This window comes from Streptomyces sp. NPDC032745, from assembly GCF_055579465.1.
Genome location: NZ_JBVING010000001.1, coordinates 722394 through 804444, shown reverse-complemented (window position 1 = coordinate 804444; position 82051 = coordinate 722394). Strand labels below are relative to the sequence as shown.

At 72.0% G+C, this 82051-nt stretch carries 70 protein-coding genes and 1 riboswitch (1 of these 71 running past the window's edge); of the genes, 22 read left to right on the top strand and 48 right to left on the bottom strand.

Annotated features, from left to right (window positions below):
• Window positions 1-113: 113 nt before the first annotated feature.
• From ACZ5WG_RS03535 to ACZ5WG_RS03515, 5 genes are all read right to left on the bottom strand, one after another.
• A complete protein-coding gene (locus ACZ5WG_RS03535) occupies window positions 114-548 on the bottom strand; it encodes a hypothetical protein (RefSeq protein ID WP_468720283.1) in 435 nt (144 codons plus the stop codon).
• 391 nt (window positions 549-939) lie between these two features.
• A complete protein-coding gene (locus tag ACZ5WG_RS03530; protein ID WP_266663422.1) occupies window positions 940-2025 on the bottom strand; it encodes a branched-chain amino acid aminotransferase in 1086 nt (361 codons plus the stop codon).
• A gap of 232 nt (window positions 2026-2257) precedes the next feature.
• Window positions 2258-3298, bottom strand: a complete 1041-nt coding sequence (locus ACZ5WG_RS03525; protein ID WP_365955406.1) for a 3-isopropylmalate dehydrogenase — start codon at window positions 3296-3298, stop codon at window positions 2258-2260.
• 84 nt (window positions 3299-3382) lie between these two features.
• Entirely contained in the window at window positions 3383-3511 is a 129-nt protein-coding gene (locus ACZ5WG_RS03520) for a hypothetical protein (protein WP_266625109.1), read from the bottom strand.
• A 260-nt stretch (window positions 3512-3771) separates the two neighbouring features.
• On the bottom strand, window positions 3772-4668 hold the full coding sequence (locus ACZ5WG_RS03515) for a LysR family transcriptional regulator (protein WP_468720282.1): 897 nt from the start codon (window positions 4666-4668) through the stop codon (window positions 3772-3774).
• A 101-nt stretch (window positions 4669-4769) separates the two neighbouring features.
• On the opposite strand from ACZ5WG_RS03515, the gene ACZ5WG_RS03510 reads away from it, so the two are divergent.
• Both ACZ5WG_RS03510 and ACZ5WG_RS03505 read left to right on the top strand, forming a co-directional pair.
• A complete protein-coding gene (locus ACZ5WG_RS03510; RefSeq protein ID WP_468720281.1) occupies window positions 4770-5786 on the top strand; it encodes an NADP-dependent oxidoreductase in 1017 nt (338 codons plus the stop codon).
• A 119-nt stretch (window positions 5787-5905) separates the two neighbouring features.
• Window positions 5906-7933, top strand: coding sequence for a phosphocholine-specific phospholipase C (locus ACZ5WG_RS03505; protein ID WP_468720279.1), 2028 nt, complete (start codon window positions 5906-5908; stop codon window positions 7931-7933).
• 16 nt (window positions 7934-7949) lie between these two features.
• Here ACZ5WG_RS03505 and ACZ5WG_RS03500 read toward each other — a convergent pair whose 3' ends face one another.
• A complete protein-coding gene (locus ACZ5WG_RS03500) occupies window positions 7950-8486 on the bottom strand; it encodes a GNAT family N-acetyltransferase (protein WP_468720278.1) in 537 nt (178 codons plus the stop codon).
• Window positions 8483-8758, bottom strand: a complete 276-nt coding sequence (locus ACZ5WG_RS03495) for a hypothetical protein (RefSeq protein WP_468720277.1) — start codon at window positions 8756-8758, stop codon at window positions 8483-8485. Before ACZ5WG_RS03495 ends, ACZ5WG_RS03500 begins: the two co-directional genes overlap by 4 nt.
• An 87-nt stretch (window positions 8759-8845) precedes the next feature.
• Here ACZ5WG_RS03495 and ACZ5WG_RS03490 point away from each other — a divergent pair, with 87 nt between their 5' ends.
• Window positions 8846-9547, top strand: coding sequence for a nitroreductase family protein (locus ACZ5WG_RS03490; protein WP_468720275.1), 702 nt, complete (start codon window positions 8846-8848; stop codon window positions 9545-9547).
• 62 nt (window positions 9548-9609) lie between these two features.
• Here ACZ5WG_RS03490 and ACZ5WG_RS03485 read toward each other — a convergent pair whose 3' ends face one another.
• Window positions 9610-10041 (bottom strand): MarR family winged helix-turn-helix transcriptional regulator, encoded by a 432-nt coding sequence (locus ACZ5WG_RS03485; RefSeq protein WP_468720274.1) that lies wholly within the window; start codon window positions 10039-10041, stop codon window positions 9610-9612.
• Between the two features lie 87 nt (window positions 10042-10128).
• Here ACZ5WG_RS03485 and ACZ5WG_RS03480 point away from each other — a divergent pair, with 87 nt between their 5' ends.
• The gene (locus ACZ5WG_RS03480; protein WP_468720273.1) at window positions 10129-11055 is read left to right on the top strand and encodes a quinone oxidoreductase family protein; all 927 of its coding nucleotides are present in this window, start codon (window positions 10129-10131) and stop codon (window positions 11053-11055) included.
• A 79-nt stretch (window positions 11056-11134) separates the two neighbouring features.
• On the opposite strand, the gene pruA is transcribed toward ACZ5WG_RS03480, so the two are convergent.
• The gene (pruA, locus tag ACZ5WG_RS03475) at window positions 11135-12766 is read right to left on the bottom strand and encodes an L-glutamate gamma-semialdehyde dehydrogenase (protein ID WP_468720272.1); all 1632 of its coding nucleotides are present in this window, start codon (window positions 12764-12766) and stop codon (window positions 11135-11137) included.
• 31 nt (window positions 12767-12797) lie between these two features.
• A complete protein-coding gene (locus ACZ5WG_RS03470; protein WP_468720270.1) occupies window positions 12798-13724 on the bottom strand; it encodes a proline dehydrogenase family protein in 927 nt (308 codons plus the stop codon).
• A 199-nt stretch (window positions 13725-13923) separates the two neighbouring features.
• Between ACZ5WG_RS03470 and ACZ5WG_RS03465 the strand changes: the two genes are divergently transcribed.
• Window positions 13924-15081: a PucR family transcriptional regulator gene (locus tag ACZ5WG_RS03465; RefSeq protein WP_468720269.1), complete on the top strand. Its 1158-nt coding sequence runs from the start codon at window positions 13924-13926 to the stop codon at window positions 15079-15081.
• A gap of 65 nt (window positions 15082-15146) precedes the next feature.
• Here ACZ5WG_RS03465 and ACZ5WG_RS03460 read toward each other — a convergent pair whose 3' ends face one another.
• Window positions 15147-19532 carry a CHAT domain-containing protein gene (locus tag ACZ5WG_RS03460; protein WP_468720267.1) on the bottom strand — a complete coding sequence of 1462 codons (4386 nt, stop codon included), beginning with the start codon at window positions 19530-19532 and terminating at the stop codon, window positions 15147-15149.
• A 159-nt stretch (window positions 19533-19691) separates the two neighbouring features.
• Here ACZ5WG_RS03460 and ACZ5WG_RS03455 point away from each other — a divergent pair, with 159 nt between their 5' ends.
• The gene (locus ACZ5WG_RS03455) at window positions 19692-20153 is read left to right on the top strand and encodes a hypothetical protein (RefSeq protein ID WP_468720266.1); all 462 of its coding nucleotides are present in this window, start codon (window positions 19692-19694) and stop codon (window positions 20151-20153) included.
• Window positions 20150-21088 (top strand): hypothetical protein, encoded by a 939-nt coding sequence (locus ACZ5WG_RS03450; RefSeq protein WP_468720265.1) that lies wholly within the window; start codon window positions 20150-20152, stop codon window positions 21086-21088. Before ACZ5WG_RS03455 ends, ACZ5WG_RS03450 begins: the two co-directional genes overlap by 4 nt.
• A 52-nt stretch (window positions 21089-21140) precedes the next feature.
• Here the strand turns inward: ACZ5WG_RS03450 and ACZ5WG_RS03445 are convergent, their stop codons facing one another.
• The gene (locus ACZ5WG_RS03445; protein WP_468720264.1) at window positions 21141-21731 is read right to left on the bottom strand and encodes a TetR/AcrR family transcriptional regulator; all 591 of its coding nucleotides are present in this window, start codon (window positions 21729-21731) and stop codon (window positions 21141-21143) included.
• Between the two features lie 89 nt (window positions 21732-21820).
• Here ACZ5WG_RS03445 and ACZ5WG_RS03440 point away from each other — a divergent pair, with 89 nt between their 5' ends.
• Window positions 21821-23377 (top strand): MFS transporter, encoded by a 1557-nt coding sequence (locus tag ACZ5WG_RS03440; RefSeq protein ID WP_468720263.1) that lies wholly within the window; start codon window positions 21821-21823, stop codon window positions 23375-23377.
• Between the two features lie 114 nt (window positions 23378-23491).
• Here the strand turns inward: ACZ5WG_RS03440 and serA are convergent, their stop codons facing one another.
• The 6 genes from serA to ACZ5WG_RS03410 all read right to left on the bottom strand — a co-directional run bounded on the left by serA (window position 23492) and on the right by ACZ5WG_RS03410 (window position 33271).
• Window positions 23492-25081: a phosphoglycerate dehydrogenase gene (gene serA / locus ACZ5WG_RS03435; RefSeq protein WP_468720262.1), complete on the bottom strand. Its 1590-nt coding sequence runs from the start codon at window positions 25079-25081 to the stop codon at window positions 23492-23494.
• Between the two features lie 276 nt (window positions 25082-25357).
• The gene (gene ilvC / locus ACZ5WG_RS03430; RefSeq protein ID WP_468720260.1) at window positions 25358-26359 is read right to left on the bottom strand and encodes a ketol-acid reductoisomerase; all 1002 of its coding nucleotides are present in this window, start codon (window positions 26357-26359) and stop codon (window positions 25358-25360) included.
• 109 nt (window positions 26360-26468) lie between these two features.
• Window positions 26469-26993 (bottom strand): acetolactate synthase small subunit, encoded by a 525-nt coding sequence (gene ilvN / locus ACZ5WG_RS03425; RefSeq protein WP_054223586.1) that lies wholly within the window; start codon window positions 26991-26993, stop codon window positions 26469-26471.
• Window positions 26994-27025: 32 nt separating this feature from the next.
• Window positions 27026-28912 (bottom strand): acetolactate synthase large subunit, encoded by a 1887-nt coding sequence (locus tag ACZ5WG_RS03420; protein WP_468720258.1) that lies wholly within the window; start codon window positions 28910-28912, stop codon window positions 27026-27028.
• A gap of 204 nt (window positions 28913-29116) precedes the next feature.
• Window positions 29117-31972 carry a putative bifunctional diguanylate cyclase/phosphodiesterase gene (locus ACZ5WG_RS03415; protein ID WP_468720527.1) on the bottom strand — a complete coding sequence of 952 codons (2856 nt, stop codon included), beginning with the start codon at window positions 31970-31972 and terminating at the stop codon, window positions 29117-29119.
• Window positions 31973-32323: 351 nt separating this feature from the next.
• A complete protein-coding gene (locus ACZ5WG_RS03410; RefSeq protein WP_468720257.1) occupies window positions 32324-33271 on the bottom strand; it encodes a 2-hydroxyacid dehydrogenase in 948 nt (315 codons plus the stop codon).
• Between the two features lie 79 nt (window positions 33272-33350).
• On the opposite strand from ACZ5WG_RS03410, the gene ACZ5WG_RS03405 reads away from it, so the two are divergent.
• From ACZ5WG_RS03405 to ACZ5WG_RS03395, 3 genes are all read left to right on the top strand, one after another.
• The gene (locus ACZ5WG_RS03405; RefSeq protein WP_468720255.1) at window positions 33351-34358 is read left to right on the top strand and encodes an aldo/keto reductase; all 1008 of its coding nucleotides are present in this window, start codon (window positions 33351-33353) and stop codon (window positions 34356-34358) included.
• A gap of 161 nt (window positions 34359-34519) precedes the next feature.
• A complete protein-coding gene (locus tag ACZ5WG_RS03400; RefSeq protein ID WP_468720254.1) occupies window positions 34520-35746 on the top strand; it encodes a PQQ-dependent sugar dehydrogenase in 1227 nt (408 codons plus the stop codon).
• Window positions 35747-35796: 50 nt separating this feature from the next.
• Window positions 35797-35964 (top strand): DUF6191 domain-containing protein, encoded by a 168-nt coding sequence (locus tag ACZ5WG_RS03395; RefSeq protein WP_468720525.1) that lies wholly within the window; start codon window positions 35797-35799, stop codon window positions 35962-35964.
• On the opposite strand, the gene ACZ5WG_RS03390 is transcribed toward ACZ5WG_RS03395, so the two are convergent.
• The 6 genes from ACZ5WG_RS03390 to ACZ5WG_RS03365 form a co-directional block, all read right to left on the bottom strand.
• Window positions 35930-38983: a helix-turn-helix transcriptional regulator gene (locus ACZ5WG_RS03390; protein WP_468720253.1), complete on the bottom strand. Its 3054-nt coding sequence runs from the start codon at window positions 38981-38983 to the stop codon at window positions 35930-35932. The two genes, ACZ5WG_RS03395 and ACZ5WG_RS03390, sit on opposite strands and share 35 nt — an antisense overlap.
• A gap of 80 nt (window positions 38984-39063) precedes the next feature.
• Window positions 39064-39231, bottom strand: a complete 168-nt coding sequence (locus tag ACZ5WG_RS03385) for a hypothetical protein (RefSeq protein ID WP_168724336.1) — start codon at window positions 39229-39231, stop codon at window positions 39064-39066.
• Between the two features lie 190 nt (window positions 39232-39421).
• Window positions 39422-40015, bottom strand: a complete 594-nt coding sequence (locus tag ACZ5WG_RS03380) for a hypothetical protein (RefSeq protein WP_468720252.1) — start codon at window positions 40013-40015, stop codon at window positions 39422-39424.
• A gap of 103 nt (window positions 40016-40118) precedes the next feature.
• Complete coding sequence (locus ACZ5WG_RS03375) at window positions 40119-40673, bottom strand: GNAT family N-acetyltransferase (RefSeq protein WP_468720250.1); 555 nt, start codon at window positions 40671-40673, stop codon at window positions 40119-40121.
• A 39-nt stretch (window positions 40674-40712) separates the two neighbouring features.
• Window positions 40713-42962, bottom strand: a complete 2250-nt coding sequence (locus ACZ5WG_RS03370; protein WP_468720249.1) for an MMPL family transporter — start codon at window positions 42960-42962, stop codon at window positions 40713-40715.
• 201 nt (window positions 42963-43163) lie between these two features.
• Window positions 43164-43553 carry a cupin domain-containing protein gene (locus ACZ5WG_RS03365; protein WP_030295063.1) on the bottom strand — a complete coding sequence of 130 codons (390 nt, stop codon included), beginning with the start codon at window positions 43551-43553 and terminating at the stop codon, window positions 43164-43166.
• 60 nt (window positions 43554-43613) lie between these two features.
• Here ACZ5WG_RS03365 and ACZ5WG_RS03360 point away from each other — a divergent pair, with 60 nt between their 5' ends.
• Both ACZ5WG_RS03360 and ACZ5WG_RS03355 read left to right on the top strand, forming a co-directional pair.
• Entirely contained in the window at window positions 43614-44411 is a 798-nt protein-coding gene (locus tag ACZ5WG_RS03360; RefSeq protein ID WP_468720524.1) for a GNAT family N-acetyltransferase, read from the top strand.
• A gap of 77 nt (window positions 44412-44488) precedes the next feature.
• Window positions 44489-44989 carry a DinB family protein gene (locus ACZ5WG_RS03355; RefSeq protein ID WP_468720247.1) on the top strand — a complete coding sequence of 167 codons (501 nt, stop codon included), beginning with the start codon at window positions 44489-44491 and terminating at the stop codon, window positions 44987-44989.
• Window positions 44990-45097: 108 nt separating this feature from the next.
• Here ACZ5WG_RS03355 and ACZ5WG_RS03350 read toward each other — a convergent pair whose 3' ends face one another.
• The gene (locus tag ACZ5WG_RS03350) at window positions 45098-45832 is read right to left on the bottom strand and encodes a siderophore-interacting protein (protein WP_468720246.1); all 735 of its coding nucleotides are present in this window, start codon (window positions 45830-45832) and stop codon (window positions 45098-45100) included.
• 60 nt (window positions 45833-45892) lie between these two features.
• Between ACZ5WG_RS03350 and ACZ5WG_RS03345 the strand changes: the two genes are divergently transcribed.
• Together ACZ5WG_RS03345 and ACZ5WG_RS03340 are read left to right on the top strand one after the other, a co-directional pair.
• Window positions 45893-48043: a penicillin acylase family protein gene (locus ACZ5WG_RS03345; protein ID WP_468720245.1), complete on the top strand. Its 2151-nt coding sequence runs from the start codon at window positions 45893-45895 to the stop codon at window positions 48041-48043.
• The gene (locus ACZ5WG_RS03340) at window positions 48040-48633 is read left to right on the top strand and encodes a GNAT family N-acetyltransferase (protein WP_468720244.1); all 594 of its coding nucleotides are present in this window, start codon (window positions 48040-48042) and stop codon (window positions 48631-48633) included. Before ACZ5WG_RS03345 ends, ACZ5WG_RS03340 begins: the two co-directional genes overlap by 4 nt.
• A 79-nt stretch (window positions 48634-48712) precedes the next feature.
• On the opposite strand, the gene gatB is transcribed toward ACZ5WG_RS03340, so the two are convergent.
• The 11 genes from gatB to ACZ5WG_RS03285 form a co-directional block, all read right to left on the bottom strand.
• Entirely contained in the window at window positions 48713-50206 is a 1494-nt protein-coding gene (gatB, locus tag ACZ5WG_RS03335) for an Asp-tRNA(Asn)/Glu-tRNA(Gln) amidotransferase subunit GatB (RefSeq protein WP_468720523.1), read from the bottom strand.
• 37 nt (window positions 50207-50243) lie between these two features.
• A complete protein-coding gene (locus ACZ5WG_RS03330) occupies window positions 50244-50423 on the bottom strand; it encodes a hypothetical protein (protein WP_229345000.1) in 180 nt (59 codons plus the stop codon).
• A gap of 62 nt (window positions 50424-50485) precedes the next feature.
• A complete protein-coding gene (gene gatA, locus ACZ5WG_RS03325) occupies window positions 50486-51982 on the bottom strand; it encodes an Asp-tRNA(Asn)/Glu-tRNA(Gln) amidotransferase subunit GatA (protein WP_383515464.1) in 1497 nt (498 codons plus the stop codon).
• A gap of 5 nt (window positions 51983-51987) precedes the next feature.
• Window positions 51988-52284, bottom strand: a complete 297-nt coding sequence (gene gatC / locus ACZ5WG_RS03320; protein ID WP_010984178.1) for an Asp-tRNA(Asn)/Glu-tRNA(Gln) amidotransferase subunit GatC — start codon at window positions 52282-52284, stop codon at window positions 51988-51990.
• A gap of 124 nt (window positions 52285-52408) precedes the next feature.
• Entirely contained in the window at window positions 52409-54607 is a 2199-nt protein-coding gene (locus ACZ5WG_RS03315) for a putative bifunctional diguanylate cyclase/phosphodiesterase (protein WP_468720242.1), read from the bottom strand.
• A gap of 398 nt (window positions 54608-55005) precedes the next feature.
• Window positions 55006-57216: an NAD-dependent DNA ligase LigA gene (ligA, locus tag ACZ5WG_RS03310; RefSeq protein WP_468720240.1), complete on the bottom strand. Its 2211-nt coding sequence runs from the start codon at window positions 57214-57216 to the stop codon at window positions 55006-55008.
• A gap of 31 nt (window positions 57217-57247) precedes the next feature.
• Entirely contained in the window at window positions 57248-58231 is a 984-nt protein-coding gene (locus ACZ5WG_RS03305) for a methionine synthase (protein ID WP_468720238.1), read from the bottom strand.
• Window positions 58228-58917, bottom strand: coding sequence for an SDR family oxidoreductase (locus tag ACZ5WG_RS03300; protein ID WP_468720236.1), 690 nt, complete (start codon window positions 58915-58917; stop codon window positions 58228-58230). Before ACZ5WG_RS03300 ends, ACZ5WG_RS03305 begins: the two co-directional genes overlap by 4 nt.
• Window positions 58918-58938: 21 nt before the next feature.
• The gene (locus ACZ5WG_RS03295) at window positions 58939-59901 is read right to left on the bottom strand and encodes a hypothetical protein (protein ID WP_468720235.1); all 963 of its coding nucleotides are present in this window, start codon (window positions 59899-59901) and stop codon (window positions 58939-58941) included.
• A gap of 2 nt (window positions 59902-59903) precedes the next feature.
• A complete protein-coding gene (locus ACZ5WG_RS03290) occupies window positions 59904-60248 on the bottom strand; it encodes a DUF1330 domain-containing protein (protein WP_468720234.1) in 345 nt (114 codons plus the stop codon).
• Between the two features lie 100 nt (window positions 60249-60348).
• Window positions 60349-61329, bottom strand: coding sequence for a GlxA family transcriptional regulator (locus ACZ5WG_RS03285; RefSeq protein WP_468720233.1), 981 nt, complete (start codon window positions 61327-61329; stop codon window positions 60349-60351).
• A 122-nt stretch (window positions 61330-61451) separates the two neighbouring features.
• Here ACZ5WG_RS03285 and ACZ5WG_RS03280 point away from each other — a divergent pair, with 122 nt between their 5' ends.
• The gene (locus ACZ5WG_RS03280) at window positions 61452-62378 is read left to right on the top strand and encodes an NADP-dependent oxidoreductase (RefSeq protein WP_468720231.1); all 927 of its coding nucleotides are present in this window, start codon (window positions 61452-61454) and stop codon (window positions 62376-62378) included.
• 252 nt (window positions 62379-62630) lie between these two features.
• On the opposite strand, the gene mnmA is transcribed toward ACZ5WG_RS03280, so the two are convergent.
• On the bottom strand, window positions 62631-63767 hold the full coding sequence (gene mnmA / locus ACZ5WG_RS03275) for a tRNA 2-thiouridine(34) synthase MnmA (RefSeq protein WP_468720230.1): 1137 nt from the start codon (window positions 63765-63767) through the stop codon (window positions 62631-62633).
• A 69-nt stretch (window positions 63768-63836) separates the two neighbouring features.
• Between mnmA and ACZ5WG_RS03270 the strand changes: the two genes are divergently transcribed.
• Complete coding sequence (locus ACZ5WG_RS03270; protein ID WP_468720229.1) at window positions 63837-64520, top strand: N-acetylmuramoyl-L-alanine amidase; 684 nt, start codon at window positions 63837-63839, stop codon at window positions 64518-64520.
• Between the two features lie 40 nt (window positions 64521-64560).
• Here the strand turns inward: ACZ5WG_RS03270 and ACZ5WG_RS03265 are convergent, their stop codons facing one another.
• The 11 genes from ACZ5WG_RS03265 to ACZ5WG_RS03215 all read right to left on the bottom strand — a co-directional run bounded on the left by ACZ5WG_RS03265 (window position 64561) and on the right by ACZ5WG_RS03215 (window position 76645).
• On the bottom strand, window positions 64561-65724 hold the full coding sequence (locus ACZ5WG_RS03265) for a cysteine desulfurase family protein (protein ID WP_468720228.1): 1164 nt from the start codon (window positions 65722-65724) through the stop codon (window positions 64561-64563).
• Window positions 65725-65934: 210 nt separating this feature from the next.
• Window positions 65935-66786, bottom strand: coding sequence for a thioesterase family protein (locus ACZ5WG_RS03260; RefSeq protein WP_468720226.1), 852 nt, complete (start codon window positions 66784-66786; stop codon window positions 65935-65937).
• A gap of 58 nt (window positions 66787-66844) precedes the next feature.
• A complete protein-coding gene (locus tag ACZ5WG_RS03255) occupies window positions 66845-67501 on the bottom strand; it encodes a trimeric intracellular cation channel family protein (RefSeq protein WP_468720224.1) in 657 nt (218 codons plus the stop codon).
• Window positions 67502-67678: 177 nt separating this feature from the next.
• Entirely contained in the window at window positions 67679-68749 is a 1071-nt protein-coding gene (locus tag ACZ5WG_RS03250) for an ABC transporter ATP-binding protein (protein ID WP_468720522.1), read from the bottom strand.
• 5 nt (window positions 68750-68754) lie between these two features.
• Entirely contained in the window at window positions 68755-69873 is a 1119-nt protein-coding gene (locus tag ACZ5WG_RS03245; protein ID WP_468720222.1) for an ABC transporter ATP-binding protein, read from the bottom strand.
• A complete protein-coding gene (locus ACZ5WG_RS03240; protein WP_468720220.1) occupies window positions 69870-70871 on the bottom strand; it encodes an ABC transporter permease in 1002 nt (333 codons plus the stop codon). The genes ACZ5WG_RS03245 and ACZ5WG_RS03240 overlap by 4 nt, the downstream gene beginning before the upstream one ends.
• 141 nt (window positions 70872-71012) lie before the next feature.
• Window positions 71013-72779 (bottom strand): ABC transporter substrate-binding protein, encoded by a 1767-nt coding sequence (locus tag ACZ5WG_RS03235; protein WP_468720219.1) that lies wholly within the window; start codon window positions 72777-72779, stop codon window positions 71013-71015.
• A 41-nt stretch (window positions 72780-72820) separates the two neighbouring features.
• Window positions 72821-73813: an ABC transporter permease gene (locus ACZ5WG_RS03230; protein WP_383520955.1), complete on the bottom strand. Its 993-nt coding sequence runs from the start codon at window positions 73811-73813 to the stop codon at window positions 72821-72823.
• 512 nt (window positions 73814-74325) lie between these two features.
• Window positions 74326-75066: an enhanced serine sensitivity protein SseB C-terminal domain-containing protein gene (locus ACZ5WG_RS03225; protein ID WP_266663507.1), complete on the bottom strand. Its 741-nt coding sequence runs from the start codon at window positions 75064-75066 to the stop codon at window positions 74326-74328.
• A 61-nt stretch (window positions 75067-75127) separates the two neighbouring features.
• Window positions 75128-75862, bottom strand: coding sequence for an enhanced serine sensitivity protein SseB (locus tag ACZ5WG_RS03220; RefSeq protein WP_468720216.1), 735 nt, complete (start codon window positions 75860-75862; stop codon window positions 75128-75130).
• A 111-nt stretch (window positions 75863-75973) separates the two neighbouring features.
• A complete protein-coding gene (locus ACZ5WG_RS03215) occupies window positions 75974-76645 on the bottom strand; it encodes an AAA family ATPase (protein ID WP_468720520.1) in 672 nt (223 codons plus the stop codon).
• A 195-nt stretch (window positions 76646-76840) separates the two neighbouring features.
• Window positions 76841-76944: riboswitch (glycine riboswitch) on the top strand.
• Window positions 76945-77128: 184 nt separating this feature from the next.
• Between ACZ5WG_RS03215 and gcvT the strand changes: the two genes are divergently transcribed.
• From gcvT to ACZ5WG_RS03190, 5 genes are all read left to right on the top strand, one after another.
• A complete protein-coding gene (gene gcvT / locus ACZ5WG_RS03210; protein WP_468720215.1) occupies window positions 77129-78244 on the top strand; it encodes a glycine cleavage system aminomethyltransferase GcvT in 1116 nt (371 codons plus the stop codon).
• Window positions 78245-78355: 111 nt separating this feature from the next.
• Window positions 78356-78736: a glycine cleavage system protein GcvH gene (gcvH, locus tag ACZ5WG_RS03205; protein ID WP_365955453.1), complete on the top strand. Its 381-nt coding sequence runs from the start codon at window positions 78356-78358 to the stop codon at window positions 78734-78736.
• 15 nt (window positions 78737-78751) lie between these two features.
• Complete coding sequence (gene glyA / locus ACZ5WG_RS03200) at window positions 78752-80008, top strand: serine hydroxymethyltransferase (RefSeq protein WP_468720214.1); 1257 nt, start codon at window positions 78752-78754, stop codon at window positions 80006-80008.
• 219 nt (window positions 80009-80227) lie between these two features.
• Complete coding sequence (locus tag ACZ5WG_RS03195) at window positions 80228-81610, top strand: L-serine ammonia-lyase (RefSeq protein WP_468720213.1); 1383 nt, start codon at window positions 80228-80230, stop codon at window positions 81608-81610.
• Window positions 81611-81864: 254 nt separating this feature from the next.
• On the top strand, window positions 81865-82051 hold the 5' portion of the coding sequence (locus ACZ5WG_RS03190; RefSeq protein WP_468720211.1) for a hypothetical protein. The gene runs 119 nt beyond the window's last position; only the first 187 of its 306 coding nucleotides appear in the window; the start codon lies at window positions 81865-81867; its stop codon lies beyond the right edge, outside the window.

The window sequence follows — 82051 nt, the reverse complement described above, 5'->3', positions numbered from 1 at the left end:
GGCGTCCTCTGTCACCGACGAAAAACCACAGGAACCGGCTCAGGGGGGGAGGGTGGGGGGGGGGGGGGGGGGGGACGTCCCCCCGGGGCCCGCGTGGCCGTCGCCGCCGCCTGCTAACGGCAGTTGTTCGCGGTCGTCGCCTGGGTGGCCGCGGTGTCCAGCGCCTGGATCTGGGGCTGGAGCTGGGTGATCGCGTCCTTGCCCGTGGTGTCGCCCGGGAGGTCCTCGTAAGCCTTCTTCAGGTTCTCCGCGGCCGACGTCACGGCGTCCTTCTCGGCCGACTTCAGTGCCGAGGTGTTCTCCTTGACCTTCTTCCAGTCGGCCTGGACTGCGTCGTACGCCGATTGCAGCTGGTCCTTGGTGGCCGTGGCCGGATTCAGCGCCTTGAGCGCGGCATTGTCCGACTTCAACTGGACCAGGTTGGTGCACAGCGCGGCGCTGGCCGACGAGGCTGCCTCCTGCGGCGTCGCGTTGTCGTCGCTGGAGCATGCCGAGGCGCCGAGTACCGCGGCCGCGCAGAGCAGGCCGGAGGCAACGAACCGCTTCATGGGGATCCGCCTTCCCGCCGGCCGTGACGGCCGGCGCACGAGAGATTCACGCCGCTGGGGGCGCACCGCGCCGCGCGGAGCCGGTGTCCGGCGCCGCATCGGCAGGCGCGATCAACGTCGCACGCCGGTACGTGCACCGCATCTCCGTACGGACCCGGCCCACGTGCCCGCACCGGGCGGCGGGCGGGGCGACAGGGCCCGCGGGCCCTGCCTCGGAAGGGCCGCCGCGCCGGAGGCCGGCGACCCGCGGAACACTCCCGGCGTACCTCCGTACGGGTGGCCCGGCCGGATGCGAAGCCCCTGCCCGCACCGCCCGGCGGACCAGGCCCCGGACACACGACGAGGCCCCGGCCTACCGGCCGGGACCTCGTCGTGACTGCCTCGCCGCGGACTAGCCGAGCGGGTGCATCCAGCCGTGGGTGTCGGCGGTGTGGCCGGTCTGGAGGTCGAGCAGCGCCTTGCGGAGCTTCATGGTGACCTCGCCGGGCTGCCCGTCGCCCTGGGTCCAGTTGGCGCGCTCGGACTTGACCGAGCCGACCGGGGTGATGACGGCGGCGGTGCCGCAGGCGAACACCTCGGTCAGGGTGCCGTTCTCGTTGTCGCGCTTCCAGTCCTCGGTGGAGATACGTCCCTCCTCGGCGGTGTAGCCGAGGTCGCGGGCGATGGTGAGGAGGGAGTCGCGGGTGATGCCCGGCAGGAGCGAGCCGGTCAGCTCCGGGGTGACGATGCGGTCGCCGTACACGAAGTACAGGTTCATGCCGCCCATCTCCTCGATCCAGCGGTGCTCGACGGCGTCGAGCCAGACCACCTGGTCGCAGCCGTGCTCGGCGGCCTGGGCCTGGGCCACGAGGGAAGCCGCGTAGTTGCCGCCGGTCTTCGCCGCGCCCGTACCGCCCTTGACGGCGCGGACGTACTCCTCGGAGAGCCAGACGGAGACGGGCTGGACGCCACCGGGGAAGTACGCGCCGGCGGGGGAGGCGATGACCATGAAGAGGAACTCGTTGGCCGGGCGGACGCCCAGGCCGACCTCGGACGCGAACATGAACGGCCGCAGGTACAGCGAGGCCTCGCCGGAGGAGGGCACCCAGGCGGCGTCCTGCTTGATGAGCGCGTCGCAGGCCTCGATGAAGAGCTCGGCCGGCAGCTCCGGCATCGCCATGCGACGGGCGGAGGCCTGGAAGCGCTCGGCGTTGGCCTGCGGGCGGAAGCTGGCGACGGTGCCGTCGGGCTGGCGGTAGGCCTTGAGGCCCTCGAAGATCGTCTGCGCGTAGTGCAGGGTCATGTTCGCCGGGTCCATCGACAGCGGCGCGTACGGGACCAGTTCGGCGTCGTGCCAGCCGCGGCCCTCGGTCCACTTGATCGTCACCATGTGGTCGGTGAAGTGGCGGCCGAAGCCGGGGCTGGCCAGGATCGCCTCGCGCTCCGCATCGGACAGCGGGTTCGAGGAGGGCTTGAGCTCGATCGTGGGCGTCGTCATGAGTGCTTGTCCTTCACCGGTTGTGTATGGCGGACCGCGCTCACGGCGTACTAGGACGTCCGAGCTTCCCCGCATTCCGCGGTCTCGCGTTCGATTATCGCGCGCGAGGTGCCTTCGGAGAAGCGGGGTGAATGCGGCCCAGGGGAGATGGTGGCACCCGGGGCCGCACAGGAAAAGCCGCCGGGTGCGTCGTGCGCGCGACCCGGCGGCTTCCTGAGGTGGAGCTGCCGGGTCAGCCGGCTACTCGGGCGGCGAGCGCGTCGCCGATCTGGTCGGTGGTGCGGAAGGTCCCGTCGCGCTCCGCGAGGTCGGCGGTGACCGCGTCCTCGATGCGGACGGCCTGGGCCTCGTGGCCGAGGTGGCGCAGCAGGAGGGCGACGGACAGGATCGTCGCGGTCGGGTCGGCCTTGCCGGTGCCCGCGATGTCCGGGGCCGAGCCGTGGACGGGCTCGAACATGGACGGGAAGGCGCCGGTCGGGTTGATGTTCCCGGAGGCGGCGAGGCCGATTCCGCCGGTCACGGCGGCGGCGAGGTCGGTGAGGATGTCACCGAAGAGGTTGTCCGTGACGATGACGTCGAAGCGCTCGGGCTGCGTGACGAAGAAGATCGTCGCGGCGTCGACGTGCAGGTAGTCGGTGGTGACCTCGGGGTACTCCTGGCCGACCTTGTCGAAGATGTTCTTCCACATGTGGCCCGCGTACACGAGGACGTTGTTCTTGTGGACCAGCGTCAGCTTCTTGCGCGGGCGGGAGTTGGCCCGCTCGTACGCGTCACGCACGACGCGCTCGACGCCGTACGCGGTGTTGATGCTGACCTCGGTGGCCACCTCGGCGGGGGTGCCGGTGCGCAGGCTGCCGCCGTTGCCGGTGTAGGGGCCTTCGGTGCCCTCGCGGACCACGACGAAGTCGATCTCCGGACGGCCGGCGAGCGGGGTGGCCGTGTTCGGGAAGAGCTTCGACGGGCGCAGGTTGATGAAGTGGTCGAACGCGAAGCGGAGCTTGAGCAGCAGGCCGCGCTCCAGCACGCCCGACGGGACCGACGGGTCACCGATGGCGCCCAGCAGGATCGCGTCGTGGTGCTTGAGCGCCTCGAGCTCGTCATCCGGGAGGGTCTCACCGGTGCGGTGCCAGCGCGTGGCGCCGAGGTCGTACTGCTTGGTCTCCAGCTTCACATCCTGGGGCAGGACCGCGGTAAGGACCTTGAGGCCCTGAGCCACGACTTCCTGGCCGATGCCATCACCGGGGATCACTGCGAGATTGATGCTGGTCGACATGTCGGAACCGTACTCCCTGTCCCAGCCCTCAGACATCTTGCGTCCACCATGTGGACGCAAGATGTCTGAGGCGCCGGGCCTTGCTCAGTGGCCGGTCGAGCCGCCGTTGTCACGGCGGTCGAGGGCGCGCTGGAGGGCTGCGGCGGCGTTCTTGCGGTCGGCGTCGGCCGTGGAGGAGTGGCGGACGCGGCGGGCTGCGGTGGATGCGGTCATGGTGATCGACTCCTTGAGATCACGGCGTGGCGGGGCCACGGATGAGGGGTTCCTTCAAGGCGCCGGAAGAGGCGGGGAGCTGTGCGCCGCAGGGGTTGCCTGCCAGGGGCGCGCGCTCTCGACCGCCATTCGCCGGATCGGCGAGACGTTCGGCTTCTACAAAGCTAGGGCAGGTGCCGCTGTATGTCTCCGCAATTACTCGGACTTCCTACTATCTGAGACGGGCAACCGCCCGGAAGACCCCCTCCCGGGCATCCGATTCAGCACGTCTCGGAGCGAAGTTCCCTGATCAGAGCCCTTACGCCGAGGGTGGCGGCGGATTCCGGCGTGGTGACGTATCCCACGCGCCTCACCGGCCCCGAAGCGCCCAGTCCGGTGATGTCCACGGCGTCCGTGGCCTCGCGGAGCGAGAGCTCGGGCAGGATCGCCATGCCGAGCCCGCGCCCGACCATGGTCAGCACCATCCCGTCGTCCTCCGCCTTGACCGTGGCCCGCGGGATCCAGTCCTGGGCCTGCCACCAGTCGCGGGTGTACGAGCCGCAGTTCTCGTCCCAGTCCAGCAGGGGCAGCGTCTTCGGGGCGGGGTGTCCGGCCGGGTGCACCAGGGCGTACGCCTCCTCCCGGAGCACCCCGGTCAGCAGACCCGCGGCGCCGCCCTCCGGTACGGGCCCGGCCGCGTTCAGCGTGGCGATGCCGAGGTCGGCGCGGCCGGCGGCGACCTCCCCGGCCGTGCCGGCGCCGAGCTCGCGCACCACCCGGACCTCGGGGCGGAGGCCGGGGTGGCGGGCCGCGAGCCGCTCCAGGGCCGGGGGCAACAGGTGCAGGGCCGCGCTGCGGAACGCCGCGATGCGCAGCACCCCCTCCACCGCGTCGCGATCCGGGGCGGTCCGGCCGGCGCTGCGCGCCTCCGCGCCGAGGACCTCGTACAGCCGCAGGATGCGGCGGGCGAGGCCGACGGCCCGCTCCCCCGCCGGGGTGGGCGAGGCGCCGGTGCGCCCGCGCTCGAAGAGCACCGCGCCGACCTTGGCCTCACTGCCGCGTACGGAGTGCGACACGGCCGACTGGGTGAGGCCGAGCCGGACGGCCGCGGCGGAGAAGCCGCCGGTCTCCGCGACGGCGACCAGGACCCGGAGTTCGTGCGGAGCGAGCTCGGCCACGGTGGCTCTCACCTCGTTCTATGAGCGGTGTTCATGGATGTGCGGCTTCCATGAACGCAACCCTCTGCCCGGGCCGGTGATTCCTTCCTAACGTCCTCGCCATGACCACGAACCACACCGCTCACGCGGTCCACCTGATCGCCCGCCCGACCGGTTTCCCCTCCCCGGCCGACTTCGCGTACGTCGAGACCCCGGTCCCCTACCCCGCCCCGGGCACCGCCCTGGTGCAGAACCTCCTGCTCTCGGTGGACCCCTACCACCGCGGGCTGATGGACGGCGGCGAGGGCGGCTTCGAGCTGAACACCCCGCTGGAGGGCCGCGCGGTGGGCCGGGTGCTCGTCTCCCGCGACCCGGGGCTGCGCGAGGGCGACCTGGTCTTCCACCGCGAGGGCTGGCGTACGCACGCCCTCGTCACGCTCGGCGTGGACGGCACCCGGAAGCTGCGCGGCCACGAGGGCGTCCCGCTGGAGGCGTACCTGAGCATCCTCGGCGGCACCGGCCTGACCGCGTACGCCGCCCTCACCCGGACCGCGGCCCTGCGGGAGGGCGAGGACCTCTTCGTCTCGGCGGCCGCGGGCGGGGTCGGCACCGCGACCGGCCACATCGCGCGGCTGCTCGGGGCCCGCAGGATCATCGGCAGCGCGGGCTCCGCGGCGAAGGTCCGCCACCTCACCGACGCGCTCGGCTTCGACGCGGCCTTCGACTACCACGACGGGCCGGTCGGCGAGCAGCTCGCGAAGGCCGCGCCCGGAGGCATCGACGTGTACGTGGACAACGTGGGCGGGGACCACCTGGCGGGCGCGATCGACGTGCTGCGCGAGTACGGGCGGATCGCCTGGGTCGGCGGGATCTCGATGTACAACGGGGACCGCTCGCCGGCCGCGCCCCGCAACCTCTTCGAAATCGTCCACAAGTCGCTGCGCCTGGAAGGCGTATTGGTTCGAAACCACACCAATCTGCAGGACGAGCTGGAGGATTTCCTGGTACCGCACCTGCAGAGCGGCCGCATCGGCACGGACACCACCGTTGTACAGGGAATCGATCACACCGTGGACGCCTTCCTGGGCGTGCTCCGCGGGGACAATCTGGGCAAGATGCTCGTCCGTCTCGAGGGCTGAATCCAGCCAACCGGATGTTCACCGACTTCTTACCGCACGGATGTAGACCTTTGACCCGGCGCCCGTCACTCTTTCCGTCAATGTGCCAGCGGGGCACTTGAGTTGGAGGCGAGTAGCCAGTGACACCGATCAGCCGCAGAGGTTTCGTGGGAATCGGCGCCGGGCTGATGGCCGGTGCCGCCCTCCCGGCGATCGCGCCGACGTCGGCGGCCGCGGCCACCGCCGGCGGCACGATCACCGACGTGAAGCACGTGGTGATCCTCATGCAGGAGAACCGCAGCTTCGACCACTACTTCGGCAGGCTGAAGGGTGTCCGCGGCTTCGGTGACCGCGCCGCCGGCAACATCCCGGGCGGCTGGGGCATGTTCAACCAGCCCAACTGGGGCGGCCGCCAGTACCCGTGGAAGCTCAGCGCCACCCCGCCGGCGGGCGGCGTCGACGGCGAGACCCTGGCCCAGTGCAACGGTGACCTCCCGCACAGCTGGACCTCGCAGCACGCCGCCTGGAACAAGGGCCGCATGGACAACTGGGTCACCGGCGTCGGCAACACCCGCACCCTCGGCTACCTGGACCGGGGCGACATACCGTTCCACTACGGGCTGGCCGACAACTACACGGTCTGCGACGCGTACTTCTGCTCCACGCTGAGCGCGACCGGCCCGAACCGCACCTTCCTGTGGAGCGGCAAGGTCGACGCGGGCAGCAAGGACGGCGGCGACGAGTCCGGGCTGACCTGGGAGACGTATGCGGAGGCCCTGCAGCGGGCGGGCATGAGCTGGAAGGTCTACCAGAACGCCCAGGACAACTACGGCGACAACGGCCTCGCCTACTTCAAGAAGTTCACGGACGCGGCGCCCGGCAACCCGCTGTGGGACCGCGGCATGGGCTCCGTCCCGAAGGTCACCGGATCCACTCCGGACGACATCGCGGCCGCCATCCGCGCGGACGTCGTCGCGGGCACCCTGCCCCAGGTCTCCTGGGTCGTCGCGAACGAGGCCTTCTCGGAGCACCCGTACGCCCCGCCCGGCGACGGCGCGCACTTCGTGGACCTGGTCTACCGGGCGCTCGCCGCGAACCCCGAGGTCTTCGACTCCACCGTCCTCTTCCTGAACTACGACGAGAACGACGGCTTCTTCGACCACGTCCCGCCGCCGGTCGCCCCGCCCGGCACCCCGGGCGAGTACATCGACGGCACCCCGATCGGCCTCGGCTTCCGCGTGCCGATGCTGGTCATGTCCCCGTGGACGCGCGGCGGCTGGGTGAGCTCGGAGGTCTTCGACCACACCTCGGTGCTCCGCTTCATGGAGACCTGGACGGCGGCGCTCGGCACCCCGGCGACCTGCCCGAACATCAGCGACTGGCGCCGCAAGGTGGTGGGCGACCTGACGGGCGTCTTCGACTTCGCGCACCCGGTGTACGGGGTGCCGTCCGGGCTGCCCTCGACCGCGAAGGTCATCGGCCAGTCGACCTGCGGCCCGCTGCCCAACCCGGCGCCGCAGGACAACGCGCTCCCGGCGCAGGAGGCCGGCACGCGCCCGGCGCGGGCCCTTCCGTACCAGGTGAACGGCAATCTGGACCGCTTCGAGTTCGGCGCGGCCGGCAAGATCCTGGCGTGGTTCTCGATGACCAACCAGGGTGCGCAGGCGAAGCGGCCGGCGCACTTCTCGATCCACCCGCACCAGTACCGGGACACGGCGGCCTGGCAGTACACGGTCGACCCGGGCGCGACGTCGACGGACTACTTCAACATCGGGCTGGGCAGCGGTTCCGGCAAGTACGACATCTCGATGTACGGGCCCAACCGCTTCCTGCGCCGTTTCATCGGCGACGCGTCGAAGGCGGGCAAGGCGATCGAGGTGGCGGCCCGCTTCGCGGTGGAGCCGGGCACGGGCAGGACGGCGCTCTACTTCAAGATGACGAACACGTCGGCCGCGCCGGTCACCTTCACGATCCGCTCGAACGCCTACCGCTCGGACGGCCCGTGGACGTACACCGTCCCGGCGAACTCCTCGCGCGAGGACTACTTCAACGCGGTCGCCTACAACGACGGCTGGTACGACTTCACGATCCTCGCGGACAACGACGGCACCTGGTCGCGCCGCTACACGGGCCACATCGAGACGGGCACGCCGAGCATCTCGGGCTGACGCCCGGAGCGACGGTTCACAGCACGTCGCCGTCACGCCAGTCGAAGTCCAACCGCCCGGCGGGGTCCCCCCACACCGCGCCGGGCGGGAGCCACACGTACGTGGACCCCTCCTCCTCGGCGAGCCGCACCGGCCCGGCGGGTGACAGCGCCCCGATCTGCCCGCCCCACACGGCCCACCCCCGTCCCGCGTACAGCCGGGCCCCCTCGTCGGAGGCCGACAGGGCCCCGAGTACGTAGGCCCGCTCGATGACGCCCTCGAGCCCGGCCATGACCTGACCGCCGAGACCGCGCCGGCGCCGGTCCGCCCGTACGGCCACGGCCTCGACGTATCCGGTCCGCAGGGCCCGCCCCCGGTGCAGTACGCGCCGCTGCACCACGCTCCCGTGTGCGACGAGCTCCCCGTCCTCGCGCACGAGCACGTGCATGCCGCCGAGCGCGTGCTCGAAGTCCTCGTCGCCGAAGTCCCCGCCGAAGGCCCGGTCGAGCAACTCCCGCAGCTCGCGGAGCCCGTCGTCCCCGATCTGGGAGGTATGCCGCAGCGCGATGCTCATGCCCGGACCGTATCAACGCCCGCCTCGGCGATCGCACGGGCGACGGCGGCCACGCGGTCCGGGAAGCGGTCCGGGAAAGGCCGGAAATACGCGGGGGTTCCGAAACCCGGAGTGCCCCACCAGGCGTCCCGCAACTCCCGGTGCTCGATGCCGTCGAGGGGGATCCGCAGGTCGGCGCGGACCGCGGCCCTCGGCACGGCCCGCCCGAGGCCCTCCGGGTCCGGCGCGCCGAAACAGCCGTCCCGCGCCGGGAATCGACCGGTGGTCGCCATTCCCATAGCCCCCCTGTCAGTACACAACGGACAATCGGTCATGACGGGGCGCTGGCCCCCCGCGGTTCCCCGCGTGAAGATCTGTCCATGTCGCCCGAGACCCAGCAGTGGACCCCGACCCACGGCGAGCCGTATCGCCCCGTCGCCTACCGGCCCGAGCGGATGCCGAGCGGGGAATCGCTCGCGCGCTCCGCGGAATTGCGGGCGCGCATGGACGAGCGGCGGACGGTCCGCCGGTTCTCCCCCGACCCCGTCCCGGAGCAGGTCGTCCGGGATGCCATCGCGTGCGCCGCGACCGCGCCGTCGGGGGCCCACCAGCAGCCGTGGACCTTCGTCCTGGTCAAGGACCCGGCCGTGCGACGGCAGATCCGCGACGCCGCCGAGCAGGAGGAGCTGATCTCCTACGACGGCCGCCTCGGCGACGAATGGCTCGCCGCCCTGCGCCCCCTCGGCACGGACGCGGTCAAGACCCACCTCACCGATGCCCCCGCCCTGATCGTCGTCTTCCAGCAGCGCCACTGGCTCGGCCCGGACGGCACGAAGCGCAAGCACTACTACGTCGACGAGTCGGTCGGCATCGCGGTCGGCATGCTCCTGACCGCCCTCCACCTCGGCGGCCTCGCGGCCCTGATCCACACCCCGAGCCCGATGCGCTTCCTCTCGCACGTCCTGCACCGCCCGGAGAACGAGAAGGCCTTCGCCGTCATCCCGGTCGGCTACCCGGCGGACGACTGCGAGGTCCCGGACCTGATCCGCAAATCCCTGGACCAGGTCCTGGTCGAGATCTGACGCCCCGGGCAGCGGCCACCACCGAGGCGGTCAGCCAGGCCGGCGGGACTTGCCCGACGGGTCTACGAGGCCTCGTGGACCCGGTTCAGCAAGGCCATCAGGGTGCTGCGCTCCGCCGGGGTCAGCGGGGACAGGAATTCGGCGTTCGCCGATTCGGCCAGGGATGCGCAGCGGGTGAGGGTGGCCGTGCCCGCCGGGGTGAGGGTGATCGCGTTCTTGCGGCGGTCCGCCGGGTTCGGGGCGCGCAGGACGAGGCCGTCGCCTTCCAGGTGGTTGAGGAGGCCCACCAGGTCCTTGGGGTCGATGCCGAGCCGGCGGCCGAGGTCCGCCTGGGCCACCGGGCCGTACTCGGCGGTCGCCGCCAGCACCGCGTGGTGCGCGAGCTTCAGCCCCTCCGCAGCGAGCGCTTCGGCGACCAGGCTGCGGCCGCGCGCCGCGACCCGGCCGACGAGCCAGCTCGGCAGGGCCTGGATGTGTGCGAGGGCCGACGTCATGGGACCAGCCTAGCAATTCATTGGGATTCCCCACGATCTCATATATCGTTGGGATCCCCAACGAATCTGACCGGTCCGGGAGGTCCTGTGCTCCGCATCCGCTTCGACGTCAACGGCGGCCCCGAGGTGCTGTTCGCCGAGGACGTGGCCGTGCCCGTCCCCGGCGCCGGGGAGTTGCTCGTCGCGGTCGAGGCCGTCGGGGTCACCCTGCCCGTCGTGCGCAAGGTACGGGAGGGCGGCGGGGCCATACCGCTCGGCGGGGAGGTCGCGGGGACCGTCGCCGCGCTCGGCGAGGGGGTGACGGGCTTCGCCGTCGGGGACCGGGTCACCGGGCTGTGCTTCGGCCACGGGTACGCCGAGTACGCCCTCCTCGCGGCCCCGTTCGCCTCCGCCGTCCCCGACGGGGTCGGCTCCGTGGACGCCGTCGCGCTCGTGCGCAGCGGGCTCGTGGCCCGCGGCGCCGTGGCGGCCGGGCAGATCCGGCCCGGGGAGTCCGTACTGGTCACGGCCGCCGCGAGCGGGGTCGGCAGCCTCGCACTCCAGCTGGCCCGGGCCGACGGGGCGGCCCGGCTGGTCGCCGCCGTGTCCAGCCCGGACAAGGCCGGCTTCGTCCGGAGCCTCGGCGCCGACGAGGTCGTGCTGTACGAAGACCCCGCCGCCTGGGGCGAGCCGTACGACGTGGTCCTCGACGGAGTCGGCGGCGCGCTGCTCGGCCCCGCCGTGCGGGCCCTGGCCACGGGCGGGCGGCTGGTGGCCTACAGCTCCGGCGGCGGCACGGTGGAGGCGTACGAGCTGCTCGTGCGCGGCGCCTCGGTGATCGGCTTCCAGATCCGGGCCGTCGCGCAGGGCCGGCCCGAGGTGTACGAGGGCTGGCGGCGCGAGCTGTGGGAGGCGTACGCGGACGGCTCGCTGCGCCCCGCCGTGCACGGGGAGATCCCGCTCGCCGAGGCGGCCCGTGCGCACCGGCTGATCGAGGAGCGGCGCAACCTCGGCAAGGTGGTCCTGATCCCCTAGACCGCGTCGGGCGCAACTGGAACCGCCCCCGATCCGGACTTGGGGGTACCGGAACGGGGGCGGGGTCAGTGGGGCGGGATCAGCCCATGTGCGGGTACGCGTAGTCCGTCGGCGCGACCAGGGTCTCCTTGATGGAGCGCGTCGAGGTCCAGCGCTGCAGGTTGCTCGCCGCGCCCGCCTTGTCGTTCGTACCCGAGGCACGGCCGCCGCCGAAGGGCTGCTGGCCGACGACGGCGCCGGTCGACTTGTCGTTGATGTAGAAGTTGCCCGCCGCGAAGCGGAGCTTCTCCATCGCGTCCGCGGCCGCGTAGCGGTCGGCGGCGATGATCGAGCCGGTCAGCGCGTACGCCGAGACGGACTCCATCTGGGCCAGCATCGCGTCGAAGTCGGCGTCCTCGTAGACGTGGACCGCCAGGATCGGGCCGAAGTACTCGGTCGTGAAGACCTCGTTCTCCGGGTCGGTGCACGCGATGACGGTCGGGCGGACGAAGTAGCCCTCCGAGTCGTCGTACGTGCCGCCCGCGATGATCGTGCAGGTCGGGTCGGCCTTGGCCCGGTCGATCGCGGCCTTGTTCTTCGCGAACGAGCGCTCGTCGATGACGGCGCCGATGAAGTTGGTCAGGTCGCGGACGTCACCCATGGTGATGCCGTCGACCTCGGCCGCGAAGGCCTCCTTGAAGCCGTCGTTCCAGATCGAGGCCGGAACGTAGGCGCGCGAGGACGCCGAGCACTTCTGGCCCTGGAATTCGAAGGAGCCGCGCGTCAGGGCGGTCTTCAGGACGGCGCGGTCCGCGGACGGGTGCGCGACGACGAAGTCCTTGCCGCCGGTCTCGCCGACCAGGCGCGGGTAGGACTTGTACTTCTCGATGTTGTTGCCGACCGTCTTCCACAGGTACTGGAAGGTCTTGGTCGAACCGGTGAAGTGGATGCCGGCCAGCTCGGGGTGGTTCAGGGCCACCTCGGACACGGCGATGCCGTCGCCCGTCACCAGGTTGATGACGCCCTTCGGCAGGCCGGCCTCCTCCAGGAGCTCCATCAGGAGGACCGCGGAGTGGGTCTGCGTCGGGGACGGCTTCCAGACGACCACGTTGCCCATCAGGGCCGGGGCGGTCGGCAGGTTGCCGGCGATGGCCGTGAAGTTGAACGGCGTGATCGCGTAGACGAAGCCCTCGAGCGGGCGGTGGTCGCTGCGGTTCCACACGCCGGCGGAGTTCGCGACCGGCTGCTCGGCCAGGATCTGGCGGGCGAAGTGGACGTTGAAGCGCCAGAAGTCGACGAGCTCGCACGGGGTGTCGATCTCGGCCTGCTGCGCGGTCTTCGACTGGCCCAGCATGGTGGAGGCGGCCAGCTTCTCGCGCCACGGGCCGGACAGCAGCTCGGCGGCCCGCAGGATGATCGCGGCGCGGTCGTCGAAGGACATCGAGCGCCAGGCCGGGGCGGCGGCCAGGGCGGCGTCGACGGCCTCCTGGGCGTCGGCCTGGGTGGCGTTGGCGTAGGTGCCGAGCACGGACTTGTGGTCGTGCGGCTGGACCACCTCGAAGCGCTCGCCCCCGCCCATGCGCTTGACGCCGTTGATCGTCATCGGCAGGTCGATCGGGTTCTCGGACAGCTGCTTGAGCTGCGTTTCGAGACGCGCGCGCTCCGGGGTGCCGGGGGCGTACGAGTGGACCGGCTCGTTGACCGGCGCGGGGACCTGGGTCACAGCATCCATGGGACTGGTAACTCCTTGACCTGGTTCTTGGCTAGTTCTTGGTGATCATCGAGCGGAGGAAGAACAGGAGGTTGGCGGGCTTCTCGGCGAGGCGCCGCATGAAGTAGCCGTACCAGTCCGTCCCGTACGCGGTGTAGACGCGCATGCGGTGGCCCTCGGCGGCGAGCCGCAGGTGCTCCTCGCTGCGGATGCCGTACAGCATCTGGAACTCGTACTCGTCCAGCTTGCGCCCCGCCGTGCGGGCGAGCTCCTGGGCGATGGCGATGAGGCGCGGGTCGTGCGACCCGATCATCGGGTAGCCCTCGCCCTCCATCAGCGTCTTCAGGATGCGGACGTACGCCTTGTCGATCTCGGCCTTGTCCTGGTACGCGACCTCGGCGGGCTCCTTGTACGCGCCCTTCACGATCCGGACGCGGCTGCCGGCGGCGGCCAGGCGACGGGCGTCGGCCTCGGTGCGGAAGAGGTACGCCTGGATCACGCAGCCGGTCTGCGGGAAGTCCCGGCGCAGCTCCTCGTGGATGGCGAACATCGAGTCGAGGGTGGTGTGGTCCTCGGCGTCCAGCGTGACGGTGGTGCCGATGGCCGCGGCGGCCTCGACGACCGGGCGGACGTTGGCGAGCGCGAGCTCGTGGCCGCCCTCCAGCGCCTGTCCGAACATCGACAGCTTGACGGACATCTCGGCCGTCTCGCCCAGCTCCAGCGCGGCCAGGTGCTCGATGAGCTCGAGGTAGGCGTCACGCGCGGCGTAGGACTGCTCCACGGTGGTGATGTCCTCGCCCACCACGTCGAGCGTGATCTCGAGGCCCTTCTGCGTGAGGTCCACGACGATCGGGATGACCTGGTCGACCGTCTCGCCGGGGATGAACCGGTTCACCACGGGCTTGGTCACCGGGGCGGCAGAGACGATTCGGCGCATCTTGTCGCTGCGCGAAGCGGCGAGGATCGCGGGACCCAGCACGGGGCACCTCCAACAGGTGGCAGAAGCAGACATACGGTCCGCGCGGGGGTGGGCGGGGGCCGTAAGGAAAACGCGAGTAAAACCACCGTGAAACCTATGGATCGCTTTGATCCTCTGCCATCGACAGCTGTCACGCATCCGTGTCCCCGATCTCATACATCTGTCTGAAGACCGGGCTTCCAGGTGGGAGAATGTCCGGGTGAAGGGCGATTACCAGGACCTGGTGGATGAGATCTCGGCGCTTCTCGGCGCCCCGGCGACGCTGGAGAACCGGGACTTCCGCCTCATCGCCTTCGGCGCGCACGACAGCGACGACGATCTCGCGATGGACCCGGTGCGCACCCGCTCGATCCTGACCCGCCAGTCGACGGCGGCCGTACGGGCCTGGTTCGAGGGCTTCGGCATCGCACGGGCCACCGGGCCGGTGCGCATCCCGGCGGCGCCGGACGCGGGGGTCTTCCGGGGGCGGATCTGCCTTCCGGTGCGGTACCGCGGGATCGTGCAGGGCTACGTATGGCTCCTCGACCAGGAGCCGGGCCCCGGGCCGGACGTCCTGGCGGCGGCCATGGAGGTGGCCGAGCGGATCGGGATCCTGCTCGCCGAGGAGGCGAAGGCGGGGGCCGACCTGTCCCGGGAGTTCCGGGCGGTGCTCACGGCGGGCCGGGGCCGGCAGCAGGACACGGCGGTGGCCGCGCTCCGGGTGGCGCTGGGTCCGGGGGCGGACGGGCTGCACGCGGTGGTGTGCGTGACGCCGTGGGCCGGCGAGGCCCCGGCGTCGGTACCGGGCACGGCGGCGGTCTGCACCGTGCCCGGGCCGGGGCACCAGGCCCTCGCCGTACTGGTCAGGCTCCGCTCCGCGGAGGTGCTCGTCCCGGCCGCGGGCGTCGCGACGCGGCTGCTGCCCCACGCCGACACCTCGGCCGCCCGGCCGAACACGGGCCCCACCGCCGGGATCGCGGAGCCCCGCCGGGAGCTGACCGCGCTGGCCGACGCCTGGGCGGAGGCCTCCGCGGCGGCGCAGGCAGCCGCGGCCCAGCCCCGGTTCGGCCCGGTGGCCCAGTGGTCGGAGATCGGCCCGTACCGGATGCTGGCGGCGCTCGCGGCCGCCGACCGGGAGGGCGACCCGGCGACCCGGGTCCTGCTCGGCCCGGCGCACCGGGAACTCGCCCGGACCGCAGAGCTGTTCCTGGACTGCGCGGGCCAGGCGGGCCGCGCGGCGGCCGCGCTGGGCATCCACCGCCAGACCCTGTACTACCGGCTCGGCCGGGTGGAACAGCTGACCGGCCTGGACCTGGACGAGGGCGAGGACCGCCTGCTGCTCCACATGGCCCTCAAGGCGGCCCGCCTGCACGGCTGACCGCAGATCCGCGAGGTCACCGGCAGGGGCCTGCCGACGGAGCGCCGACGCCGGACACCGGGCGCTCAACTGCCCGTGTGGATATGGGCGGCCCACAGTCCCGGGTTGTTCGGGTAGCGGGCGCGCATGAGCGTGACGGCGTGGTGCAGGGCATGCGCGCTGAGGCCCGTGCGGGGCGCAGTGGCGCCGTCGGCGGTGAGGTGGGCGTAGAACTCGGCGGCCAGCTCGGCGGCGGCTCGGTCGTCGACCGACCAGAGGGTGCCGATGACGTGCTGGTACCCCGCGATCTGGAACGCACCGGTGATGTGGAGCGATTCATCGGCCAGGCGGGACGGGGAGACACCGGTGTCGCAGGCCGACAGATAGCTCAGCGAGGCACTGAGCTGCAGGGCGCTGATGTCGGCGATGGTCAGCGGAGCCTCGGCGTGGTCGGTCAGCACGAGGTGGCTGCGCGCCGGGTCGTCCGGGTCGGCGTAGCCGTGGCAGGCGAAATGGGCCGTGCCGTGGCGGGGCAGCGCCTCCAGCACGCCGGCGCGGGTGGCGTCGGTCAGCACCCGGGCGTCCGGGACCAGCCCGGTGATCGCGCGGATCTCGTCGGCGATCCCCGGCAGCGGCATGTCGGGGATGTCGGGCACGGGCACGATCAGGGTGCCGTCCTCCACGGCCGTCGACCGGCGTGCGCGCGCGTGGGCCAGCACCCGGACGGTCGTGGTGTACGAGGAGACGACACGGTCCATCAGCGTGGTGTCGGCAGGCCCGCCCGTCGTACGGCCGGCGGCGTGGAGCGGGAGGAAGGCGAGGATCCCGACCGGGCACCACCACACCCGCGGCCAGGCTTCGCCGTTTCGAGGAGCAGCAGTGTGGCCGAGGTGTTCCAGGACGGGCTCGGCCACGGCGGTCCACAGCCAGTCCAGGACGGCGAGGACGTCCCGCTGTGCCTTGATGCGGTTCACGGGGTCGAGCGCGGGGTCGGTGGCCCTCCGCCGGGCGGTGAGCAGCCGGTTGGCCCATGCGTAGGCGTCGTCATGGGTGAGGCCGGTCAGCGGCACCACCTCGACGGGTTCCCGGTCTCCGCGGTCCCTCAGGACGAGCGCGTCACAGCGTGAGCGGCTGGTGGTCACGAAGACGACGGGCCCTTCCCGGGCCTGGCGGGACAGGAGGCGGACGGAGGGCGCCTCCAGGAAGTCCTCGCACCCCGGAACCGAGCGAATGCGCGTCAGCAGCCCCTGCCAGGCCTCGTAGGCCTGGCGCCGGTCCGCGGCCAGGCGCCGCTCGGCATCCGGCGCCTGCCCGGTGCCGGCGCCTGCCACCGGATGGCGGCCGTACGGGGAGGCCGGCCGGGCCGGGGTCGCGAGGCGGGCGCGCAGCCGGTCGAGCTCCACCGCCAGGTGAGGGGCGAGTTCATCGAGCCGCGCGCGGTCGTCGCCGGGCACTCCGAGCGCGTCGGCGGCGAGGATGCCCCGTACGCGTTCCAGCAGTTCCACCGCGCGGGCCGGCCGGCCCGCGGACAGGGCGGCCGCGGCGGCCTCGCCCGCCAGGTCGGCGACCCGGCCGATCTGGTGCTCGCGATCGGCACGGGTGAGGCTTCCCGGCGCGAGGATCTCCACCAGCTCGATCGCCTTCTCCACCGCCCGCAGCCCGTCCGCAGCATGTTCGGGCTCCGTGGACAGCCGTGCCAGGCGCCGGTGGGCGTCGATGCGCAGGAACGTCGAGGCAGCCGTGCTCTCGCCGGCCTCGCGGTAGCAGCGGCGCGCCTCGTCGAGCAGGTCGCCCTGCCCGTCGTGGTCGGACCTGGCCTGGAGGGCGGTCCCCAGGTTGATGAGGTACACGGCACGTTCCGGGTGGTCGTCGGGCGTGGCCCGCACGGCCTCGCGCGCCGCCTGCGCCGCTTCGTCCAGGATCCGGGGGTCCATCAGTTCCCGGCTCTTCAGCAGCCACCCGATCGTGCCGGCGAGGGGGTCCTCGAAGTGTGCCGCCTCGTCGATGGTCACGGTCCCCGGCTCCTTGAACGTGCTCCGCCCCTTCTTGAACGCGGTCACCAGGGTCGCGGCGAGGTTGTTCAACTGCCCGGCGTACTGGGGCCGGTCCCCGGGCGTGAGCGCCAGCGCCTGCCGCGCGACCCGCAACGCCTCCAGGAGGGAGCCGATCTGCCGGGTGCGGTCGTGCAGCGCGCCGAGGACGCCCGCAAGGTTCCTCAGCCGTCCGGCCCGGGCCGGATGGCCGTCCGGGGTCAGTGCCACGGCCTCGCGCACAGCCTCGATGGCCTCGTCCAGATCGGTCGGCCGACCCGTGCGCTCGTACAGGCGGTGGAGGGCGCTCGCGACGTTGTTCAGGTACATCGCGCGTTGCGGATGATCCCGGGGAGTGAGTCCCACTGCCTCGCGCTCGGCCCGGATCGCCTCTTCCAGCGGGGCCCTCTCGCCGGTGCGTTCGTGGAGGTGGCCCAGGGCGCCGCCCAGCGTGGTCAGGGTCTGCGCGCGATCGGGATGGCCGACCGGGGCGTCCGCCACCGCCTCACGCCCGATCCGTACCGCCTCCTCCAGGACCGTCGGCTGCGCCGTGCGGACGTACAGCCGCAGCAGCGCGTTCTCCAAGTTGAGGAGGTGCAGGGCGCGTTTGGGGTGGCCGGGGGGCATGAGTGCGAGGCCCGCGCGCTCGGTCTCGATCGCCTCGTGCACGAGGTCCGGCCGTCCGGTCTGCTCGTACAGACCGGCCAGCGCGCCGGCGAGGTTCGTCAGCCGCGCGGCGTGGTGGACGTCGTCATCCGGGACGGCGGCCACCGCCTCGCGTCCGGTCCGCACCGCCCGCTCCAGCAGTTCCGGTCGGCCGGTGCGCTCGAACAAGCTCTGGAGGCCGATGGTGAGCTCGTCCAGACCCGCGCCACGCTCGGGATCGTCCGGGGACGCTGCCGCCGTGGCCTCGCCGAGGACCTCGAGCGCCTCCTCCAGCACGCCCACGCGGTCGGTCGCGGCGAACAGGAGCTTGAGGTGGCTGCGGAACATGCCGACGGCCGGGGCGCGTCGGCGGTCGTCGCGGGGCATCGCCGCCACCGTCTCGCGCATCGTCCGCACCGCCTCCTCCAGTACGTCCACCTCACGCGTGCGCTCGGCCAGAAAACCCAGTACGAGTCCGAGGTGTTCGAGCTGCGCGATGCGCAGGGGGTGGTCCGGTGGCGTCGCCGCCACGGCCTCCCGTCCGACCAGCGCCGCCTCTTCCAGGAGGGCGAGCCGTTTCGATGCGACGTAGAGCGTGAGCAGTGATTCGCCGAGGTTCGTCACCACGCGGAGCCGGTGGGGCGAGTCGGACGGTGTGGCGGACGCCGCTTCGCGTCCGTACCGGACCGCTTCCTCCAGCAGCTCCGGCCGCTCTGTCCGCCGGTACAGCGCCCGGAGGGAGGTCTCGAGGTTGATCAGGTATCTGAGACGGTCGGGATGGCCCTGGGGCGCGAGGGATGCTGCTTCGCGAACGGCCTCGGCGGCCTCCTCCAGCGCACCGAGCCGACCGGTGTGCCGGTACTCGGCTTCGAGGGCGCTGCCGAGCACGTCGAGGAGTCCGGCACGGCGCGGATCCTGCGGTGAGGTGCGGGCCACGGCCTCGCGCGCGGCCCGGACCGCGCCCTCCCCTGCCTGCGTCCGCCCCCTGCGGTCGGTCTGGATGTCGAGGAGATGGACGAGGCTCGCCAGTTCCGCGGCCTGGCCCGGATGTCCGGGCGCAGTGAGTGCCACCGTCTCCCGGGCGGTCCGTACCGCCTCGTCCAGCACGGCCATGTCGTCGGTGCGGTGGTACAGATGCCGCAGGGAGACGGCGAGGTTGCTCAGATGGTGGCGCCGCCCGGGGTCTGCGGGCGGGCTGAGCGAGACCGCCTCGCGGCTTGCCGCCACCGCCTCCCGCAGGTGGTCCGTCTCCCCGGTGTCCTCGAAGAGCATTCCGAGGGCGGTGCCCAGATCGGTCAGCCGGCCGGCGCGTTCGGGGCGGTCCGGCGGGGTGGCGTCGAGTGCCCTGCGCAGCAGGGCGATCGCCTCGTCCAGCGCCTGCCGGCGACGCGTGCGCTGGTATTCGTCGACCAGACCCATCGCCCGTCGCCTGAGTTCGGCCGGGCCCTGCGCGCCCGCCGTGCGCTGCGGCGCGGGCGGGGACTTCGCCAGGTGGCCGGCGAGCACGGCGCGCACCTCTTCGGGGACGCGCTCCGGATCGGCCTGGAACACGGGGGTCAGGAACCGTATGACGGGATCCAGGTCGCCCGGGTCGAGCGAGCCGGCCAGGGCCACGCAGCGCAGCCAGTGGTACCAGCCCAGAGCGTGCGCCGTCGTCAGATCGCCTGCCGGGTCGGGTGAGTCCAGGAGGGCGGCCGCGGCCCGGGCGGCCGCGCCGTCGAGTATCAGCGCGGGGTCCGCGGCCGCTCGGGCGACGTAGTCGCGGAGGACTCCGAGCGCTGCTTCACGGTCCGGCATGACCCTCCACGTCCGCATCCACGCCTGCATCCACGGCTGCCTCCAAGTACGCCCACCGCTGGCCGACTTGAGGATCGTACCCACGCCCCGCAGGGTGCGACGTAGGCTTTTCCGGACGACGATGGCGCATTCGGCGGGGCGGTCCCGCCCCATCGGCAGGTGAGCCGCCAGGACGGGGCCGAGCGGGAGGACACCTCGGGTATGGACGCGGCAATCAGGAGCAGGGTGGGGCTGTTGTGCGACCAGCTCAGCCGCTGGCCGTCCCTGCGGGAGATCATCCGGGAGGGCGGGGCCGGACCCGAGCTCGACGAACTGCTGGCGCTGCTCGCCGGCCCGGCCGAACCCGCCCCGCGGCGGACGGCCGAACTGGTCGACGCCGTCGAGCGGTCCTGCGCGCGGCAGGGCCTGGCGGGATGGACCAGTCGCGAGAGCGTCCCGCTCCCGGGGGTCCCGGCCCTGCCTCCGGGAATGACCGGCACGGCCGGGGTGGCCGGCTGGACCTGCCCCTTCTCCCGGTGCGACCGCGTGGTCACCCCGGACGAGTCCCCGCGCCCGCCCGAGTGCGCGGCCGCCCACGGCCCCGATGCCCGGATGAAGCCGTACCGGCCCGTGGCCTCGTGAGCACCTTCCTGACCCAGATCGGCACGAAACTCGCCGACCGGTGGCTGGGCGCCGTACTCCTGCCGGGCCTGCTGTGGATCGCCCTGCTCGCCGCCGGACTGCACCTGGGCCAGGGGCAGCCGTTCGCCGCCGGACGACTGGCGCAGTGGCTGGACCGGCTCGCCTCGCGCCCTGCCGCGCACACCTCCGTCACCGCCGTGCTCGCCGCGGGCGCCGTCCTCCTGGCGGCGGCCGGGATCGGTCTCCTGGCCGGCGCCCTGGGCGGCCTGGTCGAGCGGGTGTGGGCCCTGCCCGCCGACCCGGCCCCGGCGGCCTGGCTGCTCCGACGCCGCCAACGGGTGTGGGACGAGGCGACGCGCCGCCTGAAGGCCGCGATCCTGCAGGCCGCACAGCCCCCGCACCCCGGGATCGACCCCGCCCGGGCCGCCGCGCGGGTACGGGCCTGCCGGCGTCGCCGTGACCGGCTCGGCCCCGCCCGGCCCGCGCATCCGACGCGGATCGGCGACCGCTTCGCCCGGACCACCACACGGGCTGCCGCCGTCAACGGCGTCGACGACTTCGCGCTCGTCTGGCCACGGCTGTGGACCGTGCTGCCCGAAGAACTGCGCACCGACATCGCCGCCGCGCGCAGCGGGTACGCCTCGACGGCGCGTCTGGCGGCCTGGGGCCTGCTCTACACCCTGCTCGCCGCCGTCTGGTGGCCGGCCGCCCTGATCGGTCCCGCCGTGCTGGCCTCCGCCGTGCCTCGCTCCCGCGCCGCCGCCGACGCACTGGCCGAGCTGATCGAGAGCGCCACCGACCTGTACCTCGGGGACCTGGCCGAGCGGCTCGGCATCCGCGCCGCGTCCACGACCGGCGGCACGGGACCGGCGGTCACGGCCCGGCTGCGGGACGCCGTCGCCGCGCCGCCGGGCCCGGCCGGCACGCTCTCCTGAGGGAATCACGGGCGGCAGGCGGGACGCACGCGCCCGACGGCCCGACGACGGCTCAGGCCGGGTCGCCGCCCTTGCCCTTCGTCATCATCTCCGCGGCGCGCCGCATGCCCTCGGTCAACTCCTCGGCGGTGACCCCGCCTTCCGGGTTGAACAGCCACTGCGCCATCACTCCGGTCAGCAGGGCCTCGTACAGCCCGCCGAGCGTCCGCTCGTCCCGCTCGTCCAGGTCCTCCTCGGGGATGCCGGTGAGCAGTGCGATGAGCCCCCGGCGGCCCTCGCCCTGCGAGGCCGCCAGCATCGCCCGCAGCTCCGGCAGCCGGTCACGGCTGAGCGCGACCTCCATACTGGCGGCCCACATCGGGGCCGACTCCTCCTGACGGTCGATCACGCCGTCCCATACGGAGCGGAAGCGTTCCAGCGAGCCTCCCTCGCCGCTCACCTCCGGCGAGAAGGACTCGCCCCACTCCTGCGCGAGTTCGACGTAGGCCTGCGTCAGCAGGGCGTCCTTCGAGCCGTAGTGGTAGCCGATCGACGCCAGGTTCGCCCCGGAGGCGTTGACGATGTCGCGCGCGGTCGTCCGCACGAAACCCTTCTCGACCAGGCACTTCTTGGCGCCTTCGAGCAGATCTTCACGGTGTCCCATGCCCTCACCGTATCAAGACAACCGTCATAGACAATCGTTCTATACGCTCGTACTAGACAAGCGTTTATGACGCTTGTACATTGCTGCTCATGACGAACTCCGCAGCACGTCTCGCCGGCCGCCGGGAATGGACCGCCTTCACCGTTCTCCTGCTGCCCCTGCTCCTGGTCTCCATGGACGTCTCCGTCCTCTACTTCGCCATCCCGGCCATCACCCAGGAGCTCGACCCGAGCGCCACCCAGCAGCTCTGGATCTTCGACAGCTACGCCTTCGCCCTCGCCGGGCTGCTCATCACCATGGGTTCGCTCGGTGACCGGATCGGCCGCCGCAAGCTGCTGCTGATGGGGGCGACCGCCTTCGGGCTCGCCTCCGTCGGCGCCGCCTACGCCACCAGCGCCGGGATGCTGATCGCGGCCCGCGTCCTGCTCGGCATCGGCGGCGCGACCCTGATGCCCTCCACGCTGGCGCTCGTGCGCAACCTGTTCCAGGACGCCAGGCAGCGCGGCCAGGCCATCGCCATCTGGTCCGGGGCCATGACCGGCGGCATCGCCCTCGGCTCGGTGCTGAGCGGAGTGATGCTGAACCACTTCTGGTGGGGTTCGGTCTTCCTGATCAACGTGCCCGCGATGCTGCTCCTGCTGGTCCTCGTCCCGGTGCTGGTCCCCGAGTTCAAGGACCCGGCCCCCGGCCGCTTCGACCTGCTGAGCGTCCCGCTGTCGACGGCCGCCGTGCTCCCCGTCGTGTACGGCCTCAAGGAGATCGCCGCCGAGGGCGTCACACCGCTCTACGCGCTCTCCGTGGCCGTGGGCCTGGCCTTCGGGTTCGTCTTCGTCCGCCGCCAGCGCAGCCGTGACGACGCCATGGTCGCCCGGTCCCTCTTCCGGGGCCGCGGATTCGGCGCGGGGATCGCCCTCAACACCATCGCCGCCTTCGCCATGATGGGCTCGGCCTACTTCACCACCCAGTACCTGCAGTCGGTGCTCGGCATGGGCACGCTGGAAGCCGCCCTGTGGAGCCTCGCCCCCTCGCTCGTCATCGGCGCCGCCGCCCCGGTCAGCGCCGCCCTGGCCCAGAAGACCGACCGGGCGTACGTCATCGCCGGCGGCTTCGTCCTCGCCGCCGGCGGGTTCACCCTGATCAGCCTGGTCGGCAGCGACTCGCTGTGGCTGCTGCTGACCGGCGCCGGCGTGCTGGCCTCCGGTCTGGTCACCGTGATGTCCCTGGTCTCCGACATGGCCCTCGCCTCGGCCCCCGCCGAGAAGGCCGGCTCCGCCGCCTCCCTGCTGGAGACCGGGTCGGAGTTCGGCGGGGCGCTGGGCATGGCGGTCCTGGGCAGCCTCGGCACCGCCGTCTACCGCTCCGATCTGTCCGGTGCGGACCCTGCCGTCAACGCAGTGATGCCGTCAGGCACACGGGAGACCCTGGGCGGCGCCGTCGCCACCGCCCACCAGCTCGGCGGTGCGGCCGGCGAGCAGGTGCTGACCCTGGCCCGCGATGCCTTCGTCCACGGCATGCAGTACGCGGCCTGGGGCGGTGCGGCCCTGCTGCTCGCGGGCGGCGTCCTCGCGGTGGCCCTGACGCGGGGGCTCGGCGCCCCGGCCCCGGCCGGGCAGGCCGCCGAGCAGGCCGTGCCCCTCGCGGGCTGAGCCCCCGTACGGCCGGACGGCGAAGCGGCGGAACACGGCGAAGGGCCCGGGGAACTCCCCGGGCCCTTCGTCTGTTGCTGCACGGCTGCCGGCGGCTGCCGCCCGCTACGGGGTTCAGCCGAGGCTGACCGTACGCGCCGAGACGGCGCCGATCTCGGCGGCGATCTCCGCGAGGACGTTCACCGGGACCTCGGCGTCGACCGTGAGGACGCCGAGCGCCTCGCCGCCCTCCTCGGCGCGGGCGACCTGCATGCCCGCGATGTTCAGGCCGGCCTCGCCGAGGATGCGGCCGACGGTGCCGACCACGCCCGGGCGGTCGGTGTAGCGCAGCACGAGCATCTGGTCGGCGAGCGCCAGGTCCACGTCGTACTCGCCGATGCCGACGATCTTCTGCAGGTGCTTCGGGCCGGCGAGGGTGCCGGAGACCGAGACCTCCTGACCGTCCGACAGGGTGCCTCGCACGGTCACCACGTTGCGGTGGTCCGGGGACTCCGAGCTGGTGGTCAGGCGCACCTCGACACCGCGCTCCTGCGCGAACAGCGGGGCGTTGACGTAGGAGACCGTCTCGTCGACGACGTCCTCGAAGACACCCTTGAGGGCGGAGAGTTCCAGCACCTTGACGTCGTGCTGGGTGATCTCGCCGCAGACCTCCACGTCGAGGCGGACCGCGACCTCGCCCGCGAGGGCGGTGAAGATGCGGCCGAGCTTCTCGGCGAGCGGCAGGCCCGGACGGACGTCCTCGGCGATGACGCCGCCCTGGACGTTGACCGCGTCCGGTACGAGCTCGCCGGCGAGCGCGAGGCGCACCGAGTTGGCGACCGAGATGCCGGCCTTCTCCTGGGCCTCGTCCGTGGACGCGCCGAGGTGCGGGGTGCAGACGACCTGGTCGAGCTCGAAGAGCGGGGAGTCCGTGCAGGGCTCCTTCGCGTACACGTCGAGGCCGGCGCCGGCGACGCGGCCCTCCTTGATGGCCGAGTACAGCGCGGCCTCGTCCACGATCCCGCCGCGCGCGGCGTTGACGATGCGGACGGAGGGCTTCACCTTGTGCAGGGCCTCGTCCCCGATGAGACCGAGGGTCTCGGGGGTCTTGGGCAGGTGCACGGTGATGAAGTCGGCGACCTCGAGGAGCTCGTCCAGCGTCAGCATCTTGACGCCCATCTGGGCGGCGCGCGCGGGCTGTACGTAGGGGTCGTACGCGACGATCTTCATGCCGAAGGCCGACATGCGCTGGGCGACCAGGACGCCGATGCGGCCGAGGCCGACGACACCGAGTGTCTTCTCGCTGAGCTCGACGCCCGTGTACTTGTTCCGCTTCCACTCGCCGTTCTTCAGGGCGGTGTTGGCCTGCGGGATGTTGCGGGCCGAGGCGACGAGCAGGCCGCAGGCGAGCTCGGCGGCGGTCACGATGTTGGAGGTCGGGGCGTTCACGACCATCACGCCGGCCTTGGTGGCCGAGGAGACGTCGACGTTGTCGAGGCCGACACCGGCGCGGGCGATGACCTTCAGCTTCTTGGCGGCGGCGATGGCCTCCGCGTCGACCTTGGTCGCGGAGCGCACCAGGATGGCGTCGACGTCCACGATCGCGGGGAGCAGCTCCGCGCGGTCGGCTCCGTTGACGTGCCGGATCTCGAAGTCCGGGCCGAGCGCGTCCACCGTGGCGGGCGACAGCTCTTCGGCGATGAGTACGACAGGTTTCGAGCTCACGTGGGTCCTCACAAGTCCAGTGCGGACGGCCGTCCCGACGGCCGCAGGCGGTGGAGGGGGTAGCCGCGTGGAAGACGCACGACACTGTGGGCCTGACGCGTTGTGTTGAGCAGTGTAGTGGCGGATCCCGGCCGGAATTCCGCCTGTACGGAAGGATCACCCGTCCGGGGTTGGCCGGGGTGGACAAGCCGCGCCGGAGAAGGCCCGCATTCCGCCGAACCGGTGGTGCGCCGTGGGGCCGGGACGGTGCGCCGCCCCGGCCCCACGGCCGCGGGATCAGCTCTCGTCGCTGTCGACCCAGCTCATCAGCTTGCGCAGCTTCTTGCCGGTGGTTTCGAGCAGGTGTGCCTCGTCGGCCTTCTTGTACTCGTTGTACTTCGGCAGACCGGCCTTGTACTCGGCCATCCAGGTGTTGGCGAACTCGCCGCTCTGGATCTCGGCGAGGATCTGCTTCATCTCGGCCTTGGTGGCGTCCGTGATGATGCGGGGGCCGGTGATGTAGTCGCCCCACTCGGCGGTCTCGGAGACCGACCAGCGCATCTTCTCCAGGCCGCCCTCGTACATGAGGTCCACGATGAGCTTCAGCTCGTGCAGGCACTCGAAGTACGCGATCTCCGGCTGGTAGCCGGCCTCGGTCAGGGTCTCGAAACCGGCCTTGACCAGGGCGGAGGCGCCACCACAGAGGACGGCCTGCTCACCGAACAGGTCGGTCTCGGTCTCCTCGGTGAAGGTGGTCTTGATGACGCCGGCGCGGGTGCCGCCGATGCCGGCCGCGTACGAGAGCGCGAGGGCGAAGGCGTTGCCCGAGAAGTCCTGCTCGACGGCGGCGATGCAGGGCACGCCGCGGCCTTCCTCGTACTGGCGGCGCACCAGGTGGCCCGGGCCCTTCGGGGCGACGAGGGCGACGTCCACGTTGGCCGGGGGCTTGATGAAGCCGTAGCGGACGTTGAAGCCGTGACCGAAGAAGAGCGCGTCGCCCTCCTCGAGGTGCTCCTTGATGGACTCCTCGTAGATCTCGGCCTGCAGCGGGTCCGGGGTCAGGATCATGATGACGTTCGCCCAGGCCGCGGCCTCGGACACCGAGACGACCTTCAGGCCCTGCTCCTCGGCCTTGGCCTTGGACTTCGAGCCCTCCTTCAGGCCGACGACGACGTCGACGCCGGAGTCACGCAGCGACAGCGCGTGGGCGTGGCCCTGGCTGCCGTAGCCGATGACCGCGACCTTGCGGCCCTGGATGATGGACAGGTCGGCGTCGTTCTCGTAGAACAGCTCGGCCACTGGGATATCTCCTTGGTGCGCTGGTGTTGCTCCCACCGTACGGCGGGGAACGGGGAAGAAGTTTCCTGGTCTCGCGATGCGAGAGGCAACGCGACGTCAGGGGTGCTGCTCAGGCGCTGCGGTCGAGCGCGCGCAGGCTGCGGTCCGTGATGGACCGGCCGCCGCGCCCTATGGCGATCGTGCCGGACTGCACGAGCTCCTTGATGCCGAACGGCTCCAGCATCTTGAGCATCGCGCCGAGCTTGTCGGCACCGCCGGTGGCCTCGATGGTGACGGCCTCAGGGGAGACGTCGACCGTCTTGGCACGGAACAGCTGGACGATCTCGATGATCTGGGACCGGGTCTCGTTGTCGGCCCGGACCTTCACCAGAACGAGTTCGCGTTCGATGGCGTTGTGCGGCTCCAGCTCGACGATCTTGAGCACGTTGACCAGCTTGTTCAGCTGCTTGGTCACCTGCTCCAGCGGGAGGTCCTCGACGTTCACGACGATGGTGATGCGCGAGATGTCGGGGTGCTCGGTGACGCCGACCGCGAGGGAGTCGATGTTGAACCCGCGGCGGGAGAACAGCGCGGCGATCCGGGCGAGGATGCCGGGCGTGTTCTCGACCAGGACGGAGAGCGTGTGCTTGGACATGTGAGTCGTTCTCTCTCTCAGGCTCTCTCGGCTCAGTCGTCTTCGTTGTCGCCGAAGTCGGGACGGACGCCCCGGGCTGCCATGACCTCGTCGTTGGAGGTGCCGGCGGCGACCATCGGCCACACCATGGCGTCCTCGTGGACGATGAAGTCGATCACGACGGTACGGTCGTTGATCGCATTGGCCTCGGCGATGACCCTGTCCAGGTCGGCCGGGTCCTCGCAGCGCAGCGCCACGCAGCCCATGGCCTCGGACAGCTTGACGAAGTCCGGGACGCGGGTGCCCTTGCGGGGGGCGGTGGACTCGCCGAGCTGGGAGCCGACGGTGTCGTGGCCCGTCTCGTCCGCGTGCAGAACGGTGTTGGAGTACCGCTGGTTGTAGAACAGGGTCTGCCACTGGCGGACCATGCCCAGCGCACCGTTGTTGATGATCGCGACCTTGATCGGGATGTTGTTCAGCGCGCAGGTGACCAGTTCCTGATTGGTCATCTGGAAGCAGCCGTCACCGTCGATCGCCCAGACCGTGCGGTCCGGCATGCCGACCTTGGCGCCCATCGCGGCCGGGACCGCGTAGCCCATGGTTCCGGCGCCGCCGGAGTTCAGCCAGGTGCGGGGCTCCTCGTAGTTGACGAAGTGCGAGGCCCACATCTGGTGCTGGCCGACGCCGGCCGCGTAGATGGTGTGCTCGGGCGCGAGCTCGCCGATGCGCTGGATGACCTGCTGCGGCGAGAGCATGCCGTCCGCGGGGGTCTCGTAGCCCAGCGGGTAGGTCTCGCGCCAGCGGCTGAGGTCCTTCCACCAGGCGGAGTAGTCCCCGGCGTTGCCCTCGGTGTGCTCGGCCTGGACCGCCTGGATCAGGTCGGCGATGACCTCGCGGGCGTCACCGACGATCGGGACGTCGACCTCGCGGTTCTTGCCGATCTCGGCCGGGTCGATGTCCGCGTGGATGACCTTGGCGAACGGGGCGAAGCTGTCCAGCTTGCCGGTGACGCGGTCGTCGAAGCGGGTTCCGAGCGCGATCAGCAGGTCCGACTTCTGCAGGGCGGTGACGGCGGTGACCGCACCGTGCATGCCCGGCATGCCCACGTGCAGCGGGTGGCTGTCGGGGAAGGAGCCCAGCGCCATCAGCGTGGTGGTGACCGGCACGCCGGTCAGCTCGGCGAGGACCTTCAGTTCGGCGGTCGCGCCGGACTTCATGACGCCGCCGCCGACGTACAGGACCGGGCGCTTGGCCTGGCAGATGAGCTTGGCGGCCTCGCGGATCTGCTTGGCGTGCGGCTTGGTGACCGGCCGGTAGCCCGGGAGGTCCTGCGAGGGCGGCCACGTGAAGGTGGTCTTCGCCTGCAGGGCGTCCTTGGCGATGTCGACCAGGACCGGGCCGGGGCGCCCGGTGGAGGCGATGTGGAAGGCCTCGGCGATCGTCCTCGGGATGTCCTCGGCCTTGGTGACCAGGAAGTTGTGCTTGGTGATCGGCATCGTGATGCCGACGATGTCCGCCTCCTGGAAGGCGTCGGTGCCGATCGCCTTGGAGGAGACCTGGCCGGTGATCGCGACGAGCGGCACGGAGTCCATGTGCGCGTCGGCGATCGGGGTGACCAGGTTGGTGGCGCCCGGGCCGGAGGTGGCCATGCAGACGCCCACCTTGCCGGTGGCCTGCGCATAGCCGGTCGCAGCGTGGCCGGCGCCCTGCTCGTGACGGACCAGGATGTGGCGCACCTTGGTGCTGTCCATCATCGGGTCGTACGCCGGGAGGATGGCCCCGCCCGGGATTCCGAAGACGGTGTCGCACCCCACCTCTTCGAGAGAGCGGATGAGGGACTGCGCACCCGTGACGTGCTCAACTGCGGCGGGCTGGTGTCCGCCGGAACGGGGCCGCGGCTGCGGATGGTGGGCCCCGGTGGCCTGCTCGGTCATCGGCATTCTCTTCTCGAGGCTGAGGGTTTTACGCGGATTCGAAGGTGTGCCAGTGCAACAAAAAACCCCTCGTGCCAGGAGGCAAGCGAGGGGAGCGCGTCGGGTGTGCGGAGCGGGGACATGTTGGCCCCAGCTTCAGCCGACGCGCTTTCCAAGTACGAGAATTCGGGTGCGCATGGCACTGACCCTCCCTCCGGCGGGAGGGGGATGTCAAGCGGGTGGGACGGGCGTCTCATTATGTGAGCCTCTGCGGATGGCCATCGAGCCCCCGGACGAACCACCGGCCAAGGCGGGCTGGGCCGCCCCGCCCGGTACTGGGAACGTACCGCGCACAAGCGCGCGGCGCAGCCTGTACTCGTCGAGCGGGCCGGAAAAGGCCGCTCCCTGGCCGTGTGTGCAGCCCATTGCGCGCAGCGCCATGACCTGCTCGGGGAGGTCCACCCCGTCGGCCACCGACTGCATGCCCAAATCATTTGCAATGCGCAACAAACCAGCGGTGATCTTGTGGAGTCGGGCGGACTCGACCACGCCCTCGACCAGGCCTCTGTCCAGCTTCAGGATGTCCACGGGAAGCCGGCGCAGGGCGCTGATGGCCGCGTAGCCGCTGCCGAAGCCGTCCAGGGCGATCAGGACCCCGAGCCGGCGCAGGGCCGCCAGGCGCCGCTCCAGCTCGTCGAAGGGGACTCTGGGGTCGCTGTCGGCCAGTTCGATCACCAGGGCCCCGGACGGCAGCCCGTGGCGGTTCAGCAGGGCCTCCACGGAGCCGAGCGGCACGGCTCCCCCTGCTGCCGCCGGCCCCAGGTCCAGCAGCCGCTGCGCGCTCATCCGGACGGCCACCGGTACGTCGTGCCCGATCCGGTGCCGCTCGGCGGCCTGCCCCACGGCCTCCTCCAGCAGCCAGCGCCCCAGCTCGGCGGCCCGGGTGGGCGCGCCCCCGGGGAGCCCGCCGCGTCCGCCCTGGCCTGCCGCCGCGCCCTCGCTGTACTCGGCCACCCGGAGGAATTCCGCCGGGGTGAACAGGATCCCCTGGGCCGAGCGCCAGCGGGCCTGCGCCGCCACGACCGTGACCTCGCCGGTCGCCAGCGAGACCACGGGCTGGTGCAGCAGGGCGAACTCCCCGTCGTGCAGCGCGGTGCGCAGCCGCCCCGCGAGCTCCGCCTTCCGCACGACCTCGGCCTGCATCTGCGGCGCGTACAGCTCGACCCGGTCCTTGCCTCCCGCCTTGGCGCGGTACATCGCCAGATCCGCGTTGCGCATCAGGTCCGAAGGGGTGATGCCGGGGTCGGCGAAGGCCACGCCGATGCTGGCGGCGACCCGGACCTCGCTGCCGGCGATCCGGTACGGCTGGGACAGGGTGGTGCGCAGCCGGTCCGCGATCTCGTGCACCTGGTACTCGCGGGCGCTGCGGTCGCGGTTGCCGTCGCCCAGGATCAGCGCCGCGAACTCGTCGCCGCCGAGGCGGGCCGCGGTGTCCCCGGCGCGCACCGAGTCCTGGAGGCGGTGCGCGGCCTCGATGAGCAGCTCGTCGCCGGCCTGGTGGCCGATGGTGTCGTTGACCGCCTTGAACCCGTCGAGGTCGATGAAGAGCACGGCGGTGCTGTGGTCCCCCGCACGCCGGCCGGTCAGCGCCTGGCGGACCCGGCGGGTGAACAGGGCCCGGTTGGGCAGGTCGGTCAGCGGATCGTGCTCGGCGCTGTGCTGGAGCTGCGCCTGGAGGCGGACCCGCTCGGTGACGTCCCGGCTGTTGAGGATGAGGCCGCCCTGGTGGCGGTTGACGGTGGACTCCACGTTGAGCCAGTCGCCGCCGCCCGACTTGAAGCGGCATTCGATGCGGGTGGTCGGCTCCTCTGCAGGCGGTGCCGCGAGGAAGCGGCGTACCTCGTGGACCACCCGGCCCAGGTCGTGCGGGTGGATCAGGGTGGCGAGCTCGGTGCCGACGAGCTCCTCGGCCTCGCGCCCGTAGACCCCGGCCGCCGCGGGGCTGACGTAGCGCAGGGTCCCCGTGGGTGCGGCGATCATGATCACGTCGCTGGAGCCCTGGACCAGGGAGCGGAAGTGGTTCTCCTTCTGGGCCAGTTCCTGCGTCAGAGCGATGTTGTCGATGAGCATGATGCCCTGCCGGATGACGAGGGCGAGCACGACCGTGCAGCCGGTGAAGACGACCACCCGGTCGACCTTCCGGCCGTCCACCACGTTGTACAGGATGCCCAGGGTGCAGACGGCCGCCGCGAGGTACGGCGTGAGGGCGGGCAGCGAGCCGGTGATCGGGCGGCTGACGGGGCGCTCGGCGCGCGGCAGCCCCGGCGTCCCCGGGTCCGGGTGCATGCGCCGGGCGCCCCAGGGTGCGTACGCGAGCAGCAGCGAGCCGGCGAACCAGCCAGCGTCGAGCAGCTGCCCGGACTGGTATTCGGCGCTCAGCAGCGGCGAGGTGAAGAGGGCGTCGCTGAGCACGGTCAGGGCCAGGGCCGCGATGGCGGTGTTGACGGCCGAGCGGTTCGCCTCGGAGCGCCGGAAGTGCAGGACCAGCACCATGGAGACGAGCGCGATGTCCAGCAGCGGGTAGGCGAGGGAGAGCGCGGCGCGCGGGACGCTGCCGGGGGCCCCGGACTGGGCGGTGCGCGCCGCGTGCGCAAGGGCCAGGCTCCAGGACAGGGTGAGCAGGGACCCGCCGATGAGCCAGGAGTCGAGCCCGAGGCAGACCCAGCCGGCGCGGGTGACCGGGCGTTTGGCGAGGACGAGCAGGCCCACGATGGCGGGCGGCGCGAAGCAGAGGAACGCGAAGTCGGCGACCGAGGGCTTCGGGACGGCCTCGCCGAGGATCACCTCGTACCAGCCCCAGACGGCGTTGCCGCAGGCTCCCATGAGGGAGGAGAAGGCGAAGAGCAGCCAGGCCGGACGCTCGCGGCTGTCGATCGCCCGTGCGTAGGTGTAGCAGGAGACGGCGGCGAGCAGGGCGGCGGCGCTGAGCCCGAAGTCGCCCATGATCTCGGCGAGTTCCTCGGAGCCCCAGCCGAGGGCGGCGCCGACGGCGTAACCACCGCTGATCACGGCGAGGAGCAGCTGCATCGCCAGGCTCCTGCCACCGCCGCCCGGGACGGGCTGCCTGGTCAGCAGCGCCGCCCCCGGGGCACTCACCGGTCCCCCTCGCTGGCTGGTTCCGGCGCAGTCCAGTCCCGGCAGCGCCGCCTCCGGCGGCTGTGCCGCATCGGATCGTTCGTCCATTGGCCGTACATCGCCCGTCGCCCCCCAAAGTGTCCGATCACTCCCCAGCGCCAGACGAATGCGCTGCAGCCCCTTGTTCCGGACGATACACCACTTTCGTCACTCAGGGACATAGATGGTCTACTCTCCGTTACCACGCGGGGAGTTGTGGCCACTGTGCGCGTTCGGGCGGATGCGGAGCGTGCGCACAGCGCGTCACCCGGTGATCAGTACCGTGTTCTCGACGGGCTCCCCGGCGGCGAACCGGTGCAGCTGTCGGGCGACCAGGCGCTTGGCCCGTGGCTCGAACGCCGTACTGCTGCCGCCGACGTGAGGCGTGATCAGGACATTCGGAGCATGCCAGAGCGGATGGCCGACGGGCAGCGGTTCCGGGTCGGTGACGTCGAGTGCCGCGCGCAGCCTGCCCGACTCCAGTTCCGCCAGCAGCGCGGTGGTTTCGACGACGGGGCCGCGCGCCACGTTCACCAGCAGCGCGCCGTCCTTCATGCCGGCCAGGAAGGCGGCGTCGGCCAGGCCCCGCGTCGCGTCGGTCAGCGGCGTGGAGAGGATCACCACGTCGGCCTGCGGGAGGAGCCGGGGCAGCTCGGCGTGCGCGTGCACCGGCCCGCGCGTGGTGGTGCGCGCCGAGCGTGCGACGCGTGTGACCCGCGCGCACTCGAAGGGCGCGAGCCGGTCCTCGATGGCCGCGCCGATCGATCCGTACCCGACGATCAGTACGGATTTGTCGGCGAGGGCTTCGTAGAAGCCGCCGCGCCACTCCTCGCGGTCCTGGCCGCGCACCATGCCGGGGATGCCGCGCAGCGAGGCGAGGGTGAGGGTGAGCGCCAGCTCGGCGGTGCTCGCCTCGTGGACGCCGCGCGCGTTGCACAGCCGTACGCCGGGGTGCAGGAGGTCGAGGCCGCCCAGGACGTGGTCGATGCCCGCGGTCAGCGTCTGTACGACCTCGAGGTCCGGCATGACGGCCAGCGGGCGCAGGGTGACCTCGGCGGACTTCATGTACGGGGTGACGTAGAAGACGCAGGCGGCCGGATCGGCCGGGAAGGTGTCCTCACCGTCCCAGTGGCGGTAGCGGAAGGTGTCGGGGAGGCCCTCGATCTCCTCGGCGGGGAACGGGAGCCAGACGTCCGCTGTCTTTGCAGTCATGATCACGAGGCTATGCCAAGGCCAAGGGATCCTGATCAAGCCGTTAGTTTGTTTGCCGGACCGGGAGGGGGACGCACGGGTGGAGCGCAGGTCGATCGGGGCGGGGGCGCTGACGGTGGGCGCCGTCGGGCTCGGGTGCATGCCGATGAGCTGGGCGTACGCGCCCTCGCGGCGCCGCGGCGAGGAGTCGCTGGCCACGGTGCACACCGCGCTGGACCTGGGGGCGAACCTGCTGGACACCGCCGACCTGTACGGGCCGTTCACCAATGAGCTGCTGCTGGGGCGGGTGCTGCGGGAGCGGCGGCCGGAGGCGTTCGTGTCCGCCAAGGTGGGGCTGCGGGCGGGCGAGCAGCACGTGGTGGCGGACGGCCGGCCCGGTTACGTGCGGCGGGCCTGCGACGCCTCGCTGCGGCGGCTGCGGACGGACGTCATAGACCTCTACCAGCTGCACCGGGTCGATCCGGACGTCCCGGTGGAGGAGACCTGGGGGGCGATGGCGGAGCTGGTGGGTGCCGGGAAGGTGCGGGCGCTCGGGTTCTGCGCGCTGGGCGCGGGTGCCGGGCCGGGGGCGGGGCGGCGCGGGGACCGGGCGTACCGGGTGACCTTGGGGCACCTGGAGCGGGTCCAGCAGGTGTTCCCGGTGAGCGCGGTGCAGGCGGAGCTGTCGGTGTGGTCCCCCGAGGCAGCGCGGCAGCTGCTGCCGTGGTGTGCGGCGCGCGGGGTGGGGTTCCTGGCGGCGATGCCGCTGGGCAGCGGGTTCCTGACCGGGACGCTCAGGCCCGGCGAGGGCTTCGAGTGGGAGGACGTACGGGCGCGGCATCCTCGGTTCACGGCGGAGTCGATGGCGGCGAACCAGGTGCTGGTGGCGGGGCTGCGGCGGGTGGCCCGGCGGCACGGGCCGCAGGTGACGGCGGCGCAGGTGGCGCTGGCGTGGGTGCTGGCGCAGGGGCCGCAGGTGGTGCCGGTGCCGGGGGCCGACCGGGCGCACTGGGCGGCGGAGAACGCGGGGGCGGCGGAGGTCCGGCTGGCGGCCGGGGACCTGGCCGAGATCGCGGCGCTGCCGGCGGCGGTGGGAGCCTGGGACTGAGCGAGGGCCCGGGGCCGGGGCCGTGGCCGTGGCCGGTCCGGGCTCCCCCCGCCGCCGGCACAACCACTCGATCGGGTGTACGAGTGGTGGAACTTCGGGAACTGCCGCAGCTGTTGAGACAGGTGAAGGGCACGATCGCAGGACCGGAGGGGAGCAGGACGATGCGATACGGACAGGCGCACAAGCTGTACGAGGGCCCGCGGCCCCGGACCCGTGGAGTGCTGGCGGCATTCGCCCTGGCCGGATGCGGGGCTCTGCTGGCGGCGGGCTGCGCCCCGGCGGGCGCCCCCGGCAGCAAGGCGGGCACCTCACCACCCCGCGCGGCACCCACGCCCTCGGCGACCGGCCCGGCAGGGTCCGCGTCCGGCTCCTCGGAGGCCGCCCCGCCGCCGGCCAAGGGCTCCGTGTCGGTGGCGGGCGAGATCGCCAAGGACCTGGAGTCTCCGTGGGGGGTGGCCCCGCTGCCCGACGGGGACCTGCTGGTCGCCTCGCGGGACAAGGGGACGATCAGCAGGGTCGCAGCGGCCACGGGCAAGGTGACGCCGATCGGCAAGGTGCCCGGGGTGGCCCCGGGCGGGGAGGGCGGGCTGCTGGGACTCGCGCTGTCGCCCTCGTACGCCTCGGACCGCATGGTGTACGCGTACTTCACGACGGAGTCCGACAACCGCATCGCCCGGATGCGGTACGACGAGCAGAGGGACGCAGGCCAGCAACTGGGCGCGCCGGACACGGTGTTCCGGGGCATCCCCAAGGGCCTGGTCCACAACGGCGGCCGGATCGCCTTCGGCCCGGACAAGATGCTCTACGCGGGGACGGGCGAGACCGGCGACACCGGGCTCGCGCAGGACAAGAAGTCGCTGGGCGGCAAGATCCTGCGGATGACCCCGGACGGGCAGCCGGTGCACGGGAACCCGGAGGCCGACTCCGTCGTCTATTCCTACGGGCACCGCAATGTGCAGGGCCTGGCCTGGGACAAGGACAAACGGCTGTGGGCCGCCGAGTTCGGCCAGAACACCTGGGACGAGCTGAACCTGATCGAGCCCGGCGCGAACTACGGCTGGCCGGAGGCCGAGGGGAAGGCGGGCAAGCCCGGTCTGCGTGATCCGGTGGCCGTCTGGAAGACCGACGAGGCCTCGCCGAGCGGGATCGCCTGGGCGCAGGGCTCGGTGTGGATGGCCGGGCTGAAGGGCGAGCGGCTGTGGCGGATCCCGCTGGCCGGGGCCGCTCCGGTGGCCGAGCCGGAGGCCTTCCTGACGGGGAAGTACGGCCGGCTGCGCACGGTGATCGCCCTCGGCGGTGACAGATTGCTGCTGGTCACGAGCGAGACGGACGGCCGCGGATCGCCGGAGGCGGGCGACGACAGGATCCTGACACTGACGGTGCGGTAACCGACGGGTCCCCGGTGGGGGCGAAAGGCACGGTGGGCGCGGTGTTCAACATGATCGAGGAGCTGTTCAGCCCGGGGCGCAAGCACACGGATGAGGAGAAGAAGCGGCTGGAGCTGTCCCGGACCGACGTGAACGACGGCGATCCGGGACGCGGTCCGATAGACCTCGACTCCGGCAAGGTGCTCATACGCCCGGCTGAGCAGCCCCCGCAGGAGTGAGGGGCGCGAACAGCCGCAGCCGGTGGGCGAGGGCGGCCGCTTCGCCACGGCCGGCGACGCCCAGCTTGGCCAGGATGTTCGAGACGTGCACGCTGGCCGTCTTCGGGGAGATGAAGAGCTCCTCGGCGATCTGGCGGTTGCTGTTGCCCGCCGCGACCAGGCGCAGTACGTCCCGCTCGCGGCTGGTCAGGCCCAGGGCCTCGACGGGGTCGGTATCCGGAGCGGGCAGGGCCGCGGGTGTGTCGGCCTCGGTGAGCGGGAGCCGGGCGCGCTGGGCGAGCAGGGCCAGGTCCTCGCGGAGCCTGCGGGAGCCGAGCCGGTCCGCGGTGGCGTAGGCCTCGCGGAGCAGGACGGCGGCGGTTTCGCGGCAGCCGCCGGAGACCAGCAGGGCCTCGGCGAGCCGGTGGCGGGCGCGGGCCAGCAGGTACGGGCGCTCCAGCGGGCGGACGGCCTGCTCGACGGCGGCCCAGTCGGCGGCGGTGTCCCGGTCCTCGGCCCGCAGCAGCTCGGCGCGGAAGAACTCGGCGTGGGCGGCCCACACGGGCACCGGGGTGGCCAGCGCGCGGGCGGCGCCGCGGAGTACGTCCAGGGCGGCTTCGCGGCCGGCGTCGGCGACGGGGAGTCCCCGGGCGTCCGCCTCGGCGGAGCCGGCGGCGAGCAGCAGCGGCCAGGCGTAGCGGTGGTGGCCGAGCGGGAAGCCGTGGGCGACCGCATCCGCGATCTCCGCGCGGACGTCGGCTATCCGCCCCTCCCCCGCGGCCACGCCGACCGCGAGGCGGTAGAGCGGTATGCGGTGCTGGGGCTGGCTGTCGTGGGTGCCGAAGTGGGTGTGGGCGGCGGCGAGCCGGCCGGTCGCCTCGGTCATTTCGCCGCGCGCCAGGGCCAGGTAGGACAGCCGTGCGGAGGCGGAGCCACGCGGGGCCGCGCTCTGGCCGACGCTCAGGGCGCGCCGGGCGGCTTCGGCTGCCTCGTCCCAGCGGCCGAGGTTGTACAGGCTCTCCGCCATGTTCCCGCTGAGCCAGGCCTCGGTGTCCAGCAGCCGGGACTTCTTGACGAGTTCGACCCCTTGTTCGGCCAGTTCCACGGCTTCGCGGGACCGGCCCGTACTTTCCAGCTGAGAGGTGAGGTTGATATGTGCACGTCCCGCCAGCATGACGAACCCCAGCTCCGTGGCCCGCTCCCGGACCGCGTGCATCTCGGCGAGGCCGCGCTCGGCGTCGCCGGAGTCGGTGAGCAGGCAGCCCACCGTGATCCGGGCGTTGAGCTCGATCTCCTCGGCCCCGACCATGCGGGCGTAGTCGACGGCGCGTTCCGCGGCGTCGAGGTTGCCGGGGCCGGGGTTGTGGAGCATGCCCCAGCCCGCGGCCCGGACCAGGACCTCGGCGTGCACCTGGGACGGGGGCAGCCCCTTGACGAGCTCCTGGGCCCTGGCGAGCTCCTCCCAGCCGTCGCCGCGGCCGAGGCTGGCGACGAGCCGGGAGCGCTCGGTCCAGAACCAGGCGGCCCGCAGCGGGTCCTGGTCCTCCTCCAGCAGCCGCAGCGCCGTCTTGGTGATCTTCAGGGCGCGTTCGCGTTCGCCTCCGAAGCGGGCGGCGACGGTCGCCTCGGCCAGCAGGTCGAGCCGCTGCAGCGGGGTGGTGGCCGGGTCGCAGCCGCACGGAGGGTACACATCGGTGTAGTCCACCGGGCGCAGCGCCTCGCGGACCTCCTCCGGCGCGCTCTCCCACAGGTCCAACGCCCGCTCCAGCAGCCGCAGCTGTTCGGAGTAGGCGTGCCGGCGGCGGGCGGCGACCGAGGCGGCGAGGACGGCGGGCAGCGCCTTGGCGGCGTCGTTGGCGTGGTACCAGTAGCTGGCCAGCCGGATGACCCGCTCCTCGGCGCGGATCAGCGAGCCGTCGGCCTCCATGGCCTCGGCGTAGCGGCGGTTGACGCGGGCGCGCTCGCCGGGCAGCAGGTCGTCGCTGACGGCCTCGCGGACCAGCGAGTGGCGGAAGCGGTAGCCGTCCCCGTCGGTGGTGGCGAGGAGGATGTTGGCGCCGACGGCGGCGCGCAGGGCCTCGATCAGCTCGTCCTCCGTCAGCCCGGCGACGGCGCGCAGGAGCGGGTACTCCACGGTGGAGCCGCCCTCGGCGACGATGCGCACCACCCGCTGGGCGGCGTCCGGCAACACCTCGACGCGGACGAGCAGCAGGTCGCGCAGGGACTCGGTCAGTCCTGCGCGGCAGCCGCTCTCCTGGCAGGCGGCGAGTTCCTCGACGAAGAAGGCGTTGCCGTCGGAGCGGTCGAAGACGGAGTCCACGAAGGCTTCGTCGGGCTGCGCGGCGAGGATGCCGGCGAGCTGGCGGCGCACCTCGGCCCGGTTGAAGCGGGGCAGTTCGATGCGCTGGACGGTGCGGAGCCGGTCCAGTTCGGCGAGCAGCGGCCGCAGCGGGTGGCGGCGGTGGACGTCGTCGGCCCGGTAGGTGGCGACGACGACGAGCCGGCCACTGGCGAGGGTGCGGAAGAGGTAGGAGAGCAGGTGCCGGGTGGAGGTGTCCGCCCAGTGCAGGTCTTCCAGGACCAGGACGACGGTGCGGTCGGCGGCGAGCCGCTCCAGCATCCGGGCCGTCAGTTCGAAGAGCCGGGCGGTGCTCTCCTCGTCGTGCGGGCCGCGGGGGGTGTCGCCGAGTTCGGGAAGGATCCGGGCGAGTTCGTCCTCCTGGCCGGCGGCCGCGGCCGCCAACTCCCCCGGGAGCTGGCGGTGCAGGGTGCGCAGAGCCGTCGAGAACGGGGCGAAGGGAAGTCCCTCCGCCCCGATCTCCACACAGCCTCCGACGGCCACGACCGCACCGCGGCGGGCCGCTTCGCAGAGGAACTCCTCGGTGAGGCGGGTCTTTCCGACCCCGGCCTCGCCCCCGATGAGCATCGCCTGCGGCTCCTGGCCCGCGGCGCGCGCCAATGCGTCGGTGAGTACGGCCAGTTCGTCGGCTCGGCCGACGAACACCGGGCTGACAGATCTGGTCTCCACGTCGCCGAGCATCGCACAGGATCCCGGGCCGACGGCACTCGTTATCGGTGCGCTTCTCATCACGTGCCGGTCCACGCTTTTCGCGGCGCGGGCTACGCGGCGCGGGTGAAGCGGCTGCGCTGCCCGCTCACCGGCCCTTCGGGTTCCTGGCTGCGAGAGGAGGCGCGGCGCGCCTTCTTGGCCTCCTGGACGCGGCGGTACGCGTCCGCCTCGCGGATGAGGTCGGCGCGGCGGGCGGTGGCGATCTCGTACTCGAACATCTCGTACTCCCTGGTCTGCGTTTCTCGGCACCTCGTTCGGTGTGATCCAAGATTCGCGTCCCAGGGGGTGCCGGCACATCGGGCGCATGCCGCATCTGTGCGGGGCGGGGGTCCTTAGGCCGCGGCCGAAGGACCCCGGGGCGGACCGGGAGTGCCTAGGAGGGGGTCCTAGGCGGGCGAAACGGAGGTCCTAGGCGGCCTTCGGGAGGGGAGCCAGGATGTCGAAGTACATGAGGCCGAAGAGCAGTACGCCCAGGGCGCCGAGCGCGACGGCGGCCCAGGAGACGGCGCGGACCCAGGTCGGGAGGGTGCGGCCGGGGGCGCCGAAGGCGGGGCGGGCCAGCACGAAGACGGCGAGGAGGAGGGCGAGGGTGGACAGGACACCGTTGACGAGGGCGGTCATGTGCCAGGCGTCGCCGTACAGGGCCTGGATCTTCGCCTCGGTGGTGGCGGCGTTGACCGACTCGATCTGGCCCACGAGGGTCTGGCGCTCGGCTATGACGCGCGAGACCCAGCTGCCGCTCAGGGCGACGAGCCCGAGCCCGGCCGCGACGACGGCGGAGGCCGCGGCGCCGACGCCCTCGGACACCTTCTCGGTGTCGTCGAGCTCGTCGTGGAGCGCGTCCTCGAGCTCCTCGTCGGAGAAGGCGGGCTCGGTGGCCCCGGCGGTCTCCGCGGCGGGGGCGTCCTTGAGGTCGGCCTTGGCCTCGGCGGCCTCGGCGGCCTGGGGCTCGGCGGTGTCCGCCTCGGGAGCGGTCGGGTCGGCGGTCTTCGTGGTGTCCATGCGGGGCACCGTAGGCGGCTTGTCTGAGAGGTTTCTGAGAATGCGCCGATGCGGTCGGGCCGGGCCGGCCGCGGGCCCCGGACCGGGGCCGCGGCGGGGGGTGTCAGGCTGTGGGAGCCGGCGGCCACTCGTGGGCGAGGACGGCCCAGATCTCGGTGTTCTGGCGGACGCCGCGGTACGGGTAGGCCTCGCGCAGGACGCCCTCGCGGGTCATCCCGAGGCGCTCCGCGACGGCGAGGCTCTTCTTGTTGTCCGAGGAGGCGTGCCACTCGGCGCGGTGCATGCCGCGCTCGTGGAAGGCCCAGTCGATCAGGACGCGGCAGGCCTTGGTCACCAGACCCCGGCCGGCCGCCGTCGGCTCCAGCCAGCAGCCGACCTCGCAGTTGCCCGACTCGGCGTCGAAGGTGCGGAAGAGGACCCCGCCGACGAGGGTGCCGCCGACCCGGATGCCGTAGATCCGCCCGCCGTCGGCGGCCGTCTTCTGCGCGTACGTGGAGAGGAAGCCGCGCGCCGAGTCGAGGTCGGTGACGTAGTCGGCCAGGACGATGTGCTCGCCGATGAACTCCCGGCCGCGGTCCATGTGCGCCAGGAACTCCTCGGCGTGCCAGACCTCCAGCGGAAACAGCTGGGCGTCGTCGGCGAGGTCTATCGAGAACATGCGGCTTCTTCCTTGGGTCTCATACGGCGGGTTGCCGGATCACCGGGATGCGGTGGCGGGCTCGGCGCCGTCCTCGCTCGTGGCCGAGCCGGCACCGGGTCGCTGCGCGGGAAGTGTCGCATGCGAACGGCACTCGGGGGGCTCGATGCTGATCTTGGGCAGCCGGCGGTCCAGCCAGGCGGGCAGCCACCAGTTGGCGCCGCCGAGCATGTGCATCAGCGCCGGGACGAGGAGGGTGCGCAGCACGAAGGCGTCGAGTGCGACGGCCGCGGCGAGCGCGATGCCGAACATCGCGATGATCCGGTCGCCGCTGAGCACGAAGGCCAGGAAGACGGAGATCATGATGACCGCCGCGGAGTTGATCACCCGGCTGGTCTCGGCGAGGCCGATGCGGACGGCCCGCCGGTTGTCGCCCGTCTCCAGCCACTCCTCGTACATCCGGCTGACCAGGAACACCTGGTAGTCCATGGACAGTCCGAAGAGGACCGACACCATGATCACCGGCAGGAAGGGCTCGATCGGGCCGGCGCTGCCCAGGCCCAGCAGCTCACTCCCCCAGCCCCACTGGAAGATCGCGACGACGACGCCGAAGGAGGAGGCGACGGCCGCGACGTTCATGGCGGCGGCCTTGAGCGGAATGCCGAGGGAGCGGAAGGCCAGCAGCAGCAGGACGCAGCCCAGGGCGATCACCACCCCGACGAACAGCGGCAGTTTCCCGACGATGACGTCGGCGAAGTCGTCGTAGCCCGCGGTCACACCGCCGACGTGGACGTCCATGGTGTTGCCGTGTCCGGCGCCCGGGATGACGTCCTCGCGCAGCGTCGTGACCAGCTCGCTCGTGGCCCGGGACTGCGGGGCGGAGTCCGGTATGACGGTCAGGACGGCGGTGTCCCCGCTCCGGTTGAAGACGGCCGGGCCGACTCCGGCGACGCCTTCGGTCGTCCGGAGCGCCTCGGCCAGGTGATCGACGGCTATCCGGTCCCCGGCGCCGTCGAGGCGGGAGACGACGGTGAGCGGGCCGTTCGTGCCGGGCCCGAAACCGTCGGCGAGGAGGTCGTAGGCCTGCCGGGTGGTGGAGCCGGCCGGGTTGTTGCCCTGGTCGGAGGTGCCCAGGTGGAGGGAGAAGGTGGGCAGCGCCAGCACCGCCATGACCAGCGCGGCGACGGCGCCGAGCAGTTTGGGGTGCCGCTCCACGAAGGCCGACCAGCGGGCGGCGAACCCGGTGGGCGTCTCGGGCCGCGGGCCCTCGGCCGCGAGCCTGCGGCGCTCGCGGCGCGAGAGGGCGCGCATGCCGATGTACGAGAGGAGGGCGGGCAGCAGCGTGACCGAGGCGGCGACCGTCAGCACCACCGTGAGGGAGGCGGCTATCGCGACGCCGTTCAGGAAGTTCAGCCTCAACACCAGCATGCCGAGCAGCGCGATGCAGACGGTGGCCCCGGCGAACACGACGGCCCGGCCGGTGGTGGCTACGGCCCGCTCGGCCGCCTCCTCGACGGGCAGGCCGCGCATGAGGCCCTTGCGGTGCCGGGTCACGATGAACAGCGCATAGTCGATGCCCACGCCGAGCCCGACGAGGGTGCCGAGCATCGGGGCGAAGTCGGCGACGGGCATGGCGTGCCCGAGGAGCGTGATGCCGAAGTAGGCGGTGCCGACGCTGACCAGGGCGGTCGCGATGGGCAGCAGGCTCGCGGCGAGCGAGCCGAAGGCGAGGAAGAGGACGAGGGCCGCGACGGCCACGCCGATGACCTCGGCGACGTGTGCGGTGGGCGCCTCGGTCAGGGCGATCGCCCGGCCGCCGAGCTCGACCTGGAGGCCGTCCGCCTCGGTGGCGGGGTTCTTCGCGGCGTCGACGACGGCCTCGGCCTGCGCCTTGGGTACGGAGTCGGCCTGCCGGTCGAACGTCACCACGGCATAGGCGGTACGCCCGTCGGGGCTGATCTGCGCGGCGCTCTCGGGCCCGGGGCCGTAGGGGCCGGCGACCGAACCGACGCCGGGGAGCGCGGCGATGGCGGCGAGGGCCTTGGTCATGCGCTGCTCGACGTCGGGAGTACGGACGCTCTGATGCTCCGGGGCCCGCCACACGATGGTGTCGGTGTCACCGCCGTGGCCGTGGAAGCCCGCCCGCAGGAGGGCATGGGCGCGGCTGGACTCGGTGCCCGGGACCTCGTAGTCGTTGGAGAACGCCGATCCGGCGGTCCCTGCTGCCGCGGCGGCGGCGCCGAGCGCCAGCAGCCACAGGAGAACGGCTGTCAGCCGGTGCCGGATGCACCACCGTGCGATCGCTGCCAACGGACGTGCTCCCTGGTGGTTCGGATCTTCACCGGGAGCTGCCCGACGCAAAGACACTGGAACTCGTGAAGGCCGACGGCCCGGGGGATCGCCCCGGGAATCGGCCAAGAAGGTATACACCGCCACGATCCCAGCGTTTCGTGATCGTTGGCCCCTTTCGTGTGCATCGTCACAGGGGCGTGGAGCGGTGCGGGACCAAGGTCATCCGCTCGACGGGCCGTCCGGCTCGTCCGCCCGGTAGCCCGGGACGGAGGGCCACCTGACGGTGAGGACCACCGCGTCCTCCTCCGCGTACCAGGAGTGGTCGACTCCGCGCCCCCAGACGACGTAGTCCCCCTGCTCGGCGAGGACGACGGTCCGGCCGGGGAACTCCAGCCGGAAGCGCCCGCTGATCAGCACCTGCAGCGCGGTGCGCTCCTCGCCCCGTACCCACTGGGCCCGCTCGTCGCCCTTCGGGTGGACTCCCCACTTGATCTCCACGTCCTTGCTGTGGCGCGGATCGGCGGGGTCCTTGAAGTGGCCGAGGAGCCAGCCGCGGTCGGTGGCGGCGTCGGGGGTGGCCTTGCCGGTGTAGATGGAGTCGTCGTTCACGGGGTGAGGCTAATGCAGTTGTGCGGGCGGGCGGACGGCTGGTGAGCTGGGCCTATGGCGATGAATCCTGACGAACTGCTGAAGGTACGGGCCCAGTACGACCGGGAGATGCGCCGCGACGCACTGCCGGACGCCGCGGAGGCCAGGGTGGAACGGGCGGGGGCGGTGGTACGGCAGACCGCGCCCGGGCCGGGGTGGAACGGCGTGCTCTGGTCGGACCTCGACGAGGAGACGGCGGATGCGGAGATCGCGGCGCAGTTGGCGTACTTCGCGGGGCGCGGGGCCGGCGACTTCGAGTGGAAGCTGTACGACCACGACCGGCCGGCGGATCTCGGCGACCGGCTGCGCGCGGCGGGCTTCGTCCCGGAGCCGGCCGAGACCCTGCTGGTGGGGCGGGTGGACGAGCTCGCCGCACTGCCGGTGGAGCCGCCGGAGGGGATCACCCTGCGGGTGGTGACGGACGAGACGGGCGTCGACCTGATGATGGACGTCCACGCGAAGGCCTTCGGAACGGAGCGCCCCAGGATCCGGCACCTGCTGCTCACCCTGCTGGAGGAGGAGCCGGAGACCATCGCGGCGGTGGTGGCGATGGCCGGGGACACCCCGGTCAGCGCGGCCCGCATGGAGATGCGCCCCGGCTCCTCCTTCGCGGGCCTCTGGGGCGGCGGCACGCTCCCGGAGTGGCGGGGCCGGGGCATCTACCGCCTCCTGGTCGCCCACCGGGCCCGCATCGCAGCGGAGCGCGGCATCCGCTACCTCCAGGTGGACGCCTCGGACGACAGCCGCCCGATCCTGGAACGCCTGGGCTTCACACGCCTGGGCACGACGGTGCCGTACGTCTGGACCGGTACCGCGTAGCCGCCCCGCCGTCGCAGGGCCCGCCCACTTGCCCGCCAGCCCTTCCGGCCCCGGCGTCTCCCGGGCAGGATCACCCCATGGAACGCATTGGACCGCCGCTGACCGGCGACGAGCGCGAGACCCTGCGCGCATACCTCGACTACCACCGGGCCACCCTCGCCTGGAAGTGCGAGGGCCTCACCGACGAGGAGCTGCGGCGGCCCTCGTCGCCGCCGTCCACCCTCTCCCTGATGGGCCTGGTCCGGCACATGGGCGAGGTCGAGCGGCAGTGGTTCCGCCGCACCCTGAACGGTGAGGAGCTTCCCCACCTCTGGTCCGGCACCCACGACTTCCAGGCCGCCTACAACGCCGCCGGCGCCACTCGCGAGGAGGCGTTCACCGCCTGGGAGGCGGAGGTCGCGCACGCCCGGCGCATCGAGGCGGCCGCCGAGTCCCTCGACGTGACGGCCTACGTGGCCGGCTGGAAGGAGGAGGCCTCGCTGCGGCTCGTGATGCTGCACCTGATCCACGAGTACGCCCGCCACAACGGACACGCCGACTTCCTGCGCGAGGCCATCGACGGCGCCACCGGAGCCTGACGCGCCCGGCGGGACCGCCCGGGCCCGTCAGGCCCGCAAGCCCTCAAGCCCTCAAGCCCTCAAGCCCTCGGACACGAAGGCCGCAAGGCCCCAGGGCCCCAAGGCCCGTCAGGCGGCCCGCCAGTAGCCCAGACCGTTCACGCGCTGCTTCGGCAGGGCCAGATCCTTGCGCAGGTACGCCGTCAGCGTCCGGGTCGTCACCGTGTCGCAGGCGAGCCAGACGTACGCCGACGCCGGGTCCGCGACGAGCTGCGGGAGCTGCGCCTTCACCTGGTCCACCAGTGCCGAGCCCGTGCGCTCGACCCGCCTGATCTCGTGCCGGGCCGGGTCCAGCCGTACCGGCAGGCCGGCGTCCGACGCGTGCTGCGTCTCCAGCCAGATCGTCGCCGGGGTCTGCGGGTAGGCGTCCAGCAGGGAGTTGATCGCCGGGACCGAGGCCGGGTCGCCGATCACCAGCAGCCGCTCGGGCTCGGGCGCCGGGGCGGTGAAACCGGTCCCCTGGACGGTGGCCTCGATGGTGTCGCCCGGCTTCGCGGCCCGCGCCCACGCGCTCGCGGCGCCGTCGTGGAGTGCGAACTCCAGGCTGAACGTGCCCTCCGCCGGATCCGGGTCGACCAGGGTGTACGCCCGCGTGTGCGGCTTGCCGGCGCTCTCGAACCACAGCCGCACCCACATCGTCGGGTGGAGCGACTCACCGGCCGCCGCGAGCAGCCCGCCGTCCGTCACGTGCACGCGGCGGTAGTGCTCCGTGACGTCCTCCGCGCCCGTGACCGTGAACGTGAAGTCCTTGCCCCGCAGAAGCCGAAGGACCACGCCCTCCCAGCCCTTGCCGACGCCTCCCATGTGTGACCACCCCTCCCTCGAGCCCTATAGTTAGGGCAGCCTAACCTAATGCACTGGGGGATGAGTGTGAGCCTTGTGACCAACGCGGACGACGTCGGCGCAAACGCCACCGGAGCGGACGCCGGCGTGGCCGATGCCACCGGAGCCGACGCCTTCGAGCTCTACCGCGACGACTGGGGCATCCCCCACCTCCGCGCCGCCGACGCCGACCGCCTCGCCTACGCCCAGGGCTACACCACCGCCCTCGACCGCGCCTGGCAGCTGGAGGTCGAGCGCCACCGCGCCCAGGGCTCCAGCGCCGCCTTCCTCGGCCCGGAGTCCGTCGCCTGGGACCGCTTCGCCCGCCGGTCCCGGCTCGCCGACACCGCCCGCCGCTGCCACGAGGCGCTCGACCCCGACACCGCCGCCTGGGTCCGGGCGTACGTGGACGGCGTCAACGACGGGCTGGCCCGGGGCGCCGCCCGCGACGAGCGGTTCGCCCGCACCGGCCACGCCCCCACCCCGTGGGAGCCCTGGGTACCCCTCGCCATCTGGATCGCCACGCACATCCTCTTCGCCGGCTTCGCCACCAAGCTGTGGCGCGAGCGCGTGGCCCGAGCCCTCGGGGACGAGGCCGTCACCCTCTTCGCCACCGACGGCCCCGGCACCGCCGGCAGCAACGGCTGGCTGGTCCCGGGCGACCGGACCGCCACCGGCTCGGCGATCATCGCGGGCGACCCGCACCGGTTCATCGAGGACCCGGGCGTGTACCAGCAAATACGGCTCTCCTGCCCCGAGTACGACGTCCTCGGCCTGGCCGTCCCCGGCATCCCCGGCCTCGGCCACTTCGGGCACACCGGCAGCGCCGCCTGGGCGATCACCAACGCCATGTCCGACTACCAGGACCTGTACGCCGAGCGACTGCGCACCGCCCCCGCCGCCCCCGACGTGATCGAGGCCCTCGGCCCCGACGGCGCATGGGAGCCCGTCGCCCGGCACACCGAGACCATCACCGTCGCCGGCGCCGACCCGGTCGAGGTCGAGGTCCTGGAGACCGCGCGCGGCCCCGTCATCATCCGGGACGAGACGGACGGCGGCGGCCAGACCCTCGCCCTCCGCTACCCGCCCCGCGTCCGCCGCGACCTCGGCTTCGCCGTCCTCCCCGCCCTGCTGCGCGCCCGTACCGTCGCCGACATCGACCGCGCCTTCGACGGCTGGGCCGAGCCCGTCAACGTCGTCCACGCCGCCGACGCCGAGGGCGGCCTGCTGCACCGCGTCGCCGGCGCGGTCCCGCTGCGCCACCGGGCCAACCGGCTGCGCCCGGTGCCCGCCTGGGATCCCCGGTACACCTGGCAGGGCTGGGCCGAGACCCCCGCCGAGCCCGTGCAGGGCTTCGCCGTCATGGCGAACGCGCGCGGCATCGCCTCACCGCTCGGCGTGGAGTTCGCGCCCCCGCACCGCGCCAACCGCATCCGCGAGCTGCTCTCCGGCTCCGCGGACTGGACCCCGAAGGCGATGGCCGACGTACACCGGGACACGTACCTGGCCTCCGCCGAGCCGCTGCTGGCCCTGCTGCCCGGACTCGGCGGCCTCTCCCCGGAGGCAGCCGCACTGCGCACCCGGCTGCTCGCCTGGGACCGCCACATGGCGGCCGAGAGCACCGACGCGAGCGTCTTCTCGGCCTTCCGGACCGCGACCGTACGCGCCTTCGCCGCCGACCCCGTCTTCGCCGGACTCGCCGACGCCCCCTCCGGCCCGGAGGTGTTCCACCCCTGGCTGTACCTGGTCCCGAAGATCGGCTATGCCCTCGAAGGCCTGCTGACCACCCCCCTCCTGCCCGGCCTCGACCGCGCGGCCCACGTCCGCACCGCCCTGGAAGATACGGCCGCCGCCGACCGCCCCGACGCCCCCTGGTCGGAGGTCCACCGGCTGGCCCCCTGGTCGGCCCTCCCCGACCCGGAGGCCGAGTGGCCCGGCCTCGGCGGCGACCACGACTGCGTGAACGCCACCTCCACCGTGCCCGGGTTCACCGATCTCACCGCCCGTGCATCGTCGGCCCGTTACGTCTGGGACCTGGCCCGCCGCGAGGACAGCCTCTGGGCGGTCCCGCTCGGCGCGGACGGCGTCACCGGCTCACCCCACCACCGCGACCAGCTGCCGTTCTGGGCGCAGTGCGATCTCGTCCCCGTCGTCACCGACTGGACCCGCCTCACGAAGGAAACCCCCAGATGACCACGTCCGCCCGCCGCCCCGTGCACACCCAGCTCATCGAGGGCTTCGGCACGGTCACCATCACCCCCGTCGACCCCGCCGGGGACTCGGCCCTGATCCACAGCTGGGTCACCGAAGAGCGCGCCTGCTTCTGGGGCATGCGCGAGGCCAGCCGCGAGCTGGTCCAGGAGATCTACGAGGACGTCGACAGACGCACCACGCACCACGCGTTCATCGTCAGCCGTGACGACGAGCCGGTGGGGCTCTTCCAGACGTACGACTGCTCCGAGGACCGGGTCGGCGAGTGCTACGAGGTCCAGCCGGGCGACACCGGCGTGCACCTGCTGATCAGCCCCGCCCAGGGGTCGGCCCAGCACGGCTTCAGCGCGGCCCTGATGGCCGCCTTCATGGGGTTCGTCTGGTCCGACGGCTTCACCCGCCGCGTGGTCGCCGAGCCGGACGCCCGCAACGAGAGGGCCATCGCCCGCCTCGAGCGCACCGGCTTCGTGCTCGGCCCGGAGATCGAGCTCCCGGAGATCGACCTGCCCGAGGTCTACCTGCCGGCCAAGCAGGCCCGCCTCGCCTTCCTCAGCGCCCCGCAGGCCAGCTGACCGGGCGTCACGCCCACGCAGACGACGGAGGCCCCGCACCAACAGGTGCGGGGCCTCCGGGCGTTCAGGCAGGCGGGGGTCAGCCCTCGGTCACGCCCAGGCGCTCCAGGATGAGCTCCTTGACGCGGGCCGCGTCGGCCTGGCCGCGGGTGGTCTTCATGACCGCGCCGACCAGGGCGCCGACGGCCGCGATCTTGCCGCCGCGGATCTTGTCGGCGATCGCCGCGTTGCCCGCGATGGCCTCGTCCACGGCCGCGCCGAGCGCGCCCTCGTCCGAGACGACCTTCAGGCCGCGCTTCTCGACGACCTCGTCCGGGGTGCCCTCGCCTGCGAGGACGCCCTCGAGGACCTGGCGGGCCAGCTTGTCGTTCAGCTCGCCGGCCGCGACCAGGGCCGCGACGCGCGCGACCTGCGCCGGGGTGATCGGCAGCTCGTCGACGACGACGCCCTGCTCGTTGGCGTTGCGGGCCAGCTCGCCCATCCACCACTTGCGCGCGGCGGTCGAGTCGGCACCCGCCTCGATCGTGGCGACGATGGAGTCCACCGCGCCCGCGTTGAGGATCGACTGCATGTCGTGCTCGTTCACGCCCCACTCCTCGCGGAGCCGGTTGCGGCGCACGCGCGGCATCTCGGGCAGGCCGCCGCGCAGCTCCTCGACCCAGTCACGGGCCGGGGCGACGGGAACCAGGTCGGGCTCCGGGAAGTACCGGTAGTCCTCGGCGTTGTCCTTGATGCGGCCGGCGGTGGTGGAGCCGTCCTCCTCGTGGAAGTGCCGGGTCTCCTGCACGATCGTGCCGCCGGACGAGAGCACCGCCGCGTGGCGCTGGATCTCGAAGCGGGCCGCGCGCTCGACGGAGCGCAGCGAGTTGACGTTCTTCGTCTCGCTGCGGGTGCCGAACTCGGACTCGGGGGTCGGGCGCAGCGACAGGTTCACGTCGCAGCGCATCTGGCCCTTGTCCATGCGGGCCTCGGACACGCCGAGCGCCTTGATGACCTCGCGCAGCTCGGCGACGTACGCCTTGGCGACCTCGGGGGCCCGCTCGCCCGCGCCCTCGATCGGCTTGGTGACGATCTCGATGAGCGGGATGCCGGCGCGGTTGTAGTCCAGCAGGGAGTGGGACGCGCCGTGGATACGGCCGGTGGCGCCGCCGACGTGCAGCGACTTGCCGGTGTCCTCCTCCATGTGGGCGCGCTCGATCTCCACGCGGAAGATCTCGCCGTCCTCCAGCTGGACGTCGAGGTAGCCGTTGAAGGCGATCGGCTCGTCGTACTGGGAGGTCTGGAAGTTCTTCGGCATGTCCGGATAGAAGTAGTTCTTCCGGGCGAAGCGGCACCACTCGGCGATCTCGCAGTTCAGCGCGAGGCCGATCTTGATGGCCGACTCGACGCCGATCGCGTTGACGACGGGCAGCGAGCCGGGCAGACCGAGGCAGGTGGGGCAGGTCTGCGAGTTGGGCTCGGCGCCCAGCTCGGTCGAGCAGCCGCAGAACATCTTGGTCTTGGTGCCGAGCTCGACATGGACCTCAAGGCCCATGACGGGGTCGAACGAGGCGAGAGCGTCCTCGTACGACATCAGTTCGGTGAAGGTGGTCACGGTGAAACTTTCCCTCTCAGCCCAGCAGGACGTCGTCGTCGCCCAGGCGCTTCAGCTCGCGGTACAGGATCGCGAGGCCGGTGACGATGGCGGCGGCGGACACGACGGCGTCGACGAGCTTCAGTGTGTCGTGCTCGGTGCGGGCCTTCTTGACCTGCTTGATCACGCCGAGGGCGCCGAAGGCGGTGGTACCCATCGACAGGTACGTACCGGTCTTGGACTTCTTGAAGCCCTTGGCCTTGGACAGTGCACTGGTGCTCACAGGGACGGTGCCTCCTCAAGCAGCGGGTGACCCCAGCGTGCGACGAAGGCCGCCTCCACGGCGGCGCCGACCTTGTACAGCCGGTCGTCCTTCATCGCCGGGGCGATGATCTGCAGCCCGACCGGCAGGCCGTCCTCCGGTGCCAGGCCGCACGGGAGCGACATGGCGGAGTTGCCGGCCAGGTTGGTCGGGATGGTGCACAGGTCCGCGAGGTACATCGCCAGCGGGTCGTCGGTGCGCTCACCGATGGCGAAGGCGGTGGTCGGGGTCGTCGGGGAGACGATCACGTCGACCTGCTCGAAGGACTTCTCGAAGTCCTTCGTGATGAGCGTGCGGACCTTCTGGGCGGAGCCGTAGTACGCGTCGTAGTAGCCGGAGCTCAGCGCGTACGTACCCAGGATGATGCGGCGCTTGACCTCGTCGCCGAAGCCGGCTTCGCGGGTGAGCGCGGTGACGTCCTCGGCGGACTTGGTGCCGTCGTCGCCGACGCGCAGGCCGTAGCGCATGGCGTCGAAGCGGGCCAGGTTCGAGGAGCACTCGGACGGCGCGATGAGGTAGTACGCGGCCATCGCGAGGTCGAAGGAGGGGCAGTCCAGCTCGACGATCTCGGCGCCCAGCTCCTTGAGGAGCTCGACGGACTCGTTGAAGCGCTGGACGACGCCGGCCTGGTAGCCCTCGCCGGCGAACTGCTTGACGACACCGACGCGCATGCCGGCGACGGAGCCGTTGCGGGCCGCCTCGACGACCGGCGGGACCGGGGCGTCGATGGAGGTGGAGTCCAGCGGGTCGTGGCCGGCGATGACCTCGTGGAGGAGCGCCGCGTCCAGGACCGTACGGGCGCAGGGCCCGCCCTGGTCGAGGGAGGAGGAGAAGGCGACCATGCCGTAGCGCGAGACACCGCCGTACGTGGGCTTCACGCCGACCGTGCCCGTGACGGCGGCGGGCTGGCGGATGGAGCCGCCGGTGTCCGTGCCGATCGCGAGGGGGGCCTGGAAGGCGGCCAGCGCGGCCGCGGAGCCGCCGCCGGAGCCGCCGGGGATGCGGGTGAGGTCCCAGGGGTTGCCGGTGGGCCCGTACGCGCTGTTCTCGGTGGAGGACCCCATGGCGAACTCGTCCATGTTGGTCTTGCCGAGGATGACGACGTCGGCTTCCTTGAGCTTGCGCGTCAGGGTGGCGTCGTACGGCGGGATCCAGCCTTCGAGGATCTTCGAACCGACGGTGGTCGGGACCCCGACGGTGGTGAAGATGTCCTTGAGGGCGAGCGGGACGCCGGCCAGCGGGCCGAGCTTCTCGCCGCGCTCGCGCTTGGCGTCGACGGCGCGCGCCTGGGCGAGGGCGCCCTCGCGGTCGACGTGCAGGAAGGCGTGGACCTTCTCGTCGGTCGCGTCGATGCGGGCCAGGTGGGCCTCGGTGACCTCGACGGCCGTGAGCTCGCCGGAGGCGATCTTCTCGGCGGTCTGGGCGGCCGTGAGCTTGATGATCTGGTCGGTCATGGTTGTTAGTCCTCCCCCAGGATCTGCGGCACCTTGAAACGCTGCTGCTCCTGGGCGGGAGCGCCGGAAAGCGCCTGCTCGGGGGTGAGCGACGGTCGGACCTCGTCCGCGCGCATGACGTTCGTCAGCGGCAGCGGGTGGGAGGTCGGCGGGACGTCTTGGTCGGCGACCTCGGAAACGCGGGCGACCGCGCCGATGATGTCGTCGAGCTGTCCGGCGAAGTGGTCCAGCTCTTCGGCCTTGAGCTCCAGACGTGCCAGCCGAGCGAGGTGGGCAACCTCCTCGCGCGTGATGCCAGGCATGCAGCGATCCTCTGGGGGTGGTGAGTGTGTAGTTTCGTGCCCAATCCTATGGGGCCGGGCCCCGGACCCACGAAACCGTTTCCCGCCAGGGGTCCCCCGGGCCCGGCGCCGGCCGCCGCGTCGGCTACTGGGCCGGGGTTTCCGCGCGGGTCGGGGAGGCCGAGAGTTCCGCCGTGATGTCCGCCGGGCGGCGCCAGCCGCGTTCGCCGCGGGCCAGGAGCCAGGCCGTGGCCTCCTGCGGGGGCATGGCGGCCGCGACCAGCCAGCCCTGGACGGCGTCGCAGCCCAGGTCGCGCAAGCGCTCCCAGGTCTCGTCGTCCTCCACTCCCTCGGCGACGACGAGCAGTCCCAGCGAGTGCGCCAGGTCCACCGTGCAGCGCACGATCTCCGCGTCCTGCGCGTCCACCGCGAGCCGCGCCACGAACGAGCGGTCGATCTTCAGCTCGCTGACCGGCAGCCGCCGCAGGTGCACCAGGGAGGAGTAGCCCGTGCCGAAGTCGTCGAGCGACATCTTCACGCCGTGGCCCGTCAGGCCCGCCATGGTGTCGGCCGCCCGCTGCGGGTCCTCCAGCAGGACGTGTTCCGTTATCTCCAGCTGGAGGCCGCTCGCCGGGACCCCGTGCCGGGCCAGCCGGGCCGCGACCGCGCCCGCGAAGCCGGGCGTGTGGACGTCGCGCGGCGAGACGTTGACGGCCACCGGGACCTTCAGGCCCTGCGCCCGCCACCGCGCCACCTGGGCGAGGGCCGTCTCGAGGACGTACTCGGTGAGGTGGGGCATGAGCCCCGAGGTCTCGGCGATCGCGATGAACTCGTCCGGCGAGACCCGGCCCCGCTCCGGATGCACCCAGCGCACCAGGGCTTCGAGCCCGGCCACCTGGCCGTCGAAGCGGACCTTGGGCTGGTAGTGGAGTTCCACTTCACCGGCGTCGAGGGCGCGGCGCAGATCGCCGAGGAGGCCGAGGCGGTCGGGGGTGTTGCTGTCCCGCTTGGACTCGTACACCTCCACGCCCGTACGGTCCCGCTTCGCCTGGTACATCGCGACGTCGGCGCGGCGCAGCAGCCCCTCCGCGTCCAGGGCGTGGTCGGGGAAGACGGCGAGGCCGGCGCTGGCCTCCAGGACGAGGGTCAGGCCGTCCAGGTCGAGGGGCGAGCTGAGCTCGGCGACGAGGTGGCGGGCGACCCGCTGGGCGCTGGTGGTGGAGTCGGCGACGGGCAGGAGTACGGCGAACTCGTCGCCGCCGAGGCGGGCGGCCTCGGCGTCCTCGGGCAGGGCCTGGCGGAGCCGGTCGGCGATCTGGAGGAGCAGCCGGTCGCCGGCCAGGTGGCCCAGCGTGTCGTTGACCGCACGGAACCGGTCCAGGTCGATCAGCACAAGAGCTGACCGGGTGCCCAAACGTTCAGCCTCGTCCAGAGCGGACCACGCCCGCTCCAGGAGCCACTGCCGGTTCGGCAGCCCGGTCAGCGGATCGCGCAGCTGTTCCTCGGCGCGCGCCCGGGCGATCCACAGGGTGGAGTCGAGGGCGATCAGCGGTACGGCGAACAGCGGCAGCAGCACCGGCTGCGTCACGGCGACCACGCAGATCAGCGGGGCGATGCCGAGCAGGGCGACGGCTACTAAGGCCTGCCGGAGCAGGGCCGTGCGGGCGACGGTGGGCAGGGCGCCGCCGCGCGGGGTCAGCGCGAGCCACAGCACCACCTTGGTGACCAGCAGGTAGGCCAGGGCCACCAGGATGACTTCGGGGGCCGCCTCCAGCCCCCAGGCGGTGGGCCGCCACGGCGTCTCGACGGTCGGCGCATCGCCGAACGCGGCGAGTACGAGGGCCCCCGCGCCGATGCCGAGGATGTCGGTGGCGCCGTGCAGCAGGCCTTGGCGCCAGCGGTGCCGGCGGGCCGCCCCGACCAGGGAGACCACCGCGAGCGAGACGAGTCCCGCGGGCACCCAGCCGTAGAGGAGGAGCACGCCGAGGGTGAGGGCCGCGCCCGACCCGGTGCCGCCCCACCAGCGGTCGCGGCCCAGCGCGACCAGGTGGCCGACGATGATGCCGGTCAGCAGGGCGAGCGCCCAGCCGACCGGGCCGCCGGGGAACAGGGCATGACGGTCACTCAGCGCGGAGACGATGCCGGCCGCGAGGACCACGGCGGACAGGCCCACGACGATGAAGGGCAGCACGGTGCGCTGCGCCGCTCCGCCCGATCCCACGCCGGTGTCGAGCGGGTGGGTGTCCGGCGTCCTGGAACCCAGGACACCGAGCCGGCCCGTCCGCATGGACGGGATCTCCCCGCCGACATCAGGTGACGGGTCGGCGCTTTCGGTGGGTTTCATGCCCGTCCCTCTCACAGCCGGCAATGCCGATGCCACGCGATGGCCCCGATGTCATGCCATCACGGCTGGAATCGCATCCCGCAGCCGTGCACGACAGGCGCACCCCTCAACAGTAGGACGCGAGAGGCTCCCAGGGGCAGCGGTCGGCGGCGGTTGCCCGAATGCGACCCAGCCATCCTCATCAGTACGGTATCCGCCGAACGGGTGAGTTTGGACCAGGACCCTCGGGTCACCCATCCGATGATCCGACAGGTCACCGCCCTGCGAACAGCCCTGTACCAGCCTTTTAGCACCGGGCGTTGCGCCTGGCGTGCGCCCGCCCGTACGGCCGCACACCACGCATCCGTTCGCCCGAGCCACTTTTCGCGTACACGTCCCGCCGTGTCGTTCAGCGGGTGTTACTCCGCTTCGGCGGCGCCGTCCACCGGGAGCGCCGCCTCGCGTGCCGCGTCGGGGCCCTGTTCGAGGAGCACCGCGAAGCCCGCGTCGTCGAGGACGGCCAGCTTCAGCTGCATCGCCTTGTCGTACTTGGAGCCCGGGTTCTCGCCGACCACGACGAAGGAGGTCTTCTTCGAGACCGAGCCGGTCACCTTGGCGCCGCGGCTCTGCAGGGCCTCCTTCGCGCCGTCCCGCGTGTGGCTCTGCAGAGTGCCGGTGACGACGACGGTCAGGCCCTCCAGCGGGCGCGGGCCCTCCTCCTCGCCGGAACCTTCCTCCTCCATCCGGACCCCGGCCTCCCGCCACTTGCGCAGGATCTCCTGGTGCCAGTCGACGGCGAACCACTCCTTGACCGCCGCCGCGATGATCTGCCCGACGCCCTCGGTGGCGGCGAGCTCCTCCTCGGTGGCCTGCTCGATCCGCTCGATGGAACGGAACTCGCGGGCGAGGGTCTCGGCCGCGACGGGGCCCACGTGCCGGATCGACAGGCCGTTGATGAAACGGGCCAGCGGGCGGTCCTTGGCGGCCGCGATGTTCTCCAGCATGGCCAGGGCGTTCTTCTTCGGCTCGCCCTTCTGGTTGGCGAAGACCGTGACGATCTTCTCCTCGCCGGTCTTCGGGTCACGCTTGGGCAGTCCGCTGTCGGCGTCCAGGACGTACGCCTTGATGGGCAGCAGCTGCTCGATGGTGAGGCCGAACAGGTCGCCCTCGTCGAGCATCGGCGGCTCGGCCGGCTCCAGCGGGTTGGTGAGCGCAGCCGCGGCCACGGCACCGAAGTTCTCGATGTCCAGGCACTGGCGGCCGGCGAGGTAGAACAGCCGCTCGCGCAACTGGGCGGGGCACGTCTGCCCGTTGGGACAGCGGAGGTCGATGTCACCCTCCTTCATCGGCCGCAGCGCCGTCCCGCACTCGGGGCACTCGGCCGGCATGACGAACTCCCGCTCGGTGCCGTCGCGCAGGTCCACCACCGGGCCGAGGATCTCGGGGATGACGTCGCCGGCCTTGCGCAGGACCACGGTGTCCCCGATGAGCACACCCTTGGCCTTGACGACCTCCTGGTTGTGCAGGGTCGCGAACTCGACCTCCGAGCCGGCCACCGTGACCGGCTGCACCTGCGCGTACGGGGTCACCCGGCCGGTGCGGCCGACGCCGACCTTGATGTCCACCAGCTTGGTGTTGACCTCCTCGGGGGCGTACTTCCAGGCGATCGCCCAGCGCGGGGCGCGGGCCGTGGAGCCGAGGCGGCCCTGGAGCGGGATCTCGTCGAGCTTGACGACGACGCCGTCGATCTCGTGCTCCACCGAGTGCCGGTTCTCACCGAAGTACGCGATGAACTCACGGACCTCCGCGAGCGAGGACACCGCCTTGTTGTGCCGGGCCGTGGGCAGGCCCCACTCGCTGAGCAGCTCGTACGCGTGACTGAGCTTGTCGATGTCGAAGCCGGTGCGCGCGCCGATGCCGTGCACCACCATGTGCAGCGGGCGCGTGGCGGTGACCTTCGGGTCCTTCTGGCGCAGTGAACCGGCCGCCGCGTTGCGCGGGTTGGCGAAGGGCTTGTCGCCGGCCTCGACGAGCCGGGCGTTGAGCTCCTCGAACTTCTCCATCGGGAAGAAGACCTCGCCGCGGATCTCGACCAGCTCCGGGATCCGGTCGCCCTTGAGGCGGTCCGGGATCTCGGCGATGGTGCGGACGTTGGGCGTGATGTCCTCGCCGGTACGGCCGTCGCCGCGGGTGGCGGCCCGGGTGAGGCGGCCCTTCTCATAGGTGAGGTTGACGGCGAGGCCGTCCACCTTGAGCTCGCACAGGTAGTGGAAGTCGGGGGTGTTGACGTCCCGGGCCACCCGCTCGGCCCAGGCCGCCAACTCCTCGTCGTCGAAGGCGTTGTCGAGGGAGAGCATGCGCTCCCGGTGCTCGACGGACGCGAAGTCCGTCTCGTACGCCCCGGCCACCTTCTGGGTGGGCGAATCGGGCGTGCGCAGCTCCGGGTACTGCTCCTCCAGCGCCTCCAGCGAGCGCAGCAGCTTGTCGAACTCGGCGTCGCTGACGACCGGCTGGTCGTTCACGTAATACCGGAAGCGGTGCTCCTCGACCTGCTCGGCCAGCAGCGCGTGCTGTTCACGCACCGCCGCCGGTGCGGCCGTCTCGCTGCCCTGCTTCTGTTCGGCTGCCATGCCGTGTCCTCCCGTGGCCCGTCTCAATCCATCACTCAGGGTTGTCGGCGAGCGACCTCGCCGCCCTGACGCAGTGAGCCTGCACCGCGCGGGCGTAGGCGGGCGAGGCACCCGCCAGACCGCACGACGGGGTGACCACGACGGACTCCGCCAGAGTCCCCGGGGCCAGCCCCAGCCTGCGCCAAAGCTTCCTGACACCCATGACGCTACCGGCAGGGTCCGACAACGGGGCGTCGGTGCCCGGCACCACTCCGGCGAAGAGTTTCGTACCGCCTTCGACGGCCTCGCCGATGGCGTCGTCCTCGCGCTCGGTGAGCAAGGAGAAATCGAACGACACACCCGTGGCGCCGGCCCGCCGGAGCAGCCCGAAGGGCACCTCGGGGGCGCAGGAGTGGACGACGACCTCCCCGTCGTGGACGGCGAACAGCTCGCGCAGGGTGCCCTCGACGACCTGCCGGTCCACGGCCCGGTACGTGCGGTACTTGCTCGCGGACCGCACGCGTCCCAGCAGCACCGCGGTCAGGGACGGCTCGTCGAGCTGCAGCACGATCTCGGCGCCGGGGATGCGCCTGCGCACGTCGGCCAGGTGGTCGCGCAGGCCCTCCGCCAGGGATCCGGCCAGGTCGCGGCAGGCGCCGGGGTCCTGGAGCACGGCCTCGCCGCCGTGCAGTTCGAGGGCGGTGGCGAGGGTCCACGGCCCGACGGCCTGGACCTTGAGCTTGCCCGTGTACCCCTGGGTGAACTCCTCGAGCGCGTCCAGGTCCTCCCCCAGCCAGGAGCGGGCCCGCTTCGAATCCCGTCCCGGGCGGTCGCTGATCCGCCAGCCGCTGGGCTCGACGTGGGCGTACATGTCGACGAGCAGCCCGAGGGAGCGGCCGATCATGTCCGCGCCGGGCCCGCGGGCGGGCAGTTCGGCCAGGTACGGGAACTCCTCGAAGGACCCGGTCACGGTCTTGGCGGCCTCGCGGGCGTCTCCGCCGGGGAGGGATCCGACACCGGTGGCCGAGGCGGTCATCGGCCCGGCCTCACGGTGAGGTCGTTGACCTCGGCGTCGCGCGGCAGGTCGACGGCCATGACGATGGTCGTCGCCACGGACTCGGGGTCGATCCAGTCGGCGGGGTCGTACTCCTTGCCCTCCTGGGAGTGGACCTTGGCCTGCATCGCGGTCGCGGTGCGGCCGGGGTAGACGGAGGTGACACGGATGCCGTTCTGCTTCTCCTCGGCGCGCAGCGAGTCGGCGAGCGCCTTGAGCCCGTGCTTGGAGGCGGCGTACGCGCTCCAGTCGGCGTGGGCGGCGAGGCCGGCGCCGGAGTTCACGAAGACCACGGTGGCGCGGGAGGCGCGCAGGGTGGGCAGCAGCAGCCGGGTGACCTCGGCGGGGGCGATCAGGTTCACGTTGAGCTGCTGGTGCCAGGTCTTGGGGCGCAGCTCGCCCACCGGTCCGAGGTCCACGATCCCGGCGATGTGCAGGAGCGAGTCGATCCGCTCGGGGATGGGCTGCTTGGAGAAGGCCCACGAGAGCCGCTCGGGATCGGCGAGGTCGCCGACGAGGGTGCGCGCGCCGGGGTAGCTCTCGAGGAGCTGCCGGGCGCGCGCGGCGTCACGGGCGAGGAGGACGAGGTCGTCGCCGCGGGCGTGGAGCCGGGCGGCGACGGCGGCGCCGATGCCTGCGCCGGCACCGGTGATCAGGTGAGTAGCCATGCCGCCCATGCTCGCACCCCGTCAGGTCCCGGTGGCCTCGCGGTACGCCGCCCAGGCCGCTTCGCGGGCGGCGGCGGCCCGCCCGGCGGGGACGCCGGGGGCGAATCCGTCGCCGACCAGGATGTGCGGATGCGCCGCGACCAGGGCCGCCCGGGCATCGCCCCGCGGACCGGCCCAGCGCTCCAGGACCTGGTCCCGTACGTCGGCCAGCGCGGCGGCGCGGTCCGGCGAGGGCGGGGCGAAGCGGCCGCCGGAGGCCCGCTCGTGCTCGGCCCGGCGGTCCTCCCAGAACTGCACGGTCCAGCCGGGCCAGCGCGCGGCGAGTGCATCGGCGGGGATGGCCGGGGTCGTGGTGAGCCACCAGCCGATCCGGCGCCGCTCGGGGTCGATGTGGATCCCGGCGTCGGCAGGCAGCCGGTGGCTCCCGTGGTCGGGGGCGTCCCGGAGCCGGTCCAGCAGGGAGGGGCCCTCCTCGACCGGGTGGGGGGCGACGCCGCCCAGGACGTGGCAGCGGTCCGGGCCGATGGTGACGACCGCCACGACCGGGTCGGGGTCGGTCAGTTCCTCGTCGTCGGGGTCCAGGGCCGGGGCGAGGTACAGGTGGGTGGGGTCGTCGTCGACCGGGTCGCCGCCGACGCCGAGATGGGCGCGCAGGCCGTGCTGGCCGTCGTAGAGCCACCGCACCTCCCAGCCGGCCCAGGCGCGCCGCAGCAGCTCCAGGGCGGCGGCCCGGGTGCGCAGAGTGGCGCAGGGGCCCTCCTGGACGAAGAGCAGCAGGATCCGGCGGGCGGGGTCGACGAGCGCGCCGGCCTCGACCGCGTCGTCGGAGTACCAGCCCACCTCCAGGCAATGCCCGGCCAGGAAGGGCAGCACGGCCTCAGGCCCGGCGAGCAGGTCGAGGTCCAGCCCGACGGCGCCGAAGGAGGAGCGGTGCCGGGCCGGGCCGTCGGGGCCGACGATCACGAAGGTGGCGCGGTTTCCCATGGTCAGAGCCCCGCGGCTTCGCGCAGGCCCGCGGCTGTCTTCGCGGCGTCGTAGCCGGGCGGGACGCCGTCCACCAGGATGACCTCGCCCGGGATGTGGCGGGTGCGCAGCGGGAGGAGGGCCCGGTAGGCCGGCGAGTCGTACCAGGCGCGGGCGCTCTCGATGCCGGGGAAGGCGATCACCACGACCGTGCCGGGCCACGGGCCCTCCTTGACGTCGACCTCCGCCCCGTGCACGAGGAAGCGGCCGCCGAAGGGGTCCATCGTCGACTGGATCTCCTCGATGTAGCGGAGGATGTCCTCGTTCATCGTCTCGGGGCGTATGTGGCCGATGGCGTACGCGGTCATGGCGACCTCCACAAGTCCGGTTTCCAGCCGGGCGGTTGGCGGCCCGCTCCGCTGATTGAACCCTGACAGCGCCGGGCGGGCGAATCGATTACCCCGGAGGTCATGACTCCGCGAGCGCGGGCCGGAAGGTCCGGCGGTAGGCGATCGGCGAGATGCCGAGGGAGGCCCGCATGTGCTGGCGCAGCGAGTTGGCGGAGCCGAAGCCCGCCCGGTGCGCGACCAGGTCGACCGGCAGGTCGCTGGACTCCAGCAACTGGCGTGCTACTTCGAGGCGTTGGACGGTGAGCCACTGCACCGGGGTCATGCCGACCTCGTCGCGGAACCGCCGGGTGAAGGTGCGCAGGCTCATCCGGGCGTGGGCGGCGAGCTCGCCCAGCGTGACCGGCTCCGCGAGCCGCTCCAGGGCCCAGGCGCGGGTGGCGGTGGTGGTGGCGACGGTGGGTTCGGGGACGGGCCGGTCGATGTACTGGGCCTGCCCGCCGTCGCGCCACGGCGGCACGACGCACAGCCGCGCGGCGCGGTTGGCGGCGGCGGTGCCGTGGTCGGCGCGGATCAGGTAGAGGCAGAGGTCGATGCCGGCGGCCACTCCGGCCGAGGTGAGGATGTCGCCGTCGTCGACGAAGAGCACGTCCTCGTCGAGGAGGACGCGCGGGAAGGCCCGCTGGAACTCCGGTGCGTGCGCCCAGTGCGTGGTGGCGCGCCGGCCGTCGAGCAGCCCGGCGGCGGCGAGCACCTCGGAGCCGGTGCAGATGGACACGGTCCGGGTGCCGGGCCGGATGGCGGCGAGGGCGTCGGCCAGGGCCGGCGGCAGGGGCTCGCCGCGCAGCAGCCCGGGCATGGCGTGGGTGGGCGGGACGATCACGGTGTCGGCCGCGGCGAGCGCCTCCGGGCCGGCCGTGACGCCGATGGTGAAGCCCGCGTCGCTGGTCACGGGCAGGCCGTCGGCGGTGCAGACGGTGACCTCGTACAGGGGGCCGAGGTCCTCGGCACGGGCGTTGCCGAACACCCGCGACGGCATGCCGAGCTCGAACGGGGCGACGCCCTCGAGGGCGAGTACGGCAACACGATGCAAAACGGACATGGCCAGATCCTGTCACATGGTGGCCGTACGGCCAACACCACGCGGGGTCGGATGCGGCCAAGCTGGGGTCACCGGCCGGGAAACCGGCACGGAACATCCCAAGAACACCTGAGGAGACAGTCATGCGCGCGGTCGTCGTGAGCCAGTGGGGCGGGCCCGAGGTTCTCACCGAGGTCGAGACGGAGCGGCCCGAGCCGGGTCTGAACGAGATCCTCGTACGGGTCCACGCGGCCGGCGTGAACCCGGTGGACTGGAAGACGCGGGCCACCGGCGCCGCCCTGATCGCCTGGGGCGAGGTCCCGATGGTCGGCTGGGACGTCTCGGGCACCGTCGAGGCGGTCGGCCCGGGCGTGACGCTGTACCGCGAGGGCGACGAGGTGTACGGCATGCCGAACTTCCCGCGCCAGGCGGGCGGCTACGCCGAGTACGTGGTCGCCCCGACCCGGCACTTCGCCCGCAAGCCGGCCTCCCTGGACCACGTGCAGGCTGCGGCCCTGCCGCTGGCGGCGCTGACCGCCTGGCAGGCCCTGGTGGACACGGCCGGGGTCACGGCCGGGCAGCGGGTGCTGATCCACGCGGCGGCCGGCGGGGTCGGCCACCTCGCCGTGCAGATCGCCAAGGCCCGCGGGGCGTACGTGATCGGCACGGCCAGCGCGGCCAAGCACGGGCTGCTGCGCGAGCTGGGCGCCGACGAGGTGATCGACTACCGCGCCACCGATTTCGAGGACGCCGTCACGGACGTGGACGTCGTGATCGACGCGGTCGGCGGGGACTACGGGCAGCGCTCGCTGAAGGTGCTGAAGCCCGGCGGGCACCTGGTGACCCTGCCCGGCCCGGACGGTATCCCGGCCGACCCGCAGGGCGTGCACGCCTCTTGGGTGCTGGTGGAGCCGGACCTCAAGGGGCTGGAGGAGATCGCGGCGCTGGCCGACCGGGGCCTGCTCCGCCCGCTGATCGACACGGTGCTGCCGCTGGAGCAGGCCGCCAAGGCCCACGAGATCGGCGAGCAGGGCCGGACCACCGGGAAGATCGTCCTCACGGTCGGCTAGACGGCCCGGGACTCAGGGGCGGTCACAGGTCACGAGGCCACAGGGGCTTTGCGGACACCTCCCCGACCCGGTCACCGGCCACTCGGGAGGCGACCCCGGGTGCGGCGGCGGCCGCCGTGCCCGCGGCGACGCCCCTGAGCAGCAGCGGGGCCGCGCAGGCGGCGACGGACACACGGCGGAGCGAGCGCGGCGTCCCCCCGTTCCGCTTCCGAGTCCGGCCGCGCCGCCCGCCCCTGCATCCGGGGCGGGGCCTCACACGGACGCGGCCGTGGCCCGGGTGGTCGTCGCGATGGTGGCGGAGCCGACCACGCGCGTGCCGTCGTAGAGGACGATCGCCTGGCCCGGGGCCACGCCCCGCACCGGCTCCGCGAAACGCACCCGCAGCTCGCCGTCCACGAGCTCCGCGAAGACCTCGGTCTCGCCGCCGTGGGCGCGCAGCTGCGCGGTGTACGTGCCCGGGGCGGCGGCCGTGGAGCCGCACCAGCGGGGGCGGATCGCGGTCAGGGCGCTGACGTCGAGGGCCTCGGCGGGGCCCACGGTGACGGTGTTGTTCACCGGGGAGATGTCGAGGACGTAGCGCGGCTTGCCGTCGGGGGCGGGGTGGCCGATCCGCAGGCCCTTGCGCTGGCCGATGGTGAAGCCGAAGGCGCCGTCGTGGGTGCCGACCTTCTGGCCGGTCGCCTCGTCGACGATGTCGCCCTCGGCCTTGCCGAGGCGGTTCGCGAGGAAGCCCTGGGTGTCGCCGTCGGCGATGAAGCAGATGTCGTGGCTGTCGGGCTTCTTCGCGACGGCCAGGCCGCGCTCCTCGGCCTCGGCGCGGATCTCTTCCTTGGTGGTGAGGGTGTCGCCGAGCGGGAAGAGCGCGTGGGCGAGCTGCTTCTCGTCGAGTACGCCGAGGACGTACGACTGGTCCTTGGCCATGTCGGAGGCGCGGTGCAGCTCGCGGGAGCCGTCCTCGTTCAGCACGACGGTGGCGTAGTGGCCGGTGCAGACGGCGTCGAAGCCGAGGGCGAGGGCCTTGTCGAGCAGTGCCGCGAACTTGATCTTCTCGTTGCAGCGCAGGCAGGGGTTCGGGGTGCGCCCGGCCTCGTACTCGGAGATGAAGTCCTCGACGACGTCCTCGCGGAAGCGCTCGGCGAGGTCCCATACGTAGAACGGGATGCCGATGACGTCGGCGGCGCGGCGGGCGTCGCGGGAGTCCTCGATGGTGCAGCAACCGCGGGCGCCCGTCCGGAAGGACTGCGGGTTCGCGGAGAGCGCGAGGTGGACGCCGGTCACGTCGTGCCCGGCTTCGACCGCGCGGGCGGCGGCGACGGCGGAGTCCACGCCGCCGGACATGGCGGCCAGGACGCGGAGTGGGCGGACGGTGCGCGGCAGGTTCTCAGTCATAGCACCGTCCAGAGTACGGGGGAACCGCCCGGGGTCACAGCGCGTTATCGGGTACAGGGGGTGGATCACATGGGGAGCAAGGTGAAAGCTGCGCCGGAGGCGGCGCCGCGCAGGACCCGCCGGGCGCTGCTGTTCGGGGGGCTCGGGGTCTTCACGGTGGCGGCGATCGCCGGGCATGACGAGCTGAGGCGCGCCTGGTGGCTGCTGCCGGGCGTGGGCAAGCCCCGCAAGGAGGGTGAGGTGGACCACGTGGGCGTGGGCTGGACGTCGGCCTCGCCTGCGAACTGGCGGATGGCGGACCGCCCCGAGGACTACCGGGTGGACCGGATCGTCGTCCATGTCACACAGGGCAGCTTCGCGTCCTCGGTGGACGCCTTCAAGAACCCGTTCCACCGGGCGTCGGCGCACTACATAGTCGGCCAGGACGGCCGCATCGAGCAGATGGTGCGGGAGATGGACGTCGCCTTCCACTCGGGCAACCGCTCGATGAACGAGCGCAGCGTGGGCATCGAGCACGAGGGCTTCGTGGACCGGCCGCAGGACTTCACGGAGGCGATGTACGCGGCCTCGGCCCGGCTGGCCGCCGATCTGTGCCGCAGATACGACATACCGGTGGACCGTAGGCACATACTGGCCCACTCCGAGGTCCCGGGCACCGACCACACGGACCCGGGCCGCCACTGGGACTGGGACCGGTACCTCGGCCTGGTCCGCTCGGAGCTCGCGGCGGCCCCCGCCAAGGCCTCGGGCTGACCGACCGAGGCCTCGGGGTGTCCGGCCGGCCGGACGTCCCCTAGCTGAGGCCTGCGGTACGGGCGCGCTCGACGGCCGGGCCGATGGCGGCGGCGACGGCCGCGACGTCCTCCTTGGTGGAGGTGTGGCCGAGGGAGAAGCGCAGGGTCCCGCGGGCCAGCTGCGGATCCGTACCGGTGGCCAGCAGGACGTGGCTGGGCTGGGCCACGCCGGCGGTGCAGGCGGAGCCGGTGGAGCACTCGATGCCCTGGGCGTCCAGCAGGAGCAGCAGGGAGTCGCCCTCGCAGCCGGGGAAGCTGAAGTGCGCGTTCGCCGGGAGCCGGTCGTCCGGGTCCCCGCCGAGGACGGCGTCGGGTACCTCCCGGAGCACGGCGGCGACCAGTTCGTCGCGCAGCGCGCCGATCTCGGCGGCGAACCGCTCGCGCCGCTCGGCGGCGATCACGGCGGCCACCGCGAAGGCGGCGACGGCGGGCACGTCGAGGGTCCCGGAGCGCACGTGCCGCTCCTGGCCGCCGCCGTGCAGGACGGGTACGGGGCTCTGGTCGCGGCCGAGCAGCAGCGCGCCGATGCCGTACGGGCCGCCGACCTTGTGGCCGCTGACGGTCATCGCGGCGAGGCCGCTGTCCCCGAAGCGGACGTCGAGCTGGCCGAAGGCCTGGACGGCGTCGGAGTGCAGGGGGATCGCGAACTCACGGGCCACGGCGGCCAGTTCACGGACCGGCATGACGGTGCCGATCTCGTTGTTGGCCCACATGACGGTGGCCAGGGCCACGTCGTCGGGGTTGCGCGCGATGGCTTCCCGGAGGACCTCGGGGTGCACCCGGCCGTAGCGGTCGACGGGGAGGTACTCGACCTGCGCGCCCTCGTGCTCGCCGAGCCAGTGGACGGCGTCGAGGACGGCGTGGTGCTCGACGGGGCTGGCGAGCACGCGGGTCCGGGCGGGGTCCCGGTCGCGGCGGGCCCAGTAGAGGCCCTTGACGGCGAGGTTGTCGGCCTCCGTGCCGCCGGCGGTGAAGACCACCTCGCTCGGGCGGGCGCCGAGTGCCTCGGCGAGGGCCTCGCGGGCCTCCTCGACGGTACGGCGGGCGCGGCGGCCGGCGGCGTGGAGGGAGGACGCGTTACCCGTGGCGGCGAACTGCGCGGTCATCGCCGCAGCGGCCTCCGGGAGCATCGGAGTGGTGGCGGCGTGGTCGAGGTAGGCCATGATCCCCCGATTCTACGAGTCCGCTCCACGGGGCCGGACCCCGCGGGGCCCTGCCCTCCCGCCGGGCCGCACCCGGCCGGCCTGGACGGGCTCGCCCGGCGGGCCCTGCCCGGACCCCGCTCGGGCCCCTGCCCCCGAACGGCCGGTCCCCAAACCCCGCCGGAGCCGCATCCGGCCCGACCTGACCGGAACTCCCCGCTCCCCGAGGGGTCAGCGGGGGGCGCGGGCCAGTTGGCGGGACTGGGCCACCAGGCGGTCCGCGGAGTCCCAGACCTCGGCGTCCTCCTCCAGGAAGCCCCCGGCGAGGTTCCGGGTCGTGATGGAGATCCGCAGCGGGCCCGGGGCCGGGCGATGGCGGATGTGGGTGGTGAGCTCGATGGTCGGGCTCCAGCCCATCAGGCCCAGGTCGAAGCAGGTCGGCGGCAGCGCGTCCACGGCGAGCAGCATCGAGAGCGGGTCGGCGTCACGGCCGTCGGCCAGCTCGAACCAGGCCCGCATCTCACCCTTCCCCGACGGCGCGCCGAGCGCCCAGCCCGCCGTCGCCGGGTCCAGCCGCAGCCGGAGCCGGTCCACGATCGCGTTGCTGCCGGGGATCGGGGCCGGGCCGGCCTCCGGGCCGAGGCAGTCGGCGTAGGGCGGGATCACCGGCGGGACGGCCGTGGTGCGGACGTCGTCCGGGAGGGAGGCGAGGTCGCCGTACGAGGCGACGACGCGGATCCGCTCGATCTCGGCGCCGTTCTCGTCGTACTGGAAGAGGGAGGCCTGGCCGGTGGAGAGGGTGCGGCCCACCCGGACCACCTCGGTGCGGATCACCGCAGGTCCGGGTACCGACGAGGTCAGGTAGTGCGCGGAGACGGTGAAGGGGTCCGGGTGCGGCAGGGCCGCCGACAGCGCCCGGCCGACCAGGGCCAGCAGATAGCCGCCGTTGACGGCGGTGATGATCGTCCATCCGGCGGAGAGCTCGGTGTCGTACACACCGGGTTCGCCCGCGCGGGCGGTGACGGTGGTGTCGCGGTCGAACTCGCTGTCGCCGATGGATGCCTGGGCCGCTGCGTACGTCATGAATTCGACACTACAACGCGAAGCTACTAAGCGGTAGCTTTCCTTTGCTACATGCTGGTTACGGCTCTTCGGCCACCGAGGAGCGGCGGTTCCAGGCCAGCGGGGCCCGCCAGTGGTAGCGCATGGCGAGCAGCCGGAGCACGAAGGTGGTGATGATCGCCGCGGCGGTGGTCACGGCGTTGAGCATGTCGAACGCGATGAACACGGCCACCATCGAGGCACCGACGATGGCAGGGACGGCGTACATCTCGCGGTCGCGCAGCAGCGACGGCACCTCATTGGCCAGGACGTCGCGCAGGACGCCCCCGCCGACGGCGGTGACCAGACCCAGCGCGGCGGACGCGGTGAGTCCGAGGCCGAACTCGTACGCCTTGGTCGTGCCGGTCACGCAGAAGAGGGCGAGGCCCGCGGCGTCGAAGACGTTGATGGCCCGGTTGATGCGCTGCACCTCGGGATGCAGGAAGAAGACGCAGGCCGCGGCGATCAGCGGGGTCACGAAGAAGCTGAGCTCGCCGAAGGCGGCGGGCGGAACGGCGCCGATGACGAGGTCGCGGAAGAGGCCGCCGCCGAGGGCGGTGGCCAGCGCGAGGACGCAGATGCCGAAGACGTCGAAGTTCTTGCGTACGGCGAGCAGGGCGCCTGCGGTGGCGAAGACGAAGATGCCGGCGAGGTCCAGGGCATGCTGGATCCCGGGCGGGAAGAGATCGTGGAGCACTGCCCCATTGTGCCGTTCGCCTGGCCGTCTGTTCGACGGGCCGGGCCCGCCACCCCGGCCGTCCACCCCCGAAGGCCCGCAGCCCCGGCCGGAGCCCCGCGGCCGGGCGCGGACAAGCCGGTGTCCCGGGCTCCGACCGCTACGCGGAACCCGGGACACCGGACGAGGTGGGCCCGGTTACTCCGAGACCGTCACCACCGCTTCCGCCGCGCCCGGCAGGGCCGGGTCGCCCGGGGCCTGGTCGGTGGCGTTCTCCGGGTGGTGGCAGGCCACCTGGTGGCCCGTGGCCAGGGCCAGCATCGGCGGCTCCTGCGTCGTGCAGATCTGCGTGGCCTTCCAGCACCGCGTGTGGAAGCGGCAGCCGGAGGGGGGCGAGATCGGCGAGGGCACGTCGCCCTTGAGCAGGATGCGTCCGCTCTTCGCGCCGCGCCGGCGCGGGTCCGGCACCGGCACGGCCGACAGCAGCGCCTTCGTGTAGGGGTGCATCGGGTTCTCGTACAGCGACTTGCGGTCGGTCAGCTCCACGATCTTGCCGAGGTACATCACCGCGATGCGGTCCGACACATGGCGGATGACCGACAGGTCGTGCGCGATGATCACGTACGTGAGGCCGAGCTCCTCCTGGAGGTCGTCCAGCAGGTTGACCACCTGGGCCTGGATCGACACGTCCAGCGCCGAGACCGGCTCGTCGGCGACGACCAGCTTCGGCTTCAGGGCCAGCGCGCGGGCGATGCCGATGCGCTGGCGCTGGCCGCCCGAGAACTCGTGCGGGTAGCGGTTGTAGTGCTCCGGGTTGAGGCCCACCAGGGACAGCAGGCGCTGCACCTCCGCCTTCAGGCCGCCCTCCGGCTGCACGCCCTGCAGCTTGAACGGGGCGCTGACGATCGTGCCGACCGTGTGCCGCGGGTTCAGCGAGCCGTACGGGTCCTGGAAGATCATCTGCACGTCGCGGCGCAGCGGGCGCATCCCGGAGACCCCGAGGTGCGTGATGTCGCGCCCCTCGAACTCGACCGTGCCGCCGGTGGGCTCCAGCAGCCGCGTGATCAGCCGGCCCATCGTCGACTTGCCGCAGCCGGACTCGCCGACGACGCCGAGCGTCTCACCGCGCCGGACGTCGAAGTCGATGCCGTCCACGGCCTTGACGGCCCCGACCTGCCGGCGCAGCAGCCCCTTGTTGATGGGGAAGTGCTTGACCAGGCCGGTCACCTTCAGCAGCGGTTCCCCGGAGGCGTCCGCCGTCTTCTTCATCTCGGTCACAGCTTCGGCGCAATCTCTTCGGTCCAGATCCGGGTCCGCTCCTCCTGCGACATGTGGCAGGCGGACCAGTGCCGGCTGTCGTCCTCGGTGAGCTCGGGCCGCTGGGTGCGGGTGATGCCGCCCTTGGGGATGTCGGCGTACGGGCAGCGCGGGTTGAAGGCGCAGCCGCTCGGGATGTTGATGAGGCTGGGCGGCGAACCCTTGACCGGGATCAGGCGCTCGGTCTGCTCGCGGTCGATGCGCGGCATGGAGCCGAGCAGGCCCCAGGTGTAGGGGTGGCGGGGTTCGTAGAAGACCTTCTCGGCGGTGCCGCGCTCGACGCACCGGCCGCCGTACATCACGAGGATCTCGTCGGCCATCTCGGCGACCACGCCGAGGTCGTGCGTGATCATGATGACCGCGGAGCCGAACTCCTTCTGCAGATCGCGGATCAGGTCGAGGATCTGCGCCTGGACGGTGACGTCGAGGGCGGTGGTCGGCTCGTCCGCGATGAGCAGTTCGGGGTTGTTGACCAGCGCCATCGCGATCATCGCGCGCTGGCGCATACCGCCGGAGAACTCGTGCGGGTACGCGTCCACGCGCCGGTGGGGCTCGGGGATGCCGACCCGGTCGAGCATCTCGACCGCTCGGGTGCGGGCGGTCTTCTTGTCGACGTCCTGGTGGGTCCGGTACGCCTCGATGATCTGCTTGCCGACCGAGTAGTACGGGTGCATCGCGGACAGCGGGTCCTGGAAGACCATCGCCATCTTGCGGCCGCGCAGCTTGCGCACGTGGTCCGCGTCGGCGCGTACCAGGTCCTCGCCGTCGAGGACGACCTGGCCCGAGATGTCCGGGCGGCTGCGGGCGTTGCCGGTGCGGTGCAGGCCCATGATGGCCAGCGAGGTCACCGACTTGCCGGAGCCGGACTCGCCGACGATGCCGAGCGTCTTGCCGCGCTCGAGGTCGAAGGAGAGCCCGTCGACGGACTTGACCAGGCCGTCGTCGGTCGGGAAGTGCACCTTGAGGTCGCGTACGGAGAGGAACGCGGCGTCCTTCGGCGGCCCGGCCTGCTCGGGGACGAAGGCGGGCCCGCCGGAGGTGCTCTCGTCGGAGGCGGTGGTGGGGTTCTCGGTCACGTCAGCCTCACGCGCGGGTCGATGACGGCGTACAGCAGGTCCACGATCAGGTTGGCCATCACCACGAAGAGCGCGGCGAGCAGGGTGACGCCCATGATCACGGGCAGGTCGCCCTGGCCGATGGCGGCCACGGCCGCCGTCCCCAGACCCTGGAAGTTGAAGGTCGTCTCGGTGAGCACCGCGCCGCCGAGGAGTCCGCCGAGGTCCAGGCCGAACATCGTGACGATCGGGGTGAGGGTGGAACGCAGGGCGTGCTTGCGGATGACCACGCCCTCCTTGAGCCCCTTGGCGCGGGCGGTGCGGATGTAGTCCTCGCCGAGGACCTCGAGCATCGTGGCGCGGGTGATGCGGGCGTAGGTGGCGGCGAAGAGGAAGGCCAGGGTGATCCAGGGCAGGATCAGGGAGTTGAGCCAGGCCACCGGATCCTCGGTGAACGGTTTGTAGTTGGACACGTCCAGCCAGCCGAGGCTGTAGACGAAGATCGCGGGGGCCACCATGCCGGTGAAGAAGATCGGCAGGGAGACGCCGGCGAGCGCGCCGACCATCACGGTGCGGTCGATGGCCGTCCGGCGTTTGAGCGCCGAGACGACACCGGTCGCCACACCGGCGATCACCCAGATGACCGCCGCGCCGAGGGCGAGCGAGAGGGTGACCGGCATGCGGTCGACCATGGTCTCCCAGACGGGCGCCTCGGTCTTGAAGGAGTAGCCGAAGCAGGGGGCGGCGCAGTGGGTGACATCCGTGCCGCCGTCGTAGTCGCGGCCGACGAAGATGCCCTTGACGAAGGTCAGGTACTGCTCGGAGATGGGCTTGTCGAAGCCCATCTTCACGCGGATGCCCGCCAGGGCGGTCTCGTTGGTCTCGCGGCCGGCGTACATCAGGGCCGGATCGCTGCCTGTGATCTTGGGGACCGCGAAGAAGATGCCGAAGGTGACCACGGAGACCACCAGCAGCGTGGCGACGACGTTGAACAGCCGCCGTATGAGGTAGACGAGCACTGCAGTCGGCCGCCCGGGGCGGGCGGCTGCCGTCCCTCGTGGGGACGGCAGCCGCCGCCTGCGGCCTTCACCTGCCCTTCGGACTAGCGCATGTGCGGTGAAGGCACTTGCCTGTTGTTACGTGACGACTCGACGACTCGACTACTTGGCGGCGATGCCGACGGTGGCCAGGTCGATCTTGCCCATGGAGTCGTTGAAGTAGACGTTCGTCAGACGCGGGTTGTGGTAGACGAAGGCCTTGTCGAAGTTGATCGGAAGGTAGAGAGCCTTCTCCATGACCTTCTTGTTGATGTCCGTGTAGAACGGAGCAGCGGCTTCCGGAGTCGCGGCGGCAGCAGCCGTCTTGAAGAGCTCGTTGATCTCCGGGTCGTTGATCATCGTGTAGTTGTTGTTGGCGTTCGGCTGGATGAACTTGCCGTCGACGAGCGGCTGCAGGAAGCCCGAGCCGGAGTTGTAGTCGGCGCCCCAGCCCATCACGATGATGCCGTAGTTCTTCTTCTTCACGTTCTCGGGCGAACCGATCGTGGAGGAGGAGAGCTTGCCGTCGTACTGGTCGATGGTGACCTTGATGCCGACCTTGGCGAGCGACGCCTGGAGGGACTCGGCGGTCTTCACCTCGGGAGCACGGTTGTTGCGCACCGCGATGGTGGTCTCGAACCCGTCCGGCTTGCCGCAGGCCTTGAGGGCCTCCTTGGCCTTGGCCTCCTGCGGCTCGCCCTTGGTCAGGTTGTACGGGTCGTAGCCCTTGTCGGAACCGGGGATGCCGGGCGGCAGCATGTTCGCGCCGAGGTCACCGCTGGTCGGGCCGCCGCGGGCGGTCTGCAGGGACTTCGGGTCGGCCGCGTAGATGACGGCCTTGCGGCACTCGATGTTGTCGAACGGCGCGACCGTGGTCGGGAAGGCGAAGTAGCGGATGTAGCCCGTGAACGGGTTGTCCGCGTTCTTCTTCAGGCTCTCGTCCTTGAGGACCTTGTTCTTGCCGGCCTGCTGCATGCCCGTGCCGTCGATGGCGAGGTCGATGTCGCCCGACAGCAGACGCGCGTCCATGTCGTCCGGGTTGGTGGTCACCGTGAACGAGACCTTGTCCGGCAGACCCTTGCGGATCGTGTCGGTCTTCGGGTCCCAGTTCTCGTTGCGGACGAAGGTCGCGCCCTTGCTCGCGGTGAAGCTCTCGACCTTGTACGGGCCGGTGGAGACCGGCTTGTTGGTGTACGTGGCGCCCGTGTCCTTGCCCGCCGGGACCGGCGAGGAGGACGGCATGGCCAGCAGGTAGCTGAAGTCGGAGTTGGCGCTCGCCAGGTTGAAGACGATCGTCTTGTCGTCCGGCGTCTCGACGGACTTCAGACCCATCTTGTTGGGGTCGGTGTCCTTGTAGGGGCCGGGGTACTTCTGGCCCTGGTCGAGCAGGTCGATCAGGTAGGTGGGACCGCCGGACAGCACGTCCTGCGCGAAGACGCGCTCGATGCCGTACTTGAAGTCCTTCGAGGTGATCGGCGTACCGTCCTCGAACTTCACGCCGTCCTTGATCTTGAGGGTGTACGTCTTGCCCTCGTTGCTCAGGACCGGCAGGGCCTCGGCGAGGTCCGGGACGATCTTGCTGCCGTCCTTGCCCGGCTTGCTGTCGTACGCGAGCAGCTGGCGCACGTAGAGGCGCTGGATGTCCCACACGAAGCCGTAGTAGGCACGCGCCGGGTCGAGGTAGTCGACGTCCTGCGGCGACCAGAGCTTGAGCTCGCCGCCCTTGGCGTCCGAGGGGTTCACCATGGCGGTGGTCGCGGCGTTGAATGCGGCGCCACCACCACCCTTGCCCTCGGACTTCTTGTCGCCGTCACTGCCACCGCACGCGGCGGTCAGGGACAGGGCGGCGATCACGGCGGTGATCGCGAATGCCTGCTTTCTGCGGATCACGTTGGTCCAACCTCCATAGGTGGGTGAATCGATGAAGCGGTTCAGCTGCCCTTGGGGTCGAGTGCGTCACGCAGCCCGTCCCCGAAGAGGTTGAACGCCAGGACGGTGATGAAGATCGTGATACCCGGGACCACCATGTACGCGGGGTCGTCCTGGTAGATGGGGATGGCGTCGGAGAGCATCTTTCCCCAGGAGGCGGTGGGCGGCTTGACGCCGGCACCGAGGAAGCTGAGGGCCGCCTCCGTCAGGATGTTGGTCGGGATGAGCAGCGTCGAATAGACGAGGATCGGCGCGACCAGGTTGGGCAGCAGCTCCTTGATCAGGATGTAGCCGCGGCCGGCGCCGAGGCTGCGCGCGGCCTCGACGTACTCGCGCTCCCGCAGGGAGATCGTCTGGCCCCGGACGATACGGCCGATGTACGGCCAGCCGAAGAAGCCGATGACGACGATCAGGACGCCCATCCGGACACCCGAACCCTCGAACCCCCAGAGGGAGTTGGGGACGACGGAGACCAGGGCGATGGTGAACAGCAGCTGCGGGAAGGCGAGCAGCAGGTCCATCAGGCGGCTGATGAGGCCGTCGACCCAGCCGCCGAGGAACCCGGCGAGCGCGCCGAGCAGGCTGCCTATGGTGACCGACACGAAGGCCGACAGGAAGGCGACGACCAGGGAGATGCGGGCGCCGTAGACGATCCGGCTGAACACGTCGCGGCCGTTGGTGGGTTCGACGCCGAGCAGGAAGTCGGAGCTCATCCCGCCGAAGGAGCCGAGCGGTGTGCCCAGGTCCGGGTCGATCAAGTCCTCGTGGAACTCGTTGGGCGGGTGGCCCAGCAGGCTCACGATCTGCGGTGCGAAGACCGCCACCAGGATCAGGAAGATCACGACCACGCCGCCGGTCAGCGCGACCTTGTCGCGCTTGAGCCGCATCCAGGCGATGCGGCCGGGCGAGCGGCCTTCGATGGCCTTGGCAGGGACGTCGGCTACGGACACGGTTGCGGGTGTTTCCGCGCTCGTGTCATGCAGTGGTGCCGTCATCGTGGTGGGGACCCCTCTCGGCCGACGGGTTGCCGGCCCATGCCCGCCGCTGTGGCGGCGTTGGTGCGGAGTGGCGCTCGGAGTGCGTGGTGACACGCAGGACGCGTGCTGAAGTGCAAGAACTGCAGGAAGTGCGGGGCAGAGCCACAAGCGAAATGCATATGCCGAACCGGACTTCGCAGGACTGACCGGCTCTTGGGTGGGGAGTCTTCATCGGCGCTGCAATCAGCCGCCAGACCCGCAGATGAATGGATGCGCAACCGTGATGTGAGGGTCCGGTTCCCGTTATCCGGACTTCGCTCTCGCCTGAGCGGATCAAGACCGTCCGTTCGGTACGCAATCGGACATGGCGCCCAACTCGCGTGAGGCCCATGCCTTTTGGCCCCACAACAGGGGCGAAAACCGGACAAGCCGAAGGCCGCAGGGAACGGTGGTTCCCTGCGGCCTTCGGTCGGTTCGATACGGCTGTCCCAGTGCCCGGACAGAGCCGGACGAGGTCGGTGCCTCCCGGGTCAGTACGCGGGGGCCTGGCCCTCACGGTCGTAGAAGGGGCGGCTCTGGGCGCGCAGCCACATCGCGACCGGATCGTGCTCGTCCGCCAGCGCCACCGTGCACACCGGCACGCCCTCGGGGACCGCGCCGACCGACTGGCGCATCATCTCCCGTACGGATTCCAGCGCGGGCGCGGAGGCGTCGTACAGGTCGAGCCCGACCGCGAGGTAGGGCGAGCCCAGCGAAGGCTGCACCCAAGCACGGCGCAGCGAGCGGACGGCGGGGGTGCGGTGCGCGTGCTGGGTCAGCAGCCCGTAGAACTGCGGGAGCTCGAGGGCGGGCTCGGACAGCCGCAGCGGGCCGGCCGGCATCCGGTCGAGGCCGGTGGCGATCCGGCGCAGGTCGGCCCAGGGGATGCCGAGGCCGCCGCCCTGGGCGTGCGGGTTGAGCCACAGGCCCCAGCGGTCCGGGTAGAGGGCGCGGGCGATGTCCCGGCCGGTGACCACCTCGTAGCCCCTGTTCCAGCCGCTGGCGGCCAGCTCCTGGGGGGAGGTCACGCACGGCGCGTACCCGAGGCCCTCGACCTCCATGCCGCCGTACTGGGCGTCCGGGGAGCCCGGCTGGCCCTGCCAGAGCAGCATCCACAGGCGGCCCTCGGCGAGGGCGTGCAGAAGCGACTCATAGCTCTCGTAGCGCCCGGGAGTCACCTGGCGCATCATGTGCTCGAGCTGCCCGGCCGCGGCCGTGCCTGACGCACTCACCCGGTACTCCTTCTTCGTCTGCCCGTCGTCCCACCCGTATCCGCACCCAGCTTAAGCGGCCCTACGGGAGGTAGAAGGGGCGTACGCGCGTAACGATGAAGTCGACCACCGGGTCCTGCGCGGCGTCCAGGAGGATCAACTGCACCGGCCAGGGCGGCGGTACCCGGGTCAGGGCCCGGCCGAGGGCGTCCATCGGGGCATTCCGCATCTCGGGCTCCCATCCCAGCAGCCGGACACCGATGTAGAGCTCCGGGGCCCCGCCCTCGACGCTGGCGAGGCAGCGGTGGGCGGCGGCGACCACGCCGGTGGCGCGGAACTCCTCGGCGGCGGCGGTCAGGAAGTCCACCGGGTCTTCCTGCCAGTCGGGCTCGTAGAGCCGGACGCGGCCGCCGGTGGCGGGGCCGTCGAGCGGGGTCCGGCCGATGCGGCAGAGCTCCGCGACGGCGGGCGGGGGCAGCGGGACGCCGACGGCGCCCTCGGGGTTCACGGCGATGCCGAGCTGCGGGGGCAGGCCGCGGGCGAACTCGACGGCGGGGGCGACGGCGAAGTCCATGGCGGGTCCGGCGCAGGCGCGGAACTGGGCCTCGGAGCTGTAGACGGGGACGTACGCCGCCCCGTCGATCTCCATGGTGGGCAGCATGATGCCGGCCCCGTCCGGGCCGCCACCGCCGGGCAGGGGCACCCAGAGCCGGCTCCGGCCGAGCACCTCGACGATCCGGGCCCCGGCGTCCGTCTGCCCGAGCGCCGCCCCGAGCACCTGCTCCAGCTCGTTGTCCGGCCAGCCGCCGCCCTGCATGTACGCCTCCGCTGATTTCGCCCCACGCTGTCGGCCCGAGGTTAACGGCTCGGGCCGGTCTCCTTGCCGGGGGCTCCGCCCCGGACCCCGGCGCCTCGAACGACGGCCGCACTACGAGGAGCCCCGCCGGAACGCTATGCGGGTCACACGGGCGGCCGAGGCGCGGTCCAGGAGGACCGCCGATGTGCAGCCCGCGGGAAGACGGCCGGATTCCGCTTCGCGCAGCAGGCGGGCCACCGCGCCGCGATGGCGGGCGAAGGCGTACGCCGACACCCCGCGCCCCCGCGCCGCCTGCCCGGACAGGGCCTCCTCGGGGGTGGTGTCCAGCAGCAGCAGGTGCAGCGCCCGGCCCCGCCGCCGCGCGGCCGCGGCCAGCAGGCTCCGCACCCAGCTCTGCGTCCCGCAGTCGTGGACCACCGCCGAGGCCCCCGAGCGCAGCGCCCGCCACAGCCCCCAGTAGTGCGCGCAGCGGACCACCGGCCGGTACACCGCGTACGGCAGCGCCCGCGGCATGCGCCGCTCCCAGCGCTCGCGCACGTCCTGGGAGTCGATGCCGCCGCCCTCCGCGGCCCGCTTGATCAGCGTGCTCTTGCCGCCGCCCGGCAGGCCGGACACCACGACGATGTCCCCTTCGGCGAAGCCGAGCCACTGCGGTCCGTGCGGCCCCCGGCCGCGCAGGTCGCGTACGGGACCGCCGATGGAGCGCGCCCGCCGCGCCGCCGGCACCCCGTCCACGGCTCCCGTCCCGGTCGCCGCCAGCACTCCGAATCTCCGCACAGTGATCGCCTTCCCCCATCGGGCCCGCAGGGCCCCTCATGCCCACTGAGTGTAAAGAGACGGTAATCCGGCAGCGCCCGGTTCCGGCCTGCGCTTCCCGGCCTCCTCACCTGTCCGTACGTTCTTTCGGGCCCGACCGCCCGATCACCCGGACGGCGTGCAATGATGTGCGCCATCTGGACCAACTGCATACCGGCCGCTTGAATCCGCGCGGGAGAGTCCCGGCAGGCCGTGAGGCCGTGCCCGGGCGCCGAAGGAGCAAGTTCCTCCCTTGAATCTCTCAGGCCCCGTACCGCGTGGATGAGGCAGATCTGAAAAGCGAGCCGCGCCGCCGTCCCTCATGACGGCATCCGCGCGCGCTCCACCCAAGGTGCAAGTCGAGGTTCCCCGGGTCCGACCGGGAACTCTCGGCGAACCTCTCAGGTTCCGATGACAGATGGGGAGGATCGTCCTCGTCATGTCATGCCCTGGGACCCGGGAGCCACACCCATGAGCACTGCCCCCCGCCTGACCGCCCTCGATGCGCTGCACCGATCGCTCGGTGCGACCATGACCGATTTCGCGGGCTGGGACATGCCCCTGCGGTACGCCAGTGAGCGCGACGAGCACAACGCCGTCCGCACCAAGGCCGGCCTCTTCGACCTGTCCCACATGGGCGAGATCACGCTGACCGGCCCCGAGGCCGTCAAGGCCCTGGACTACGCGCTGGTCGGCAACATCTCCACCGTCGGCGTCGGCCGCGCCCGCTACACGCACATCTGCCAGGAGGACGGCGGGATCGTCGACGACCTGATCGTCTACCGCCTGGGCGAGACCGAGTACATGGTCGTCGCGAACGCCTCCAACGCCCAGGTCGTCCTCGACGCCCTGACCGAGCGCGCCGCCGGCTTCGACACCGAGGTCCGCGACGACCGCGACGCGTACGCGCTGATCGCCGTCCAGGGCCCGGAGTCCCCCGGCATCCTCGCCTCCCTCACCGACGCAGACCTGGACGGCCTGAAGTACTACGCCGGCCTGCCGGGCACGGTCGCCGGCGTGCCCGCGCTGATCGCGCGTACGGGCTACACGGGCGAGGACGGCTTCGAGCTGTTCGTCGCCCCCGAGCACGCCGTAGAGCTGTGGCAGGCGCTGACCAAGGCCGGCGAGGGCGTCGGCCTGGTCCCGGCGGGCCTGTCCTGCCGCGACACCCTGCGCCTGGAGGCGGGCATGCCGCTGTACGGGCACGAGCTGACCACCTCCCTCACCCCGTTCGACGCGGGGCTGGGCCGGGTCGTGAAGTTCGAGAAGGAGGGCGAGTTCGTGGGCCGCGCCGCCCTGGAGGCCGCCGCCGAGCGCGCCGCCACGAACCCGCCGCGCAAGCTGGTCGGCCTGATCGCCGAGGGCCGCCGCGTCCCGCGCGCCGGCTTCCCCGTGGTGGCCGGCGGGCAGGTCATCGGCGAGGTCACCTCGGGTGCCCCGTCCCCGACGCTGGGCAAGCCGATCGCGATGGCGTACGTGGACGCGGCACACGCCGCACCCGGCGCCTCCGGTGTCGGCGTGGACATTCGCGGTACGCATGAGCCGTACGAGGTCGTGGCCCTGCCGTTCTACAAGCGGCAGAAGTAACCCGTACCCCGTACCGGGTTCCCACCGGGGCCGTACGGGCGCCGTACCGGCCGTCTCAGTACGCAAGACCACTGTTCGTATCCACTCCCCCGCATCCAGGAGAATCAGGTCATGAGCAACCCCCAGCAGCTGCGTTACAGCAAGGAGCACGAGTGGCTGTCGACCGCCGAGGACGGCGTCGCGACGGTCGGCATCACGGAGTTCGCGGCCAACGCGCTCGGTGACGTCGTCTACGCCCAGCTCCCCGAGGTCGGCGACACGGTGACCGCGGGCGAGACCTGCGGCGAGCTGGAGTCCACCAAGTCGGTCAGCGACCTGTACTCCCCCGTCACCGGTGAGGTCGTCGAGGCCAACCAGGACGTCGTGGACGACCCGGCGCTCGTGAACACCGCCCCGTTCGAGGGCGGCTGGCTGTTCAAGGTGCGCATCGCGGAGGAGCCGGCCGACCTGCTCTCCGCCGACGAGTACGCCAAGCTCACCGCCGGTAACTGACCACAGGGGATCCTGATGTCTGTTCTGAACACCCCCCTCCACGAGCTCGACCCGGACGTCGCCGCCGCCGTCGACGCCGAGCTCGCACGCCAGCAGTCCACCCTGGAAATGATCGCGTCGGAGAACTTCGCTCCGGTCGCCGTCATGGAGGCCCAGGGCTCGGTCCTGACCAACAAGTACGCCGAGGGCTACCCCGGCCGCCGTTACTACGGCGGCTGCGAGCACGTCGACGTGGTCGAGCAGATCGCGATCGACCGCATCAAGGCGCTGTTCGGCGCCGAGGCCGCGAACGTCCAGCCGCACTCGGGTGCGCAGGCGAACGCCGCCGCGATGTTCGCGCTGCTGAAGCCGGGCGACACGATCATGGGCCTGAACCTGGCCCACGGCGGTCACCTGACCCACGGCATGAAGATCAACTTCTCCGGCAAGCTCTACAACGTGGTCCCGTACCACGTCGACGAGACCGGCGAGGTCGACATGGCCGAGGTCGAGCGCCTCGCCAAGGAGTCCAAGCCGCAGCTGATCGTCGCCGGCTGGTCCGCCTACCCGCGCCAGCTGGACTTCGCCGCCTTCCGCCGCATCGCGGACGAGGTCGGCGCGTACCTGATGGTCGACATGGCGCACTTCGCCGGCCTGGTCGCCGCGGGCCTGCACCCGAACCCGGTGCCGCACGCCCACGTCGTCACCACCACCACGCACAAGACCCTCGGCGGTCCGCGCGGCGGTGTCATCCTGTCGACGCAGGAGCTGGCCAAGAAGATCAACTCCGCGGTCTTCCCGGGTCAGCAGGGCGGCCCGCTGGAGCACGTGATCGCGGCCAAGGCGGTCTCCTTCCTGGTCGCGGCCTCGCCCGAGTTCAAGGAGCGCCAGGAGCGCACCCTGGAGGGCGCGAAGATCCTCGCCGCCCGCCTGGTCCAGGACGACGTCAAGGCCGTGGGCGTGGACGTCCTCACCGGCGGCACCGACGTGCACCTGGTCCTGGTCGACCTGCGCAACTCCGAGCTGGACGGGCAGCAGGCCGAGGACCGCCTCCACGAGGTCGGCATCACGGTCAACCGCAACGCCATCCCGAACGACCCGCGGCCTCCGATGGTCACCTCGGGTCTGCGGATCGGCACGCCGGCCCTCGCCACCCGCGGTTTCGACGCCGAGGCCTTCACCGAGGTCGCCGAGATCATCGCGCAGGCGCTGAAGCCGGCCTACGACAGCGAGGCCCTCAAGGCCCGCGTCTCCGCGCTCGCGGCGAAGTTCCCGCTGTACCCGACGCTCTAGGCGGCGGCTTGGGGGGCCCGGCCTTGTGTCACACAGGGCCGGGCCCTTCCCGTGTGACACGAGCCATACCCGAGCGCCGTCCGGCGACCATCTCGGGCAGACGAAACGTTCACCTCGCCACGTTAAGCTCGACTGTCGGACAAAATCCGAACAATCCCCCCTCGCACGATCCACCCCGCCTGCCCCTCCACCCACGAGCAGACAAGGGAGTCCGCCACCGTGGCCATCTCCGTCTTCGATCTCTTCTCCATCGGCATCGGTCCCTCCTCCTCCCACACGGTCGGTCCGATGCGGGCCGCCCGCATGTTCGTGACCCGGCTGAAGAAGGACGGCGTGCTCGCCCAGACCGCAGCGGTCCGGGCCGAGCTGTACGGCTCCCTCGGCGCGACCGGCCACGGCCACGGCACGCCCAAGGCGGTGCTCCTGGGCCTGGAGGGCCACTCCCCCCGCTCGGTGAACGTGGAGACGGCCGACGACGAGGTGGAGCGCATCCGCCGGACGGGCCGCCTGCGCCTCCTCGGCACCGAGATAGGGGAGGCGCACGAGATCGCCTTCGACGAGCCGAGCCAGCTGATCCTGCACCGCCGCCGGTCCCTGCCGTACCACGCGAACGGAATGACCCTCTTCGCGTACGACGCCTCGGGCACCCCGCTGCTGGAGAAGACGTACTACTCGGTCGGCGGCGGCTTCGTGGTGGACGAGGACGCGGTCGGCGAGGACCGGATCAAGCTCGACGACACGGCGCTGAAGTACCCCTTCCGCAGCGGCGACGAGATGCTGCGCATGGCCCGGGAAAGCGGCCTGTCGATCTCCGCGATGATGCTGGAGAACGAAAAGGCCTGGCGCACGGAGGAGGAGATCCGCGAGGGCCTGCTCGAGATCTGGCGCGTCATGCAGGCGTGCGTCTCGCGCGGCATGTCGCGCGAGGGCATCCTGCCGGGCGGCTTGAAGGTCCGGCGCCGGGCGGCGAACACCGCCCGCAAGCTCCGCTCCGAGGGCGACCCGCTGGCGCTGTCGATGGAGTGGATCACCCTCTACGCGATGGCCGTGAACGAGGAGAACGCCGCGGGCGGGCGGGTGGTCACCGCTCCGACGAACGGCGCCGCGGGCATCATCCCGGCGGTCCTGCACTACTACATGAACTTCGTGCCCGGCGCCGACGAGGAGGGCGTGGTCCGCTTCCTGCTGGCGGCCGGTGCGATCGGCCTGCTCTTCAAGGAGAACGCCTCGATCTCCGGCGCCGAGGTCGGCTGCCAGGGCGAGGTCGGCTCGGCCTGCTCGATGGCGGCCGGCGCCCTCGCCGAGGTCCTGGGCGGCACCCCGGAGCAGGTGGAGAACGCGGCCGAGATCGGCATGGAGCACAACCTGGGCCTGACCTGCGACCCGGTCGGCGGCCTCGTCCAGATCCCGTGCATCGAGCGCAACGGCATGGCGGCGGTCAAGGCGGTCACGGCGGCCAAGATGGCCATGCGCGGCGACGGCACCCACAAGGTCTCCCTCGACAAGGTCATCAAGACCATGAAGGAGACGGGCGCCGACATGAAGATCAAGTACAAGGAGACCGCCCGCGGCGGTCTGGCGGTCAACGTCATCGAGTGCTGATCCGGCACGCATGACGAGGGAGGGGCCCGGCGCAACGCGTCGGGCCCCTCCGCTTTGCCCGCCACAACAGGTGGTATTCGCAGGTGATTTGAGGTTTGCCGGGAGTTGATCACGCGTGAGGGCGAACCCTCGGCCGCGGGCTGGTCTCTCGATGATCACGTGCGCCATGGTGATCACGTGACGTCGCGGCCACACCCCCGGCGGCCGGCCAACCGCCTTGGACCGCAGCCTTTTGCGTACTGGAGGACTTCATCTTGGCAAGCAACCGCAGCATCCGCGTGATCTCCGCAGTCGCCTCGCTCCCCTTCGCCGTCGCGCTCTTCGCCGGCGTCGCCCAGGCCGACAACGGGGCCGGTGCGGGCGTCTCGTCCGACGCCGCCGTCGCCGAGATCCTCGGGAGCGGGGTCGCCGGCAGCAACCCCGGCAACGCCTCCACCACCC

Bases quoted from the DNA above. Each gene is read 5' to 3' on its own strand.
- ACZ5WG_RS03535 (WP_468720283.1), bottom strand. From the start codon at position 548: ATGAAGCGGTTCGTTGCCTCCGGCCTGCTCTGCGCGGCCGCGGTACTC.
- ACZ5WG_RS03530 (WP_266663422.1), bottom strand. From the start codon at position 2,025: ATGACGACGCCCACGATCGAGCTCAAGCCCTCCTCGAACCCGCTGTCC.
- ACZ5WG_RS03525 (WP_365955406.1), bottom strand. From the start codon at position 3,298: ATGTCGACCAGCATCAATCTCGCAGTGATCCCCGGTGATGGCATCGGC.
- ACZ5WG_RS03520 (WP_266625109.1), bottom strand. From the start codon at position 3,511: ATGACCGCATCCACCGCAGCCCGCCGCGTCCGCCACTCCTCCACGGCC.
- ACZ5WG_RS03510 (WP_468720281.1), top strand. From the start codon at position 4,770: ATGACCACGAACCACACCGCTCACGCGGTCCACCTGATCGCCCGCCCG.
- ACZ5WG_RS03500 (WP_468720278.1), bottom strand. From the start codon at position 8,486: ATGAGCATCGCGCTGCGGCATACCTCCCAGATCGGGGACGACGGGCTC.
- ACZ5WG_RS03495 (WP_468720277.1), bottom strand. From the start codon at position 8,758: ATGGCGACCACCGGTCGATTCCCGGCGCGGGACGGCTGTTTCGGCGCG.
- ACZ5WG_RS03490 (WP_468720275.1), top strand. From the start codon at position 8,846: ATGTCGCCCGAGACCCAGCAGTGGACCCCGACCCACGGCGAGCCGTAT.
- ACZ5WG_RS03485 (WP_468720274.1), bottom strand. From the start codon at position 10,041: ATGACGTCGGCCCTCGCACACATCCAGGCCCTGCCGAGCTGGCTCGTC.
- pruA (WP_468720272.1), bottom strand. From the start codon at position 12,766: ATGGATGCTGTGACCCAGGTCCCCGCGCCGGTCAACGAGCCGGTCCAC.
- ACZ5WG_RS03460 (WP_468720267.1), bottom strand. From the start codon at position 19,532: ATGCCGGACCGTGAAGCAGCGCTCGGAGTCCTCCGCGACTACGTCGCC.
- ACZ5WG_RS03445 (WP_468720264.1), bottom strand. From the start codon at position 21,731: ATGGGACACCGTGAAGATCTGCTCGAAGGCGCCAAGAAGTGCCTGGTC.
- ACZ5WG_RS03440 (WP_468720263.1), top strand. From the start codon at position 21,821: ATGACGAACTCCGCAGCACGTCTCGCCGGCCGCCGGGAATGGACCGCC.
- ilvN (WP_054223586.1), bottom strand. From the start codon at position 26,993: ATGTCCAAGCACACGCTCTCCGTCCTGGTCGAGAACACGCCCGGCATC.
- ACZ5WG_RS03420 (WP_468720258.1), bottom strand. From the start codon at position 28,912: ATGCCGATGACCGAGCAGGCCACCGGGGCCCACCATCCGCAGCCGCGG.
- ACZ5WG_RS03415 (WP_468720527.1), bottom strand. From the start codon at position 31,972: ATGCAGCTGCTCCTCGCCGTGATCAGCGGTGGTTACGCCGTCGGCGCC.
- ACZ5WG_RS03410 (WP_468720257.1), bottom strand. From the start codon at position 33,271: ATGACTGCAAAGACAGCGGACGTCTGGCTCCCGTTCCCCGCCGAGGAG.
- ACZ5WG_RS03400 (WP_468720254.1), top strand. From the start codon at position 34,520: ATGCGATACGGACAGGCGCACAAGCTGTACGAGGGCCCGCGGCCCCGG.
- ACZ5WG_RS03395 (WP_468720525.1), top strand. From the start codon at position 35,797: ATGATCGAGGAGCTGTTCAGCCCGGGGCGCAAGCACACGGATGAGGAG.
- ACZ5WG_RS03390 (WP_468720253.1), bottom strand. From the start codon at position 38,983: ATGCTCGGCGACGTGGAGACCAGATCTGTCAGCCCGGTGTTCGTCGGC.
- ACZ5WG_RS03385 (WP_168724336.1), bottom strand. From the start codon at position 39,231: ATGTTCGAGTACGAGATCGCCACCGCCCGCCGCGCCGACCTCATCCGC.
- ACZ5WG_RS03380 (WP_468720252.1), bottom strand. From the start codon at position 40,015: ATGGACACCACGAAGACCGCCGACCCGACCGCTCCCGAGGCGGACACC.
- ACZ5WG_RS03375 (WP_468720250.1), bottom strand. From the start codon at position 40,673: ATGTTCTCGATAGACCTCGCCGACGACGCCCAGCTGTTTCCGCTGGAG.
- ACZ5WG_RS03360 (WP_468720524.1), top strand. From the start codon at position 43,614: ATGAATCCTGACGAACTGCTGAAGGTACGGGCCCAGTACGACCGGGAG.
- ACZ5WG_RS03355 (WP_468720247.1), top strand. From the start codon at position 44,489: ATGGAACGCATTGGACCGCCGCTGACCGGCGACGAGCGCGAGACCCTG.
- ACZ5WG_RS03350 (WP_468720246.1), bottom strand. From the start codon at position 45,832: ATGGGAGGCGTCGGCAAGGGCTGGGAGGGCGTGGTCCTTCGGCTTCTG.
- ACZ5WG_RS03345 (WP_468720245.1), top strand. From the start codon at position 45,893: ATGAGTGTGAGCCTTGTGACCAACGCGGACGACGTCGGCGCAAACGCC.
- ACZ5WG_RS03340 (WP_468720244.1), top strand. From the start codon at position 48,040: ATGACCACGTCCGCCCGCCGCCCCGTGCACACCCAGCTCATCGAGGGC.
- gatB (WP_468720523.1), bottom strand. From the start codon at position 50,206: ATGTCGTACGAGGACGCTCTCGCCTCGTTCGACCCCGTCATGGGCCTT.
- ACZ5WG_RS03330 (WP_229345000.1), bottom strand. From the start codon at position 50,423: ATGGGTACCACCGCCTTCGGCGCCCTCGGCGTGATCAAGCAGGTCAAG.
- gatA (WP_383515464.1), bottom strand. From the start codon at position 51,982: ATGACCGACCAGATCATCAAGCTCACGGCCGCCCAGACCGCCGAGAAG.
- gatC (WP_010984178.1), bottom strand. From the start codon at position 52,284: ATGCCTGGCATCACGCGCGAGGAGGTTGCCCACCTCGCTCGGCTGGCA.
- ACZ5WG_RS03315 (WP_468720242.1), bottom strand. From the start codon at position 54,607: ATGAAACCCACCGAAAGCGCCGACCCGTCACCTGATGTCGGCGGGGAG.
- ligA (WP_468720240.1), bottom strand. From the start codon at position 57,216: ATGGCAGCCGAACAGAAGCAGGGCAGCGAGACGGCCGCACCGGCGGCG.
- ACZ5WG_RS03305 (WP_468720238.1), bottom strand. From the start codon at position 58,231: ATGACCGCCTCGGCCACCGGTGTCGGATCCCTCCCCGGCGGAGACGCC.
- ACZ5WG_RS03300 (WP_468720236.1), bottom strand. From the start codon at position 58,917: ATGGCTACTCACCTGATCACCGGTGCCGGCGCAGGCATCGGCGCCGCC.
- ACZ5WG_RS03295 (WP_468720235.1), bottom strand. From the start codon at position 59,901: ATGGGAAACCGCGCCACCTTCGTGATCGTCGGCCCCGACGGCCCGGCC.
- ACZ5WG_RS03290 (WP_468720234.1), bottom strand. From the start codon at position 60,248: ATGACCGCGTACGCCATCGGCCACATACGCCCCGAGACGATGAACGAG.
- ACZ5WG_RS03285 (WP_468720233.1), bottom strand. From the start codon at position 61,329: ATGTCCGTTTTGCATCGTGTTGCCGTACTCGCCCTCGAGGGCGTCGCC.
- ACZ5WG_RS03280 (WP_468720231.1), top strand. From the start codon at position 61,452: ATGCGCGCGGTCGTCGTGAGCCAGTGGGGCGGGCCCGAGGTTCTCACC.
- mnmA (WP_468720230.1), bottom strand. From the start codon at position 63,767: ATGACTGAGAACCTGCCGCGCACCGTCCGCCCACTCCGCGTCCTGGCC.
- ACZ5WG_RS03270 (WP_468720229.1), top strand. From the start codon at position 63,837: ATGGGGAGCAAGGTGAAAGCTGCGCCGGAGGCGGCGCCGCGCAGGACC.
- ACZ5WG_RS03265 (WP_468720228.1), bottom strand. From the start codon at position 65,724: ATGGCCTACCTCGACCACGCCGCCACCACTCCGATGCTCCCGGAGGCC.
- ACZ5WG_RS03260 (WP_468720226.1), bottom strand. From the start codon at position 66,786: ATGACGTACGCAGCGGCCCAGGCATCCATCGGCGACAGCGAGTTCGAC.
- ACZ5WG_RS03250 (WP_468720522.1), bottom strand. From the start codon at position 68,749: ATGAAGAAGACGGCGGACGCCTCCGGGGAACCGCTGCTGAAGGTGACC.
- ACZ5WG_RS03230 (WP_383520955.1), bottom strand. From the start codon at position 73,813: ATGACGGCACCACTGCATGACACGAGCGCGGAAACACCCGCAACCGTG.
- ACZ5WG_RS03220 (WP_468720216.1), bottom strand. From the start codon at position 75,862: ATGCAGGGCGGCGGCTGGCCGGACAACGAGCTGGAGCAGGTGCTCGGG.
- gcvT (WP_468720215.1), top strand. From the start codon at position 77,129: ATGAGCACTGCCCCCCGCCTGACCGCCCTCGATGCGCTGCACCGATCG.
- gcvH (WP_365955453.1), top strand. From the start codon at position 78,356: ATGAGCAACCCCCAGCAGCTGCGTTACAGCAAGGAGCACGAGTGGCTG.
- glyA (WP_468720214.1), top strand. From the start codon at position 78,752: ATGTCTGTTCTGAACACCCCCCTCCACGAGCTCGACCCGGACGTCGCC.